Below are 109,380 nucleotides of genomic sequence, written 5' to 3' on the forward strand. Positions count from 1 at the left end.
CTCACGCTCCACAAAATCCAAATCAATCCAGTCTGTACTACCGCTGAGGCGGGCGATTTCTGGCATAGACCACCGAGAAATTCTCCCGCCTCACTTTTGATGCTTAACTAAACACGACCGTCAGTACAGACAAAGCACTTACCGGAGCCGTCGGAGAGCTAAGTCATGAAGCGGCGGCAGTTCCTTCGTGTTACTGCAGGTGGGGGAATAGGCCTTCTGGCGGGCTGTTCCTCTACTGGCAGTAAGGGGTATGCGACGATGCAGGAATTCAGTTTCGTAAACACAGAATCTACTCCGGTTCCAGTGGAATTACGGATAGAACGCACTGATACCGGTGAAGTAGTTCATGCGGAGACTCGTGAACTGACGGTAGACCCTGATTGGATTATCATCGATTGTGTTTGGCCAGATGCACCTTTAACGGTAATGGCCCGTCATGAAGATGGAGAGTGGAATAGCTTCAAGACAGAAGATAGAGACGGCTGTGTAGGTGTCATCGCTCAAGTACGGGACCAGAGAACATCATTTTACGCGCATGACGCTGAGTGTCCAATTGATGACCCGAGTTGCCATACTGATTAGTCCGCACACGTACTGAACGACTGTTTCACCCCAAATCAACTGGTGAGAACTCCGCCTTGATGTGGTGAGCAGATTCGGTAAGTACGGAAGATGTAGTCAGCAATCTGTCTCGTGTAGTTTCCGGCACTCGGAGAAGTACCGGGCTCGTCACAACAGCACCGAATTCAGCCCGATTGCTACTCTCACCCGATGAGAATTTCAGGGGCGAAGAAGAGGGCAACGAGAAGTCCCACCAGTACGAAGATCGCTGTGAGTCGCAACACACCAGCCGCCCGTCGTCGAGGTTTCGGCAGGGATTCGGCAATGCCGGAGAGAGCCATCCCGGTACTAATAAACAGTGCGGCATAGAACGGTGTTGCTCCTTCTACAATGATGTAGTACCCTTGCTGCCCGGCAATCAGAAGTGCGAAACAGAGGAGAACCAGTCCAACACCTCGGGAGGGTTCGCCAAACACGGTTTCATCAATGATAGAGGGCATACGTGTACAGTACCCCCTCGAAAAGACAAGTACCTGTGGCATTTACTACCCTCCACAGGGACTCTTCTATCTGCGCCTAGTGAACAGTGCCGATGACTCTACTCGGTTCGCACGCCTACGTCGCGGCTAATTCAGTGTCCCCTGTCTAAAAATATCCATATCCCGTGTACGCAGTTCTATCCCCTATCAGGTAGCCAAAGACCTATCGACCCGGCCTCTCTGCATCCGGTATGGCAGAGGACCAAGACGCCCTCGAAACCGTCATCGCCGGCGGTGTCACGGCGCTTACCCTCACCACCGCCTTCGGGCTGCTGTTCGCCGGCGTCCCCTGGTTCTGGGTCGCCTTCCCCGTCGGCTTCGGCGGGTTGCTTCCGATGGCGATGGGCGCGACGCGGCTCTACCAGCGCCGACAGGAGTCGGGCGGGCAGTCCGCCGACGAGGACGACGCGCTGGCGACGCTGCGGGACCGCTACGCTCGCGGCGAGCTCACCGACGCGGAGTTCGAGCGACAGGTAGAGCGGCTGCTGGAGACGGAGGACGCCGAGACCGTTCGTGACCCGTCGCGTTCCGACGCAAGTCGGGTCGGCGCCGAACCGGCCCGCGAGCGGGCTGACCGCGACCGCGAGACCGAGTAGTCAGAACGGGTGTTCGTGGGGGCTGGTACAGGGTTCGCTGCGCTGCAGGACGAGCGTGTACTGGTTGGCCGCAAGCTCCTGCTCGTCGGCGAACTGGTCGGTGTGGGGGACGACGCCGTAGCGCAGCAGGTCCGTGTAGTCGCCCGGCGTCGCCCGCTGGGGGACGAAGTTCGGCGGACGGTCGCCAAACTCCGCGACGATCTCGTAGTCGGTCTCCCCGGAGACCAGCGAGCGGACGTACTCCTGCTGTGGCTCGCCGTTGCGGTAGTAGGTCCCCTGTTTCAGATACAGGAGGTCCCGGTAGCCAAGCTGGATGTACTCCGGACAGGGGTCGATCTGCTCGCTGGTCTGGAACCGGTGGTTGATGGGCATCCCGTGGGGCACCGCGGTGTCCTGGAGGTTCACGCGGTACACCTCGACCGTGTCGCCTTCGTCGGCGTTTGCGACCAGCCACTCCTCGGCCTCGTCGCGGGGCATCGAGGCGAAGCCGACCGCCCCCATGCCGGCGTATATCGCCGTCGTCACCAGCAACAGCGCCATCACCGGCCGGGCGACAGCCGGATTCCACGCACGCAGGTCCCGGAGTCCGTTCGCCACCAGCAGCGCAAGCAGCGGGAAGGTCGGCAACAGATGGTGGACCCGGAAGTCGTGCCACTGGGAGAACATCCCGACGTAGACGACGAGCATGGCGAGCACGAGGGCGATACCGTACCGGCGCTCGCGGCGCTTGCGCAGCCCCGCGACGCTCCCGATGACCCCGGCGACCGACGCGAAAAGCAGCGGCAGCCCAAGCCCGCTGGCGTACCCCCGGAGGAACCACCACGTTATGGGGGCGTCCGGCCCTGTCGGCCAGCTCACCCGCGAGGCCGACCCGCCGAAGATGCGCTCTACTATCTGGTCGAACCCGCCCACCATGAAGGTCGGAAAGCCGACCAGTATCGTCACCAGCCCTATCGTCGCGCCGGTGACGAGCAGGCGCGGGGCGAGCAACGTCTTGAGGGTGTCGTCGGCCTTCAGCGCCCGGAGGACGTGGGCGATACCGACCCCGAGGACGACCGGCGCGGCGGTGAGCTTGAAGGCGATAGCGACCCCGCCACAGGCCGCGCCGACGTAGAATGGGAGCCCCTCGCCGCTGCGGACGTAGACGTACAGGAAGTTCAGCGCGAGCAGGACGAAAAACAGCGCCGGCATGTCCTCGCCGCCCTCGTGGGCGATAGTGAGAAAACCGAAGGTCAGCGTGAGTATAGTCGCCGCGAGCCGGCCGGTCGCCCGGTCGACGACGGCGGCCCCCAGCCGGTAGGTCAGGTAGACCGAGCCTAGCGCGAAGGCGACGTTGAACAGCCGCACGAAGGCGAGGCTCCAGGTCCACACCCACTCCGGCGTGCCCGCCCACAGGTCGTAGTAGCCAAACGCCGGCTCGGGGTAGCCGACGGACGTGAAGATCTCCGCGCGGCCGGTCACCACTGCGACGACGACGACCGGCAGCATGGCCAGCGCGAACAGGTACAGCGTCGCGCCAAAGGGGACACGGCTCCACTTGACGCCCGCCTGCAGCGACTCGACGCTCGGGTCGGCCAGCACCCGCCCGTAGGGGACCATCGCGTCTATCAGCCGGTCCTTCTCGTCCCGCGTCGCGAAGTTCGGGACGCGGTGGAAAAACCAGAAGCTCGCAAGCAAGGTCGCAGCGACCATGATATAGGGGAGGTACGGGTCGGCGCGGAAGTCCTCGCGGACCTGCGACCGGACCCGGTCGAACAGCGCTCGCCCGGGACCAAACATACCTCGACAAACCCCCAGGGGCGACAAAAGTCGTCTGGTCTCGCTCGCACTGCGAGCGCGGTCACGCCAGACCGCCCTGGCTCGCGTCTGCTACGGCGCTTGTGACTCGTCGACCCAGTCGGGCTGGGACACCGTGACGTTGCCATAGCCGAACGACATCTCGGTGCCGTAGGTGCCCGCCGGCGTCTCGATCCGTATGGTCAGCGAGTGAATACGGCCGTCCGAACCGACGACCGCCCGACCGTCGACCGACTGCACGTCGCGCTGTTCGAACCCGGCCTCGGTGGTGTTGCTGTTTACCGCCGTCGCGTTGAGCGAATCGCCCTCGTAGACGTCCGCTTGCTCGCCGTCGACGGTCGTCGTCCCGGTCTCCGCCCACTCCACGAAACCGGTGTACAGGAGGCCGCCGACGACGGCGCCCCACGCTTTGACTTCCGTCGCAACTCCGATGGTGCTGTTGGCGTCACCGTACTGCACGTCCCCGGTGGTCCCGTTCCGAACGGCGACGTAGTCGTTCGTGGTGTACGCCGCCGTTTCTGACCCGCGAGTGAGTTCGACGAGTTTCCGGCCAGCGGCGGTGTCGTTTCTGATTCGCACGTCCGTCCGACCGGTGCCGTTGAACACTGCCACGTCGGTCTCGGTGGCGCTGTCGATGAAGTTGTTCCCGCCCGCCGCCGACAGCGACCCGGTACCGCCCGACTCCGAGCCGTTCCCGCCCGCCGTCGGAGTCGCCCCTATCTCGGTCCCGGGCTCGGTGGCGTCTGCGGTTCCGGGTTTGGTCGGTGACGCGTTGCCGCCGCCACCGCTGCAGCCGGCAAGCAGCACCGTCGCCGCTATCACGATCACTATCGCTTTTCTCATTGGCCCGTAATGAGCGTGAAATAGCAAATACCTTCGGCCAACACCTCTTTAACGCCCCGCTCGATAGTTGTGACGACCGGTCGCGGCCCGATGCGGTAGTGTCACAGGGTGTAGCGTCCGGACGTTTCTACCGATGCAGTCGCCTCGCTGTCGCTCGTCGTATTTCGGAGTGGAAAACGTCCGGACGGAGATTTGAACTCGCCGAGAAATGCTCGCTTCGCTGCGCGTTCCTCGTCTGCTCAAATCCCCGTGGTCCTGTCCTGCAGCGCGGACCGCTCGCTGCGCTTGCGGTGTTGCGCTGTAGAGAAACGTCCGGACGGAGATTTGAACTCCGGTCCCTGGCTCCGCAAGCCAAGAGGATAGTCCACTACCCTACCCGGACTCGTATTGAGGGAGGGAGGTCGGTTTGAAAAGGGTGACGGTTCGACCCCCACCACGCGGGAAGTGCCCACACCTCACTCAAAGCCCCCTTTGACCCACCGAAAGGCCCTTTCTTTCAGGTGATGCAGTCGGGGATATGAATCGGCGGACGCTCCTCGGGACTGTCGCTTCGGTCGGTGTCGCCGCGCTCACGGGGTGTCTCTCGGAGGGGGGCGAGGACAGCACGCCGAGTGCCACTGAGACCGGGACTCCAACACCCACACCGCCGCCGGACCCGACGCTGACCGACGTCACGTTCACGGTTTCCGGGCGCCGGAGCGGCACAGAGACCGACTCGGCGACGGTGTCTGCCGACGGCGGGAGCGTCGTTGTCGAGGGAACAATCTGGGGGTCCGACGGGTGCCAGACCGCCGAACTCCCCCGGGTCAACTACGACGGCGCGGCCGACGGGCTGACCGTTCCGGTCGAGACGGCCGGGCGGGCGGACGCCGGCGACAGCTGTACCCAGGCGATCGTCGAGATAGCGTACACGGCGACGATTACCTTCGAGAACGGGCCGCCCGGGACCGTCGTTGTCACGCACGACCGCGGCGACGGACCGGCGACGATCACGACGACCTCGTTGTAGGGCGGACGTTTATATCCGGTGACGGGACCAGTCCGACGTATGGTGATATCGCGGACGGAACCGACAGACGGCAGCGGGTCGCTGGAGCAACGACAACGCTTAAGCGCGCCCCTGACTTGGCTCCCATAGATAGATGGGCGAGATAGGGGATATCTACGCGGACCTCGAAACCGACGTCTCCGAGGAGGAGTTCCGCGAGGCCGTCGAGGAGAAGGTCGAACAGATGGGCGGCCTCGCCGACGAGGAGACCGCGGCGATGTTGCTGGCCCACGAACTGAACGAGGGGGAAGTCGAGACCGTCGCGGACATCGAACCCGGGATGGACGAGGTGAAGTTCATCGCGAAGGTGATGGCCATCGGCGACCTGAAGACCTTCGAGCGGGAGGGCGAGGACGAGGACGGCCGGGTCATCAACGTCGAGGCCGCCGACGAGACCGCGAGCGTCCGGCTGGCATTCTGGGACGGTCAGGCCGTCGACATCGACGACGGGATGCTCTCCGTGGGCGACGTGCTCCGGGTGAAGGGCCGCCCGAAAGACGGCTACAACGGCCTCGAAGTGTCGGTCGATAAAGCCGAACAGGACGACGACGCCACCGTCGACGTGGAACCCGGCGACGGCTCGACCGTCGAGGCGCTGACGATGGGCCAATCGGACGTGACCCTTCGGGGACTGGTGCTCGACACCGACAGCGTCCGCACGTTCGACCGCGACGACGGCAGCGAGGGGAAGGTCTCGAACCTGACGCTTGGCGACGAGACCGGTCGCGTGCGCGTGACGATGTGGGACGACCGGGCCGACCGCGCGACCGAAATCGAACCCGGCACTGCCGTCGAAATTGTCGACGGCTACGTCCGCGAACGCGACGGCGCGCTGGAACTGCACGTCGGCGACGACGGCGCCGTCGACGAGATAGACGAGGCCGTCGACTTCGAGCCCGATACCGACCCCATCGAGGGCGTCGAGCTGGAGGAGACCGTCGACATCGCCGGCGTCGTCCGCTCGGCCGACCCGGTCCGCACGTTCGACCGCGACGACGGCAGCGAGGGCCAGGTCCGGAACATCCGAATCCAGGACGCCACCGGCGACATCCGGGTGGCGCTGTGGGGCGACAAGGCGGACAAGGACATCCAGCCCGGCGACGAGGTGCTTGCCGCCGACGTGGAGATACAGGACGGCTGGCAGGACGACCTCGAAGCCTCCGCCAGCTGGTCGTCGACTATCGTCGTACTGGACGACGGGACCGGGGTCGCACCGACGCCCGAGGAGGCCGACGACGACCAACACGCCGGGCTGTCGTCGTTCGGTGACGGCGACGACGGCACCAGCACTGCCGCCGACGGCGACGGGGCACCAGCGAGCGAGAGCGCCGACAGCGGTGGCGGCACACAGGCCGCCGAACAGGTCGAATTCACGGGCACCGTGGTCCAGACCGGCGACCCGGTCGTACTCGACGACGGGGAGCAGACGATGAGCGTCGAGACGGGCGAGCGCGTCCAGCTCGGTCAGGAAGTCACCGTCCGCGGGGTCGTCGAGGACGGCCGACTGGACGCCGACGACGTGTTCTGAGGGGAAACGACGCTACGGAAACTCTTAAGACCGCAACACTCCCGGTTGTGGGTATGAGCGTCGAGCTTCCGTTCGCGCCCGTGGACGCGGTCATCCGACGGAACGCGGACGGGTTGCGGGTGAGTGCCGGCGCAGCAGAGGAACTAGCACGGAGAATCCAGGAACGGGGCGCCACGCTCGCCACGGCGGCCGCCGAGGAGGCGACCCGAGACGGTCGCAAGACGCTGATGCCGTCCGACTTCGGCGTCGAGGCCGTTCCCGACAAGGACGGCCTTGAGCTGCCGGTCGCCCCGGTCGACCGCATCGCCCGCCTCGACATCGACGACGACTACCGCGTCGCGATGGACGCCCGCGTGGCGCTTGCCGACATCCTTGAATCGTTCGCAGACGACGTCGCTGCCGCCGCGGCCGATCTCGCCCGCCACGCCGACCGGCGGACAGTGAAGGCAGCAGACGTCGAGACGTACTTCGAACTCGCTAAGTACTACTGAATGAACTTCGGCTACCGCGAGGTCTGTCTCGACCACGACACCGGCGAGCGCCACCCCGAGAGTCCCGACCGCCTCCGGGCAGTACGACGCGCACTCAAGGAGTGCCACGGCGTCCAGTACGTCGCGGCCGACGACGCCGATGTCGACCTAGTCCGGGATGTCCACGACACGGAGTACATCGAAGAGTTCCGCGAGTACTGCGAGGACGGCGGCGGTCACTGGGACGCCGACACGGTCGCCGTCGAGGCCACGTGGGACGCCGCGCTGGCCTCGGCCGGGCTGGCCGTCTGGGCGGCCGAGAGTGCCGGCCCGGACGTCCCGGCCCGCCAGACGCCGTTCGCGCTCGGCCGACCGCCGGGTCACCACGCCGTCGGCGACGACGCGATGGGCTTTTGTTTCATCAACAACGCGGGCGTGGCTGCACAGGCCGCGCTGGACGACGGGGCGGACAGCGTCGCCATCCTCGACTGGGACGTCCACCACGGCAACGGTACGCAGGACATCTTCTACGACCGCGGCGACGTGTTCTACGCCTCTATCCACGAGGACGGTCTCTACCCCGGCACCGGTGAAATCGACGAGACGGGCGCCGGCGACGGGGAGGGGGCAAACTGTAACGTCGTCTACCAGCCCGGCGCCGACACCGCCGATTATCTGGCGGCCATAGACGAGGTCATCGCGCCCGCAATCGCCGACTACGACCCCGACCTGTTGCTCGTGAGCGCCGGCTTCGACGCCCACGAACACGACCCCATCTCGCGGATGCGGGTGAGTACCGAGGGGTACGGGGCGATGACCGAGCGGATGGTCTCGCTCGCCGACGACTGTGGCGCCGGCCTCGGGTTCGTCTTGGAGGGGGGCTACGGCCTGGACACGCTCTCGGATTCAGTCAAGATGGTCCATGAGGTGTTCGACGGCTACCAGCCGGTCGAACCCGACGACGACGTGAGCGAGGAGGCCCGCGACGTGCTCGACTCGCTCGAAGATCAGGGCTTTGGCTCGAAGTAGTCGGCCAGGTCGGCCCCGAACGCGTCCGCCAGCGTCGCGATGTCCCGACCGACCAGTACCTCGTACCCCGATTCGAGCGCCGACGCGACGTGTGGGCCAAGGCGGACATCGAGCAGGGCGTCGCTGTCGAGAAACGCCTCGGCCGTCCGGAACTCCCGGGGCCGCTCGACGACGTAGCGGTCCCCCTCGATGAACGGGCCCGCCACGTCGGGGTCGTCGGCGTAGGTGTCGTAGAACCCGGTGGCGTGTTCGCGCACGTGGACCGGCGGCCCCTCGTGGCGCTCGACGGCCGGCCGCTGGGCGACGCTCAGCTCGACCAGCAGGACGGCGTCGCCGTTCGTTTGCTCCGCGCTGTCCCCGTCGGTCGCCTGTGGGGTGTCGACTCCGCTCGCCGCATCTGTCGCCAGCGCCGTCGACCGGAACACGTCGAACCCGCGACGGTCGAGCTCCTCGGTCAGCCCCACCAGCGACTTGCGGAGCTGGGGCCATAGCTGGTCGTCGACGACGTCGGGTCTGTCGAACCGCACCGCCACGGGGGTCGTCGACCGCCGCTCGACGGTGGCGGCGACGCGTTCGGCGTCGTAGGCCGTCGGTTCGCTCGCCTCGAACAGCGACGCCCGCGGGTCGGCCAGCAGCTCGCGGGCGTAGTGTTGCAGCCGTGCGACGTTCTCGGGCGCACACACCGCCGCGACGTTGCGGTCGGGGTCGGTCGGGTCTACCACGACGAGCGGGTCGTCGAACTCGGTGGTCCCGTGGTCCTCCGGGTCGAACCTGACTGGCGGGTGCCAGTCGGTCGCTGCCTCGACGAACGCCCGAAAACCGCCGTACTCGACCGCGAGTAGCTCCGTCAGGTAGCCCGAAAAGCCCCGTGTCCGGAGGTCGCTCCCGTAGACGCCGATACCCTTCAGGAACTGCTTGGTGACCTGGACCTCCCCCGCGAGGTCGTCGTCCAGCCGACTCGCCAGATAGCGGGTGTGAAACGGCGTCCGGTCGACGGCCGACTGGATATCCGTCGCCGACTCGACGGCGTAACACGGCACGAGGTCGACGGCGTAGCCGTCCACTTCACCGACGACGTAGGGGTGTTCGGCGTACTCTTCGTGGCCGTCGGGGAGGACGGCGTGACCCACCGCCAGCCCGTACTCCTCCAGCTCCGAACGCGCCAGTTCGGGCGGGAACGCGACGAACACGTCCACGTCGCGGTCTCCCGCGGTCCACGTTCCACGGGCCGTCGAGCCGACCTGCAACACCTCGGCCTCGACCGGCAGGTCCGCCACTGCTTCCCGGGCCCGCTCCATCACCGTGGCCGCCGCCTGCTGTAGCCGCTCGCGCTCCCCGTCGTCCGGCGTGACCCGCTCTCGGACCCGCGAGACGACGGCGTCGAACTCGTCACTCATTGCCCGTGGCTTATCCGAGAGTGCGTGAAAGCGTGTCGATGGGCGACCGAAACGAAAGCCCTAATTACCAACTCGGGCTACAATCGAGTGCGAGCCGCCGTAGCTCAGTTGGTAGAGCACCTGGTTGTTACCCAGGTTGTCCCAGGTTCGAGCCCTGGCGGTGGCGTACTTCTTTCGACGACGTATGGTGAGGAGTGGTGGCACCGAACACCGTCGTCGAAGAATTCACGCAGAGCTAGGGTCGAGCCGACGAGTCGCAGCGGCCGACCAGCGGGAGGCCGACCGTCTCGGCTCGTTCGAGCCCTGGCGGTGGCGTCTTTCTGTGGCGAATATGACGGTGAGCACGGCGAACCGTCCGTGAGAAGCAAATACGCGATTCAGAAGGGGTCAAACGCGCAAGTCCCAGCGACCGACCGTCTCGGTTCGTTCGAGCCCCGCCGGTGGCGTGAACTTCTGTGAAATTTATACCCATCAGACGCGGTCTGATGACGGCGTCACTTCTTACAGAAGCCACAGACTGCGAGGTGGTTCTCGTGAAGGTGTTTCTCTGTTTGTTATCCGACGAACGTAGCGAGTCGGCAGACCGCTGAAGATAGGTTCAGGAGGGTTCGAATGCCAAATTCACGCCCGCGGGCGGGGTAAGCTGCGGAACTCTTTTGTTAATTACGACAAGAGAAAAGAGTAATGAATGGAGTAGAACAATTCCACCAATTAAACCAGACACAGAAGCGAGGACAAGCAGTTGAAGCCGTACTCAAAACACAGTTCCAGTTACGAGGTATCCCGACACTGGTTCCCGAGTACGATAATCAACCATACGACTTCGTAATAGAACTCGGCAGTGAACTCTACAAAATCCAGGCGAAGACCGCGTATGAAGGGCAGAACGATGGTACTATTCGATTCGAAACACGAACGACCCGGGTGAAATCAGCAGGCTATGAACGCGAGGGATACGCTGATGCAATAGACTTCTTCGCCGTATTCGATCCGATTACGGAGAGTTGCTACTTGGTAGATGTCGAGGCGGCAAACAGCAACACGATGACACTGCGATACGAGAGTGCGAAGAAAGATTCGGATCGAATCAATTGGACTGCAGATTTTACCCTTGATTCCGTACTCGAACAGATACATCCGGCCAAGAGCGACCCGACAAGCTAAAGAGTTAGACCCAAGAATTGGCCAATGAGGGCCCTTAGCTTAGTCTGGTTAAAGCGATCGGCTCATATCGTCTACGGTTCCCACCGTTGGCGTGGGACACCGATTGAGCGCTGGTTCAAATCCGGCAGGGCCCACTTGCTGACACGTTCGACTCTGTGAGCAGCGGCTGTTCACAGAACCATCCGTCTCACGGCTGTGCTGACAGGCGTTTTCTCGACCCGTTCGAGCGTGTCACACACTCGGTCCCACTGAGCGCTGGTCTCCGTGACCCCCTCAACGTTCATTACGGGCCTTCCCGATGGTGGGTGCATGTCGAGTACTGCCGGCTCACTGTCCGAGCCGCACGTCCTCGCCCACGCGAAACAGCGGCTGTTCCCCGAGGGCGACGGGGACCGGAGCTACGCTGTCGTCGATACACAGTTTGCGGGCGGGGAGTGGTTGGCCGGGCAGGCCATCGACGAGTCAGTGCTGGAGGCGCTCGCGCCGTTCAACCACGTCCACGTTGGGAGTGGCTACCCGGACCTCGTGGGGGTCCGGACGCTGGAGTCCGACCTCCTGTCGGTCGAACGGGTGGGCGAGGCGCCGCCGCTCGTCGCCGTCGAGGCGAAGGGCGCCACCGAGCGGGGTCGCGTCGATACCGAGCGGGGCATCGTCCAGGCGTACGACCGGCTCAACGAGGCGAACGTGGCCTACGTCGCGGTGCCGGCCGACGCCATCTCGGAGACGGACCGAACGCTCGCCCGGGAACTCAACGTCGGCGTGCTCGGTGTCGACGCGTCGGGCCGTGTCGAGCCGGTCGAGGTTCCCCGTATCGTCGGCAACCGGGCGACCGGCGGAGCGACCGCGATCCGGTTCCAGGCGAGCGCACAGGGGGTGGCCGAGAAGTCCTTTGGCCTGAACCACCCCAAGAACTACCTTGGGTATCCACTGGCGCTGTATGCCGATGGACCGACCGAGCGACTGCTGGCGGACAACGAGGTGGTCCGTGCGTTCGATGACGCCCGCCCGGGGGCAGCGTTTCTCGGGCTCGTCGCGGAGCGTCCCGACGGCGTTGAGCTGACGCCGCTGGGCCGTGAGGTCGTCCGGTTCGCGAAGAGCCGCTACGGGAGCGCCGAGGGCGGGCTCGCCGAGTTCGAGGGGTGGTACCGCTCCTCGGCGTGTTTCTACGACATAGCGCCCGACTGGGCTGAGCTCGCCCGGTGGGTGCTCTTTGCGTACCCGGCGACGAAACTGCTGGTCGAGGAGTTACAGACTCTGCATGACGATGGCTTCGAGCGGCCGACGCTGGTCGAACTGGTCGAGTACCTCCACGAAGTGCACCCGGCCTTCACTGTCGAGCTGTTCCTCCGCGGTGACGACGACGTCCGGTCGCGGGCGCTGACGGCCGACGGCGACCTGCGTCGGGCGCCGCTGTGTGAGGGCCGGAGCTATCACGCCCCGACGGTCTTCCAGCTGAAGGCGATGCTGTATCACACCGGCATCCTGACCGAACGCGGGGCGGAACCGAGCGATCTCGACCCCGCTGAGGACATCTGGGCGCTCCGACAGCGGATATAGCCACTTTCTCCGGGACCTGACCCGATTCGATATAGCGGATAAAGATTTAACGGCTCCGTCCGCTCGAAACCCGGAGTCGACCGTAAAACGGAGCTATCGGCTCTCCAGACGGCGAAATCCTTCAGTGTGTGGCGCGATTACTATCAGTATGGCTACAGAGGGCGCTGTCACGGTCGACGGGTCCCGGATCCACTACCGCGCTGCCGGCGACGGCACGCCCGTCGTCTTGCTCCACGGCGGCATCATCGACGCTGCCCGGGTCTCCTGGCCGCCCGTCATCGAGCGGCTCGCGCCCGATTACCGGGTCGTCGCCCCGGACCTGCTGGGCTACGGCGAGAGCGACCTGCCGCCCGGCCCGTACTCGATACCGCGCCACGCGGCGGTGGTCGCGGGCGTGCTCGACGCACTCGAACTCGGGCCGGTGACGCTTGTCGGGCTCTCCGTGGGCGGCGGCGTCGCGATGCAGGTCGCGCTGGACCGGCCCGACCTCGTCGAGTGTCTGGTCCCCATCGATCCGTTCGGCCTCGGTCGCGACCTGCCAAACGGCCGCCTCTCGTATGCTCTCGCCCGCGTGCAGGTGTGCAACAAGCTGGCAGTCGCTGCCTTCCGGCGGAGCCGCCGGCTCACGCGGGCGAGCCTCGGCGGGATCGTCCACGACCTCGACAGCCTCCCCGCGGCGGCCGTCGACGCCGTCTACCGGGAGGTCCAGCGGCCGACGGCCGGCGCGGCCTTCCGTCGCTTTCGGGATAGCGAGGTCACCCGCGGGGGCTACCGGACCACCTTCACCGACCGGTTCGGCGAGTTTTCGATGCCGACACAGTTCCTCCACGGGGCCCACGACGAGCTGTTCCCGGTCGCGTGGGCCCAGCGGGCCGCCGACGCGATTCCGGACGCCGGCCTGACTGTCCTTGCGGACTGTGCCCACTGGGCGCCCCGAGAGGACCCCGACAGCGTAGCGGACCACCTCAGGTCGGCGATTCCCGACGAGTAGCGGCGCCTCAGACGGGCGTTGTCGATTTCGGAGGATAGCGAGGGCTGGATGAGGTAAACCTGATAACGCTATATTGAATGGCTGTCCGTGCTCTCGCCTGCGGTGCGAGACGGGGCTTTGCTTCGGTCGCGTGGGTGCCCGGTGGTCCAGACAGCGTTTTTCCCGCTGACTGACGAACGTCGGGCACATGCAACCAGTCCCGTCCCACTGTACGGTCGAGACGGCGCTTCCCGCGGCGGTAGCGGACTACTTCACCCCCGAACGCGAGGCGCTGGCCTCGTATCTCGACCTGGTGCCCGGCAGCATCGACCCGGGAGAGGCCGATCCGACGCTCGGCCCGGTGCAGGCTCTCCCCTGGGTGTACGTCGCCGATATGACCGGTTGGCGCGGACTCGCGCTCGCCCGGTTGCTCGCGGCCGACCGGGACTGTCCGTGTTACCGGCTCTCGCCGCTAGCCCGGGACAGCGTCGAGACGTTATGGGCAATCCTCGACCGGAGCGGCGAGGGACCGGTCGTGCTCCACGTCGAGCTGCGGGGCGATACCGGCCCGGTGCCGGGGACGCTCCGGGAGGCGCTGTGGCGGGGGTACGACCGGCCCGCGGGGGACGCTGCCGAGGCCGCCTCCGGCGACCCGGCGAACCTGCACGTCGTCTTCACCGATACGCGGCCGTCGAAGCGGCTCGCGTCGCCGCTCCCGGACGCGACCGCGCCGGTCAGCGGGGCCACGCTCTCGTATGCGCCCAGGGAGAGCATGACACCTGAGCATCCTCACGGCACGACGACGCTTTCGGCCCCGCCCCGCCTCTCCGAGCGGACCGAGCGCCTCGACACGCTGCTCTCGGCCGCCCTGGACGGCGTCGGGACCGACGGGGAGCGAGCGGCCTTCGTCGACAGCGCAGTCGAGGCGCTAGTCATCACGCACTCGACCATCGGCAAGCAGGACCTCCTGTTCGACGTCTCGCCTCGAACCGCGGTACAACACGGGCACCGGCTGGACTCGCTGGGGGTAGAGGGGGCGCTCTCGGCGCTGCGGGAGGACCTGCTCGCACAGGTCCCACAGAGCCCTACGACCGGCGAACTGCGTCGGACGCTGGCGTCGCTGCTCGACGCGGACTAGACGCCCTGTGCCCGTTTTTCGAGGCGTTTCACGCGGTCGTCCATCGGCGGGTGTGTCGACAGCAGCCGCGACAGCGGACTCTCCTCGGTGCCGTGGACGTACAGCGGCGTCAGCGGTCCCAGGTCCGGCGTCGAGGCCCGCTCTATCTTCCGCAGCGCCCGGGCGAGCGCGAGCGGCTTCCCGGTGACTGTCGCGGCCCGGTCGTCGGCTGCCCACTCCCGGCGCCTGGAGTACGACAGCACCAGGAGCGTCACGGCAAGGCCCACCAGGGCGACGGCGCCCAGCGCGCCCCGGTGGGTCCGCCCGAGCAGTGACGCTGACCACGACCCGGGGTCGCCACGGAGCATGGCCACTGCCCGGGCGATGCCACCGGTCAGTACCACCACCGGAAACAGGACGCTACCGACCAGCCCGACGAGACTCTGGGTGAGACTGTAGCCGAGCGTCTGGACCAGCGCGTCACGGCGCTCGAAGTGTGCGAGTTCGTGGGCCAGCAGCGCCTCTAGCTCGTCGAGCGACAGCAGGGCAAAGAGGCGCCGGTCGACGACGATGGCGCCGCTCGCGCCCCCGACGGCGAAGGCGTTGGGCATCGGGAGCCGCGCGACCAGCAGCGACGGCTCGCCGGCCCGCATCTGGCCGGTCAACCGGTCGTATCGCCGGTACAGCGCCGGGGCGCGAGAACGGGGCAGCTCCACTGCATCGAGCGACCGTTTGAGGCGGGCCGTTCCGGTCCAGTAGCTGAGGACGCCAAAGAGCAACGCGGTGCCGAGGACGGTCGCGACGATGACTGTCGGCGGCGGCCGCTGGGCCCACAGCACGCGGAGGAGCCGGTAGCCCGCGACGCCGGCGAGGAGGTAGGTGACGAGCGTGGCAAGTCCCAGCGCTCCCAGCGCGAGTCGGCGCCCGATAGCCATGTGACCGGCTACGCGTGGGGCGAGAAAATCGCTTGGGTCGACCACGTCACTGCGTGTACTGGCGACTGTCGGGTGTGGGTGCGACCAGGAATCCGTCAGTACTAGCTGTTCTCGCCGCCGGTTCGCTTTGCCAGTTCGGTGACGTTGACTTCCCAGTCGTCGGTCGCCTCGCCGGTCCGGAATTCCCAGGCGCCGCCGATGTCGACGTCGCTCTCTATGGCTGTCTCGATGACCGCAGCGAGCGCGGCCTCGAACTCGTCGGGACTGGTAATAGTGACTGCCGATTTGTAGTCGTCTTTCATGGGGATGGCACTCGGCCACGACTCGAAGGGTGGTCTGACCTCTTCTCGCAAGACTGCTAGGGGACGTGCTCCGCGAAGGGCGTTGTCCGTCTCGGCCCACGGTTCCCATGTATAAATGGCTACCGACAAGCATGGTGGACCATGCTATATCTGCAGGCTGGTGTACCATGCCACCCATATTTACCCACAAGCGGCAAATCCCTACCAAATGAGCGTTATCGCGCATCTACGTGTCCCCGCCGATTCATTTGAACTGGGGCGAATTCTGGACGTGTCTAGGGGGCGCAGTATCGCCCTGGAGAATCTGGTCCCGCTCGGGGAACAGGCTGTGCCCTTCTTCACTATCTTCGGCGACGAGGGGGTTCGGGAGTTCAGGGCGGCGGTGCAGAACCACTCCTCCGTACAGGACATCCAACAGGTGAGCTCGCACAACGACCGAACGCTGTTTGCCCTCGACTGGGACGTCTCCGAAGACCGCCTGTTCGAAGGCCTCGCAGCGTCGAACGCACATCTGCTCGGCGCCACCGGCGGCCCGGACACCTGGGAGTTCGAGCTGCGGTTCCGGTCCCACGGGGCACTGAGCGAGTTCAAGGAGCACTGCTCGGAGGCGGGTATCGAGCTCGAAGTCGGCCGTATCTACAACCCGACCCGGCCCGAGAGCGGCCCGTTCTACGGGCTGACACAGCGACAGCGGGACACGCTGGTCAGCGCGGTGAAGGGCGGCTACTACTCGCTACCCAGAGAGATATCCACGCAGGACCTGGCCGACGAGTTCGGTATCTCCGACCAGGCGGTGACCGAGCGCCTCCGGCGCGCTATCGTGGCGCTCGTGGACAACTCGCTGGTCGCGGCCATAGAGGAACAAGAGGAGTATGACTCCCCGAGGATGTGACCCCCTATAGCCACCCGTCCGGCAGCTCGTCCCGGTGGTCGTAGATGAGCTCGACGACCGGCGCGATGTCGTCCCAGTCGGGCCCTGTGGCTATCTGGCCGGTCTCCCGGTCCCACTCGATGAACCCCATGCTTTCGAGTTTCGGGAGGTGGTTGTGGAAGAGTTCGGCTTCGAGTACGTCGGGCTCCTGTGGCGGGTCGATGATATCCAGCGGGTCGCGGTCGTCGTCGTCCTGTGGGTTCTCCCGCAGGAGCGCAACCAGAAGCTCCCGCCGATAGCGGTCCGACAGTGCCTCTAGCGCCTGACTCAACCCTTCCTCCTGCTCTGATTGTGACACGGTCAACACCAAGAGGGCTAGCCTGTAACGCCCCTAAACGCTCCCGATGGTACACCATGCCGGGCTTGCCCAGCTGGTGACAATCTCGCGTGTGCGTGCCAAATTCGTGGGTATCGAAGCCGAGCGACCGACAGGGCCGCGCCGCTCGAAACGAACGGCGGCCCTCTGTCGCCACTCCATTTGATATAGCATATAGAGATTTATCGCAACCGCGGCCGTTCCCCAGCTATGTCGTCGGAACACGGGACAGAAAGCCACGGCAGGCGTTACAGGCGGGTCTGAATCGTCTCGGCGGTAGCGTCCCCAACCCCCTCGACCTCGGTCAGCGCCTCGCGGTCGGCCGCGCGGATGCGCTCGACGCTGCCAAAGCGGCGCAAGAGCGCCTTCCGCGTCGCCGGCCCGACACCGGGGAGGTCGTCAAGCGGCGTCGACACCTCGTCGCGAAGGGTCTGGTGGTACTGCACCGCAAAACGGTGGGCCTCGTCACGGACCCGCTGGAGGAGATGCAGGTGGGGGGCGTCGCCGTCCCAGTCGTACACCCGCTCCGTCGTTATCACCAGTTCCTCGTCTTTCGCCAGCGCGACGCATGGCACGTCCCAGCCGGTCTCGGCCAGCGCGTCCCTGGCGGCTCCGAGTTGCCCGTCGCCGCCGTCGATGAGCAACAGGTCGGGGTCCGGGCGGTCGTCCCGGCCCTCTATGGCGCGTTCGGCCCGCCAGCGGACGAGTTCGCGCATGTTGGCGTAGTCGTCGTTGCGCTCGGTGAGCTTCTTGCGCCGGTAGCCGCTCGTGTCGGGGTCACCCCCGACGGCGAGGACGTTCGAGCCGACGGCGCTTTTCCCCTGGGCGTGGCTCACGTCGAACCCCTCGATGCGCTCGGGGCGGTCGATGCCCAGCGCGTCAGCAAGCGCCCCGACGCTGTCGTCCTGGCCCCCGCGCTGTCGGGCGTTCTTCAGCGCCAGCTCGACCAGGGTGGCCTCCCGGCCGGCGCCGGGGACACCCAGCGTGACGCCCTCCGCGTCGAGCCACCGCTCGATTTCGGCGTCGGCTGGGTCCTCGGCACAGAGGATTCTGCTGGGGAGGTCGCGCTCGGCGTAGTACTGTGGGATGAAGGCCCGGTAGACGCCGGCCGGCCCCTCGCCGTCGGGGGCGTCCAGCGTGAACCGGTCCCGTTCGACGAGTTTGCCGCCCTCGGCGTGGAGCCGGGCGACGACCGCCCGGTCCCCTTCGACGACGGCGCCCAGCACGTCGGTGGTGGCCCCGCTTTTGGCGTCGCTGACGGCGGTGTCGCTCTCCCCGTGGAGGGCCTCGACGGCGCCCAGTTTGTCCCGCAGGTTCGCCGCCCGCTCGAACTCCTGGTCCTGGGCGGCCTGCTCCATCGCTTGGCGGAGCGGGTCCGCGAGCACGCCGACCTCGCCCTCGAAGAACCGCTCTGCGCTCTCGGCGTCGGCGGCGTAGCCGGCCTCGCTTATCTCGCCGGTACAGGGGGCGGTACAGATACCCATCTCGTAGTCCAGACAGGGCCGCTCGCGGTCGCTGTACTTGTAGTCCGAACAGCCACGTAGCCCGTATATCTCCCGCAGGGCCTTCACGACTGTCTCCACCCGCCCCTTGTCGGTGAAGGGACCGTACACCGTCGCCCCCTCGTCGGGGTCCCGTGTCACCTGAATACGCGGGACGGCGTGGTCGGTCAGCTGGACCAGCGGGTAGGACTTGTCGTCTTTCAGCCGGACGTTGTAGGGTGGCCGGTGGCGTTTGATGAGGTTGGCCTCCAGCAACAGCGCCTGGGTCTCCGTGTCGGTGACCGCAAAGTCCAGGGTCGCCGCTCGCCCGACCATCTTCTCGATGCGGCGGCTCCTGGGGTCGCCGTACGAGCGCACCCGCTCGCGCAGCGAGACGGCCTTGCCGACGTAGAGGACTCTCCCGTCGTCGTCCTCGAACTGGTAGATGCCCGGCTCGTCGGGCAGCTCGCTCGCCCGGCGGCGCACGCCGTCTGTGTCCATCACCGTCGGGTAGACACTCGGCGGAGTTGAACGTCACGCCACGGCGTCGTCCGTCGGCGCGTCCGCGCGCTCGGGGGCCGAGCCCAGGGCGGTCCGCAACCGGCCGAGTGCCGCCTCGTCGTCCGGCGCCGCCAGTTCGATGTCGTCCCCGCCCGCGACGGCGACGACCAGCAGCCGCTCCCGGCTCCAGAGGTACACCGCGAGGACGACGGCGCCAAAGGCCAGCGCCAGCCCGCCGAACACGCGCATCAGGTCGTCCAGCCGGGCGAGCAGGTCGAGCATCGTCCCGAGCAGCCCGAGCATCCTGCCGATGCCGGCGGCGCTCCCGGCCCCGCCGCTCTCCAGTGAGACCCCTTCGACCATCCCGTCGAGACTGACGGTGAACCCGGCGACGAGGAGTGCGACGCCGACGACGATAGCCTTCACCGCCCGTTCGAGGAACCGGAACTCGCCGCCGGTCCGGACCTCGACGCCGTCGACGTTGGGCCGGTCGACCTGGCTGAAGTTCGCCCCCTCCCGGTCGGGGGTAAAGGCCAGCAGGCGATGGCTCGTCACGACCACGCCGCCGGCGCCGACGGGGACCCGCTCCTGTACCGACTCCCCGTCGTACAGGAGCCCGTCGGCCTGCTCGATCCAGTCCATACAGTAGGTTCTCCGGGCTTCGGTTATGAATGTGGCCCCGACCCCAACGGCTAACACAGCGCCCTACCGAACGTATGATATGGTCTCTGACCCCCGCTGTCCGGACTGTGCCGGGAAGGTCAGCTCGACGGCGACGTGGTGTATGCACTGTGGCGCGGACTTCCCGAGCGCCGTCGACGCCGACAGCGGGCGACCCGTCCAGGACCGCGCCGACGGGGAGGCAGCCTACGAGGAGTCGGTCGAGGGCGGGAGCAGCGACGCCCAGACGGTCGGGTTCCTCGTCGCCGTCTTCGGGCTGGTGACGCTCCCCTTTGTCACCCCGCCCGACGTGACGCTGCTCTATGTCACCGCCGCCGTCGTCGCGGGCCTGTACGCCGCCAGACAGTCGTCGCTGGGGCAGGCGGCCTCCCGGGGCGGCTTCGCGCTGGCCGTGGCGCCCCTGGCTATCTGGACCCTCTCGCTGGCGCTGTCGGGCCCCGGTGACCTCTCCGTTACCGCGCTCCTGGGACCGCTGGCGTACGGTCTCGTGGTTTCGGCGCTTGGCCGGACCGCCCAGACTGTCGGCTGACGCCGCCAACCGGGCGGCCAGCGCCGTATCAAAACTACCATGCCACCCGGGCCGAAAGTGCCGCTACAAGGTGGCTCCCGTGACCAAGAAACAGGAATACACAGACGACTACACGGACAAGACGCTGTACATCCCCGGCCCGACCGAGGTCCGCGAGGACGTAATCGAGGAGATGGCCCAGCCGATGTTCGGCCATCGGATGGACCGGATGACCGACCTCTATACGACCATCGTCGAGGACACCAAGGACTTTCTCGGCACCGACAACGAGGTCGTCATCCTCACCGCGTCGGGCACCGAGTTCTGGGAGGCCTCGACGCTCAACCTCGTCGACGAGAACATCCTCGTCCCGACCTGTGGCAGCTTCAGCGAGCGCCACGCCAACGTGGCCGAGCGGCTCGGCAAGGACGTCGACCGGCTGGAGTACGAGTGGGGCGAGGCGGTCAAACCCGAGGACATCCGCGAGGAGCTCGAAACCAGCGACAAACACTATGATGTCGTCGCCTGCGTGATGAACGAGAGTTCCACCGGCGTCCGCAACCCCGTCGAGGAGATCGGCGACATCGTTGACGAGTACCCCGACACCTACTTCGTCGTCGACGCGGTGTCGTGTCTCGGCGGCGACTACGTCGACATCGACGAACACGGTATCGACGTGATCTTCGCCTCGACGCAGAAGGCCTTCGCCATGCCCCCCGGCCTGGCCGTCTGTGTCGTCAGCGACGAGGCCTACGAGCGCGAACTCGAACGGGACCAGGCCTCGTGGTACGGCGGCTTCCAGCGCACGCTCGACTACTACGACCGGAAGGGCCAGACCCACTCCACGCCCGCGATTCCCATCATGCTGGCCTACCGCAAGCAGATGAAGTATATGCTCGAAGAGGGCCACGAGGCCCGCGACCAGCGCCACAGGGAGATGACGGAGTACGTCCACGAGTGGGCCCGGGAGCACTTCGACCTGTTCGCCGAGGAGGGGTACGAGTCCCAGACGGTGACCTGCATCGAGAACACCCAGGACATCGACGTGGCCGCGACCGTCGAGCAGGTCAGCGAGGAGTACGACATGGCCTTCTCCAGTGGCTACGGCGACCTGAGCGAGGACTCCTTCCGCATCGGCCACATGGGCGAACACACCGTCGAGTCGATCAAGGAACTCACGGACGCCATCGAGGACGTCGCGGACCTGTAGCGCGCCCGGCTGTCGAGTCCGTACCTTGATGTGACCGGTTTCGCTACGTCTCTCTATGCCCTCCGCCACGACAGCCGCTGCCGTCGTCGCCGCCTTCGCCCTCGGCGCGGCCGCCGTCGCCTCCGGCGCGGTGTATGCGCTCCCGCTGGTCAGCGACGACACCGGTCCCACCGACATCGAAATCATCGACCTCGAACGGCTCGATGCGGGCTGTCGGGAGGACGTGGCGACCTACGCCAGCAGCCGGAGCGGCCCGAACGGGACACACGCCCGGACGTCGTTTATCGAGACCGGCGCCCGCGACGCGGACCTCTCGGCGTGGGCCGAACGCACCTCGCCGCGTGGCGCGGACTACAGCACGTTCCGGGTCTCCGTCGAGAGCGCCCGGACGGGCCCGGCAAACGAGTCCTGCGAGGTGGGCGTCCAGTACCGCCTCGAATACCGGACCAGCGGCGGAACCGACGACGGCCTCGTTCCGGACGAGAGCGGCCACAGCATCACCCACGTCGAGAACGGGCGATACGCCGGCTGTAGCTCGCTCGGCGAGGGGCGCTGGGCGGACGCCGGCTGTCCGCGCCGCGCCGGCGAGGTGCCGGACCGGACGTGGGCGAACGCGACCGGCTAACCGACGGTTTCTATACCAACTCGCCACAAGCGGCGCGCATGACCACGGCCGCACAGACGCCCCAGGACAACCCCTACATCTCGGAGCCGGAGACGGACTTTTCGCCCGTCGAGGACCTCACGGACGACGAGGCACACGAGCAGGCCGACCGGCTCCGCGAGGCGATTCGCTACCACGACTACCGCTACTACGTCGAGGCCGACCCCGATATCGGCGACCGGGCCTACGACGCGCTGTTCTCGCGTCTGCGGGCCCTCGAAGACGCCTTCGACCTCGACACCGACGGGAGCCCCACCCAGCGCGTCGGCGGCGAGCCCCTGGAGGAACTCTGCGAGATCGAACACGTCGCACCGATGGGCTCTATCGACCAGGGCGGCGAGGTCGAGGCGGTACGGGAGTTCGACGAGCGGGTCCGGCGGGGGCTCACAGACACGGGCTATGACGGCCCGGTCGAGTACTTCTGTGAGCCCAAGTTCGACGGCCTCTCGGTCGAGGTCGTCTACGAGGACGGCGAGTTCGTCCGGGCGGCCACCCGCGGGGACGGCGATGTCGGGGAAGACGTAACCGAGAACGTCCGCACCATCGCCAGCGTCCCCCAGCGCCTGCGGGGGGAGTACCCCGACTTCCTCGCGGTGCGGGGCGAGGTGTACATGCCCCGCGAGGCCTTTACCGCCTACAACCGCGAGCGCGTCGAGAACGGGGCGGACCCCTTCGCCAACCCGCGCAACGCCGCCGCGGGAACCCTGCGCCAGCTGGACCCCTCGATTACCGCACAGCGTCCCCTCGCCGTCTTCTTTTTCGGCGTCCTCGATTCGAGCGTCGAGTTCGAGAGCCACACGGACATCCACGAGCGACTGCCCGCGTGGGGGCTGCGGGTCTGTGATCGGACGCGCGTCGTCGATGACATCGAGGCGGCCATCGACTACCGGGACGAACAACTCGACGCCCGCGACGACCTCGACTACGAGATAGACGGCGTCGTCCTCAAGGTCAACGACGGCGACGCCTGTGACCTGCTCGGGACGACCAGCCGCGCGCCCCGCTGGGCCTTTGCCTACAAGTTCCCCGCCCGGAAGGAAGAGACCACCGTCCGGGACATCGTCGTCCAGGTGGGCCGGACCGGCCGGCTCACCCCGGTTTCGCTCATGGACCCGGTCGAGGTCGGCGGCGTCACCGTGACGCGGGCCTCGCTGCACAACCCGTCGCTCATCGAGGAACTGGGCGTCGGCATCGGCGACCGTGTCCGTATCAAGCGGGCCGGCGACGTGATTCCGGACGTGGTCGAGGTCGTCGAGGGGAACGGTGACGGCCACTTCGACTTTCCCGACACCTGTCCGGCCTGCGGGAGCCAGGTCGAACGCGACGGCCCCATGGCGTTCTGTACCGGCGGGCTCACCTGTCCGGCCCAGCGGGAACGCTCCGTCGAACACTACGCCAGCCGTGATGGGCTGGACATCGAGGGGCTCGGCGAGAAGGCCGTCGAGCAGCTGCTCGACGCCGGCCTGGTCGAGGACGCCGCCGACCTCTACGAGCTGTCGGTCGAGGAGCTGGCCGAGCTAGAGGGGTGGGGCGAAACGAGCGCGGGGAACCTCGTGGCCGAACTCGACGCCGCCCGCGAGCCCGACCTCGCCGACTTCCTCACGGCGCTTGGCATCCCACAGGTCGGCAGCGTCACCGCCCGGAACCTCGCCCGGGAGTTCGGGAGCTTCGAGGCGATTCGCCAGGCCGCCGAGGCCGGCGACGAGCCCGCCGAGGGGCAGGTGACACTGGGCGAGGCCGTCGGCGAGGACGCGAGCGCCGCGGCGTTCGAGGCCGTCCCCGACGTCGGTCCCGTCGTCGCCCGCAGCATCGTCGACTTCTTCCGGGACGAGGGCAACCGCGGCGTGCTGGAGCGGCTCCTCGACCACGTTGACCCGCAGGACGCCGCGGGGACCGAGGGCGACGCCCTGGACGGGCTCACCTTCGTGTTCACCGGTTCGCTCGACGGTTACACCCGCAGCGAGGCCCAGGAGCTGGTCGAACGAGCCGGCGGCTCGGCCACGAGCAGCGTCTCGGGCAACACGGATTACCTGGTCGTCGGGGAGAACGCGGGCCAGCGAAAGCGCGACGACGCCGAGGAAAACGACGTCGAGACGCTCTCGGAGGGCGAGTTCGTCGACCTGCTCGACTCGAAGGGCGCGCTCTAGGAAACGGCTGGCCTCGGGTACTACGGGGTTTCACCGCAACCGCTCCCGAGAGCCAGAAAGCCCCCGTCCGCTCGACTCCCAGGACTCGCTGTGCTCCTCGCTCGTTCCACTCGCTCCGGTGCTTGCTTCGTCCGGGTTCGTCGAGCGGACGGCCCCTTTCAGTCCCACCCATTGCCGGTTGGTCAAACAGCGCGGGGTGGGACTGAAAGGGGCGACCGGCTGAACGAAGGCAGGCGACGTAAGCACCGGAACGAGCACAGCGAGTGAGGAGCGCAACGAGCCTCCCGAGTTCAGCCGGTCGGGGCTTTCTGGCTGTTGGCAGTGCAGTTACGATACCCTGCGGACGGAGTTGTCTGGTCCGCTGAAACGGCGCTAGGAAAAACTGAGACGAACGTTACAGGTCGACCAGGTCGAAGGTGTAGTAGCTCAGGCCGGCGGCCAGCGCGACCCACCCGAGCATGAACACCACGACCGCGGGGTCGGAGAAGTAAAACGGTATCTCGCTACCCCCGCCGGCACAGAACGACTGCATCTGCGTCTGATTGGCGGTGATGTTGCCCACGTTCTGGAACGTCTGTGTCTGTTCGGCCGTCGTGACGGTCACGGCGTTCGTCTGGTTGTTGCTCGTGAGCGTTATGTTCTGGAAGGTGCCGCCGGCGACGCTCTCACAGAGGACGCGCTTGTCCTCGGTCGGGAGCCCGGGAGAGAAGACTGAGCCCTGCGTGTTGAACAGGCTGTAGCGGGAGTACTGCTGGGGGCCCAGCTGACTCAGGTCCAGGTTCCACTGCTCGGCGAACCGCTGGAGGCCAGGCTGGACGTTGTCCGAGAAGCCCGCCAGCATGCTGCTTACCAGCGTCTTGTAGGCCTGGGTCGGGGACGCCATCTTGAGAAACAGCACGGTGTTCCACCGGAGAGACCGGGAGACGCCGACGTCGTTGTAGAGGAACTTGCCGATGCCGTTGGCGATGGAGTTCCAGCCAAAGGTGACGTAGACGTAGAAGATCGCGTTCACGATGACCGACCGGAGCGTCGTCGAGACGGCCCCGGAGATGCTGACCGCGATGGAGACCATCACCACCACGAACAGCAAGGAAAACAGCACGAACAGCGTGTACATCTCGATGTTGAGGCTGAGACTCGAAGCCGCCATGAAGACGGCCGTTATCGCTGCGGCGATGAGGAACGGGACGGCGACGACCGCACACCGGCCGACGACCTTCCCGATGATGACCGACCGACGCGAGAACGGCAACGAGAGGAGCAGCTTCAGCGACCCGCTGGTCTTCTCTTTCGTAATCGCCGCGACGCCGACGAATATCGTCACGATAGGCAGGACGACCGTCACGAGGTTGAGGTACACACTCTCGATGACGAACCGGGTGTCCAGCCCGCCGTCCGGCGGCGAGGGCCCGATACCCTCACCGTAGAGCCGAATGGCTATCGGCGCGATGAAGATGACAGTAAATATCGCCGCCAGCGCCCAGAGCCCCTTCGACCGGAGCGCGTCCTTGAAGTCCTTCTTGGCGACGGGGTACCAGGTGAACTGGTCGTGCAGGGCGCCGTCTAGCCGCCCGAGCGGCGACTCGGCGGGACCGGTGTCGCTGCTCATGCTTCGACCTCCGCCTCAGTGTAGGCCGTGAACAGCTCTTCGAGGGACTGGTCCTCGGTCTCGAAGTTCTCCACGTCGACGCCAGCGTCGTTCAGCGCGTTGAGGATATCCATCTTCTGGGTGCCCTTGCAGCCGATCGCGACCTGTGACCCGTCGGTCTCGGTTATCTGTGCGCCGTCGATGCCCCCGACGGTGTCCTCGACGGTGCTCACGTCACCGGCGGGGTCCGCGAGCGTGACCCACAGCGTCATCCCGCCCTGGACGGCGTCGCGGAGCCCCTCGACGCTGTCCTTGGCGATGAGCTGTCCCTTCTGGAGGATGCCGACGGTGTCACAGACGGCTTCGACCTGGCTGAGGATGTGCGAGGAGAAAAAGACCGTCGCGCCGCGCTCGCTCTCCTCCCGGATGAGCTCGCGCATCTCGCGGGCCCCGTTCGGGTCGAGCCCGGTCGTGGGCTCGTCGAGGATGAGCAGATCGGGGTCGTCGACCAGCGCCATCGCCAGGACCAGCCGCTGTTTCATCCCCTTTGAGTAGCCGCCGGCCCGGCGGTCGATGGCGTCAGCGAGGCCGACGCGGTCCAGCAGTTCCGCCGGGTCATCGTCGGCGTCTTTGGACTCGATGACGAACTCCAGGTGTTCCCGGGCGCTCAGCCGTTCGTAGACGTCGTACCCTTCCGGAAGGACGCCGAGGCGCTCCCGGATCGCCGTCGGGTTCTCCTGGGCGTCGTAACCGAGCACTTCGGCCCGTCCCGATGTCGGACGGACAAAATCGAGCAGGATGTTGATGGTGGTCGACTTCCCGGCCCCGTTCGGGCCCAGAAAGCCAAACACCTCACCCTCCTCGACGGTGAGGTCGACGCCGTCCAGCGCGACGACGTCCTGGTACTCCTTGCGGAGGCCGTCCAATTCAATGGCGGTCATATGGGTCGGTTGGACCACACTCCGGTATAGTCTTTCATATTAGTCGTCACTGTCACACTTCATCATCGGGGTCGTGGGTCTGGGCCATCCGGCGGGCTTCGGTCGCGTAGCGTTCGCGGTCGCCCTCTGTCACCGGTGCCAACCGGTCGGGCTCGACGTCGGTGGCCGCCGTCACTCGCTTTCGCCGCAGGAGGTTCGGCGAGAGCTGTTTCGTGAGGTGGGACTCGCCGTCGGGCGTCGCGTAGACGAGCGTCACCATCCGTTCGTCGCCGAAACTCGACCGCTCGACCAGCCAGCACCGCACCGTCTCCTCGGACTCTGTCATGACCACCGCTTGTGGGGCCGTCCGCTTGTATCCACCGAGCGTGCCATGTCATCACACTGGGAGAGTTTTGCCGTAACTCGTGGTTATAGAAGATTGGGGATATATGCATAGCACACATGAGTGACCGCTACGGATTCGGCACCCGCTGTGTCCACGCCGGCCAGGAGGAGCCGGACCCGGCCACAGGGGCCCGAGCCCCGCCGATATATCAGACCTCATCGTACGTCTTCGGGGACGCGGAGACGGCCGCCGACCGCTACGCCCTGGAGGACGACGGCAACGTCTACTCGCGCTTTGACAACCCGACGGTGCGGATGCTGGAAAAGCGCCTGGCCTCCCTGGAGGGCGCCGTCGACGCCGTCGCCACCGGCTCGGGGATGGCCGCGCTGGACGCCGCGACGACCGTCCTCGCGAGCGCGGGGGACAACGTGGTGTCGGCCTCGTCTATCTACGGCGGCACCCACTCCTACCTCGCCAACACCGCCAGCCAGCGGGGTATCGAGACCCGCTTCGTCGACACGCTCGATCCCGAGGCCTACGCCGCGGCCATCGACGACGACACCGCCTACGTCCACTGTGAGACCATCGGGAACCCCTCGCTCGTGGTCCCGCCCCTGCAGGACATCGCTGACGTGGCCCACGAGCACGACACGCCCCTCTTCGTCGACAACACCTTCGGGACGCCGGCGCTCTGTCGCCCGCTCGACCACGGCGCCGACATCGTCTGGGAGTCGACGACGAAGTGGATTCACGGGTCGGGCACGACGGTGGGCGGGGTGCTCGCTGACGGCGGCTCGTTCCCGTGGGGCGACCACCCGGAGAAATACCCGGAGATCGGCGGCGAGAACCCCGCCTGGGGCTTTGAATTCTCCGAGCGCTTTGGCGACCGCGCCTTCGCGATGGCGGCCCGCCAGCGCGGCCTTCGCGCGCTCGGCGACGGCCAGAAACCCTTCGACGCCTGGGCCACGCTGCAGGGCACCGAGACCCTCTCGCTGCGGATGGAGCGACACTGCTCGAACGCCCTGACCGTCGCGCAACACCTCGACGACCACCCCGAGGTGTCGTGGGTCACCTACCCCGGGCTCGACAGCCACGAGACCCACGACCTGGCACAGGAGTACCTGGAGGGCGGCTTCGGCGGCGTCGTCGCCTTCGGGCTGGCGGGCGGCTACGAGGCGAGCAAGGGCTTTTGCGAGGAGACCGACCTCGCGCAGTTCCTCGCGAACATCGGCGACGCGAAGACCCTGGTCATCCACCCCGCGAGCACCACCCACGCACAGCTCTCCGAGGCGGAACAGCGCGCAAGCGGCGTCAGCCCGGACCTCGTCCGCATGAGCGTCGGCATCGAGGACCCCGCGGACATCCTCGCCGACATCGACGACGCCATCGCGCAGGTGAGCTGAGATGGACTCACAAACCGTCTCTGTCGGCGAGTTCGAGTTCCAGTGTGGCGAGACCATCGCGGACCTCGAACTGGCCTACGAGACCTACGGCGATTTCACCGGCGACAACGCCGTGCTGGTCTGTCACGCCCTGACCGGCAGCGCCCACGTCGCCTCGCGGGGTCGCTTCGAGGAGGGCGATCAGGCATACGCCTGGTGGGACGACATCGTCGGGCCGGGCAAGGCCATCGACACCACGGAGTACTTCGTCGTCTGCGTGAACGTTCCCGGCTCCTGTTATGGTTCCAGCGGCCCCGCCACCGAGAACCCCGAGACCGGCGAGCCCTACGGTCCCGAGTTCCCGCCGGTCACCGTCGCCGACTGGACCGAGGCCCAGCGCCGGGTGCTGGACGAACTGGGGGTTCCGGCCCTCTATGCGGTCGTCGGCGGCAGCGTCGGCGGCATGAACGTCCTGGAGTGGGCCAAACGCCACCCCGACCACGTCGAGAAGATAGTGCCTATCGCCGCCGCGGGCCGCCTGGACCCGCAGTGTCTCGCGCTCGACGGCATCGCCCGCCGGGCCATCACGACCGACGAGAACTGGCAGGGCGGCCACTACTACGGCGGTCCAGAGCCCGATCAGGGACTGGCGCTGGCCCGTCAGCTCGGCCACGTGATGTACTTCTCGAAGTCGAGCATGGAACGGCGCTTTGGCCGCCGGGCCGCCACGCGGGAGGCCGAGCGGGCCTTCCCCACGGACCCCGCCGGGCGCTTTTTCCCGTACCGGGACGTGGAGTCCTACCTCGACTACAACGCCTCGAAGTTCGTCGAGCGGTTCGACGCCAACAGCTACCTCTATCTCACGCGGGCGATGGACAACTACGACCTCGCAAGCGGCTTCGAATCGGACGCCGACGCGCTCGCGGCCTTCGACGGCGACGCCCTCATCATGTCCTTTACCGGCGACTGGCACTTCACCACCGAGCAAAGCGAGGCCCTGGCCGACGCGCTCCGGGCCACCGACACGCCCGTGGCCCACCACGTCGTCGACTCCGACTACGGCCACGACGCGTTCCTCGTAGAGCCCGACAACGTCGGACCGCCACTGGCTGATTTCCTCGATGTGGGCCTCTCGGGCAGCGCTATCTCCGACACGGAGGAGTCCGAAGACGCCGCCTCCGATTTCGCCCCGGTCCACACCAGCCTCTTTTCGCGCTAGCCTTTATCACACGTCGACTCGTCTATACATACGTATGGCTGATATGTTTGCCACCGCCGACGAGGAGGACCTCGCGTTCGGGATGACGGTGTACGACGAGGAGGGCGAGGAACTCGGGACCATCCGCGGGTTCGACAAGCACGGCTTCTACGTCTCCGTCGAGGACGGCATCCAGTCGCTGACCGACGACCACCGGACCACTGGTGCCGCGGGCGAGGCCGAACTGATGTGGCGCTGCTGGGAGTGTGGCGCCATGGGCGAGATAGACGAGGACATCCCCGAGGCCTGTCCCGACTGCGGCGCGCCGAAAGAGGAGATATACTACTGGACAGAGGATTGATTCGGACGCGAGCCGGCCGCGAGCAGCGAACGCCGCCGAGTAGCGGCTACTCCACCCGTTCGAGCCGGTCGGCCAGGACCGGAGCCAGTTCCTGTGCTAGCTCGTCGGCCCGCTCGTCGGGCAGCGCGAACCGTAGCGTCTCCCCGCGCCATTCGAGGATGGCCACGCCCTCGGTGTCCCGGACGACGGCGCGGTCGAGGTCGGAAAACAGCGTCGCGATGTCGTCGAACGTCGCCCCGGAGAGGGGCGCAGTCCCGGTGGTCCGCTCGTCGCTGACTGTCACGTCGGCGTGGCCCGACAACCCCTCCAGCGCCTCCCGCCGCGGGCCGACCACGTCCGTCCGCCGGCCGACAGTCAGGCGGACGGCGACGGTCTCCGGGCGCCGCTCGCTCGCGTCGAGCACCGCGGCAAACGCGTCGATTCCGGCCGCCTCGTCGGCCGCCGGGGGACGCAGCCGGTAGGACGGTTCACGCTCGGGCCACGTCGGTGTCTCCTCGGTCATACCCGCCGTTTGCCGCGGGCGCTGTTGTGGCTGGTGGTTCGCGACCGACTGCTTTTGTACCGGCGCCGCCAGGCCCCGAATATGCACATCGCCGTCGTCGGCGCCGGGAGCCTGGGGAGCCTGCTGGGCGGGCTGCTCGCCCCCGAGCACGACGTGACACTCGTCGGTCGGGACCCGCACATGCGGCAGGTCGCGGACGAGGGGCTCTCGGTGACCGGCGTCGAGGCGTTTCGGATCCATCCGGCGGCTCGAACCGACGTGCCCGACGCCGCCGACCTCGCCGTCGTCGCGGTCAAGAGCGGCGACACCGCCGCCGTCGCCGACCAGCTCGTCGACTGCGACCTCGACGCGTGTCTCTCCGTGCAGAACGGGATGGGCAACGAGGCGACGCTCGCGGACGCGCTCGACTGCCCGGTGCTTGCGGGCACCTGCACCTACGGCGCCCGGCTCGACGAGCCCGGCACGGTCGCGTTCACCGGTCGGGGAGAGGTGGTACTGGGCGCCCGCGGGGGCGGGGCCTCCGAGACGGCCGACCGGGTCGGTGCGGCGCTCGCCGACGCCGGCGTCGAGACCGCCGTCGCGGCGGATATGCCGACCCGTCTGTGGGCGAAACTGGCGGTCAACGCCGCTATCAACGCCGTAACCGCGCTGGCCCGCGTCGAGAACGGTGCGCTCGCCGACGGGCCGGGCGCGGCCGTCGCGGCCGACGCCGCCCGCGAGACGGCCCGCGTCGCCCGCGAGCAGGGGGTCGACCTGACCGACGAGCGGGCCGTCGAGCTGACCCGGCAGGTCGTGCGTGACACCGCCGCGAACCGCTCGTCGATGCTACAGGACATCGAATCCGGACGGCCGACCGAAATCGACGCCATCAACGGCTACGTCGTGCGGGCGGCCGACGACCCGGTCCCGGTCAACGAGACGCTGGCGCGGCTGGTTCGGACGTGGGAGCGGGCCGACTAGTTGCGCTGTAACACGTACAGCGCCGCCGCCCCGCCCAGCAACAGGGCAAACAGGTAGCTAGCGACGCGATAGAGGATGGCGACGACCGCGGCGTCGGTCCCCCCGATAGCGGTCAGGGCGACCACCAGCACGACGAGGGCCGTCTCGACGGCCCCGGAGCCGCCGGGGGAGGGGACCAGCCCGGCCAGCGTCGAGGCCGGAACGATGAAGAAGACGAGCAGCAGTGGCAGCTCGGCACCGATGGCCTGGGCCGAGAAGTACAGCGGGAGCGCGAAGAATATCCAGCCGATATAGGAGACGCTGAGGGCCTTCGCCAGCGCCCGGCGGTCCCGCGCGATGCGTTCGAAGGCGGCCTCCGTCTCGTGGATGCGCTCGCGAAGCCCGTCGAGGGTGAGTACCGGGACCCGACGGAGGAGCGGCGCCGAGAGCCGGAGTATCGCCCCTCGAAGCCGGTCCCGATAGCGCCAGCCGACGGCCGTGACCAGCGGGACGCCCACCGAGAGGACGACGAGCCCGCCCGCAAGCGGCTCGACGGACGCGGGGAGCGAACTCCCGTACAGCAGCGCCGCGAAGCCGACCCCGGAGAAGGTGACGAACGGAAAGAGGTTGAGCAGGTCCGCGGTGACGACGCTGGCGAGGCTGTCCTGGTAGCTTGCGTCCGTATCGCGGGAGAGGACGTAGGCGATGAAGGGCTCGCCGCCGGCCTGGCCAAGCGGGGTGACGTAGTTGGCGAAAGTCGCCGCGTAGTAGGTGACGACGAGCTTCGAAAAGGGCTCCTCGATGCCCGCGACGCCCAGCACTATCTGCCAGGCTTTCCCCCAGGCGGTCAGACAGACGGCCGTCGAGAGACAGGCCAGCGCCAGCCAGCCGGGGTCGGCCCGGCGGAGCCCCGCGAGCACGTCCTCGGTGCCGACGAAGTCGACCAGCAGGGCCAGCACCGCCCCGGCGACCAGAAACCCAAGCAGTATCTGGGCGACGGTCTTGCGGTCGAGCAAGTCCAGACCGGCGCTATCCGAGCTCACGCTACTCGAGGTACCCGAGGTCCTGCAGCCGGTCTTTGGTCTCGTCGTCCATCCCGGAGAGCACGTCGCCGTCGGCCCCGTCGGCCTCGTCGGGCCAGGTGGCCTCGACGCTGTCGACGAAATCGAACAGCGCCCGCTTGAGGTGGTCGGGCTCCTCGTCGGTCCCCGCCAGATTTTCGGTCTCGCCGGGGTCCCGACCCACGTGGTAGGCCTCGTCGGGGATGCGCGTGCAGTGGATGTACTTCTCCTCGGTAGTCCGTGCGGCGCCCATCCGGGAGTAAAAACGGGACTGCTCATCCAGTTCGATGCCCGCACTGCCCGCTTTCCCCTCCAGTTGCCGGAGTTCGACGACGGGCTGGTGGTACTCGACGAAGCCGACCTCGCCCCGGGGCACGCCGCCGACCTCCGCGGCAAACTCGCGGTAGTTGGCCGACAGCAGCGAGCGGGCCGACTGCAGGGGCTCGCCCCGGCCCTCGGCGCCCGCCGCGTCCAGAACCGTGTGATAGAGGTCCACGAGTTCGACGGTCGTCTCGTCGTCCCGTTCCGGCTCTATATCGGGGTGTTTGACCATCAGCGGGACGTTCACCAGCGGGTCGTAGATGCCGAACTCGTGGCCGTACAGGTTGTGTTCGCCGAACAGCTCGCCGTGGTCCGCACAGACGACGACGGTGGTGTCCTCCCACTGATCGGTCTCCTTGAGATGGGAGAAGAGCCGGTCGAGCTGGTCGTCGATGTGAGCGAGTTCGGCGTCGTAGAGGCCCTGAATGTCGGCCCACTCCTCGTCGTCGATGTCGCGGGCGCCGCAGTTGAACTCCTTGGAGTTCTGGCACACCTCGCTCGGGTCGACGCCGGGGGCGAACCGCTCGGCGTACTCCTCGGGCGGGTGATAGGGGAGGTGTGCGTCCATCAGGTTGATGAACGCGAAGAAGTCGTCGCTGTTGTCGACGAAGTCGATGGTCTTGTCGATGACCTGCGGGGTTTTCGTGTCGCCGCCGCCCCCCTCGGCGAGGTGTTCGTGTATCTTGTTGCCCACCTGCACCATCCGGTCGGCGACCCCGCGCAGGGTGTCGTTGTCGTTCATCGTCTTCCAGAGCGAGGCCAGCGGTCCCGACAGGAGCTCGCTGGGCATAATTTGGAAGAAGTTGTCGTGGTCGTCAAAGCCCGCGGTGAGGTTCGTGTAGCTCGTTATCCAGGCATTCGAGGAGTAGCAGGCGGTGTCGTATCCCGCCGCCGACAGCGACTCCGCGAGCGTCGTGGCCCCCTCCAGATAGGGGTCTTCCTGGGTGGCCTCGTGTTCGCTCGGGTAGAGGCCGGTGAACATCGAGGCGTGGACCGGCAGCGTCCACGGGGCCGGCGCGACGGCGCCGTCGAAGACGGCCGCCTCCTCGGCGAACTCGGCGAGGTGCGGTGTCGTCTCCCGCTTGTCGTCGTAGACGGTCAGGCGGTCCTTCCGGACCGTGTCCAGGACGACAAAGAGGACGTTTCCCCCGTCCGTATCGGTCATATACTGTCAAAATCCGCCGGCGGGTTAATAACGGTGTGTTTCGCTCCGGACGCTCGCCCGCGAGACGAATTCCCGAGAACTAACGGCTAGAACGGCGCTTCCGGGCCTTCGTCGTTGCCGCCCACGTCGCCGCCGCGGGAGTCGCCGCCGGGGAACGAGGGACTCATGCCGCCGTCGGCGCCGCCGGCCATCCCCTCGCCGCCCTCCATACCGGTGCGGGCGACGACCTCGCTGATCTCGGGGATCTCCTTGGTCATGCGGGTCTTGATGGCCTGAATGGTCATCGGGGAGATGCCACAGCCGGAACAGGCGCCGCCGAGACGGATGGTGACGCTGCCCTCCTCTCGGTCGATGTTCTCGATGGCCGCGCTGCCGCCGTGCATCTGAATCTGTGGGAAGTTCCGGCGCAGGAAGTTCGTGATACGCTCGCGCAGGTCGTCCCCGTCCTCGGTCTCCGTGCTCATAGTAGCAAAACGTGGGGGCCGGGGAGGCTTAGACCTTTGGACTGGGGCGGAAACCGGCTCAGTCGAGGGCTACTCGGCCGCGTCGGACTGTACGTCGTCGATGACCGCGTTCAGTGCATCAAGCTGCTCCTGCATCCGCGCTTCGGAGTTTGGGACGTAGCCGACCCCGTCGGCGACGAGTGCCTCGTCTTCGCTCTGTTCGACGAAGAAGCGGGCGAACTCGGCGACGTGGGCCTCCCCGAGTCGGTCAGTGTTGACGTAGGTGTAAAGCGGCCGCGAAAGCGGATACTCGCCGCCTGCGGCGGTATCGAGCGACGGCTCGATACAGCCCGAGTCGGTCTCGACGCCGAGCGCTTTCACGATATCGCTGTTGTTCCGGTAGTACGCGAGCCCGAGATAGCCGATGGCGAATCGGTTGCCCGCGACACCCTGGACGATGAGTTTGTCCTGCTCGGTCGGCTCGTAGCCGCTCGTGTGGGTCGCGTCCGCACCGAGGACCGCCTCGTCGAAGTAGTCGAAGGTACCCGAGGTGCTGGCCGGGCCGTATCGCTCGATCTCCTCGTCGGGCCACTCGGCCCGCACGTCCGCCCAGGTGGTCGCACCGTCCGCGCGCCATATCTCCCGGAGTTCGGCCGTCGTCACGCAGTCGACCCAGTCGCTGTCGGTGTTGACGACCACCGTGACCGCGTCGACTCCGAGCCTGATCTCGTGGTACTCGACGCCGTTGTCGGCACACAGCTGTCCCTCCTCGGCGGTTATGGGCCGTGATGCGTTGTTGAAATCCGCTTGCCCCGTACAGAACTGGTTGTTGAACCCGCCGCCGGTGCCGGTCCGTGAGAGGGAAACGTCGACGTCGGGCTCTCGCTCTCTGAACCGCTCGGCCACTGCCTGCGCGAGGGGGTAGACCGTTCCACTCCCAGTGACCGCTACTGTCCTGTCCGGCGGTCCGGACTCACCTGTCTCCGTTTCCTCGGCGGTGTCCGTTTCTGTCGGCTCGCCCGCGGCGGTGTCCGTGGTCTCGGTCGGGTCGTCCGTCCCGCCGGCCTCGGTGGAGGGGTCGCTCCCACCGTCGAGACAACCGCCCACCGCGACGGCCACCCCGGTCGCGAGAGAACCCAGATACGCCCGTCGTTTCGACATGTGAACGCGCTCACACCGCCGAAAGAAAGGTGTGGCGGTCGTCAGCGCGGCCCCGGACGAAAACCCCTTACAGCCCGGCGAGAAACGATGGCAGCAATGAGCGACAGCGACTCGGGCGGGCCCAAGCAGGTCTCCGACCCCGACTACCACAGCCAGAACCACACGGCGGCCCAGACCTGCGGCTGGACGGCCAACGCCCTCCGGGGAGAGGGGAAATGTTACAAGTACGCCTTCTACGGCATCGAGTCCCACCGCTGTATCCAGATGACGCCCGTCGTCAAGTGCAACGAGCGCTGTGTCTTCTGCTGGCGCGACCACGCCGGCCACGCCTACGAACTGGGCGACGTGGCGTGGGACGACCCCGCCGCCGTCGCCGACGCGAGCGTCGAACTCCAGCGCAAGCTCCTCTCGGGCTTTGGCGGCAACGACGAGGTGCCCCGCGAGGTGTTCGAGCAGGCGATGGAACCGCGCCATGTCGCCATCTCGCTGGACGGCGAGCCCACCCTCTATCCGTATCTGCCGGAGCTCATCGAGGAGTTCCACGACCGGGACATCACTACCTTCCTCGTCTCGAACGGCACCCACCCCGAGATGCTGGCCCGCTGTGACCCCACTCAGCTGTACGTTTCCGTCGACGCCCCCGACCGCAAGACGTTCGACTCGACGGTGAAGGCCGTCGAGGACGACGCCTGGCACAACCTCATCGACACGCTGGACGTACTGGCCGGGAAAGACGACACCCGCACCGTCATCCGGAGCACGCTCGTGCGCGAGGAGAACATGCACCATCCGGCGTGGTACGCCGCGATGTGTGACCGGGCCGACGCCGACTTCGTGGAGCTGAAGGCGTACATGCACGTGGGCCACTCGCGGGGCCGACTCGACAGGGAGTCGATGCCCAGCCACGAGGAGGTGCTGGCGTTTGCCGAGGAGATGGGGACCTTCCTCCCCGACCACGACACCGTCAAGGAGGTCGAACCGTCCCGCGTCGCGATGCTCGCCCGCGACGCGGACACGTGGGTCCCGAAACTGAACAAGGACAGCGAGTTCTGGGAGTCGGACCCGCTGGCCGACTACTGACCGGACCGCCGTCCCCCGACCGCACCGTCCGGAACCGGGAGGTATACCTATCGCCACACCCGAGCGGGCCTGTGTCCCGCCGGCTGTACACCGTCGGTCTGTTCGTCCTGCTGGCGACGCTGTGGGGCCTGTCCTTCCTGGCTATCGAGGTGGGCCTGCGCTCGCTGGAGCCCGTGCTGTTTGCGGCCTTTCGCTACGGTATCGCCGCCGTGCTCCTGCTGGGGATGGCGCTGGCTCGCCGGGAGGACTGGCGGCCCGCGGGCCGGCCGGACGTCGACGCCATCGTCGGCGGCGGCGCCTTCCTCGTGGCCGGCAACGCGCTCCTGTTTGTCGGCCAGCAGACCGTCCCCAGCGGCGTCGCGGCCATCATGCAGAGTCTCGTCCCCGTGTTGACCTCGCTGTGGGCGCTTGCCCTGCTGCCCGAGGAACGGGTCTCGGCCGTCGGTGCGGTCGGCATCCTGCTTGGCCTCGTCGGCGTCGGCCTCATCGTCCGGCCGGACCCGGCGAACCTGCTCGGCGGCGACGCGGTCGGCCGCCTGCTCATCCTCGGGCAGGCCGCGAGCGTCGCGCTGGGGGGCGTCATCATCCAGCGGGCCGGCCCCTCCCTCGACCCGGCCGCGCTCTCGGGGTGGTCGATGGCCGTCGGCGGCGCGCTCCTCTTTGCCGTCAGCGCCGCTCTCGGTGAACCCTTCGCCCTCCCCGCCACCGTCCCCGGGTGGGCCGCCGTCGCCTACCTCGGCGTCTTCGCGACGGCCGTGGCCTTCTTCATCTACTACACGCTGCTTGAGGTTCGCGGGGCACTGGAGACCTCGCTCGTCGCCTATCTCGTCCCCGTCGTGGCGACCGTCGTCGGTATCGCCGTCTTAGGCGAGTCGGTGACCCTGCCGACCGTGGCCGGCTTCCTGCTCGTGTTTACGGGCTTTGTCCTCCTGAAACGCAGAGCTATCGCCGAACTCCTGACCGACGCGCGGCGCTGACGGCCCTGTCCCAATTGTGTGACGAGTTCCATCTTCGATATGCTTATCCGGATATAGTCCGTAACGCCGGCCATGGCTGAATCAACGGGACAGGCCGTCGGGCGGGATGAACTCGCGACGCTGAAGCTGCTCGCGCTCGACGGCGCCCTCGACGGGCCGACGAAGGTCTCCTGTGCGGACCTGGCGGGGCGGCTCGACGCCTCGAATCAGACGGCCTCCCGGCGGCTCCAGCGCCTGGAAGACGCCGACCTGGTCGACCGAGACATGCTCGGCGACGGCCAGGAGGTCGACATCACGGACGCGGGCGAGCGCCGCCTCCAGTCCGAATACGCCGACTACCGGCGCATCTTCGAGTCCGACGCCAGCGTCCACCTGCAGGGACTGGTCACCTCCGGCATGGGCGAGGGCCGCCACTACATCACGCTGCCGGGCTACATGAAACAGTTCATCGAGCGTCTCGACTACGAGCCTTTCGCGGGGACGCTCAACCTCGAACTGACCGAGGACAGCGTCCGCAAGCGCGCCCGCCTGGGCGCGCTCGAACCCGTCACCATCGAGGGCTGGGAGGACGACGAACGCACGTACGGCCCGGCCTACTGCTACCCCGTCTCGGTCGAGAGCGGCGACGGCGAGTACGAGCCGGCCCACATCATCGCGCCGGAACGCACCCACCACGGCGAGGAGAAGGCGGAGATAATCGCGCCGGAGAAGCTCCGCGACATCCTCGAACTCGAAGACGGCGACGAGGTGACTGTCCATGTCTCGGAGTGAGACCGCGGACGCCGACGCCGACACCGTTCAGGCCGCTATCGACGCCTTTGCCCGTGGCGAGCCGGTCCTGATTCACGACGCCGCCGACCGGGAGGGCGAGACGGACATCGTCTACCCCGCGGGCTCGGTCACGCCCGAGGCCGTCGCCCGACTGCGCAACGACGCCGGCGGGCTTGTCTGTCTGGCGCTCTCGGACGCCGCGGCCGCCGCGCTGGAGCTCCCCTTCATGCAGGACGTGCTCGACCACCCGACGAGCGCCGACCACGAACTCGCCTACGACGAGCGCTCCTCCTTTTCGCTGACGGTGAACCACCGCGACACGTTTACGGGCATCACCGACGACGACCGCTCGCTGACCATCACGGAACTGGCCGCGCTCGCGACCGACCCCGACCCCGAGGCCTTCGCCGAGTCGTTCCGGTCGCCCGGGCACGTCCACCTGCTGCGGGCCGCGCCGGACCTGCTCGCGGACCGCGAGGGCCACACCGAGCTGGGTATCGCCCTGGCGGACGCCGCCGACCAGCCGCCCGCCGTCGTGGTCTGTGAGATGCTCGACGACGGGACCGGCGGCGCGCTCTCGCCCGCCGACGCGCGGGTCTACGCGCACGAGCAGGGGCTCCACTACGTCGAGGGCCGGGCCATCGTCGCCGCGCTGGCGTGACTTTTCCGCGAAAACTGCTGTCGACCAGTCAGTAACTGGCCGAGCCGTCGTCGGTCAGCGACTGCAACTCGCCGGTGGTCCGCTCGACGGACGCAGTCACGGTCGCGCCGTCGCGTTCGACCGCGATGTCACCGACGAGGTCGGCGAGCGTCCCGTCCCGAAGCTCCGACTCGGCGCGCTCGCGCAGCTGCCGGACCACACTCGTCACGTCGCTCGCGGCGGCAGTCGTAGCGGCGTCAAGCGTCGTCTCCAGGCCCCGGACGTCGCCGTCGCGGTAGACGGCGCCAGCGAGCGTGGCGGCGCGGTCCAGCGGAGTGAGGTCTATCGACCGGCCGCCGCTGTCGACACTCGCGGGCACGGCGTCGTTGTCGCTCGGGTCCGGCAGCCGACCGGCAAAGCGAACGGGGGCGTCGCGGGCGTCCGCGAACGCACCCCTGACCGGCTCGCCGACGGCCGCTGTCTCGCCGTTTTGTACGTCGACCACGTCGTAGACGGCCGCTTCGGTCCCGACGACGACGCGGTCCGACCCGAGCCCGCCGACCCACGGCCCGTCCGCGGACTCGGGCTCGTAGACGACGGTTCCGGACGCGTCGAGTTCGCTGAAGTCGATGTCGTCAAGGTTCTCGATACCCGATTTGACGTCTTCGGCGCTCAGCTCCGCGTCGAGGACGACGCCGGCGTAGCCGCTGAACCGCTCGTCACCGTCGCCCCCGATATCGCCGAAGGCGGTCGCGCGGTGGGCCTTCGCGGGGTCGGTGTCGAACTCCGACTCCACGTCGGCGAGTACGGCATCGACGGTCCGGGGACCCCCGTCGGCGTCGGCGGAGACGTACTGCGCGCGCTGTTGCAGGGCGGCGGTGGTCAGCGCTCGCAGCCCGCCGTCCTGACGGAGGACGTCGATGTCTGCGTACACGAGCCCGTCCGCGGTTGCGGGGACGGTGTCGGGCGGGGTGGTTGCTGGGGCCGGGGTGAGGTGGCCGGCCGCGGTACCGACGGCCGCCGCCGACGCGAGTCCGGCGACGACCTGGAGGGCATCTCGTCTCGCAATCTCTCTCACGGGGGCTACTACTCACGGCTAGACTTCAATTTACTGGAACGTACGCCGTGTCGAACCGGTCACTGTGGTGGTGTCGGTGGGCTAACTGGTATCGAAGATACACCGCCGAAACGCCTGTTCGTCCCCAATCCGCCGTCGGATGGCGTCTATCGCTCCCCTGTCGGATGATGTCTCTCTCCCGGTCGGACACCACTCCCTGACAGATGTGTCCCCGTCCTACCCGCCGGCGACTGGTACGGGCGCTCGGTCGCCGGTCGTCGGCGTACTGGAACTCCCGGGTGACCTCGCCGGGGCGATAGCGGACACCAAAGACGGGGTCGGGACCGTGCAGTTCGAGGCGGGCGACCGGGCTGTCACCCGCGACGAGCGGACTGTCAGGGTAACGGGGACGTACGGCTGGCCCGCGCTCGGCCAGTTTGGAGGGAGCCTCCACGGCGAGCGATAAGCCCGCCTTGTCGACGGCGCGGCGGGCCTGCCCCGGGCTTACCGCTCGCTACGGCGGTAATAACAAACCGTATTTACGACGGGGTGTGATGCGTATGGAACCGGATTCCAACGGATATCGATCATCGTATCGCAGACTCGCCACACTTGTCGTGGTCCTGAGTCTCGCACTGGTACCGCTGAGCGGGCTCGGCGCCGCACAGCAGGCCTCCGCGGCGGGGAACCAGTCCTACGTCGCCGTTCAGGGCGAGGAGTGTACCCCCATCACGGCGTTCTCGGACAACGAGTCCGCCATCGAGTACTACGACTACCGGCTCCCGGAGAACTTCTCGGACAACCCCTATGTCAACGCGACGGGGACCTCGTTCAGTTCCGAGGGGACGACTGACCTCCAGGCGCCGAACACGAGCAATGTCTTCCTGTACACTGACACCGCGAACGACAGCGCGTACCTCGTCTTCGTCCACGGCGCGGTGGACAACGAGAGCGCCGACGGCGGCGTGGCCACGTTCAACGTCACCGGCCTGCCGGAGGACGGGAACTGGACGGTCCGCGACGACGACTACGACGCCAACACCAGCACCGACAACTGGACGGTCACCAACACGACGTCGACCGTCGACTGGGACTGGGACGAGGAAGCCACCGACGGCGGTGTCTACTCCGGCATCGACAACGACACTAACGTTACCATCGAACCGGCGTTCAACGAGGATGCCGAGATGTACGGTTCGGCCGACGGCGTTGTCGAGTCCTGGCAGGTCCTCTCGAACGACAGCGACAACGTCACTCGGACCGACCTGGAGCTAAACGAGACCCTCCAGATTTCGGCCGGCACCTGTGACGATGTCGACGCTGACGACACTGACACTGACACGGACGACACCGACACTGACACGGACGACACGGACGACACCGACACTGACACGGACGAGCCCGCGACGGTGAACTTCGAGGACCAGGAGTCCGACGGCACGACCGTCACAGTCGATAACGTGACGGTGCCCGAGGACGGCTACGTCGCCATCCACAACGACAGCTTGCTCGACGGTGACGCTGTAGGTAGCGTCATCGGGGTCTCCGAGTACCTCGAAGCCGGGACGTACGACAACCTGACCGTCGAACTGTTCGATGTCCCGGGCGCCGAGTTCGACGAGTCCGAGCTGACCGAGAACGGGACGCTCATCGCGATGCCACACGAGGAGACGACCGGCGACGAGAGCTATGACTTCGTCAGCAGCAACGGCACCGACGACGGCCCCTACACCGACGGCGGTGAGGCGGTGACCGACGACGCCGACATCACGGTCGGCAACGATACCGACGAGAACGAGACGGACGAGACCGCGGCGGTCACGTTCGACGACCAAGAGACCGACGGGACCTCTGTCACGGTCCAGAACGTGACTGTGCCCGAGGACGGCCACGTCGCCATCCACAACGACACCCTGCTCGACGGTGACGCTGTGGGTAGCGTCATCGGGGTCTCCGAGTACCTCGAAGCCGGCGACTACGAGGACATCGAGGTCGAGCTGTTCGATGTCCCGGGCGCCGAGTTCGACGAGTCGGAACTGACCGAGAGCGCGACGCTCATCGCGATGCCACACGAGGAGACGACCGACGACGAGAGCTACGACTTCGTCAGCAGCAACGGCACTGACGACGGCCCTTACACCGACGGCGGTGAGGCGGTGACTGACGACGCCGATGTCACGGTCGTCAACGACACTGACGAGAACGAGACGGAGACACCGGCGGACGATACGCCGACCGACACCCCAGAAGACGACACGCCAACTGACACCCCGGCAGACGATACGCCAACTGACACCCCGGCAGACGATACGCCAACTGACACCCCGGCAGACGATACGTCAACTGACACGCCGGCGGATGACACCCCGACCGACACCCCGGCAGACGATACGCCGGTAGATGACGGCACGCCGACCGATACCCCGGCGGATGACACGCCAACTGACACCCCGGCAGATGACACGCCGGCGGATGACACGCCGACTGACACCCCGGCGGACGACACGCCGACCGATACCCCGGCAGACGACACGCCGACAGATGACGGCACGCCGACCGATACCCCGGCGGATGACACGCCAACTGACACCCCGGCAGATGACACGCCGGCGGATGACACGCCGACTGACACGCCGGCGGACGACACCCCGGAAGATGACGACGAGGCGACGCCCACCGACGACGGTGGGACCGCCAGCCCCGCCGGTACTGCCGGCGAGTAACGGCCGAACTCCCGCGGCCACTTTTTCCGTGTCGGCTGACCGACACGGTTGTGAACGGGCGACACGGACCGTCAACACTCTTAACCGAGGACTTCAATGGGGTAGGTATGACACACGACGAGCCGTTCGCCGGGACTGACAGTCACGTTGAGACGTGGGGGCAGACAGCATGAGCGCCCGCCCGGAGATGTTCGAGGGCGTCGAGGAGATATGGCTCGACGGGGAGTTCGTCGACTTCGAGGACGCACAGATTCACGTCCTCACCCACGCGCTCCACTACGGCACCGGCGTCTTCGAGGGGGTCCGCTGTTACGGGACCGAGCAGGGGCCGGCCATCTTCCGCTGGGAGGAGCATCTGGACCGCTTCTATGACTCCGCGAAGGTGTACGACATCGACATCCCGTTCTCGAAGGCCGAACTCACCGAGGCCACGGAGGAACTCATCCGGCGCGAAGACCTCGATTCCTGTTATATCCGCCCCATCGCCTTCTACGGCTACGGCCCGCTGGGGCTGAACCCGGACGAGTCGCCGGTGCAGGTCGCGCTCGCGGTCTGGCCCTGGGGCGCCTATCTCGGCGACGAGGCCCTGGAGGAGGGCGTCGACGTGGCCGTCTCTTCCTGGCGCAAGTACGCCTCCAGCCAGATACCGACCAACGCCAAGACCACGGGCACCTACGTCAACAGCGTGCTCGCCTCCCAGGAGGCAAAGGCCAACGGCTACGCGGAGGCCATCGTCCTCAACAAGGAGGGCAACGTCGCCGAAGGCCCGGGCGAGAACATCTTCCTCGTGCGTGACGGCGAGATATACACCACCGGGCTCGCCGAGTCCATCCTCGACGGTATCACGCGCCAGACGGCCATCGAACTGGCAGAGGACATGGGCTATGTGGTCCACGACGACGCGACCATCTCCCGCGGTGAACTGTACACTGCCGACGAGCTGTTTTTCACCGGGACCGCGGCGGAGGTCACGCCCATCCGGAGCGTCGACGACAACCAGATCGGCTCGGGGACGAAGGGGCCGGTCACCGACGACATCCAGACGGCCTTTTTCGACCTGGTGGAGTCGGGCGACCGCGAGGAGTGGTTCCGCTACCTCTAGGGCCGTCGTCGCTCCCGGTCGCATCACCCGCGCAGGAGCTTCAGCACCTCGTCGACGACGTCGGACTCGACTGCGAGGATGTACCGCTCGCCGGGCTCTAACACCGTATCGGCCCCGGCCAGTTCCGCCCGGTCCGCTGTCGAGATCAGGAGGCTCCCGGACGGGAGGGCGATCTCGTCGAGACGCCGCCCCGCAACGGGCGCCGACGGCGCGACGCTGACCTCGATGATATCCAGGTCGGCCGTCGGGTAGACGAGCGTTCGGATATCCTCGCGGGTCAGTATGTCCGCCGCGTGGTCGCCGCCGAGGAACTCGGGGAGCAGCGTCGCGTCGACGACTTCCTCGTACTCCTGGTCGGTTCCCGTCTCCGCCCTCGCGATTGTCCGTATCGACGGGGCGTACTGCTGGGCCTCCATGCAGATCGCGAGGTTCGTGCCCGGCTCGTCGGTGAGTGCGGCGATGGCGTCTGCCTCGCCCAGGTCGGCCTGTTCCAGCACGGACGGGCGCGTGGCATCGCCGTGGATGACGGGACCGAGGTACGCGTCTGACAACGCCTCGACGCGCTCCTCGTCGGACTCGATCAACAGCACGTCGTGACCCTGCTCGGTGAGGTTCTCGGCGGTCTGTTCCCCGACGCGGCCGCCGCCGGCGATGACGAATCGTTTTGTCCGGGCCATTGTTCGTCGTTGCAACTCCTCTCTGTTCAATCCCACGACAGTTACAACACCCCGAGAACGGGGTGTCTATGGCAGGGTGTCTCTCTCGGCTTCTGAGATATCGCGATGGTTCTTAGGATAGGAGCACGCACATTGGAAGTGAAATGGACCGAGCGGCGTACGGACAGTGTACGGTGAATCGCACGTCGACCAGCGGTAGGATGCAATGAGCAAGAGCCGGACCCGGTCACCCGAGGCCGAGCTCGGCTTGCTCGACGCGACGATGATCGGGATGGGGGCGATGATCGGGGCCGGCATCTTCGTGCTGACGGGCCTGGCCGCCGAGATAGCCGGGCCGGCTGCGATCCTCGTCTTCGCACTGAACGGCGCCGTAACGGCGTTTACGGGGCTTTCGTACGCGGAACTCGCTGCCTCGATTCCCAAGAGCGGCGGCGGGTACGCCTTCGTCCGGGAGATATTCGAGGACTTCGCCTCGTTCATCATGGGCTGGATGCTCTGGTTTGCCTACATGATTGCGGGGGCGCTGTACGCGCTTGGCTTTGCGCCGAACTTTCTCGAACTACTGCACGTTTACGGGGTGGTCCCGTCGCCGGACCAGGTGGGCGCTGTCGCGCTGCCAGTGGTCGATACGGCGCTCCCGATCGCCTTTCTGCTGGCGTTCGTGGCGGTGCTCGGTCTGGTGGCGCTCAACGCCGTCTCGACGGCCGCAAGCGGCAGCGTCGAGACGATTTTCACCGTCGTCAAAGTTTCTATCCTGGTGGTGTTCGTCGCGTTCGGGCTCGCGTCACCGATGTTCTCGGGGGCCGAGTTCCAGCCGCTGTTCCCCCGGGGCGGCGGGGCGGCCGCGGTCCTGCCGGCGATGGGACTGACCTTCATCGCCTTCGAGGGGTACGACCTCATCACCACCGTCACGGAGGAGGTACAGAACCCGCGTGAGAACATCCCGAAAGCGATATTCATCAGCCTCGCCGTGACCGTCGTCGTCTATCTGGCGGTCGTGACCGTCGCCGTCGGGACGCTCGGGGCCCAGGGGCTCGCCGAGGCCGGCGAGGCGGGCATCGCGACGGCGGCGACGTCGTTCATGCCGACCGGACTGCCGATTATCCAGAACGGCGGCGCGCTCATCGTCTTCGGGGCCGTGTTCTCGACCCTGACGGCGCTCAACGCGGTCGTCATCGCCTCCTCCCGGGTCGCGTTCTCGATGGGGCGTGAAGGGCAGTTGCTCCCCTCGGTCGGCCAGCTACACCATCGCTACGGGACGCCGTTCGTGGCGATCATCGCAAGCGGCGTCGTGATGCTCGGGTCGGTGGCGCTGCCGACCCAGAGCGCCGGCAACATGTCGAGCCTGTTTTTCCTGTTGTCGTTTATCATCGTCAACGTCGCCGTCATCAGGCTCCGCCGGGAGCGACCGAACATGAATCGCCCGTACGAGATGCCGTTCTACCCGGTCCCGCCGCTGGTCGGTATCGCGCTCAATCTGGTTCTGACGGGGGTGCTCGTGGAGTATCTGTTCCGGACGGACCCGCTGGCGCTTGGACTCAGCGCGGCGTGGATTCTGCTCGGGGCGCTCGCGTATTTCGCACTCAACCGGGTGAAGGGACCATCGGAGCGTGGGGCGGCGGACGCCGACACCGAAATAACACCGGAGGCTGAGGACTGACCCATGAGCAGTGACCTCGACATCATCATCGCAGGCGGTGGGCGCGTCGGTTTCCAGACAGCCGATATACTCGCCGACCGCGGCCACGACGTAACGATAATCGAACGCGACGAGCGGATCGTCTCGGACATCGCCGACCAGTGGGTGGCGACGGTCATCGAGGGTGACGCGACGAACCCGGACATCATCGAACAGGCGGGTGTCGAGCGTGCGGACGCAATCGCCGCGCTGACGGGTGAGAGTGGGCTGAACCTGGCTGTCTGTCTGGCCGCCACAGAGCTGACGCCCGACATCCGGACGGTCGCGCGTATCGACCGTGCAGTCGGTACGGCATACACCCGGTTTGTCGATGCGGTCGTCTTCCCCGAACGGGCCGGTGCCAGAGTGGCGGCCAACGAGATTCTGGGCAGCGACGTCCAGACGCTCGCGGACGTGACCGCCAACCTCGACATCATGCACATTCGCGTCGCCGAAGGCGCCCCGGCCGCCGGGAAAGCGCTCTCGGAGGTTCGCTTTCCCGCGGGAACCCTCGTCGTCTCCGACGACGACGGGGAGCGAATCGCACGCGCCGATACGACCCTGACACCGGGTAGCAGCTACGTCATCGCCGTCGAGCCAGATGTCGTCGACGAGGTACTGAATCTGATGCGGGGGTAAGACCAGCGTGGGCGCTCACGGACACGGTTCGGCGCCACGGTGGCCGACGCCGGGCCTCGGTATCCCGTCTGTCACGTTGGAGTCCGGTTCCCAGACGGGCCCGCGGGCGACGCGCCGCTAGTCGTCCTCGCCCGCGATCGGGATCGTCTGTGCGCGCTCCTCCGTATCACCAAAGCCGGCCGAGAGGATACGCGTCAGCGCATCCTCCACGCGTTCGTCGGTCTCCTCGTAGGTGTCGGACTCGACCTCGATGACAAAGCCCGTGGTGATGTTCGGCGCGGTCGGCAAGAAGAGCACGTCGCGGCCGTCCTCGGTCGTCTGTCCGGTCTTGAACGCCGTCATCCGCAGCCCGTCCCACACTTCGAGTTTCACCGGCGTCTGGAGTTCGTCCGTCCCGCCGACGGCCGTCTCGACCGCCATCTTCGAGGCGTTGTACACCACCCGGAGCCCCGGCACCTGATTCATCGCGTCGTCGAGGGTCTGTTCCACGAAGTCGCCGAAGGCCGTCCGCATCAGATAGCCCACGGAGAAGACGATGAGGACGAAAAGAACCATCGAGACAGAGACCCGGACGAACTCGACAGCGGTCGGCGTGGCAGCGCTGGCGGGGACCCCCACCGCGATGAGGAGCTGGTCGTCGATAGAGGGGAGAAAGACTGACGCGCCGGCGAGGATGCTGTAGAGATAGACGATAACGTACGTCGTGACGAGTATCGGCAACAGGATGATGAGGCCGCTCGCGAAGTCCCGCTTCCACGACGAACCCGAGGCCATATCTCCACCTGGCGGCGACGGATAATCAGCCCTTCCCTTCTACGCGCCCGACGGCTCACCGGACAGCCGGTTCGCGTAGCCGTCGCCGGTGCTCTGTCGGTGACGACACGCCCGCGACCGGCTTCACGCAGGTCATACTTGCCACACACCGGACGGTGTCGACGGCCGGAGTTTGCCGCCCGAAGCCACATCGGTTAAGACAGCGCCACGTGACGGCGCGAACATGGACACACTCGGGGTCGTCGTGACCGCAGTCTGGGCGATGTTGCCCGCGTACGTGCCCAACAACGTTGCCGTACTGGCCGGCGGGGGCAAACCGATAGACGGCGGACGGTCGCTGCCCGACGGACGCATCCTGGGCGACGGCAAGACACAGCGCGGGACCGTCCTGGGGACGGCGGCGGGTACCGCCGTCGCGCTGGGCCTGACAGCCATCGCGCCGGCGGTGAGCGCGCTGGTGGGGTACTCTCTCCCGACGTTTTCGGTTCGGGTCGGGCTCGGTCTGGCCTTCGGGGCGATGTTTGGCGACATCGCCGCCTCCTTCGTTAAACGCCGGACCGGTCGGGAACGCGGTGCGGCGTTTCCCGTGTTAGACCAGCTCGACTTCGCGCTTGGCGCGCTGGCCTGTGTCTGGATACTGGCGCCCGCCTGGACCGAAGCGACGTTCACGCGCCCGGTTCTCATCGCGGTGGTGGTCATCACGCCGCTCTTGCACGTCCTGACGAACGTTATCGCGTACGCGCTCGGACTCAAAGACGAGCCCTGGTAAGGGTTGTCGGCCACGGGGCCTCTTGCCAGTCCGACCCGGCGATTACCGGTACACAGCCACAATACTCCGTCTGAAGTGATGTGCTTTTCACAGCGGCCCGTCCAAGAGTGGGTATGAGTACCTCAGGGGACACACTGCGACTCGCGACACGCGGCTCCGACCTCGCTCTTCGTCAGGCCGCTACGGTTCGTGACTCGCTCGCGAGCCGGCGGCTCACGGTCGAACTGACCGAGGTCGAGACCACGGGGGACCAGCTCACAGACGAGCTCATCCACCGGCTTGGCAAGACCGGCGCCTTCGTCCACAGCTTAGACGAGAAGGTGCTTTCGGGCGAACTGGACGCCGCCGTCCACTCGATGAAGGACATGCCGACCGAGCGACCCGACGAGCTGGTCGTCGCCGGCGTCCCCGAACGCGGGCCCGCCGTGGACGTGCTGGTGACGCCCGATGGCGCCGGCCTCGACGACCTGCCGGAGGGGGCCGTCGTCGGCACGTCGAGCCTGCGCCGGAAGGCCCAGCTGCTCGCCGAGCGCCCGGACCTCGTCGTCGAACCGCTGCGGGGCAACGTCGACACCCGCATCGAGAAGCTGCTCGCCCCGTCGCTCCAGCAGGAACACCAGGAGCGCCACGAGGCCGAGGAAGAGCGGAAGGCGCAGGCGGGCGACCCCGACGAGGACTACGAGTTCCCCTACGAACAGGACGTGGAAGACTGGTTCAACGGGTTGGCGGAACTAGAGCGGCGGGCGATGGAGCGCGAGCCCGACACCGAGTACGACGCCATCGTGCTGGCGAAGGCGGGGCTTGACCGCGCCGGCTTGACCCACCACGTCAGCACGGTCGAACTCGACCCCGAGGCGTTCGTCCCGGCCCCCGGCCAGGGCGCCCTGGCGGTGACGGCCGTCGACGGCGACCTCGCGACGGACATCCACGACCGCCTCGACGACGACCGGACACGCGTCGAGACGACCGTCGAGCGGACCATCCTGGCCGAGCTGGGCGGTGGCTGTGTCGCGCCCATCGGCATCTACGCGCGTCTCTCCGGCGGCGTCGTCCACACCAGCGTCAGAGTCCTCTCCCAGGACGGCACGGAGAACATCCAGGTCGCCCGCGACCTCCCCGTGGAACGTCACATCGACGCGGCCCGGGAGCTCGCGGCCGAACTCGCAGAGCGGGGCGCCGACGACCTCATCCAGGCCGCAAAGCGGGACAGCGACGGGGCCGACGACGACGCTTCGACCGCCCGGGAGGGCGACGAATGAGCGACGATCCCCTCGAAGGCAAGAGTGAGTCGACGGTCGGGAAAGTGTATCTCGTCGGCTCCGGGCCGGGCGACCCGGACCTGCTGACGGTGAAGGCAAAGCGCCTGCTTGCGGAGGCCGACGTGGTGCTCCACGACAAGCTTCCGGGCCCCGAAATCCTGGGGATGATTCCGGAGGAGAAACGCGAGGACGTGGGCAAGCGCGCCGGCGGCGAGTGGACGCCCCAGGAGTACACGAACACCCGACTGGTCGAGACCGCCCAGCAGGGCAACGTCGTCGTCCGGCTCAAGGGCGGCGACCCGACCGTCTTCGGCCGCGGCGGCGAGGAGATGGTCCATCTGGCGGAGAACGGTATTCCGTTCGAAATCGTCCCCGGCATCACCAGTGCCATCGCCGGGCCGGAGGCGGCAAGCATCCCCGTCACCCACCGCGACTACGTCTCCTCGGTCTCCTTCGTCACGGGCCACGAGGACCCCACCAAAGACGAGTCGGCGGTCGACTGGGAGGCCCTGGCCGACACCGGCGGCACCATCGTCGTGCTGATGGGCGTCGGCAAACTCCCCGCCTACACCGACGAGCTGCTGAACTACGGGATGGACCCCGACACACCGGTGGCGCTCATCGAGCGGGCGACCTGGCCCGACCAGCGCGTCGCGACGGGCACGCTCGACACCATCGTCGACGTGCGCGACAGCGAGGGCATCGAACCGCCCGCCATCACGGTCATCGGCGATGTCGCGGGCGAGCGCGAGCGGGTCGTCGAGTTCCTGGAGGGGGCCTGATGCGCGAGGCGCCACGGCTTCGGGTCGCGGCGTTCCGGCCCGACGACGAGCGGCTGGCGAACGCGGTCGAACTGCTGGAATCGCTCGGCGCCGACCCCGTGCCCGACCCGATGCTCGCCGTCGAACCCACCGACGCGGCCCCGCGCGAGGATTGTGACTACGTCGTCCTGACGAGCAAGACGGGGGTCGAACTGGCCGCCGACGCGGGCTGGGAGCCCGGCGAGGCGACCGTCTGTGCCATCGGCGAGTCGACCGCTGCGGCGCTGCGTGAGGCGGGCTACGGCGTCGACGTGGTGCCCGAGGAGTTCTCCTCGACCGGGCTGGTCGCCACACTCGAAGCCGAGGTGGCCGGCGCCCGCGTCGAGGTCGCCCGCTCGGACCACGGCTCGCCGGTGTTGACCGACGGGCTCGACGACGCCGGCGCGTACGTTCACGAGACCGTCCTCTACCGGCTCGTCCGGCCGCCAGAGGCCGGCGAGTCAGCCCAACTGGCGGCCGACGGCGACCTCGACGCCGCGCTGTTTACCTCCTCGCTCACCGTCGAACACTTCCTCGACGCGGCCGAGGAGCGCGGTATTCGTGATAGTGCCCTCGACGGACTGAAAGAGGCGACCGTCGGAACGATAGGGAAACCCACGAAGGAAACGGCCGAGGGCGCCGGGATTCCGGTCGACGTCGTCCCCGACACCGCCGACTTCGAGGCGCTGGCCTGTGAGGTCGTCGAGGCGGCCGCCCCGACCCACCACGAGTAGCCCCGACCGGACAGACGCCGTATTCAGTCCGCCGGCTCGGTCGCGCGTTCTTCGCTTTCCATCCGTGCCCGCAGCGTGTCGAGTTCGTTCTCGACGGACCGCTCCGTGGAGAGCCGGTTTAGCTCCCGGTCGATGTCGTCGCCCTCAGCGAGGACGCTCTCCAGCTGGCCCGTCGCCTCCAGTTCCTCCAGGGCCTCGGCGCGGGCCTCCATGCGTTCGGTGCGCTCGGTGGCCCGCTCCATTGCCCGCCCAACGTCGTCTATCGTCTCGCCGACGCCGGTGAAGGCCTCGGAGACGCGGGCCGACGCCTCGGCGGCCTCGTAGCGCGCCTTGACGGTCTCCTTTCGCGTGCGGAACTGCTCTATCTGGCTCGCCAGCTCGGCACGCTTGCCGACCAGTCGGTCCTGGGTCTCCTGGAGGCTCGTTATCTGCTCGCTGAGTTCGGTTATCTGTGAGACGTGGGCCTGTTTCTTCTCTAGGGCGCGCCTGGCCAGGTCCTCGCGGTCCTGGCGCATCGCTTCCCGGGCCTGACCGTCGTACTTCTCGACGTTCTCCCGGAGCCGCCGGCGGTGTATCTCGAGGCGTTTCTTCTGGGTCGTCACGTCGGCCACGGCCCGCGTGACCGCCTGTAGCTCGTCGCGCAACTGCTCGTAGGAGTAGTCGAGCTCGCTCCCGGGGTCCGAGACCCGGTTTAGCAGCGCCGAGAGCTTCGAGCGGACGGCGAAGGCGAGTCGGCTGAGCAGGCTCATCGACCGGTCCCGAACATAGCGCGGCAGTGATTCATGCGTCGGTGTAGGAGTGACAACAAGATAATGACATCGGGGCGAACGTGACGACTCCGATTCCCGGAGCTTGCGTCCTCATATCGGCCTAAAAGTCAGCTACTACAGTATCGCGTACGACTTCATTACCAATCTCGGACTGTTGATATGATGGCCAGTCGTACTGTCGGTCATCGATGGAGCGACCCCGCTTGGCCGTCGATGTCGTATCGGTTGGGACCCCGGCGTTAGCCGACCGGACGCGTCGGTCGACAATCGGCGGCGACACGGAGCCACGGGCCTGATGGCCGACGACTGGCCCGTCGTCGGACTCCTCGCAGCGGTGGGCGTCCTCTTGCTGGTGACGGCCGGAGTGGCGCTGACCGGCGTCGTCGGGCTCTTTGGCTCCGATGGGACGGGCGTCGCGACGGAGTCGGCAACGGTGCCGACCCCGACGGAGACGCCGACCGCCGATGGGGGTACCCCTGCGAGCCAGCTGTTCACGCTCGACACCCGCGGCGTCGAGATGTGCGGTATGCTGTGTCGTAACGTGACCTCGACTGTGACCAACGAGCAGGACACGGCCGCGCGCGACGTGACCATCCGAACGCGGCTCTACGCCGGCAACGACACTGGCGGTGAGGTCCGCTGGCAGGGCGTCGAGCGGGTCGACCGGCTCGGCCCCGGTGAGACCTACAGCACGACACAGCGGGTCGAACTGCCCCTCGAAGCCACCCTCGCAGTCCGTGACGCCGACGGCTGGGTGACGATACACACGACGGTCGAGACCGCGGACCAATCTGTCACCGTCACCGACCGACGCGACGTGACCTGACGTGGCGACACCGATGCGACTGACCGCTTCTGAAGGTTTTTATCGGGAGGCGCACCTACCTCGCCACGATGAGTGTGCCCGTCCCCGCGCTTTCCGAGCGAGCGAGTGCGTGTGCCGACCGCCTCCGCGCGGCCGACCGCGTGCTGCTCGCCTCCCACATCGACGCCGACGGCCTGACCAGCGCCGCCATCGCCGCGTCGGCGCTCTCGCGGGCGGGGATTCCCGTCGAGACGGTGTTCAAGAAGCAACTGGACGCCGACGAGATAGCGTCCATTGCCGCGAGAGACGAGGCGACGGTGCTGTTTACGGACTTTGGCTCCGGCCAGCTCGACGCCATCTCCGAACACGTCGCCGCCGGCGACTTCGAGGCCGTCGTCGCCGACCACCACCAGCCCGTAGACCCCGAGGACTGCCACCCCGACGCCGTCTACGACACCGACGGCTACGCCGACTTCGACTACCACTGTAACCCGTTGCTCGTCGGTATCAACGGCGCTTCGGAGCTGTCGGGCGCGGGAGCGGCGTACGCGCTGGCCCGGGCGCTGGAACCCGAGGGCGGGGACAACCGCGACCTCGCGGCGCTGGCCGTGGTGGGCGCCGTGGGCGACATGCAGGCCGTCGGCGGCGAACTCGTCGGGGCAAACAGCGGTATCGTCGAGGAGGGCGTCGCGGCCGACGTACTGACCGAGGGGACGGACCTCTCGCTGTACGGCAAACAGACCCGTCCGCTCCCGAAGCTCCTGGAGTACGCGACGGAGGTCCCCATTCCGGGCATCTCGAACGACCAGGCCGGCGCGACTCGTTTCCTGGAGGAACTCGGGCTGGACCTCAAGCGACAGGGCGAGTGGCGGACGTGGGCGGACCTCACCGACGACGAGCGACAGACGGTCGCCAGCGCGCTGGTCCAGCGGGCCGTCAAACGCGGGGTACCGGCCGGGAAGATAGAGTCGCTGGTGGGGACGACATACACGCTGACCGCCGAGCCGACCGGGACCGAGCTCCGCGATGCGAGTGAGTTCTCGACGCTGCTGAACGCCACCGCCCGCTACGAGCGGGCCGATGTGGGGCTTGCGGTCTGTCTGGGCGACCGGCAGGCGCCCTTAGAACAGGCCCGGAAGCTGCTCGTGAACCACCGCCGCAACCTCTCACAGGGGCTCGACCTCGTCAAGGAGCGCGGCATCACCCACGCCGACCACGTCCAGTACTTCGACGCCGGCGACGCCATCCGCGAGACTATCGTCGGCATCGTCGCCGGGATGGCGCTGGGGACGGACGGTGTCGACGCCGACAAACCCATCATCGCCTTCGCCGACGCCGACGGCGAGACGAAGGTGTCGGCGCGGGCGACCGGCCCGCTCGTCGGTCGGGGGGTCGACCTCTCGGTGGTGATGGGGGACGCCGCCCGCTCGGTCGGCGGCGACGGCGGGGGCCACGACATCGCCGCCGGCGCGACGGTGCCGGCCGGCGAGGAGGAGGCGTTTATCGCCGCCGCGGACGACATCGTCGCCGACCAGCTCGGCTGAGCCGGGCAACAAGAGCTATACGTTCTCACATACGTTACTCGGGTGATGGACCGCCGCGTACTGTTCGACGCCCTGCTGGTCGTCGTCGGCGGACTCGTGGCCTACACCGAGACGTTCGGCTTCGCCGACCCGCGGGCGACGATGCGGGAGATACTGGGCAGTCTCGCGAATCTGGATATCCGCGTCTATCTCGTTCTCAGCGGTCTCTTCGGTATCGCCTTTGTCGGCTACCTCGTCGTCTACCTGCCACAGAAGGACGCCCGAACGATCCGCCCGTGATCGCTGTCGGCGTGACTCCGTACCACCTTTATTGTGGGCGACCCTCCCCCCGGTCATGACCGATTTCGACCCCGACCAGTTCGAGGACAAGTACGCCAACTACTTTCCACAGCTCCAGAAAGCGTATCAGCAGGCGTTCGAAGTGATGAACGACCGTTACGACTCCGAACTCGTCCACGCCATCGACCAGCAGGTGTTAAACGAGTCCGAGCCCTTCTACGGCGACGACCAGGGGTTCTACGTCCAGCTCCCCGAGAACCCGGCAGACCGACTCACCGCGATTATCGTGGACGACGAGAAGCTCTCGGCGGTCTTGGAGGAGTACGTCGACCAGATCGAGACCGAGCTGCACGACATCTTCGGCGTCGAGCGCTGAAAAAAGACTGCGTTGACCGGTCTTACGGCACCGTCGGCGTCGGCGTGGAACCGCCACTGCCACCGCCGAACCCGTCGTCGGAGCCGCCACCGAAGCCGCCGTCGGAGCCGCCACCGAAGCCGCTGGTTCCGGGCGCGTCTTCGGGTGATTTATCGCCGGACACGAGGAAGTCGAGCAGGTTTCCGACCAGCTCTTCGTTGTCGGCCCGGTAGAGCCACTCCTGGTCCATGATGCTCGAATCGCCGACCGCGACGAGGTTCCCGTTGCGCGTGAGGACGCTGTAGGTATCCGACCGACGGGTCGTCGACTGGGTCGTCCCCTCGGTGGCGGTCAGCACCGACTGGCCGCCGTTGACACCTACCGACTCGTGGAGCACGACCCGGTCGACGCCCTCGGTGAGCGTGGAGTCACCGGACGGCGTCGCGTAGACGTTCCGGTAGTTGTTGGAGTTGTCCTCCATGTTGTACAGGTAGCCGTTGTCGTAGGACAGCCCGTACTCGTTGGTCAGGGGCAACAGCGGGTTCGGGGACCCGGCCGCGGCGGAGCCCAGCAGCCCCCCGAGGCTGGCGGTCGATCCACCCTGTGGCTCGTTCAGCAGGACGACGCGGCCACCGGCGTCAGTAAACGCCTGCATCCCCGCGATATCCGACTCAGGGATGGTCCGGCTGGCACCGATGAGGATGTAGGCGTCGGCCTCGCTCAGCGTGCTGTTCAGGCCAAGGCCCGAGCCGCCGGAGCTGTACCGGACCTCGGCGCCGTTCTCGGTCAGCGTGTTGGCCATGGGCGTCACCGTCTCGGGCGTGACGCTCGCACTGTAGGTGGTGTCGATGACGACCACCTGTCCCTCGGCGTCTTCGGACATCGTCAGTTCGCCGCTCTCGTCGGGGACCTCTGCGACCGCGTCGTCGGTGTTGAACGCCGACGCGTTCGCGTCGTTGACCGCTGGAGCGGACTGGCCGCCAACCCCGGACGCGAGGGAGCCGACGACGACGGCGAGAACCAGGACGCCGACGAAGAGGCCGGCTCGTTTCGCGACGCTACTCATCGTGACCACCTCCGTTGGCGGTGTCGTTGTACGGGGTGCGTTCGTTCTCCAGCGTACCGTAGAGCATGAGGAATCTGACTCGCTCGACGCTGCTGTCTTCCACTGCCGACTGTTCGACCGTTACGGTGCTGTTTGCGTCGGACTCGCTCGACGCCAGCAGGCTCAGCGACTGCGCCGGATCGGCCGGGTCCCGGTAGCTCACCTGGTAGTTCGAGACGCCGGCGTCGTCGGCGGCCGCCGCGATGGCGTCCTCGGTGTTCCCGAGTTCGTCAGCGTAGCCGGCGTTGACCGCGCGCCCGCCGACGAAGACGGTCGCCTCCGCCACTGTCTCGCGGGAGACGGAGAGCTTCTCGCCCCGCTCTTCCATCACCGAGCCGACGAACGAGCGTCGCATCGACTCGATTGCGGCGTAGTACTCGTCCTGTGTCATCTGGCCGGCCTTATCGGGGCCGGTGGTGACGCCGCTTGGCAGCCCGCTCGACGGGACCGCTCCACGGACGCCGACGCTGCCGACGAGGCTGCCCGGCGTGACGAAGATACGGTCACTCGGGATAGCGGCGTAGTAGCCACCCGAGGCGGCGGCTCCCCCGACGCTCGCGTACACCGGCTTCTCGTCGGAGAGCCGCTTTATGGCCATGTACATCGATTCGCTGGCCGCGGCGCTGCCGCCGGGGGTGTTGATGTCAAGTACGACCGCCTCGACGGAGTCGTTGTTCCGGAGGGCGCGGACTTCCTGGACGGTCTGCTGGGCGGAGCCCGCGGTTATCGGTTCGTCGATACTTACTACAACGACGTGGTTCTCGTTGCTTTCCGCGACTGCCACCGCGTACGGCGCCACCGCGGCACCGATGAGGAGGGCGACGATCGCGAGGACTGTGTACGACTGGAGGGCAGTCGCCACATATCCGTCAATTGGATTATCCATGGGCACTACATTTCGCCGGTGGCCCTTCTGGATTATAAAACTACATGACTGGACTTGTCACGCATCCGGTCCGGACGGCGATATGGCAAGGTTCCTTACGTTCGGCCCGCAAGCGCCGATATGGACCAACGGACACCGCCCCAGACCGAGGAAGGCTGGTACGTGCTCCACGACTGTCGCCGCGTCGACTGGGACGCCTGGCGTGACGCCCCCGAGCGCGTTCGCGACAGGGCACTCTCGGACGGCATCGACTTTCTAGAAGGGTACGAGTCGCTCGCGGACGCAGACGAAGGCCAGACGGCCGTCTACACCGTGATGGGCCACAAGGCCGATATCATGATTCTGCATCTGCGGCCGACGATGGCCGACCTGGACGCCGCCGAACGGCACTTCGAGCAGACCGAATTCGCGGCCTTCACCGAGCGGGCCTACTCGTATGTCTCGGTCACGGAGGCGTCGGGCTACACGGAGAAGTCCCGGGAGTACTTCGACGGCGAGGTCGACGACGACTCCGGCCTGGCCCAGTATATCCAGGCGCGGCTCCACCCCGATGTGCCCGACGAGGAGTTCGTCTGTTTCTACCCGATGAGCAAGCGCCGGGACCCCGAGCAAAACTGGTACGACACGAGCTTCGAGGAGCGGGCCGCCCACATCAAACGCCATGGCGACATCGGCCGTGGCTACGGCGGGCAGGTGAACCAGATGATCTGTGGCTCCATCGGCTTCGACGACTGGGAGTGGGGTATCACACTGTGGAGCGACGACATGACCAACATCAAGGAGCTGCTGACGGAGATGCGCTTTGACCCCTCGACCTCCCAGTTCGCGGAGTTTGGCCCGTTCTACGTCGGCCGGCGCTTCGAGCCGGCGGACCTCCCCGCCGTCATGGCCGGCCACCGGGTCCCGACCGACGACCAGTCACTGCCGGCCGGCGACGACCCAGCCCACGCGACCGACGGCCACGCCGCCGGCGACACCGACGGCCACGGGAACGCCCACCCCGACAGCCCGGGCGAGGGCGACCACCCACACGGCGACGACGCCACAGATGCAGACCACCCGACGAGCGGCGACGGGGCGGACAGCGCCGGGGGTAGCACCGGCAGCCGACCCGGCGAAGACAGCTCGCCGGGTAGCACCGGCGGCCGCCCCGACGTCTCCGGGGACTTCGAGGAGGTCGACGACGCCGCGGGCCGGCTCGGCCGGCTCGGTCTCCACGAGGGCGAGACATACGACGCCGGCGACTACGCGCTCGTCTACCACTCCTCGGCCGACGCCGAGGACCTCGTCGACGAGGTCGAGGACCTCACCGAGAGCTTCGACCACTACGACCGCCACGTGACGACGACCGTGCGGGCCCAGAGCGGACAGAGCTACGTCGTCAGCATCTGGACCGCCAAGGAGGCCGCCGAGACCGCCGCCGGCTTCCTCGGCGACCTGGCGGGTATCGAGGAGCGCGTCGGCGGGCAACTCGGCGAACCGGCCGAAGACGAGGCGGGCGACGCCGCGGACAGCGGGGACGGGACCGCTGCCTCCTCTCAGTCCATCCGCGAGGAACTGGACGCCGAGGGCGTCTACGCCGGCCAGCCCCACGGCGAGGACGTCTACGCCCTCGTGGTGTACTCCGAAGCCGACCCCGAGACGCTGGTCGAGGAGGTCGCGGACCTCCGGGACGCCTTCGAGCGCTATGACACGCACGTGCGGACGACCGTCTACCGGGACACCGACTCCGACACCACCGCCGTCGCCTCGCTGTGGGAGACCGAGGACGCCGCCGGCACCGCGAGCGACTACCTCACTGACCTCCCCGGCGTCGTCCGCCGACAGGCCGAGCGCGACGGCTTCGGGACGATGGGGATGTTCTACACGGTCAAACCGGAGTACCGCGAGGACTTCGTCGAGAAGTTCGACACCGTCGGCGGCCTGCTCGAAGAGATGGACGGCCACCGCGAGACCGCGCTGCTTGCCAACCGCGACGACGAAAACGACATGTTCATCGCCAGCCAGTGGGACAGCAAGGAAGACGCCATGGCGTTCTTCCGCTCCGACGAGTTCTCCGAGACCGTCAGCTGGGGCCGGGACGTGTTAGCCGACCGGCCGCGTCACGTCTTCCTGGCCTGAGCTCACACGTCGGTTCCCGCCGCTCCCTGCCTCACGCTTTTTCCGCAGCGAACCGCAGCCGTCGGTAGTCGACCGTCCACGTCCCCGCGTCGGCGTCGAACAGCGCCGGCCGCAGGCGCTCCTCGACGGCGTCCAGTATCGTCGCTCGGTCCGCCTCGGACACCCCGTCGAACAGCTCGTCGCCGAACATCCCGACCCACTCGCGCAGGCCGGCCTCGCCGCCGTCGAGTTCGGTCGGCCGGTCGAACAGCCGGGCGCTGGTGACCTCCAGGCCGTGGGCCTCCAGCCGGGGCGCGTACTCGCCGATACTCGGGAAGTACCACGGGTGGTCGGCGTCGTGGCCGCGCTCGGCCAGTTCGGCGCGGACGGCACCCTCGACCTGTGTGACGTTGCCACGGCCGCCCAGTTCCGCGACGAAGCGGCCGCCGTCGGCGAGTGCATCGTCGACCATCGACAGGACGGCGTCGTGGTCCTTGCCGGGAATCCAGTGGAGCGCGGCGTTCGAGAAGACGGCATCGAACTCGCCGGGCTCGTACTCGCGGGCGTCGGCCACCTCGAAGGCCAGGTCGGGGTACCGTTCGCGGGCCTGTTCGACCATCGACGCCGCGGCGTCGATACCGACCACGTCGGCGCCGCTGTCGGCGATAGCCGCCGTCAGCGTGCCCGTCCCACAGCCCAGGTCGAGGATACGCTCGCCCGGCTGGGGGTCCAGCAACCGCACGACGTCCTTGCCGTACTCGGCGACGAAGCCGTGACCCTCGTCGTAGTCGTCGGGGTCCCACTCGTTGTCGGGCATACTCACTGCGAGGGCCGAGGCAGTGTAAAAGCTATCGCGGCTGCGTGACCCGGACTCAGTCGTCGTCTTCGGTGGTCGTCCGGTCGATGTCCAGGTCGTCGAAGTAGATGTCGGCGCCGTCGGCTGCTAAATTTTACTGCGTCGGGTTTCCTCGTGCGCCTCCGGCGCACTGCGGGAACCTCTCCTTGCAAAATTTAGTACAAAACCGCCGAGGCGCTCACTGACTCACGGCTTCGCCGTTCGTCTCTCGCGGTCACGAGTGACCGCGCACCGTTCGCGCTCGGTGACTACTCATCGTCTTCGGTGGTCGTCCGGTCGATATCCAGGTCGTCGAAGTAGATGTCGGCGCCGTCCTGGGCGACCTTCTCGGCCAGGACCGCACACTTGATTCGCATCGGGGAGATGTCGACCCCGAGCATGTCGACGATGTCGTCGCGGTCCATCTCGCGGAGTTCGTCGACGGCCATCCCGTGGAGCCGCTCCGAGAGCATCGACGCCGACGCCTGGGAGATGGCACACCCGTCCCCGCGGAAAGCGACCCGCTCTATGGTCTCCTCGTCCTCGTCGAGCAGTACGTCCATCCGGATCTCGTCGCCACACATCGGGTTCTCGCCGACGTGGGTGAAGGTCGGGTCCTCGATCTCCCCCGTGTTTCGGGGGTTCTTGTAGTGATCGAGGATCTGCTGCCGGTACATGTCTGAGCCTCCGATACCCATTGTTGAGCAATCATAGGGTACTGTGGCGGATAAGCGTTGTCTCTCCACCACTTCTCGACGGGGTCACACCGTACACCCAGACTGTGGTCGGCGCTCCGGACCCCACCTCGGCGATTGGAAGCGCGTGCTACAGGAACAGCGCGGGCACCGTGTTCCGGAAGATGTTGAGCGAGATGACAAAGAGGAGGGCGACGACGAACCAGTTGAACTTTGCCTCGTCTATCTCCAGATGCCGGAGGTACGTCCCAATCAGCAGCCCGACGACGGTGACAACAGCGATGACCGAACCGAGCCAGAGCCGGTAGGGCGCCAGCAGGTCGGTGAAAAACGCCATCTGGAGGATACGGACCGTGAAAATCGTCCCGAGAACCATCGACAGGCCGCCGATGTACCGCTCGACGTCGCGCTCGAAGGTGTGGAAATAGGTCGGGAGCAGCGGGCCGAGGTTGGCGACAGCGAGCAGGAACCCCTGCAGAAAGCCGGCGGTGCTGAGCGCGACCGGGTGGTGGGCCTCCTGGACGGTCACGAAGTTCTGGACCAGCTGGAACAGGACGTAGCCGAAGATGACCAGACCGATGAGGAAGGGGACGATCGGTCCGGCCCGGAACCTCGCCAGGAAGGTGACGCCGATGACGGTACCGAGGACGGCCACCACGAGCAGGACCCACTCCTCGCGGACGAACGCCAGCCCGGTGTCGGTCTCGCCGACCTGAAACATGTTCAGCATCCACGGCGGGATGGCAAGCACGGCGACGGCGAGTGTCGGGTCGATGACCGAGGCGAAGATGGGGGTCGTGATCAGCGCGTAGCCAAAGCCGATCATCCCCTTGACGACGCCGGCGACGACGGCGACGACGACGAACAGCGCGAGCAACCCGCCGGAGACATCGGACTGGATGCCCTTCGTGATGTTGTTCATCCCCGGGAAGAACACGATGGAGCCGGCCAGCACGGTAAGCGTCGCGACTGCCATCACCACCTCCCGATACTGGAGGCCCACGAGATTCGTCACGAACCGCCCGGCGTCAAGTTGTGGCTGGTCTGAACTCATAACATATCAAGCGCGTATCTGCGTAGGTACCACTGGGCCCTGCCACACTTGCTCCCATCACTTGCGGCTGTATTTGAAGCGACTGATAACTGCTATTTCGGAACGGCTGTCCCAGCTACCGGCCCTTGGCCCCGTCTTCGGTGTTATCGGCGACCTGGGGCTCTCACAGATATCGGGGATTGTTGCCGAATAGTCGGCCGGTCCCGCGTTCGAGTACGGCCTCCCCGGTCCACGTGTCGCCCGTTACGCGAACAGCTGTCTGGCGTCGTCGATGGCTTCGACGAGCTTGTCGACTTCCGCTTTCGTGTTGTAGACGTAGAACGAGGCCCGCGCGGAGGCGGAGATGCCCAGCTTGTCGTGGAGCGGCTGGGTGCAGTGGTCGCCCGCTCGAATCGCCACGGCCGAATCGTTCAGAATCGAGGAGAGGTCGTGGGCGTGGACCGACTGGAGATTAAAGGAGACGAGCCCGCCGCGTTCGACGCCGGCGGACGGGCCGAGGATGTCGATGTCGCCCTCGCCCTCTAGCTGTTCGATTGCGTACTGGGCGAGTTCGTTCTCGTGGCGGCGGATGGCGTCCATCCCGATATCGTCGAGATAATCGCAGGCCTCCGCCAGCGCGATGCCCTGACAGATGACGGGCGTGCCGGCCTCGAACTTCCAGGGGAGGTCGTTCCACTTCGACTCCTCGAAGGTGACCTTCTTTATCATCTCGCCGCCGTAGAGATACGGCTCCATCTCCTCTAGAACGTGTTTCTTGCCGTAGAGGACGCCGATACCGGTCGGGCCGGCCATCTTGTGGCCCGAGAAGGCGAGGAAGTCGGCGTCGATGGCCTCCACGTCCACGGGGCGGTTGGGCACCGACTGGGCGCCGTCGACGAAGATGTAGGCGTCGTGGGCGTGGGCGATGTCGGCAAGCTCCGAGACCGGATTGACCGTCCCCAGCGTGTTCGAGACGTGGACGACGCTGACCATCGCGGTGTCCTCGCCGATGAGCTCGCGGGCGTGGTCCATATCCAGTGTGCCGTCCTCCTGGACCTCGATATACCGACAGGTCGCGCCGGTTTTCTTACAGATCTGCTGCCAGGTCACCAGCGAGGCGTGGTGTTCCATCTCCGTGAGGACGACCTCGTCCTCCGGACCGAGTTCGTTCAGCCCCCAGGCGTAGGCGACGAGGTTCTCGCTCTCGGTGGTGTTTTTCGTGAAGACGATCTCCTCGCGCCCGCCCGAGGCGCCGATGAAGTCGGCGACGCGGTCGTGGGCCTCCTCGTAGGCGACGGAGGCCTTCTGGCTCAACTGGTGGAGCCCGCGGTGGACGTTGGCGTTTGTCGTCCGGTAGTAGTCGGCGATGGTCTCGACGACCCGCTCGGGGGTCTGTGTCGTCGCGGCGTTGTCGAGATAGACGAGCTGCTCGCCGCCGAACTCCCGCTGGAGGATGGGGTACTCCGCCCGGATGGCCTCCACGTCGAGGGGTTCGATATCGGTCTGTCCCATTAGCTATGGAAAAGGGTCGGACGGTGAACTTTCTTTTGGTTCACCAAAACTACGGTTCGCCTGGCACGAAGGCCCGGCCCGCCTCAGCCCCCGCCGGTATCGGGCCGGCCAGCCACGCCCGCCGGTCGTAGATAAACCACGGCCGATTCGATGCCCGGCTATCACTCGCTGAAATATTGACAAATATTTTATTTGAGCGTGCGTATAGTTCCCACATACATGGGGGACCCAGACGACCGCGGCTCCGGCGCGGTGAAACAGCCAGATGGGGGCGTGATTCGACGCGACAGGGACCAGCGCGCCCGTTCGCTTCGCCCGAACGGAACCCACGAACAGCCCGGTATCGAGCGCCACGAGGTGCCCGGGACAGTCCACGTCGGCGACTACCACGAGTACCACCACGCCGACCGGTGGAACGCGGCCGACACGCCGCTGCGTGGGGCAAGCGACATCGACTGGCTCGCCAGCGACGAGTGGCTCGCCTACGACGTCTCCATCCAGTCGGCCGGGAGCTACGAGCTGGCGCTCGGGGTCGCCGCGGCCGACAGCTTCGGCGGCGGGGACCTCGGTGTCGTCGTCGACGACGACCCGCTCCGGCGGGTCGAGTTCGACGCGACGGGCGGGTGGTACGACTGGGCGGAAGTCACGACCGAAATCGAGCTTCCCCGGGGCGTCCACACCGTCCGGCTGGTCGTCTTCGAGGGCGGCTGGAAGCTCAAACAGCTACAGTTCCGCTAGGCGGCCTATCAGAGCCAGAGCAGCTGGGCGTGTCGGGTCCCGTCTACGTCCAAGACGTTGTCCTCGTCGACGAAGCCGTGTTCGACGGCCACGTCGACGCTCTCGGTCCCGACGATGTTGGCGACGCTACAGCGCGCGAGGCTGTCGACGACCTCCGACTCGGAGACCGTCTCACCCCCGTAGAACCCCTCGTTGACCGTCAGCGAGACCGGACCGTCCTCGAAGGTCTCACCCAGGACCTCGGGGTCACAGACGGAGACGAGCAGCCCCTCGTCGGTCTCGCGCTCGTTGAGTATCATTCAAGCAGCTGCTGTTCGGCCTCGTCGCGCATCTCCTCGACCTCCTCGGCCAGCTCCTCGGCCTCGTCGTACTTGCCCAGCTCTTCGAGGGCGCGGGCCTTCTCCTCTAGCACGTCGGCGTTCCGGAAGCTCAGACGGATGGCGTTGTCGAAGGCGTCGACGGCGTCTTCGGCCAGGCCCCGCTCCAGCAGGAAGAAGCCGCGGTTGTACCACGCTTCGCCAAAGCGCGGGTCGATCTCGACGGCGCGCTCGGCGTGTTCCAGGGCTTGCTCGGTGCGGCCCGACTCCCACAGTGCGTAGGCGAGGTTCGTCTCGGCGGTTGCCGCGTGGTCGGACTCCTCGTTGAAGTTGAGCGCCTCCTTGTAGGCGCCGATGGCGGCGTCCCACTCCTCTAGCTGGGCGTGGGCCGCGCCCTTGTTCGTCCAGGCCTCCTGTTTGAGCCGCTCGTCTTCGGTGAACTGGGCGACCCGCTCGAAGGTCTCGGCGGCCTGCTCGTGGCGGTTGATGTGCATGTACTCCAGGCCGACGTCGAGTAGCTGCCCGGCGTCGACGGCGTCGGAGCTGACGTTGCGCCGGTCGAGCATGTCGGTCAGCACCCGTGAGTCGACCGGGTCGACCTTGTCCGGGTCGACTTCGAACTCCGGAGGCTCGAGGTCGAACCCCTCGTACGTGTCGTCGAACCCCTGGCCCTCCGAGAACTGATGGTCCTCGCGCTCGCGGTCTGTCATTACCACTGATTGACGGTCAGGCGGGTTAAGGGCTACGTCCCGGCCCAGTCAGTACCAAGTGCGCCCAGGTGGTACTGCGCACATGGGCAAGCGACTGTTCGTCAGCGTCGACCTCGACGGGCTGGCCGACGAGGTCCGGAGTCTTCAGGAACCGCTCGCGGACACCGCCGGCCTCCGGCTCACCGATCCCGAACAGGCCCACGTCACGCTGAAGTTCCTGGGCGACACCGACCCCGAGCGCGTCGGCGACCTCGTAGCCGAACTCGAAACCGCCGTCGCCGAGAGCGGCGTCGACCCCTTCGAGGCTCACTTCGGCGGGCTGGACGTGTTCCCGTCGCTCGACTACATCAGCGTCGTCTGGGCCGGGGTCCGCGGGGGCCACGGCGACCGGAAACTGACGGCGCTGCACGAGGCCATCGAAGCCCGGACGACGGCGATGGGGTTCGACGCCGAGGACCATGACTTCACTCCCCACGCCACCGTCGCCCGGATGGACCACGCTGGGGGGAAAGCACGGGTACAGAATATCGTCACGAACACGGACCCCGATGTGGGTCGGCTTCGGATCGAGGAGGTGCGCCTCACCGAGAGCGTCTTGGGCGAGAACGGTCCCGAGTACCGTACTGTCGACTCCGTGTCACTGTGACCGCCAAGAATCAGCTCTAGGTCGGCCAAAATCAATCAGAAAAGTGATAATTGTTATGCGTCCGAGCGCCGTAGGACGCACATGGTCGTCATCGAGAACGTCGCGTTCGTCTTCGTCGCCGGACTGCTGACGGCGCTTGCGACCGGGCTGGGGGCTGCCCCGTTCTTTCTGGTCGACGAGTTCTCGGACCGGTGGAACGTCCTGCTGTGGGGGCTCGCCTCGGGCATCATGGTCGCGGCGTCGCTGTTCGGGCTGGTCCGGGAGGGGTTGAACTACGGCTCGCCGATACTGCTGGTTCCGGGCCTGCTCACCGGTGTCGTCCTCGTGGTGGTCGCTCACGAGGTTCTGGAGGGCTTTGACCACGGCCCAGAGGAGTTCGAGCAGGCGGACTTCAGGAAGCTGGTACTCATCCTCGGTATCCTCACCGTCCACAGCTTCCCGGAGGGGGTCGCCGTCGGCGTCTCCTTCGCCGAACTCGGGCTAGCGGGGACCGACCCGGGTGAAACGCTCGCCGTCGCCGGCGTCGCGGTCCCGCTGCTCGCGGTGTTCATGACCGTCGCCATCTCGATTCACAACGTCCCAGAGGGCACGGCGATAGCTATCCCGCTGCGGTCACTGGGCGTCAGCGAGCCGAAGATGGTGTGGTGGGCCGTCTTCTCCTCGCTGCCCCAGCCCGTCGGCGCGGTCATCGCGTACTACTTCGTGACGCTGGCCCGGGAGTTTCTCCCCTTTGGCTTTGGCTTTGCGGCCGGGGCGATGATCTACCTCGTGGCCACCGAGTTCGTCCCCGAAGCGCTGGAGTACGGCCAGTCTCTCGCGGGCGGCGGCAAGCGGGAACTGCTGACCGGCGCGGTGGCCGGCGCGCTCGCGATGGTCCCGCTCGCGTTCATATGAGCGACCGCTTGCGGATGGCCTTCAGGTCCACGAAGGCTTTCAGCGGGTCGTCGAACTCCTCGACGCGGTTTTCCATCCGGTAGCTGGAGTGGTCGACGGCGAAGTAGTACGGGCCCGCGCTCTCGACCGACTGGCGGTTGCCGCCGCCGTCGGTCGTCGCCTCGTAGAGGTCCTTGCCCTCCGCCGGCACCGCCGCCTGGCTGAACTCGCTGTTGCCCGGCGGCGTCTCCTCGGGGTCGTCACCTTTGATGTACGCGTTGTACTGCTCGAAATCGTCCTCGTTACTGAAAAAGTAGACGTCGAACGCCTGCTCGGCCCGGACGATGTACTCGATGGCCCCTCCTGACTCCGAGAGATCCGGAATCTCCGTTTCCATCCAGGCGTTGCCCGGCTTGACCGTGACGTCCTGCTGGACGCTCACGATGACCTCGCCGCCACCGCCGAGACAGCCGGATCCGGCGACCGCTACCCCCGCTCCCAACGTCTGTAGTACGGACCGACGGTTCACACCTGAGTATCTTCGGATTTCTCTACTTAGTTCTATCCGCCCGTTTACAAACCATGATAACGAAAGGGTGTGTGGCGGTCCGTGCCGGACGGCGAGTGGAAAAGGAAGGAATTTAAGCCGTGGCACAGAAGGTCCGACACCATGAGCAAGAAGTCGAAGGCCAAAAAGAAGCGTCTGGCCAAACTCGACAACCAGAACAGCCGCGTCCCGTCTTGGGTCATGCTCAAGACCGACCGCGAAGTCCAGCGCAACCCCAAACGGCGCCACTGGCGCCGGGGCGACACTGACGAATAATGAGCGCCGGTGACTTCGAGGAGCGCGTCGTCACGATCCCGCTCCGCGACGCCCGTGCCGAGCCGAACCACAAGAAGGCCGACAAGGCGATGCGCCTCATCCGCGAGCACCTCGCCCAGCACTTCTCCGTCGAGGAGGACGCCGTTCGCATCGACCCCTCGATCAACGAGACGACGTGGGCCCGCGGCCGGTCGAGCCCGCCGAGCAAGCTTCGCGTCCGCGCCGCCCGCTTCGAGGAAGAGGGCGACGCCGTCGTCGAAGCCGAGACAGCGGAATAACCCTTGCTCCGCGCGGCATTCTCCGGGTCGTCGTACGTCGGTGTATTTGCCCGAGCGACCGACGACTGCGTGTTGGTCCGCCCCGACGTAGACGAGTCGCTGGCCGAGGACATCAGTGAGGAGTTGGACGTGCCGGCCATCCCCACGACGGTGGGGCGCTCCGCGACGGTCGGCGCGCTGGCGACCGGAAACGAGAACGGGCTGCTCGTCTCCTCTCGCGTTCGCGAGCGGGAGATAGACCGCATACAGGACGTCGTCGACGTTCCAGTCACCGAGTTGCCCGGTCGCATCAACGCCGCCGGCAACGTCGTCTGCTGTAACGACTCGGGCGCGTACGTCCACCCCGACCTCTCGCGGGAGGCCGTCCAGGCGGTCCGTGACGGGCTGGACGTGCCAGTCGAACGCGGCGTCATCGCCGGCGTCAACACCGTCGGTACCGCCGCCGTCGCCACCGAAAGCGGCGTCCTCTGTCACCCGAAAGCGACCGACGGCGAACTCGACGCCCTCGAAGAGCTGCTCGACGTGCCGGCCGACATCGGCACCGTCAATTACGGCGGTCCGCTTGTCGGTTCCGGCCTCGTGGCCAACGACGCCGGCTACGTCTGCGGGACGGACACGTCCGGCCCGGAACTGGGCCGCATCGACGCGACGCTTGGCTACATCGACTGAGACGGCGGGTCGACGTTTCGCCCCGTCGCCGGCGTTTCCGACCGCGAGCGGCGCGTGTCGCCGTCGGCTTCGAGTAATGTCAACATTTATCATGGCGGACGACTGACGTAGATATATGTCAGAGAAGGAACCAGCGATGACCGAACCGAAGCCGCTCGTCTGTCGACGGTGTGACTACGCGACGGAGGTCCTCAGAACGTCCTGTCCGATGTGTGGCGGCGACATGATTTACGCGCCCGAGAGCTAGCCATACCGACCGCGTGACAGCGACGCGAGCGCCATCGCGTTCAGCGCGACCACGCCCCGTCGAGGGCTCTCCCACCGGCGGCAGGAATAAGCGCTGCTGGGCCGAATTCCGCCGCCGTCCCGGACTCCGGGGGCCAGGGTGAAAAACACCGAAGGGGAAGATACTTCCCTGTCCTGCCCGCACCGGAGGGTATGAGCACGTACACTGTTCGCGGTAGTTTCCCGGCCCGAGACGGGCCCCAGCAGTTCGAGAAGGAGGTCGAAGCGCCAAACGAGGACGTCGCCACCGAGCGCGTCTACAGCAACTTCGGCTCCCAGCACAACCTCAAACGCACACAGATCTCCATCGACGAGGTGGCAGCATGATGGGCGGCGGTGGCGGTGGCGGCGGCGGGATGCAGCAGCTCCAGCAGGAGATCGAACAGCTCGAAGAGGAGATGCAGGCCATCGACGAGGAAGTCGAGCGCCTGCAGGAGAAAAAGTCAGACATCGACGACGCCATCGAGGCCATCGACGTGCTGGAGTCGGGCTCTACGGTGCAGGTTCCCGTCGGCGGGGACGCCTACGTCCGCGCGACGGTCGACGACATCGACGAGATCGTCGTCTCCCTGGGCGGCGGCTACGCCGCCGAGCGCGACCAGGACGGCGCCGTCGACACGCTCGAAACGAAAAAGGAGACGCTCGACGACCACATCGAGGGGCTGCAAGACGACAAGGCCGAAGTCGAGGGCGAGATGGACGAACTCGAACAGCAGGCCCAGCAGATGCAACAACAGCAGATGCAGCAGATGATGCAACAGCAGGAAGAGCAGGGCGACGAGTAAGGTCCCCATGTTCGACGGACTGAAGGACAAGCTCAGCGGCTTTACCAGCGACGTCGAGGAAGACGTCGACGAGGAGGCCGTCGAAGACGACATCGAGGACGACGCGGCCGAGTCGGCGCCGGCTGACGAGGGCGCCGCCGAAGCCGAGTCGGAACCTGAACCGGACTCCGGAGACGAATCACCGGCCGAGACCGACACACAGTCGGGCGGCGTCAAAGCGGACGCCGAGACGGCCGACGAAACTGCCGGGGCGGACGCCGAAGCGGCGGCGGACACCGCCGAAGCGGTCGATGAAGGCGACGCCACCGCCTCCGAGACGGTCGACGAGAGCAGCGAGAGCGCCGCCGACGAGACGACCGAAGCCGACACTGACGAGGCTCCGGCGGACGAGGACGACGTTCCGACGCTCGCACCCGACGAGGAAGACGACGAAGACGACGGCCGCAGCCTCACCGAAAAGGCCAAGATAATGGCCACGGGGAAGACGGTCATCGAGGAGGAGGACCTCCAGGACCACCTGGACGACCTCGAACTCGCCTTGCTGTCCTCGGACGTCGAGATGAGCGTTGCCAACGAGATACTGTCGGGCGTCGAGGCGAACCTCACCGGGGAGACGCGACGGCGCCTCTCCAGTACGGGCAACCTCGTCCGGGACGCGCTGCGCGAGGCGCTTTTCGACGTCATCAGCGTCGGGCAGTTCGAATTCGACGAGCGGATTCAGGACGCGGACAAGCCCGTCGTCATCATCTTCACCGGCGTCAACGGTGTCGGCAAGACCACGACCATCGCCAAGCTCGCCCAGTACTTCGAGGACCGCGGCCTCTCGACGGTGCTGGCCAACGGCGACACCTACCGCGCCGGCGCAAACGAGCAACTGGAGCAACACGCACAGAACCTGGGCAAGAAGATAATTACCCACGAGCAGGGGTCGGACCCGACGGCCGTCGTCTACGACGCCGTCGAGTACGCGAAGGCCAACGACGTGGACGTGGTGCTTGGCGACACCGCCGGCCGGCTCCACACCTCGGACGACCTGATGGCCCAGCTCGAAAAGATCGACCGCAACATCGACCCCGACATGACGCTGTTCGTCGACGAGGCCGTCGCGGGGCAGGACGCGGTCAACCGCGCCAGCGAGTTCGACGACGCCGCCGAGATAGACGGCGCGATACTCACGAAGGCCGACGCGGACCCCCAGGGCGGGGCGGCAATCTCGGTCGCTCACGTCACCGGCAAACCGATTCTCTTCCTCGGGACGGGACAGGACTACGACGACCTCGAACCGTTCGACCCCGAGGAGATAGTCGACAGCCTCTTTTCGGAGTGAGCGGTCCCGGCTCGTCGCTCCCGGCCCACCCGACTGTCGGACTGGTGTCCGACGACGGGTCCGTCGAGCCGGAGTAAACACCGGCTTCGCCCCCGTACACTGTCCCTTACCATAACCCCTGCCGCAGACGCGTCTATCGATGCAACGAAACGGGACGACGCGACGCGGCGTACTGACGGTTGCCGGCGGGGCGCTGGCGGCACTCGCCGGCTGTAGCAACACCGACGGACAGGGCGGGACGCCAACCGAGACGGCTACCGAGTCGGACGGGCTGGGGCCGATGACCGAGACGGACCAGCCCACGGAGACGGAGCACCGCACCGACACGCCGCCCGCGGGCGACGCGATGCTCCGGGTCGCACACCTCGCGCCGGACGCGCCGAACGTGGACGTCGCCGTCGACGATACTGCGGTCCTCACGGACGTCCCGTTCGAGGCGGTGAGTGACTACCGCTCGCTGACGGCGGGCGAACACCGGATAACGGTCACGCCGACCGGCGGGTCGAGCGCTGTCTTCGACGATACCGTCACACTGGAGCCCGGGCCGCAGACCGCTGTGGCCATCGGCGAGGTGTCGGGGGACGACCAGGACTTCACCATGACGCTGCTGACCGACGACGAGACGACGGCCGAGGCCGGCAGTACGCGTGTCCGCGCTGTCCACGCTATCCCCGACGCCCCCGCCGTCGACGTGACGGCCGGCGAGACCGTCATCGCGGACGGTGCGGCGTTTGGCCAAGCCGGCGACTACGTCTCGGTCCCCGCCGACACCGGCGCCATCGAACTCCGCCCGGACAGCATGACCGACGACGAGGACCCGGTCGCGACGTTCAGCGTCGACCCGACCGACATGGCCGCCCACACCGTCTTTGCGGCCGGCTATCTCGATCCCGGTGCCGACCAGCCCGGCGCCCGGCTCGTCGTCGCGACGGACGCCGAAGCCGACGGCATGGGGACGCCGTCCGGCACTGAGACCGGCGAGACGGCCACCCCGACCGGCGGGCTGTAGCCCGACCGCGTCGCCCGCTCGCCCGGACGCTACACCGCCAAACGTCTCGCTTGCTCCACGGCTCACTTTGTTGGCCGTTCCGCTTCGAGGCTTCGCTCACTCCCTCGCTGCTCGCGGCTTCACCGCTCGCTCTATCCGAGGGGCCTCACCGCGTTCGGTCCCTCGCTGCTCGCGGCTTCACCGCTCGCTCTATCCGAGGGGCCTCACCGCGTTCGGTCCCTCGCTGCTCGCGGCTTCACCGCCCTCTGGCCGAGGCGCTTCGCTTTGCTCAGCGCCTCGCGTCCTCCACCGCTTCGACGAACGCCGCCGCGCTCTCGCGGACGGCGTCCATGTCGTCGTCCTCGATGGCCTCGTAGTCGACCAGCGCCGAGCCGGCGCCGACCGCGACGGCGCCCGCCTCGAAGTACTCGGCCACGTTGTCCGTCGAGACCCCGCCGGTCGGCATGATTGGCACGTCGCCAAGTGGCCCCTGAATCGCGCCGATGTGGCCCGGCCCGACGGTCGAGGCCGGGAACAGCTTCAGCATGTCCGCGCCGGCGGCCATCGCGTCGGCGGCCTCCGTCGGCGTCATGATGCCCGGGATACAGAGGACGCTCTCGCGGTTGCACACCTCGACTATCTCCTCGTCGAGGTGGGGGCCGAGGACGAACTCCGCACCGGCCTCGATGGCGTTGCGAGCGGCCGCGGGGTCCATCACCGTCCCGACGCCGACGACGGCGTCGGTGTCTTCGAGCGCCCGGTCGACGGCCGCGACCTGCTCCGAACACCGTTTGGCGTCGGCGGTCAGCTCTAGGGCCCGGACCCCGCCGTCGTGGACGGCGCGGGCCACGTCGACGATCTGATCCTCCGGAACGCCCCGGAGGACGGCCGTGACGCCGCTGTCGACGAGTGCCGCTCTGACTTCCTCCTTGCGTGTCATGCGTCACTGTCGACGGGCCGGCGGGAAAAGCATAGCCCACCGCAGAGAAACGTTGTAGTCCCTGCCGGTGTCGGCGACACACAGCTCCGATAGCCCCTCACTGGTCCGGCTCGTACGGCAAGCCGGGGTCGGACTTGGGCGCGCCGACCCCGAGGACGCGGGCTGGCGAGTCGGCGCCGTCGGGGTTGTACGGCCGGTGGGGGCTCTCGGGCTCGGCGACGAACACCTCGCCGGTCTCGACGGCGAACTCCCTCTCCGGCGTCTCCACGTGGACCGTTCCCGAGGCGACGTAGAACAGCTCCTCGCGTTGCTTGTGGTAGTGGTACTCGCGGGGGAGCTGTTCGCCCGGCGCCATCTCGTAGGTGGCCGCGTGCAGCGCCAGCAGCTCCGCCGCGTCGGAGATGCCGCGTCGGTCACACGGGTAGTCGTCGGTCTCCGGCAGGTCGTCGGGGTCGATGTGGTGGTAGGTCATAGCGGGAGTCGGGCCGGGAGTCGGGAAAAGTGTGTGGTCACCCTCCCGGCCGAGTGGTCCCCTACCCGAGCAGCCAGACGAGCACGGACAGCGTGCCAAGCGAGGCCACCGTCGTCACGAGGACGTTCATCGAGGCAAAGGACTCGTCGCCGCCGAGCTCGCTGGTGTAGACGTACGTCGAGACGGCGGTGGGGACGCCCAGCATGACGACGGCGGCCGAAAGCGCCGTCGACCCGAGTCCGAGCGCCGAGAACACCGCCCACCCGAGCAGCGGCATCCAGACCACTTTGAGCAGGACCACGCCGGTGGTCGGGCGCAGCCGAGACAGCGACAGCTCCGTGTCGAGTTTTGCGCCGACACAGAGGAGCGCAAGCGGGAGCGCGAGCGTCGAGACGGCGTCGAGCCCGGTGACGGCGACGGCCGGCAGGCCAACGCCGGCGACCGAGGCGGCGATGCCGGCTGCGAGCGAGACGAGCACCGGGTTCGTCGCCAGCGCCCGCAGTTCACCCGACAGCGACGCGTCGCTGTCGTTGATGCGGATGAGGGTAAACACCGTCACCGGGACGTGAGTCAGCGCGCCCAGACCGAGGACGACGCTGGCGACCGCGGTGGCCTCGCCGCCCAGCGTCGCCGCCACCAGCGGGAGTCCGAGAAAGCCCATGTTCCCGTGGTAGGACTGCACGATAGCGACGCTGCGTCGGGCCTCGCTTTTCCGACGGCGGTGGACGAGCCAGCCGGCGGCAGCGGTAGCGGCGAGGACGGTCCAGAAACCGACGAGCAGCGCAGGCGAGACGAGTTCGCGCAGCGGGCGGTCGAACGTCGAGGCGAAGACCAGCGCCGGCAGGGCGACGTAGAAGGCGACGGCTGTCAGCGTCTCGGTGCGCGCCGCGGTGAGAATCGAGACGCTGCTTGCGGCCGCGCCGACGGCGAGAAAGACAAGCATGAATCCAAGCTGTTCGAGGACGGCCATACCGGACCCAGCGGACAGGTGGGTTAATCCCTTTCGCCACCGGGACGCCGTGTGACCCCTCTCAGTTCGCCGGTACGACGACGGTGGTGTTCCCCGTATCCGTCGAGACGGTCACGGTGTAGGCGCCCCGCGGCCCGACGGTCCAGAGGACACCGTCGTTCCCGGTCGTCCCGACGGGTCGCCCATCGACGGTGACGGTGCCGTCGACGCTCGCGCTCGTCTCGTTGTCCGTGGCGCTTACGAGCAGCGGGCCGGTCGGACTCGACTGCCGGACCGTCACCGCGAGGGTGTTGTTGACGTTGCGCCGGGTCGCCGTCGTCTGTACGTCTGAGAGGTCCCGGACCTGCTCCTCGTAGAAGGCCTCGGTCGTCCCGCCGTCGAGATACGCCGTCAGCTCGCCGTTGGGGTGGTTGGCGGTCAGCTCGTAGATGCCGGAGGTCCCGTAGAAGGTGAGGCTCGGCCGCTGTCGCTCGTAGAGCCACGGATACAGGTCCGCCGCCCGCTCGTCCGCGATGTCCAGCCGGTCCGTCTCGGGGTCGCCGTCGTTGATCGCCGTCTGGAGGAACTGGTCGGCCTGGTTCGCGTCGCGTGCGCTGTCGAGGCGCGTCTCCCGGACGTACTCGTCGCCGGTCACCGTCGCGAGCATGTAGCCGTCGTTGGCTACCTCGATGTAGTGGGTCCGGTCTGCCGTCGCAGCCGACTGGAGCTGACTACCGACCGGGCCGGTAAGCGTCCGCAGTTCGCCCTCGACTGAGCGCAGCCGGGCCGTCGCTGACTCGCTCAGCGAGTAGTCGGGCGTGGTGTCGGGGACGGTGGCGATACGGTCTGTCGTCTCCAGGAGCTCTCTCGCCTCCGCGTCGACCGCGAGTCGCGTCCTGAGAAACGCCGACGCCGATATCTCCCCGCGTGCATAGCGGGCCATGGCTCTGTCCTGTCGCTCGTCGAGCGCCTGCTGCTTGGCCTCGACGGTAGACAGCCAGTCGGCGACGAGCTGTGCCCGCGCGTCGCCGCTCTCGGTCCGGCGGAACTGCTCCTCGAACGAACGGGCCTCGTGTCGGTGCTGGAGCTGTGCCGACCAGGCCGCCGTGGCGGTGCCGACATCGATGCCGGTGCTGTCGTAGCTCGACCGGCGGACCCCGTCGGCCGGAAGGGTGAGCTGGTTGGTCGTGTTCGGGACCGTCGTGATACCCGCCAGCGGAGCGTCCGCCGTCCCGGCCCGCTCCTGTGTCGGGTACGTGCCCGCGACCGGGAGGACCGCCGCGGTGACAAACAGCAGCGCGACGAGGAGGGCTGAAAGCGGTCGCATTGCCAACCGTTAGACTGGGACCGTACAAAAACCTCCCCATTACGACACCTGTAATTGCGGGCCGAGAAGCGCCGAGACGTTTCACAGCGACATCTGACGTTTTATTCTTCGATAGAAAGGGTTTTGCCGACGGCCTGTCCACTCTTTGGGTGATATGGCCCCGCGGGCTTTCGCCGTCTTCCTCGCCCTCCTCCTCGTTGCGTTCCCGGCGGTCTCGGCAGCCACATCGACTGTCGCCGCCGGCGCCCGACCGGCCGCGCAGTCGGCCGAGAGCCAGGAACTCGAGCCGGAGAATACGACCTTTCACGTACAGCTGCGACCGAACGGCGACGCCCAGTGGACGATAATCGAGACGTTCAACCTGTCGGACGAAAACGACACACGCGCCTTCGAGACTACCCGCGATGCGTTCCTCGCGGGCGACAGCGACGGGAACCTGGTCACCGAGTTCCGCGCGGCCAACGACGCTGCAGCGGCGGCGACCGGCCGGGACATGGCTCTCAGGGACGTAAGCCGTGACTACGAGGTCGGCGACGACAGGGGGCGGCTCATGCTCTCGTTTAACTGGACGAACTTCGCGGCGGTAAACGGCAGTCGGCTGTCGCTTCGGGACGCCTTCTACACGCCCGACGGGACGTGGTTCGCCACCCTCGAAGCCGACCAGTCACTCGTCGTCTCACCGCCCCCGGAGTACGACCTGACGAACTCCCCGCCGAACTCCTACATCGACAACGGCGACCTCCGAATCGACGGTAGCCCCACCACGACGTTCGAACGTGGCGATCTGGACATCGTCTACGAGAGCGACGAGAGCGCCACGCCGGCGGGGCCGGGGTCCGGTGACTTCCCGCTGTGGACCGGTATGGGTCTCCTGCTCGTTGTCGGGCTGGTGGCTGTGGTGCTCTATCTGAACGGGCGAGACGAGTTCCCGGCCGCGGGTTCGGCTGACACCGACAGCGACGACGGCGGGGACGCGCCGGCCGCCGGGACGACCACCGGCGACGACGGGGCGACCGACGACATCGACGCGGAGCTTTTGAGCGACGAGGAGCGCGTCGAACGGCTGCTCGCCAAGAACGGTGGCCGGATGAAACAGGCCCGCATCGTCAAGGAGACCGGCTGGTCGAACGCCAAGGTGTCACAGCTGCTCTCCTCGATGGACGAGGACGACCGTATCGACAAGCTCCGAATCGGCCGGGAGAACCTCATCTCGTTCCCCGACGAAGACGTCACCGAAATCGAGGACTAGCGTCGGTCCCGGTTCCGGGACCGTTCGCCCGGGAACGGGTCACCCGTCGGCCGGACCGTGATGCCAGCGCAGTCGGCAGCCACTCGGGTACTTTCCGCCGACTACACCGGCGTACGGCGTCGCGTTCCGGACCGCTCACGCGCTTCTTTACTGTCAAGACCCCTTCTTCCGGTAAACTTATGATGAGTGATTAATGATGTACGTATCAGCAAGAGGGGTGTATGTGGACGGGTCGTTCTTGCGGCCGCGTGGGACCTCTCGGACGATAGATCACAATGACAGACCGGATTACTGACCGCATATCACGACGAAGCGCACTCAAGTCACTGGCCGTCTCGGGGACGGTTGGGCTCGCTGGGTGCGGGGGCCTCTCCTCTGACTCGGAGGCCGAGTACGGCGCGACGGACATCCCGCCCGAAGAGGCCGGTATCGAGGAGTGGGGACAGAAGCTAAACGACCACGCCCGGGAGGCCGGTATCGACTGGCAGCAGTTCGAGGGCGAGGGGATCGAACTCACGTTCGGGAACGCCTTGCACCCGTACGCGACCACGACCAAACAGGTCAAATCCTACTTCGAGGAGCTGACCGGCATCACGGTCAACTACGAGACCGTCTCCGAGGAGCAGTACTGGCGCACTGCCCGCCAGCGCCTCGGTGAGGGCGGCCGCTACGACGGCATCATGTGCGGGCTGTGGCCCGCCGGCGGCTACCACTACGGGAGCGACGGCACCCCCTGGGTCAGGGACCTCTGGCAGTTCATCGAAGACGACTCGCTCACCGACCGGGACTGGCTCGCCATGGACGATTTCCGCGAGCAGACCATCGAGCTGATGACGTTCCCGAACGAGGACGGCACCAGCGACTTCATCGGGTTCCCGAACGGTATCGAGGCCTACGGCTGTACGGCCATCCACAAGCCGACCTTCGAGACGCTCGGGCTCGCCGAACCGACGAACTTCGCCGAGCTCGAGGACTGTGCCAGGACTATCTCCGAGTCCGACGAAGTCGACCGCGAGGGTATCGTCTCCCGGACCAGTTCGGGCACGCTGTCGGCCGCCAACTGGGGGACCATGTTCAAGACCTACGGCGCGGACTGGATCGACCGCCAGACCAAGGAGGCGGCGCTCAACTCCGAGCAGGGCATCAACTCCCTGGAACGCTTTGGCGGGATGCTCCACAACTACGGCCCCGAGAACCCAAGCTCCTACGACTGGTACAAGAACAACAACGCCTACAGCGAGGGCGACGTCGGGATGATGTACTCGACGCCACAGACCTCCGGCATCGTGGACACAGGAGTTATGGAGGAGACGAAGTGGCTCCCGCCGCTCCAGGGCCCCGACGGCCGGGACCCAGTCGTCGACACGTGGGTCTGGGCGACCGCGATCACGGCGGATTCGGACCACCCCGAAGCAGCGTGGCTCTTTATCCAGTGGGCCAACTCCCGGCAGGCCAACCTCATGCTCTCGACCCGGCAGTGGCAGGGCGACCAGCCCCGTGCGGGCTATGCCCGCTTCGACTGGGTCGACCAGCAGGTCCAGAACGGCAACGCGCCGCCGGTGCCCGGCGAGGGGTACATGACGGCGTTCCGCGAGGGGATGGACAACGTCCCCGGCGGCCGGCCGAGCGAGCCCGACGTCTATCCGCCGGTCCCGGTCGACACCAACCAGAACATGAACATCATGTCCGAGGCGGCCTCCGCGATGAGCAACGTCGTGGCCAACGGTCCGAGTACGGCTGCAGCGGAACTGAACAACGTCGCACCGACGATCACTGAACACGCAAAGAATATCCCCGACCGATATGTTGCTGCGGACAGATTCGACAACAAATGAGCGCTGAAGAAACACCACCCGACGCGGACACGGACGACGTCAGCGGAATTCTCCCTGGCTTTCTGGCCAGGAGTTTCCTGGCGAAGTTCGTCGTCGCGCTGTTGCTGGTCACCGTCGTCATCCTCGGCGTGAGCGCGAACACGTACGCCCAGACCAGCACACAGCTCACGGAGGACACCCAGACGGAGTACGTCGGTGTCGCCAACTCCAGTGCGACACAGATCGTCGAGTGGCGCCAGTCGCGCCGGGACACGACCCGCCGTATCGCGCAGTTCCAGGAGATCCGCAGCGGGACCCAGAGCGAACGGCAGGCGTTCCTAGAGGCGGAAGCCGCCCGGCTCCCCGACGACGTCATCAAGATTCAGCTGGTGAACCGCACGTCGAACACCGTCACCGCAAGCTCCGACACCACGCGAATCGGGGAGCCCCAGCTCAGCCGCGAGGCCCCGTGGCGCAACGAGGAGCTCGATTACGGTGAGGACGGCGTCTACGTCGCCGAGGCGACGAACGCGCTCCAGACCTCACTGGTCTCGTTCGTCGCGGAGGTCGAGACAGACACCGGTGAGAATCGGGTTCTCGTGGTACAGACGGACCTCAACGCGCTCGCGGCCGACCTGCCACAGCCGTCCGCGGGCGTCTACTCGCAGGTCATCGACTCGCAGGGCCGGGTCGTCGCCGGCACGCGCGGCCAGTCCGCCCTGGGTGCCAACGCGGGCTCGCTCCAGCAGTACGACGAGAGCTCCGACGGCGTCGCCCAGTCGTTCGTCCAGCGCGGGCTGGAGGGACAGAAGGGCTTCTTAGAGCCCGGCGAGGTGAAATCGTCCCTCTCCGGTGAGTACGTCGTCGCGTACCACCCGGTCGCTGACGAGGAGTGGGTCGTCGCGACCCACGTGCCGGTCTCGACCGCCTACGCGCTCCAGAACACCATCCAGAACAACCTCCTCGTCCTCTCGGGGGTCGCGTTCCTCGGGATTGCGTTTATCGGGGTCGTCTTCGGCCGCGGGACCGTGAGCGCGCTGAACCGGCTGACCGAGAAGGCCGAACGGCTGGAGGCGGGGAACCTCGACGTGGACCTCGACCCCACCCGGCGCGACGAGTTCGGGCAGCTGACCGCCTCGTTTGCGAACATGCGCGACGCGCTCCGGGACCGTATCCAGGAGGCCGAGTCCGCCCGGAAGGAAGCGGAGGTCTCCCGGCAGGAGGCCCTCGCCATGACCGACTACCTCCAGGAGAAGGCGGAGGACTACAGCGAGGTCATGCGCCAGTGTGCCAACGGTGACCTCACCCAGCGCATGGAGACCGACAACGAGAACGAGGCGATGGACCGCATCGCCGAGGAGTTCAACGAGATGCTCGGCGAGCTGGAGAAGACCACCGGGCAGCTCAAGACCTTCTCGGAGGAGGTCGCCGAGTCCAGCGAGATCGTCCTGACCAACACGGAGAACGTGCGCCAGTCCGGGGAGCAGGTCACGGCCTCCGTCGAGCGCATCAACGCGGACGCGACCGACCAGGAGGCCCGCCTCGAAGAGCTGGCCGGCGACATGGAGGTCGTCCTCGACCGGCTCCACTCGCTGAAGGGCAACCCACACGTCGACATCACCGACGAGCTGGAACAGTTCGAGAACGTCGCGGCCGTGCTCGAAGACGCGACCGGACAGAGCCAGTCCATCCGGACGGAAGCCGAGAGCGCCGCCGAGACCTCCAAACAGCAGGCCGACGAGCTGGACGAGGTCTCCGAACGCGCCGACCGGCTCAAACGCTACGCGAAGCCGCTTGGCGGCATCCTCGACCGCTTCGAGACCGCCGCGGAACACGAGTTCGTCTTCTCCGGCGGCCCGAGCCAGCCGGTACAGGACGACGGCGACGACTGACCGTTTCGCCGCTTCGCCCTTCGTTATGGCGCCCGAACACTGGGTCGTCAGGTACTTTTCCCCGCGGTCCCAAACTGCCCTTCATGGAGTATCTCGAGGCGCGTCGTGACCGCGTCGAGGCGCGGCTACAGGCCGTTATCGACGCCGTCGAACCCGACGAACTCGCCGACCAGGTCGGTCACGTCGTGCTCTCGGGCGGGAAACGGGTCCGGCCGACGGTGGCGGTGCTGGTCTGTGAGGCGCTTGGCGGGGACCCGGCCGACGCCGTCGACTTCGCCGTCGGCATCGAGCTGGTCCACAACGCCTCGCTCGTCATCGACGACATCATCGACGAGTCCGACGTCCGGCGGGGCACGCCCGCGGCCTGGGCCGAATACGGCCACGGCCCGGCTATCATCTCCTCCGACGGGCTGCTCGGGGAGGCCTTTGCCCTCTTTTCGACCGACGAGCGGGCGATGCAGACCGTCTCCGAGGCGATGGTCGAACTCGGGGAAGGCGAGGCCATGGAGCTTGTCGCCCAGCCGACAAACGAGTCCGAGTACATGGAGCTTGCCCGCCGCAAGACCGGCGCGCTGTTCCGGGCGGCCGCCGAACTGGGCGCTATCGCCGCCGACGCCGACGCCTACACCGTCGAGGCGATGGGCGAGTACGCACAGCGGGTCGGGGTGGCCTTCCAGATGCGCGACGACGTGCTGGACGCCACCGCCGACGCGGAGACGCTGGGCAAGCCGACGGGCCACGACGCCGAGATGGAACGCCCTTCCTTCCTCGAAGTGACCGACCTCACGGCCGAGGAGGCAAACGCCAGGGCCCGCGCCGAGTCCGACGCCGCCCTGGAGGCCCTAGAGACCGCCGACGCCCCCGACTCCCAGTCCGTGGAGTACCTGCGGGAGCTGGCCGAGTTCGTGGTCGTGCGCGAACGGTGACTAGCAAATTCAGCTATTCAGGCTGTCTGTAGTCACATACTGTTCACAGCTGGCGGTTGTGAGAGAGCCAGAAAGCCCCCGACCGCTCGACGTCTGCGACTCGCTGCGCGCCTCGTTTCGCTCGGTGCTTACTTCGTCTCGCTCGACGAGCGGTCGGCCCCTTTCAGTCCCACCTATGCTGGCTGGTCAACCGGATTCGGGTGGACTGAAAGGGGCGGCATGCTACACGAAGGTGGACTCGTTGCGCTCCTCGCCTTCGGCTGCGGTGCTTACGTCGTCCACCTTCGTGTAGCATGCCGGGGCTTTCTGGCTGTTGATGTCCGCGAGACCGTTCCGACATAGAGTCACTAGTGGGACTTCCTCACTGTTCTCCATCGCTCTACCCTGAAGACCGCCGCCCCGAGAACAGCAGGTCTTTAGCCGGCTATCGACAAACTGGGGGCAATGACAGTCATCGGTGTCGTCGGGCTTCCCGGCAGCGGCAAGAGCGAGGCGGCCGAGGTCGCCGCCGAGATGGGCGTGCCGGTCGTAACGATGGGCGACGTCATCCGCGCGGAGTGTCGCGAGCGGGGGCTGGACCCGGCGACCGACCACGGGACCGTGGCGAAGGCGCTGCGCGAGGAGAACGGCCCCGACGCCATCGCCGAGCGGTCACTGCCGATAATCGCGGACGAACGCGCGGGCAACGACACCGTCTTGATCGACGGCATCCGCTCGGACGTGGAGGTAGACCGGTTCCGCGAGGCCTTTGGCGACTCGTTCGTGCTGGTCGAGATATCGGCGCCCTTCGACGTTCGGGCCGAGCGCCTGGACCTCAGGGGCCGGGACGCAGGCGCCGACGAGGGCGGCGAATCGCTCGAAGACCGCGACGAGCGGGAGCTGGGCTTTGGGATGGGTGAAGCGATGGAGATGGCCGACGTGACCGTCGAGAACACCGACTCGCTGTCGGCGTTCCGGGAACGGATCCGGGCACTGCTCGAAGAGGGTCTGGAGGCACAGTCGTGAGCAGCGTCTACAGCGTCGACGTCGAGATATCGGCGCCGGTCAACGACACGGAGGTCACGTCGCGGGTCGCCGACGCTATCCGGAACCTCTTCCCGGAGGCCGACCCCACGCATCGCGAGGGCGAGGTCGTCGCGACAGTCCACACGATGGAGGGGTTCTCGGAGGAGCTCCACCGCGCGGAGATTCTGGACACGGCCCGGTCGGTGTTCCTCGGCGACCTGGCGGGGGACCGCTTTGCCTTCGACCTGAAGAAGCAGGCGGCCTTCGAGGGGCGGGTGAACTTCGCCGTCGGCGAGCCCGCCGAACTGGGCGATATCCACGTCGTCGTTACGGTCCGCGAGCCCGACGCCGAGGCCTACATCGACTACGTCGCGCCGCCGACGGAGGACGGTCAGCCCGTCGATACCGAATGACCGAGGCGCTCTGTTTCGCGCTGGACGGGGTACTCGTCCATCGGACCCGCTCGGACGCCGCGATTTTGCGCGACGTGTTCGCCAGCCACGACATCGACCCGACCGACGAACTGCTGGCCACGGCACGGGATAGCTTCCGCGAGGCGTTCGGGGCCCTGCAACCGGCGCCCTACCGGCGGTCGATGGCGGCGGTCGTCTCGGCGGCCGACGCCGGGGCCGACCCCGACGAGATGGTCGCGACGCTGCGCGAGGCGACCTACGCCGCGACGGCCGTGCCAGAGGCCGCCCGCGAGAGCCTGGTCGGGCTGGCCGACGACAGCGCGCTCGCGGTCGTCACGAACGGCCCCCGGGAGTGGCAGGTCGGCAAGCTCGAGTACCACGACCTTCTCGACCGGTTCGACGCCGTCGTCGCCTCCTACGACGCGGGCGCGCACACGCCCGACACGGCCCCGTTCGACCGCCTCCGTGAGCGGGTCCCCGCCGAGGAGTACCTGATGGTCGGGGACGGCGACGACGTTGAGGGGGCGCGGGCCGCCGGGTTCGTCCCCGTCGAGTACAGCACGGAGGGAGCGGACCTCTGGGCGACCATCGACGCGTTGCTCTAGTCTTTTGCCAGATAGACGCCTGCTTTCGGGTGCTGGTCGGCGTCCTCGACGACGCGGTCGTCGTCGCGGGCGGCTTCGATTTCGGCTTTCGCGGCGTCACGGTCCAGCCCGCCGACGACCGCCATGACGTCGATGAGCTGGTCCTCGTTGGCGTGCGGGCGGCTGCCCGGGGCGTTGCCGAGTACTGAGGGCGCGGTCTCCTCGAAGCAGCGGAGGTACGCGGCGGGGTCACGCTCGCCGTGGAGCCGGTCGTGCCACGCCGCCGGGTACTGGCTGATGCGGCCGTCGCCGAGCTCGTAGAGTCGGTCGTCGTCGACCCAGCTCTCGGCGCCGGTGCGCCGGTCCGCGACGACCTCGCGGAACGCCGCCTCGTCGAAGCTGCTGTCCTCGCGCTCCTGTAACTCCCGGGTGTAGGCGTCGATGGCCGCCTCGGGGACGCCCGGCTCGTCGTCGTGGTGCCGTTCCAGAACGTCGATGAGTTCCCGGGTGCTCAGGCTCTCGCCCTCGTGAACTATCTCGTCGACGGCACGCTGGTCAGTGTCGACCATGCCGGCGGTATCGCCGTCGCGCTGATAAGGCGCGCGACCGTTTTCGGCGTAGCGGTGCCTTACCGCCCGCTGGCGAAGACGGCCAGTCGCTCGCCGGGTTCGGGCTCGCTCAGTACGCCCGCCGGAGCGCCACGGCGCCCCCGCTCGTCCGGACGGTGACAGTGTCGCCGTCGTTGTTCCAGACGGCCCCGCTCGCTCCCCAGTAGCGCGCCGTTCGGTTGTCTGTCCCGCTCCCGGTGTAGAGGGTAACGCGCTCGCCGGGGGCGAGCGAGTAGTTCCGGAAGGTGTGGTTCCGACCCGCAGCGTCGGTGACGGTCCAGCCGGTCAGGTTCAGCTCGCTGTCGCCGCGGTTCGCGAAGACGAGGTACTCGTCGTTCAGGTTCTCGTTGTCGTTGCCGGCGGCGTCTTCGTGGATTTCGACCAGGGCGAGCCCCGAGGGGCTGGTCGTGGCCGTCGGGGTCTCCCAGTCGGCTGCGTCGGGGTCGACACAGCGCCAGAGCCCGCGCCGGGCCTCGCGGGCGCCCGCCTCGGCGGCCCTGAAGCTGTCCCCCCGCGAGAAGTCGCTGTCGTAGACGCGCGCGCGGCCGGTCGCCACGAGCTGGTAGTTGAACAGGCGGTCGTCGACGACCACGTAGGCTAGCAGCCGGTCGTAGTACCCCCGCCGGTCCAGGTTGGGGTCCGTGGCGATGCCGACGGTGCGCCCGAACAACCGGTCTTTCGCGTAGTTCGAGGCGTTCGTCCCCGCCCCGCGGAGACAGTCCCCGCCGGCCGCGGTGTCGGGGACGCCCTCGAACTCCGCCGGGTCGTTCTCGCCGCGGACCTCCGGCGTGTCGACGCCGACCAGCCGGACGGTGTCGCGGGTGCCGTTGCGGTACTCGACGCGGACGGTGTCGCCGTCGACGACAGCGGTGACGCTGACCTGTGTCGTCTCCGTCGGAAGCGACCCGGCCGTCCCCGGCGCTGTCGGGCCGTCGCCGCTCGGGACGACCCCTCCACAGCCGGCGAGCACGACCAGCACGACCACGACCCCGGCTCGGCACGCTGTCATCGTCGGACCGACGGCGCCCACCTACACAACCCTTCGGGCGGGGAGTTATGCCACTGGGAGGAGAGATGCCAGTCGATGCTTGCCCTGCCCGTCAGTGAGGTCATGCGGACGCCCGTCCGAACCATCAGCCCCGAGAGCCCGGTCGTCGAGGCGGCGACACGGCTCCGCGACGAGGGCATCGGCTCGCTCGTCGTCGAGCGAAACGGGGAGTGTGTCGGCATCGTCACCGAAAGCGACATCGTCGCCGTCACCGCGGCGGAGGGCGACACCCGCAAGCTGACGGTCGCGGACGTGATGGCGACGGCGCTCGTGACTATCGGACCCGACGCGGACCTGTCGGACGCCGTCGAGCGCCTGCACGCCCACGGGGTCAAGCAACTCCCCGTCGTCGCGGACGGCGAACCCGTGGGTATCGTGACGACGACGGACGTCTCCCGGTACGTCCCGCACGTCACTCGCCCGGAGCCGTCAACCGATGCCCGCCCGGAGCGCCGGCGCTTTACCCGCCCCGACACGCAGTACGAGGACGACGACTGGGCGTTCGACAGCTACGGCGTCGCAGACGGCATCGACGTGGGCGACCACGTCCGTTTCTCGAAGACGCTCTCGGCGGCCGACGTCGAGCGCTTCGCCGAGATAAGCGGCGACACGAACCGGCTGCACCTGGACGAGCAGTTCGCCGAGCGGAGCCGCTTTGGCCGCCGCATCGTCCACGGGACGCTGGTCTCGGGCATCATCAGCGCCGCGCTCGCCCGGCTCCCGGGGCTGATAATCTATCTCTCACAGGAGCTCTCCTATCGGGGCCGGTAGACATCGGCGACCGCGTCACCGCCCACTGCGAGGTGGTCGAACAGCTCCGCGAGGACCGTTTCCGGCTGTCGACCGCGGTCGACGACGGCGAGGGCAACTGCGTCGTCGAGGGCGACGCAGTGGTCATCTCCGACTCGATTCCCGAAGACGACTGATGTCGTCGGGTCGCTACGGCACCAGCAAGAGGACCAGCGCCAGCGCGATCCACCCCACCTTCAGCCCGGTGTTGACGGCGATAACCTTCGAGCCAAACTCCCGACCCCAGATGCCGTACTGGAAGGGGATAGAGCGTTTGAACGTCGAGACGGCGAAGGAGACGATGCCGCCGACGAGCATCGTCGCCACCGCCGTCCGCGGGGTGAAGGTACCGTTCTCGATGAGCGGCGCGATGACGACCGCGCCGGAGGTCGTATCCAGCGCGAAAGCCGCCACTACTGGGACGGCCGCGCCCGGCAGGCCCAACAGGCCCGTCAACCCGTCGGCGGCCGCCGTCAGCGCCTGTCCGGAGCCGCCGGCGAGTGCGAGTATCTCCTCGGAGTAGGCGACGAGCAGGGCGACGACGACGTAGATGCCGGCCAGCCGTGGCAGTATCTCGCCGAGCTTCTCGCGGGTCTCGCCCAGCGCGTCGCGGACCCGCCCGAGGGCCGTCTCGGGCTCGGCTGGCTCGCTCTCCTCGCCGCCGTCCGTCGTCGTCGCCTCGCCCATCGCCCCGCGGTCGACGTTCGAGCCATCGAGCAAGAGCGCACCGGCGGCGATGCCGGTAAGCGTGATGGCGAGCGCGACCAGGCCCCGCGTCGTGACGTACAACACCCCGACGCGGGCCCCGAGAATCGGGATGAGAACGGGGACGTAGAAGGTGACGATGTGCTGGGCGAAGCCAAAGAAGGTGTTTATCGTGACCGCCACCAGGGTCGCGCGGTCGTCCAGCACGCCCGACTCGCGGAAGTCCGCGAGCATCCCGTAGCCCGCCGTCGGCGAGGCCGTCGTCGTCAGGATGGCGGTGCCGACCTCGTCGGGGAGGTTCGCCGGCCCGGTGAGATACTGCGAGACGACGGCTATCTTCTCGACCAGACCAAAGGAGACCGCGAGGTTCGCGAGAAAGACGCCTACCGAGAGGAAGACGGCGATGCGCAGGACCCGGACGAGAACCTCGCCGAGCAGTTCGACGACCGGATGACCCAGCAGTTCGACCAGCACGCGTATAGCCGCTACTTCGACCGACACCGAAATAGGGCCGTCGGTCTCTCCCGGTAGCGCCCGCGCCGACGCGGGGACCTTGCAGATGCAAGCGCCAGAGTTGGGACGCCGGGTCCGGTATCGAAACCGATGGGAGACAACCAGATGACATCTTCGGACGACGTTTCGGTCCAGCGAAACGAGGAGATATTCAACGACGAGGGGACGCTCATCGGCGTCGTCGGCGACGCGACGGCGGAGGGGTTCACGGTCGAGACGGTCGCCTCGGCGACCGTCGAGCACGGCGACGCCGTGCGGGGCGACGACCAGGACCCCGGCCAGGAGTTCGGCGAGGGGTACATCATGTGGCGCTGCACCGAGTGCGGTGAGATGGGCGAACTGGAGGCGGGGCTCCCGGAGACGTGTCCCAACTGCGGAGCGCCAAAGGAGGCTCTCGCGAAACAGCGGGAAGACTGAGCGCCCGCCTACACCAGCACGCTGACGGCGCCGAAAAGCACCAGCACGCCCAGCACGTCACAGACGTTGGTGACGACGGGGATGACGACGTCGTCGGGGTCGAGTTCGAACCGGTAGGCCGCGTAGGTGGTTATCGTCGTGACGGCGACGGCCAGTGCCGCCAGCGCGACACCGCTTGTGAGTGCGACCGCGACCACGGTCAACAGAGCGAGTCTGGTCCCGCCGACCACTCCCTGTAACAGCCACGCGCCGGCGCCCACGAGCGGGAACACCGTCACCGCGAGGGCCATGGTGGCCACGGCGTTGCCAACCAGCCGGTCGTCGTCGGTGTCGAAAGAGAGTAGCCCGAGGTGCAGGGCCGTCGAGAACCGCGCCGCGAGGATACTTCCGAGGTTGCCGGCCATCCCGATAGTCACCGGCACCAACACGAGCAGCGTCGGGTAGCGAAGCAGCGTCGACTCGAAGGTGTCGAGGACGATGCCGCTGCCCAGTTCGATGGCGGTCAGGACCACGAGAACTGGGAGCATCCGTCGGACGATGCCGCCAACCGTCCAGTTCGACGCCACCACGTCACCCACCCCCCAGCGCCAGGACGAGACGGGTCGCCACCAGCAGCGTCGCGACGCCGACCACGTCGCCCGTCGTCGTCACCACCGGCCCCGCCAGCGTGTCGGGGTTCAGCCCCCGTCGATACCCCACGAAGACGACGGAGACGACTGCGACGGTCAGCAGTATTCCGGAGATGAGCCCCGCGAGCAGGGCGATAGCTACGAGCGTCGCCAGCGGGGCCGATGGCCGCCCCAGCACTCCCAGCAGCGCGACCGCAAGCACCGCGGCGATACCGCTGACCATCACCCCATTGGCCAGTGCCGCGGCCACGGCCGCGTTCACCCGCTCGTCGTCCATCGAGAAGGTCGGGTCGACGAGCCCCTGATGCAGCGCCGACCCCAGCCGCGCCCCCAGCGAGCCGTAGACGTTCCCCCGCGTCGCCAGAAGCGCCGGGACCAACACGAGCAGACCCGCCACCTGCTCCAGTTCGGCGTCCATCCCGCTCAGTACGACACCCGCAAAGAGGCCGCCGACCGCACTGAGTGCCAACACGGGGAGTGACTCCCGGTAGGCCGCCTCGGCCACCTCGCGGACGGTCATTACGACACGCAAGCGTATCCAGTCGCAAAAAGCACCCGTCTTTGGCGCCGTTCCTGTTGGTGGCGTTTCGTCATTGTTCGCTACTGACACTGACAGCCAGAAAGCTCCGACCCAGTCACCGGGAGACCGCAGGTCGCCCGAGTAGTCGGCGCACAGCGCCGACAACGCCCCTTTCAATCCCATCCGTAGCCGGCTGGCCAATCATTGCTGGGTGGGACTGAAAGGGGCGGCCAGTTACACGAACCCCGACGACACAAGCACTGAACGAACGTAGTGAGTGAAACGCGCAGCGAGTCGCGGGAGTGTAACTGGCCGGGGCGTTCTGGCTGTTGATGTCGGCTATGGTGGCCTCGGTAACTTCGTTACAAACGCCCGTTGCCAGGGACCGAAGTGTTGACACCCGCTCACGACAACACGTAGCCAATGGACGAGCCACGGGTGCTGCTGACGAACGACGACGGCATCGACGCGCCGGGGTTGGCGAGCTGTTACGAGGAACTGACGGCGGTCGCGGACGTGACGGTGGTCGCGCCGATGGAGAACCAGAGCGGCGTCGGGCGGACCCGCAGCCACCGCACCGCCCGCGAGAGCCACCCGTGGGGGTACGCCTTAGACGGGACGCCCGCCGACTGCGTGGCCTACGGGCTCCGGGGGCTCGACACCGACTTCGACCTCGTGGTCTCGGGCTGCAACCACGGGCCAAACGCCGGCAACTACGTCGTCGGCCGCTCGGGGACCGTCGGGGCCTGTATCGAGGCGGGCTTTCTTGGCACCCCGGGCATCGCCGTCTCGGCGTACCACTGCGAGGACTTTTTCGTCTCGCCCCCGGCGGAGTACGACTTCGACCGCCCCGCTCGCGTCATGAGCGAGGTAGTCGTCCGAGCGCTGTCGGGCGATATCTTCGAGACGGCGGACTTCCTGAACCTGAACGTCCCGGTCGACGTGGCCGACCCCGAGATGCGACTGACCGAGCCACACCACGACTACGACCTGCTGGTCGAACACGACACCGACGGCGAGATCGACGAGCAGGCAAACCAGGGGACAGTGGGCGATATCGCCCTGCGCGACGTGGTCTGGCCCGACACCGCCGGGTGGGAGAACCCCTTCGACGGCGACGCCGACCTGGCCGAGCGCTACCCCGCCGGGAGCGACCGGCGGGCCATCATCGACGGCGCGGTCAGTCTCTCGCCGCTGACGGCGCCCGCGGTCGGCGTCGAGTCAGGCACACTCGAACGGATGGTCGGGGCGTTCAACGAGAGCGAGGCGGCCCGCCAGCGAGCCGAGCGCGAGGCGGCGGGCGAGCAGTAGCGGTCGGCGCTATCGCGTCGCCGAGTGGTGGGTGGGACTCGGTGTCCGCACGGCCGACGACCGTCACTCGGTCCGCCTGAGCGTCTCCCCCTCGAACGCCCCGTCCACGCCGGTACGGAACCAGTCGCCGCTGGTCGCACTGGCCATGACGTCGCTCGTCTCCCAGTACCGTTCGACGACGTGGGGCCCGCGGAACACGATTTCCCCCTCGTCGGTCACGGCGACTTCGGTCCCCGGTAACGGCTCACCGAGTGCCGACGGCGACGACGAGCCATAGGAGGTCACACAGCCGACGCCCGTCAGCCCCGGCCTGCCGAACACCTGGCTCACCGGGATGCCACAGCCCCAGAGGAACTCGACCAGGTCGGTATCGAGGGGGTCGGTACCCGACAGGGCGTAGTCGAGGTCCGCGAGTCCGAACGACTCCCGCAGCGGCGAGAACACGACTCTGGCGGCTGCGGAGTCGGTCAGTGACCCGCTCTTGCCCTCGCTGAACGCCTTCCCGCGGTCCCTGGCGGCGCCGTCGGCCAGACGCCCCTTCAGGCCGCCCAGGTCGTCTATCTCTGCCTGTAGCTCGTCGCTCAGGTGTTCGTACACGCGTGGGACGCCGACCAGCACGTCCGGATCGACCGCTTGGAGCCCCGCGACGATGTCGTCGGTCGGGATGTAGGCGGCCGCGGCGCCGTTGTCCCACAGGTAATATGTCGCGACGCGCTGGAAGACGTGGGCCTGTGGCACCAGGCTGGTGCCGGTCGACCCGCGGGTGAGCGGGAACTGCTCGCCGAGCATCGCCACGGCCGCAAGCAGGTTCCGGTGTGTCACGGCGTGGCCGAGCGTCTCCATGTCCCCGCCCAGCGGGGAGACGACGGTGGCCACGTCGGTGGCGACGTCGTCGAACCCCGGCAGCGACTCCCGCTCCGCGGTTGGGAGCGCGTCGATGTCGAACACCGTCCCCGCGGCCTCCCTGACGGCCGCGCTCGCGCTGTCGTCGACGACCAGCTTATCGACGCCGGCCGTCGTCTCGATTGCCACCGCCCGCTCGCTGCTCTGGTCGGGGTAGATCGGGACGGAGACGATGCCGGCGAGGTGGCAGGCGACGTCGACGACCGACCAGACGTACGAGGACTGCGCACAGATGCCAAGCGACGTGCCGGGCTCGACGCCCGCTTCGAGCAGCCCGCCGGCGACCGCCCACGCCTGGTCGTACAGCTCTCGGAACGTCCGCGAGGCGTACCCGTCGCCGTTCGGGACCAGCGCGACCGGCCGGTCGCCGTGGCGGTCGACCAGCCGCGCGAGCCAGTCGGCCAGCGAGCCGTGGGGAATCGAGATGTCGCCCCCGACGTGGACGTCGCTCCCGAGGGCCACCGCCGTGTCGTCGGCCTCGTAGGTCCGCGTCTCCTGGCGCGTCTTGTTCAGCTTGCCGGGCTGGTACTCGTAGTCCTCGGGGACCGACGCGGCGTAGTACTCGCTGTAGTTCTGGTCGACGTCGTCGCCGCCGATATGGGCGTCCAGCCACTCCCTGGTGAACTCTAAGACGTCGAGCGTTATCTCCTCGCCGTTCTCGTGGCGCTCGCGGAACTCCCCCACCGTCTCGACGAACTCCTCGTGGAAATCGCGGTGGTCGTAGAAACAGTCGGCACAGTCCATGGCGTAGCCACAGTCCTGCATGAACTCCTCCTCGTCGCCGAAGTGATACTCCGTGTAGCGTTCGAGTTCCTGGAGGATGTCGCCGACCGTCTCCTCGGAGTGGCCCTCATCGATAGCTACGTACAGGTCGTTCAGGAGACCGAACAGATGTTTGTGCTGTTCGTCGAACCGGTCGATATCGGTGCTGTACCGCTCGTCCACCCACTCGATGAAGGCTCCGCTCGACTCGGCCATACCACGTGATAAGCACTACGTACGAAAAGCGAAATCGGCAATTCCCAGCCAGTGAAAACCCCTCAGAACGGGCCCATACCGCCCATGCCACCCATGTCGCCGTCGCCCTGTTGCATCTGTTTCATCATCCGCTCCATGTCGCCGTCGCCCATCCCCTGGAACTGCTTTAGCATCTGAGACATCTGCTTGTGCTGTTCCAGTAGCTCGCGAACGCGCTCCTCGGGCTTGCCCGAGCCGTGACAGATGCGCTCGGTGCGGGACTGGCCGATGATGCGCGGGTTTTCGAGCTCCTCTTCGGTCATCGAGTCCATGATGACGTCGAAATCCCGCATCCGCTCTTGGGTCACGTCCATGGCGTCGTCGGGCAGCTGGTCCATCAGCCCGCCGCCCATCCCCGGAATCATGTCCATCACCTGGTCCAGCGGGCCCATGTTGTTCATCGTCTCCATCTGCTTGCGCATGTCCTTGAGGGTGAAACTCCCTTCCAGCATCTGCTCGGGGTCCCACTCTTCTTCCTCGTCGCCGGTCTCCTGCATCGCCCGCTCGACGCGCTCGGTGAGCTGTTTCAGGTCGCCCATCCCGAGCAGTCGGGAGATGAAACCCGACGGCTCGAAGCGCTCGATGTCCTTGACCGTCTCCCCCGAGCCGAGGAAGGCAATCGTCGAGTCTGTCTCGTCGACGGCGGCGAGGGCGCCCCCACCTTTGGCCGTCCCGTCGAGTTTGGTGATGACGACGCCGTCGATGCCGATGGCGTCCTGGAAGTCGGCGGCCTGGCTCTTTGCGCTCTGGCCCATCGCGGCGTCCAGTACCAGCAGGTTCCGCTCTGGCTGGACCTCCTGCTCGATGCGCTCTATCTGCTCGATGAGCTCCTCGTTTAACCCGTCCCGACCCGCCGTGTCCACGATGCGGACGTCGGCCTCCTCGGTCGCGTCCAGCCCGTCGCGGGCGATTTTGACCGGGTCGTCCTCGTCGGGGTCGCCGTAGAAGTCGACCTCGGCGCGGTCGGCCATCTCCTTTGCCTGGTCGTAGGCGCCGGGCCGGTCCGTGTCGGTCTGGATGATGGCCGGCCGAAGGCCCTTCGTCGAGAACCACCACGCCATCTTGGCAGCCGTCGTTGTTTTCCCCGACCCGTAGAGGCCGGCGAGCATGATGGTCTGCTCTTCGAGGGGCAGGTCCGTCGACTCGCCCACCAGCTCTACGAGTTCCTCGTAGACGATTCGCAGCACCCAATCGCGGGGCGTCGTCCCCGCCGGTGGTTCCTCCTCCAGGGCGCGGGTCTCGATGTTGTCCGACAGCTCCTGGACCAGCGCCACGTCGACGTCCGCCTGCAACAGCGACCGCTGAATCTCCTTGACGATGTCCTCGATGTCCTCCTCGGAGATGCGGGACTTCCCCCTGAGGTTGTCTAAGGTCCCCCGAAGGGAGCTTCCGAGATTGTCGAGTACCATTGTTATGACCCGATAGACGACCACGCGGGTAAAACACTGCGGTCCGACCTTTTTCCCGGTCGCCCTTCCTCGCGCGCTCTCCGAGCGCGCTGTGGGAGGGCTCCCGGCAAAAACGTCGATGAAAAAGGCCGGAATCGCCATTGGCGATTCCGGGGAACCGGCTCGCTTCGCTCGCCGGATGCTCACACTGGACAGCCTGCCCTTCCCCGTCAGCGCGGCACGGAGGCCGCGCTCGGCCACCGCGACGGTACCGCTTGCACCGCTCTACTGCGGCCTACTGCACTTCGTTGTACATCTCGTCTATCATCTCGTCGAGGTCGGGGTTGCCGCCGCCGGGCTGGTCGGGCGTGTAGCTGAACTCGCCCTTGCCGTCGGGGGCCTCGCCCTGGGTCCAGGGCTGTTCGGGGTCCGCGCGCTCCTCGCGGGCGGTGGACATGAACGCGTAGTTGAACTCCTGGTTCTCCTTTGACTGGTCGAAGCTGTTCGGGACGGGTCGGTGCTCGCCGAGCGATTCGAGGGCGGCGTGCCACTGGTTCTGGTGCATCGTGTCCCGGGCGATGAGGTATTCGAGCATGTCCTTCATTCCGGGGTCGTCGGTGAACTCGTAGAGCCGCGTCGCCAGCAGCCGACCGGTGGACTCGGCCATGACGTTGGCGTACATGTCGGCCGCGAGGTTGCCCGAGGCGACCACGTAGCCCCCGTTGAAGGGGACGCCGTTGCTGTCGACCGGCATCGCGTGGAGCCCAGCGGAGAGGGCCTGCCGGGGCTGGCCCGAGCGCATCATCTCGTCGATGACGGCGTCCTCGCGAGCGGCCTCGCGGGCCTCCTCGGAGGCCCCTTCGAGGTTCTTCGAGACCGCCGTCGCGAGCATCTCGATGTGCCCCAGCTCCTCGGTGGCCGCCTCCATCAGGAACTGCCGCATCTCCGCTTTCTCGGCCGGGATGGCAAAGGCCTGGAACATGTACTGCAGGGCGACGCGCATCTCCCCCTCGGCCCCGCCGATGGCCTGCTGGAGCATCTTCGCGAACTGCGGGTCGGGCTCTTCGACCTCGACCTCGAACTGGAGTTCGTCGTCGTGGTAGAACACATGTCAAATACTTGTCCGAAATCGAAAAGCGAGTTGCTTGCATTTACCGGAGACAGCGGGCCGGGCCGCTCGCAACCCGGTACCCGGGTTACTCAGGGACCACTCGTTGAAAAACGCGGGCGAAAAAGCGGCCGCTGGCGGTCGTCTATTATTCCGGAACTTTCGCAATCGTCGTTATCGCTCGCGGACTGCCGGGCATCGACTGCTGGATGTGGTGTTCGAACTCCTCGAAGCCGGCTTCCCGGAACATCCGGTCGGCCTCCTCCTCGTCGTAGAACAGCATGATGGCGTCGGCCACCTTCTGGAAGAGAGAGGAGTTGGGGTAGTCGGGGCCGACGATGAGCACCTTGCCGCCGGGTTTCGTGATGCGGCGGGCCTCTTCGAGGGCGTCGACGGGGTTGGGCCAGTACTCGATAGAGCCCGACGACCAGACGGCGTCGAAGCTGTCGTCCTTGAACGGCAGCCGCTCGGCGTCGCCCATGTGATAGCGCACCCGGCCGAACTTGCCGAACTTCCCAAACGCCTTCGAGAGCTGGTGGGGGCTCTGGTCGAGCCCGTAGATGGTGTCGACGTGTTCGAGCAGCCCCTCGGTGGCAAAGCCGGTGCCACAGCCCACGTCGAGGACGCGGTCGTCCGGATCGAGATCCAGCATCCCGATGGCCTCGTCGCGCATCTCCTCGTTCCAGACGAACGGGTTGATCTGGTCGTACACCTTCGAGAGGTACTTGTAGAACGTCCGCGCCCGGGCTTTGTTCTCGAGGACTCCCATTGCCTACGCTTGGGCCTTACTGGTCATAATTCCCCGGTTTTCCCGCTGAGACACGGTCGGGGCACATGGCTTTCGATACCGCGAAAACTTCGCAACTACCAAATAGCCGCTTGGGTTACGTTCGGACGATTAGAGAATGCCACGGCCAGAAGTTCTAGACCGGATAAAGGAGGCCGAGCAGGAGGCCGACGATATCGTCGCCGAGGCCGAGGAGGACCGCGAGGAGACAATCGCGGCGGCCCGAGAGGAGGCCGACGAGATTCGCGAACAGGCACGCGAGGACGCCGAGGCGTCGGCTCAGGAGCGGCTCGAAGACGCCCGCGAGGACATCGAGTCCGAGCGCGAGGCGCTCATCGAGGAGGGCGAGTCGGCCCGCGAGGAGCTCGAACAGCAGGCCGAAGGGCGCGAAAGTGAGGTGGTCGACTACGTGACAGACCTCTTCGAGGAGGCGGTACATGCTCAGACCTGAGAAGATGTGCCGCGTCTCGGTGACCGGGTCGAAGCGGGTCATGGGCTCCGTCGTCGAGGCCGTCCACGACCTCGATATGCTCCACGTCACCGAGTACGACGGCTCGTGGGACGGGTTCGAACCCGGCGACCCGGTCGAGGGTGCCGACGAGGCTTCGGACCAGCTCGTTACGGTCCGAGCGCTCGAATCCATCCTCGACGTCGACGAGGACGACGCCGGCCCGACGCGGCTGGTCACTGACGAGGCACTCGAAGAGGACCTAGAGGAGGTCCGCTCGGAGGTCAACGCGCTGGACGACCGGCGCGACGATATCCGGGACGACCTCCGCGAGGTCGAAGACGAGATCGCCACGATGGAGCCGTTCGTCCGGCTCGGCATCGACCTGGACCTGCTCCGTGGCTACGACACGCTCGCCGTTTCGGTCGGCGAGGGCGACGCCGACGAGATAGCGGCCGCCCTCGAGGACAGCGACATCGACGCCTACGGGACCTTCGACGAGGACGGCATCGTCGCCGTCTTCGCGCGGGCCGACGACGGGGAACTCCAGGACGCGCTGGTCGGCGCGACGTTCTCCGCGCTGGCAGTCCCCGAGGGCGACGGCGACCCGGCCGAGTACTTAGAGGAGCTGAACCACCGCAAACAGCAGCTCGAATCCAAGCTCACGACTGTCGAGGAGGAGCTCGAAGAGCTCCGTCTGGACTACGCCGGCTTCCTGCTGGCCGCCGAGGAGAAACTCTCCATCGAGGTCCAGAAGGCCGAGGCACCCCTGACCTTCGCGACGACGGACAACGCCTTCATCGCGGAGGGGTGGATTCCCGACGACGAGTACGAGCTGTTCGAACAGCAGGTCGGGGCCGAGGTCGGCGAGGCCATCGACATCGAGAAGCTCGAAATCGCCGAGTACGACAGCGACGGACACGTCCACTCCCACGAGGAAGTCGAGGGCGAGGGCGGCCACGGGGACGAGACCGAGGACGACGCCGCGCTCGCCGACGAGGAAGACGCGGGCCGGGAAGCCGTCGCGGACGGCGGACACAAGACGTCGGCCGGCGGCCTCGTCACGATGGGCGATTCCAGCCCGCCGGTCATCCAGGACAACCCCGGCGCGGCCAAACCCTTCGAGGCGCTCGTCGAGGTCGTCAGCCGTCCGAAGTACGGCGAGTTCGACCCGACGGTGTTTTTCTTCCTGACGTTCCCGGCCTTCTTCGGCTTCATGATCGGTGACCTCGGGTACGGTCTCCTGTATCTCCTGGCCGGCTACGGGCTCTACGCGACGATGGACAGCGACGTGCTGAAGAGCCTCGGCGGCGTCGCCATGTGGGCCGGCGGCTTCACGGCGCTGTTCGGCGTGCTGTACGGCGAGGTCTTTGGCCTGCACCAGCTCGGGGAAATCGTCTGGGGCGGCCACCCGCCGATGCACAAGGGGCTCCAGCCCGCCTACGCAGACTACGGGCTGGCGTGGCTCACAATCGGGCTCCTGGCCGGTGTGGCCCACCTCGCAGTCGGATGGATACTCGATTTCGTCGAGAACCTCGGCCACGGGCTCTGGGACGCGGTCACCGAGAGCGGGTCGTGGCTGCTGATGCTCTTTGGCCTGTGGGCCTGGGTGTTCTCCGGCGCCAACGGCACGGCACCCGACTTCCTCTACACGGCCGAGAGCGGCGTCTTCGCCGGGAACCCGTACGCGCTTGGCTTTACCGGCGTCCCGGCCCTTGACCTGTTTACCATTCCGGTCATCGGTGCGCCGTTCTCGGCGTGGCTCGTGCCGTTTTTCGTCGGCGTCGTCCTGCTGTATCTGGCCGACCCCGTCGAGGTCGTCGAGTTCCTCAACGTCCTCGTGAACGTGCTCTCGTACACCCGACTGGCGGCGGTGTTGCTCGCGAAGGCCGGGATGGCCTTCGTGGTCAACCTGCTGTTTTTCGGTGCCTACGAGCACCACGGGGAGTGGCACTTCCTCATCGGCCACGGCCCGGAGTACGCTATCGCCGAGTACGGTGCCGAATCTATCGTCTTCCCCGGACTGATGCACTCGGGCATCGCCGGCCTCGTGGGCGGGCTGCTCGTACTCGTCATCGGGCACCTGCTGGTGTTGGTCCTTGGCGTTACGAGCGCCGGACTGCAGGCCGTGCGTCTCGAGTACGTCGAGTTCTTCGGGAAGTTCTTCGAGGGCGGCGGGAAACAGTACAGTCCGTTCGGCTACGAGCGGACGTACACGACCGACGACTGACGCCCTTCGGGCGCTTTCTTTCGACCGCGCGAGCTCGATTCACCGAGAGGGACCACCGGTTGCGAGGTATTAACACCCACCGATAGAAGCGGGCAGAACCGCCGGATAGCCTGCTGACGAACCGTTTTGGGAACCTTTATGAACTCCGTGGCGTCAGTTACGCCTGTTCGGACACGAGCAACTTCACAGAGGACTTCAACAATGATCGATACTATCGCACCCCTTGTCGGCACTGTACTACAAGAATCTTCGCCTGCAATCACGGGTCCCGGTGCTGCCGCACTCGCCGTCGGACTGGCCGCACTCGGCTCGGGCTACGCAGAGCGAGGTATCGGCTCGGCCGCGGTCGGCGCTATCGCGGAAGACGACAGCCTGTTCGGCCAGGGGCTCATCCTGACAGTCCTGCCGGAAACGCTCGTCATTCTCGCGCTGGTCGTCGTCTTCGTCGTCTAAACCACATCCCCCTTTTCAAACAATGAGCCTTGAAACAGTCGTAGAGGACATCCGAGACGAGGCCCGCGCACGTGCAGAGGAAATACGGGCGGACGCCGACGAGCGCGCCGAGGAGATACGTGCCGAGGCCGAGGCCGACGCCGAGGAGATACGCGAGGAGCGCGAGGCCGAGGTCGAGCGCGAAATCGCCCAGGAGCGCGAACAGCGCCTCTCCTCTGCGAAGCTCGAGGCCAAGCAGGCCCGGCTGGGCGCCCGACGCGACGTGCTCGAAGACGTCCGCGCCGACGTCGAAGCGGCCATCGCCGACCTCGAAGGCGACCGACGCGAGGAGCTGACCCGCGAGCTGCTCGAGGGCGCGGTCGCCGAGTTCGACGACGGCGCCGAGCTCCGGGTCCACGGTCGCGCCGAGGACCGGTCGCTCATCGAGGATATCCTCACTGAGTACGACGACGCAACGTTCGCCGGTGAGCGGGAGTGTCTCGGCGGTGTGGTAGTCGAGAGCGAAGCCTCCCGGGTCCGTGTGAACAACACGTTCGACTCCGTCCTGGAGTCGGTCTGGGAGGACAACCTGAAAGCAATCAGCGACCGCCTCTTCGACGACCAATGAGTCTCTACGGCTCAGGTAGTCGGACCAGCAACTACGAGTACGTCATCGCCCGGGTGCGCTCCCGGCGCGGCTCGCTGTTCGACGACGACGACTACCGGAAGCTGGTCCGCATGGGGACGAGCGAGATCGCTCGCTTCATGGAGGAGACCGAATACGAGACCGAGATGAACGCGCTCGGGGCCCGATACAGCGGCTCGGACCTCGTCGAGTACGCGCTGAACCGCAACCTCGCGAAACACTTCGACGACCTGCTGCGCTGGTCCGAGGGGGCGCTGTATGACTACGTCGCCCGCTACCTGCGGAAGTTCGACGCGTGGAACGTCAAGACGGTCATCCGCGGGCTGTACGCGGAGGCCGACTCGGCCGACGTCGATGACGACCTCATCCGCGCCGGCGAGTTCAGCGAGAAGCGCGTCGACCAGCTACTCGCCGCGAGCTCCATCGAGGAGGTCGTCGAGTCGCTGGATGACACCATCTTCGGTGACTCGCTGGCGGAGGCCTACGAGGTCTACGAGGCCCAGAACGTCCTCGTGCCCCTGGAAAACGCCATCGACCGCGCCTTCTACGAGACGCTGCTCGATGGCCTGCCCAGCAATCCGGAGCGTGACAGCCCGACGGGGCTGTACGTCCAGTTCCTGCGGACGGAAGTGGACTTCCGGAACCTCCGGAACGCCCTGCGGCTGGCCCACAGCGGGGCCGACACGGACCCCGCGGAGTACTACATCGACGGCGGGAAGCTGTTCGACGAGCAGTCGCTCGCACAGCTCGCCACGAACGTCGACGGACTGGTCACCGCGGTGCGTGAGAGCACGTACGGCGATGACCTCGACTCGGCGCTCTCGGAGCTGGAAGACGCCGGGAGTCTGGTCGAGTTCGAGCGGGCGCTGGACGCGGCGCTGCTTGAGTACGCGGACAAACTGTCGAACCGCTACCCGCTGTCGGTCTGTCCGGTGTTGTCCTACATCCTCGCCAAGGAGCGCGAGGTCGACAACATCCGGGCCATCGCCCGCGGTCGCGAGGCGGGGCTTGGCCCCGACGAGATCGAACAGGAGCTGGTGATACTATGAGCCAGGAGATAGCAGTCATCGGGAGTCCGGAGTTCACGACGGGCTTTCGGCTGGCGGGGGTCCGCAAGTTCGCGGACGTCCCCGCCGAGGCAAAAGACGAGCAGCTGGACGACGCCGTCTCGGAGATGCTCGAAGACGACGACGTCGGCATCGTCGTGATGCACGACGACGACATGGACCACCTCTCGCGTGGCGTCCGCAAGGACGCCGAGACGAGCGTCGAACCCGTGCTGGTGACGCTGGGCGGCGAGGGCGCCGGCAGCGGCGGGCTGCGTGAACAGATCAAACGAGCCATCGGTATCGACCTGATGGACGAGGAGTAAACTATGAGTCAAGCAACAGAATCCGACGTCCGTGAGGACGGCACAATCGAAAGCGTCTCGGGACCGGTCGTAACGGCTCGGGACCTCGACGCCCGGATGAACGACGTCGTCTACGTCGGTTCGGAAGGGCTGATGGGCGAGGTCATCGAGATCGAAGGCAACATCACCACCATCCAGGTGTACGAGGAGACCTCCGGGGTCTCCCCGGGCGAACCGGTCGAGGGGACCGGCGCCCCCCTGTCGGTGGACCTCGGGCCGGGGATGCTCGACGCCATCTACGACGGCGTCCAGCGCCCGCTCGACGTCCTCGAGGAGAAGATGGGCTCGGCGTATCTCGACCGCGGTGTCGACGCGCCGGGCATCGACTTAGAGAAGACCTGGGAGTTCCAGCCGGAAGTCGCGGAAGGCGACGAGGTCGAGGCCGGCGACATCGTCGGCACCGTCCCCGAGACGCCCAGTATCGACCACAAGGTGATGGTCCCGCCGGACTCGGAGGGCGGCGAGGTCACCGCCATCGAGTCGGGCGAGTTCACTGTCGAGGAGACGGTCGTCGAACTCGACTCGGGCGAGGAGATCCAGATGCGACAGGAGTGGCCGGTGCGAGAGCAGCGGCCCTCCGTCGACAAGGAGACGCCGACCGAACCGCTGATTTCGGGCCAGCGCGTGCTCGACGGCCTCTTCCCCATCGCGAAGGGCGGGACCGCGGCGATTCCCGGTCCCTTCGGCTCGGGGAAGACCGTCACCCAGCATCAGCTCGCCAAGTGGGCCGACGCGGACATCGTCGTCTACGTCGGCTGTGGCGAGCGTGGCAACGAGATGACGGAAGTCATCGAGGACTTCCCGGAACTGGAAGACCCCATCACGGGCAACGCCCTGATGGACCGGACCTGCCTCATCGCGAACACGTCGAACATGCCCGTCGCGGCGCGTGAGTCCTGTGTCTACACGGGAATCACCATCGCGGAGTACTTCCGCGACATGGGCTACGACGTGGCGCTGATGGCCGACTCCACCTCCCGGTGGGCCGAGGCCATGCGCGAAATCAGTTCGCGACTGGAGGAGATGCCCGGCGAGGAGGGGTACCCCGCGTACCTCTCCGCTCGCCTTTCGGCCTTCTACGAGCGGGCCGGCTACTTCACGAACATCAACGGCACCGAGGGCTCCGTCTCCGTCATCGGCGCCGTCTCGCCGCCCGGCGGGGACTTCTCCGAGCCGGTGACCCAGAACACGCTGCGTATCGTCAAGACGTTCTGGGCCCTGGACGCCGACCTCGCCGAACGCCGGCACTTCCCCTCTATCAACTGGAACGAGTCCTACTCGCTGTACCGCGAACAGCTGGACCCGTGGTTCGTCGACAACGTCCGCGAGGACTGGCCCGAGACGCGACAGTGGGCCATCGACACGCTGGACGAGGAAGCCGAACTGCAGGAGATCGTCCAGCTCGTCGGGAAGGACGCCCTGCCCGAGGACCAGCAGCTGACCCTGGAAATCGCCCGCTACCTGCGTGAGGCGTGGCTCCAGCAGAACGCGTTCCACCCGACCGACACCTACTGCGAGCCCGAGAAGACGTACCGCATCATGGACGCCATCAAGACGTACAACGACGAGGCCTTCGATGCGCTCGATGCCGGCGTGCCCGTCGAGGAGCTCACCGACATCGAAGCCGCGCCCCGTCTCAACCGCATCGGCGTCCAGGAGGACTACAACGAGTACATCGACGAGCTCGAGGACGACATCGCCTCGGAGCTCCGGGAGCTATACTAATGAAAGAGTACCAGACAATCACCGAGATAAGCGGCCCGCTGGTCTTTGTCGAGACCGACGAGCCGGTCGGCTACGACGAGATCGTCGAGATCGAGACCAGCGACGGCCAGATGCGCCGCGGCCAGGTGCTCGAATCGGCGAGCGACTACGTCGCCATTCAGGTGTTCGAGGGGACGGAAGGTATCGACCGCGACGCCTCCGTTCGCTTCCTCGGCGAGACGATGAAAATGCCCGTCACCGAGGACCTGCTGGGGCGGGTCATGGACGGGACCGGCCAGCCCATCGACGGCGGGCCCGAAATCGTCCCCGACGAGCGCCAGGACATCGTCGGCGCGGCCATCAACCCCTACTCCCGGGAGTACCCCGAGGAGTTCATCCAGACCGGCGTGAGCGCCATCGACGGCATGAACACGCTCGTGCGCGGCCAGAAACTGCCCATCTTCTCGGCGTCCGGGCTCCCGCACAACGATCTCGCGCTCCAGATCGCGCGACAGGCGTCCGTGCCAGAAGAAGAGGAAGGCGACGACGACGAGGGCTCTGAGTTCGCCGTCATCTTCGGCGCGATGGGTATCACGGCCGAGGAGGCAAACGAGTTCATGGACGACTTCGAGCGCACCGGCGCCTTGGAACGCTCGGTCGTCTTCATGAACCTCGCCGACGACCCGGCCGTCGAGCGGACCATCACGCCCCGCCTCGCGCTCACCACCGCCGAGTATCTGGCCTTCGAGAAGGACTACCACGTGCTGGTCATCCTGACGGACATGACCAACTACTGCGAGGCGCTGCGAGAGATCGGCGCCGCGCGTGAGGAGGTCCCGGGCCGGCGTGGCTACCCCGGCTACATGTACACGGACCTGGCCCAGCTCTACGAGCGGGCCGGCCGCATCGAGGGCCGCGAGGGGTCTGTCACGCAGATTCCCATCCTCACGATGCCGGGCGACGACGACACCCACCCGATTCCGGACCTCACGGGGTATATCACGGAGGGCCAGATCTACATCGACCGGGACCTCAACAGCCAGGGCGTCCAGCCGCCGATCAACGTCCTGCCGTCGCTGTCGCGGCTGATGGACGACGGTATCGGTGAAGGGCTGACCCGTGCCGACCACGCCGACGTGAAAGACCAGATCTTCGCCGCGTACGCGGAGGGTGAGGACCTGCGCGACCTCGTCAACATCGTCGGCCGCGAGGCGCTGTCGGACCTGGACAACAAGTATCTGGACTTCGCTGACCGCTTCGAGGAGGAGTTCGTCGACCAGGGGACCGACACGGACCGCGACATCGACGAGACGCTCGAACTCGGCTGGGACCTGCTCTCGATGCTCCCGAAAGACGCGCTTAACCGCGTCGACGAGGAGCTCATCGAGGAGCACTACCGCGAGGACGAGACAGCCGAAGAAGTCGCCGCGGACTAACTGCGGGCCACGACTCTCCCGGGCCTTGCAACTGCCGCCTCATTTTAGCTGTCTACCCCGACGGCGCAACGCTTGCCCCTTCACACCCAACTGATTGGGTGTGCTAAACTTCACTTGTCGAACCCAAAATGCACATGCACTATGCCACAACCAGGGAGCGAACAGATATGGCTATGGATCGGCACAGCAGGCATGTTCCTCGGCATGCTGTACTTCATCGGCCGAGGCTGGGGTGAGACTGACGACCGTCGGCAGAAGTTCTACATCGCGACGATACTGATAACAGCGATCGCGTTCGTGAACTACCTGATGATGGCGCTCGGGTTCGGGCTGACCATCATCGACCTGCCGAACGACCCGGAGGCGCCCATCTACTGGGCCCGGTACACGGACTGGCTGTTTACCACGCCGTTGTTGCTGTACGACCTCGCTTTGCTCGCGGGGGCGGACCGCAACACCATCTCGACGCTCGTCAGCCTCGACGTGTTGATGATCGGTACCGGCGTGCTGGCGACGCTGTCGGCCGGGAGCGGCGTCCTCTCGGCGGGCGCGGAGCGGCTCGTCTGGTGGGGCATCAGCACCGCCTTCCTGCTCGTGTTGCTGTACTTCCTGTTCAGCACGCTGTCGAGCAGGGTGACCGATCTCCCCAGTGACACCCAGGGCACGTTCCGTACGCTTCGGAACCTCGTTGCGGTCGTCTGGCTGGTCTACCCCGTCTGGTGGCTCATCGGCACCGAGGGGCTCGGACTGGTCGGCATCTTCAGCGAGACGGCCGGCTTCATGGTCATCGACCTGGTCGCGAAGGTCGGCTTCGGGTTCATCCTCCTGCGGAGCCACAGCGTCCTCGACGGTGCGGCCGCACCGACGGGCGCGACGCCCGCCGACGACTGAGGTGAGCGAAGCGACCGCCCTCGAACCGTAAGCGAAATCACCGGCGATCACGGGAGCCAAGCGGGGAACGCCGGGTCCCGTGAGACACGGCGGCCGGTTCCGCTTTTTTCGACCGCGAAACGGATAGCGCCGGCCCCGAGCCGACTGAAAACGGTTAACTGGCTACGCCCGAAACGGCCCTGTAATGGCGAAGGACGTCAAACCGACCCGGAAGAACTTGATGCAGATAGAGGACCGCATCGAGCTCTCCGAGCGCGGGCACGATACGCTGGAGAAGAAGCGTGACGGCCTCATCATGGAGTTCATGGACATCCTCGACCAGGCACAGGACGTTCGCGAGGACCTGGACGACTCCTACGACCGCGCCCAGGACGCTATCAACAAGGCCCGGGCGATGGAGGGCGACGTGGCGGTCCGGGGTGCCGCGGCCGCGCTCAAGGAACACCCCGAGCTGACGACCCAGTCGAAAAACATCATGGGCGTCGTCGTCCCCCAGATCGACTCGACGGGGGTCAAGAAGTCCCTGGACGAACGCGGCTACGGCGTGATGGGCACCTCCGCCCGCATCGACGAGGCCGCCGACGCCTACGAGGAACTCATCGAGAACATCATCCTCGCGGCCGAGGTCGAGACGGCGATGAAGAAGATGCTGGAGGAAATCGAGACCACAAAGCGACGCGTCAACGCCCTCGAGTTCAAGCTCCTGCCCGACCTCCACGACAACAAGGAGTACATCGAGCAGAAACTCGAAGAGCAAGAGCGCGAAGAGATCTTCCGCATGAAGAAGATCAAAGCCAAGAAAGAAGAGGAGGAAGACGCCCTCGCGGCCGAGGAGGCCGAAGACGAGGAAGCGGAGCCGCTCACGGCCGACGACTGACGGACCTGTCTCTTTCTCTCTATGCCCTGTCAGTCCTGCGGTGGCGAGACAGTCGCCGTTCCGGTGCCCGCGGAGCTACGCGAGCAACTGCCCGGTGGCGCGCCGGCCGTGGCGGTGTGTCGTGCCTGTCTGGCGATGGAACCGAGCGCGGACGCACCCGACGGCGTCCCGGACCTGGCCGCGCTCGACGACGCCGTCCCGTCGGACCCCGAGGCCGCCCTTCCGCTGGTGTTGCTCGTGGGGTTGCTCGACTCGCTGGCGCTGCATCGAACGGAGATAACCGCGCTGCTCGAACGGGTAGAGCGGGCCGGCACGGACCCGTTGCTCGCCGTGGACCGGCTGGCAGACAGCTACGGGGATGACGCTCACGTCGACCTCGCCGCCCGCCGCCGGCAGCTCGAACAGCTCCTCTGAGCCGTTCCTAACGAGTTAGGTACCCATATTTTATACGTGCCAGTGCTTGCACGAAACGCGGCAGACGAAAGTGTGCCCGCTCGTGGACTGACACTCTGTCCACTCACCCCACCCACTCCCCATTCTGACGCTTACACGCCCGTCGAGTAGCGGAGCAACCCGGCGACGCCCCCGAAGGCGGTCTGGAGCTGCTCGCCCTTCTCGAAGTCCGTGGAGATAAACACCGTCTCCGTGCCCCGCTGGTCGGCCAGCTCCATCAGGTGGTCGATGGCGTCCTCGCGTTCGCCCTCGTCGGCGTCGACGGTGGCGCTACAGCGCGTACACTCATGATCGGGGGTCGGCTTCGAGCTGTCGATGAGGTCGTACTCGTCGTGGCCGTTCTCGCAGGTGTAGGCGACGACGTCTTTCCGGAGGTCCTCCGAGATGAGCAGCTCCTCGACGGCGCCCATATTTAAGTTCTGACGGGTCTGGTCGAAGCCGTAGGTGGCCTTGTCCCCGTCGTGGAGCTGTTTGAAGAACTCCTCCATGACCTGCTTGTCCTGGAGCATCTCGTGTTCCTCCAGGACGTCCTCGGCGGCGTCGACCAGGTCGTACAGTCCGGACTCGTCGGTGTAGGCGATGTCGAACTTCCCCAGCACCATGTCCTGTAGCTCGTGGTGGAGGTAGTCGCCGTCCAGGAACTCGTCTTTGGTCGGCGATGGGCCGCCCACGAGCACGCCGTCCATCTCGTGGCGGTCCGGGACCATGAGGTCGTTGGCCATCCCGGCGACCTCCTGGTAGAAGTTGTCGATGGCCTCCAGGCGCAGGCGGGCAAAACGCTGGGCGGACTGGCCACCCTTCCGCTGCTTTCCGGGGACCATCGAGGAGGCGGACTTGACGGGCTCGACGCGCTTGCCTTTCAGCCAGCCGACGTTTGCCTCCCGCCGGTCCAGCACGACGAGGCCGAACAGGCCCTTATCGGCCAGCATGTTCTCCAGGGGCTCGGTGAGGAAGGCCGAGTCACAGTGGTAGCGAAAGGACTCGATAGGGTCGGGCGGCGACTCTAGGACCTTCGTGACCATGTCGGTCCGGCCGCCGCCGGTGTCGATAGCGCCCGAGAACAGCACCATCCCGTTCTCCGGGGGTTTCACGTCGTAGTAGCGCAGGCGGTCTTTGAGAGAGGTCAGCGCGTCCTGGACCGCCGTCCGGGTGGCCTTCGATTTGATGTTCGAGGCCTCGGAGTGCTCCTGGGTGACGTGGGCGACGACGTCGCTCAAGAGCTTGTCCTCGGGGACGTAGATAGAGACGAGCTGCGTGCCCGAGCCCTCGTACCCCTTGAGTTCCTCGATGACCTTCTTGAACTCGTACTTCTGTTTGTCAGACTGCTCCTGTTCCTGGGGCTCGCTCATTACCGTAATTTCGGTAGTGTCGCGTAAGAACCTGTTGACAGAGCCGGGCGCGCCCGGAGCCGCGCCCTCCCACGCGCCACCGGACAGGAGGTGTCGCCGGTAGCCGGACCGGCGCCACCCCCTGTGGCCCCGGACAGGTGCCAGCCAGATTCCCGTACTGCTCGCCTGTCATGACGACTCACGGACAGCCGGGTTTATATGACTGCCACTATAGAACACAGACAACAGATTATGGCGGGGTATGTTTGTACCATCGCAGGCGGGAAAGGCGGGGTCGGTAAGACCACCACTGCTGTCAACGTCGGCGCGGGACTGCAGGAACTGGGGTACGACGTCGCCGTCGTCGACGCCGACCTCGGGATGGCGAATCTGGGGTCGATGCTGGCGGTCGAACCCGAGCGAAGCGTCCACGAGATTCTGGCCGGTAACGCGGCCGTCAGCGAAGCCCTGACCGACGCCCCCGGCGGTCTGACCGTCATCGCCGGCGAGCAGTCCCTGGACGCCTTCGCCGACGCCGACCCGGCGAAGCTAAGCAAGGTCATCAAGACGCTCCGGGCCGCCTACGACGTCGTCATCATCGACACCGGTGCCGGCCTGAGCCACGAAGTCGCCGTCCCGCTGGGGCTTGCCGACGGCATCGTCCTCGTCACAACCCCCGACGACGTCGCGGTCGGCGATACGGTCAAGACCGCCCAGCTGGCAGAACGCATCGACGGCACCGTCCTCGGCGGTATCATCACCCGCGTCACCCGCAACACGGACGTCGCCGACATCAACGAGCGCTTCGAGTTCCCGCTGCTCGCGGTCATCCCAGACGACCCGCAGGCGACCCACGAGGAACCGCTGGTCCGCTACGAACCCGACAGCCCCGCCGCCGACGCCTATCTCCGCCTGACCGACGCACTCGAAGGCGTTTTCTTCCAGGACGACACCGCCGAGGTCGACCTCGATACCGTCGTCGACGACGCCTGGTTCCTCGACGAGCCGGACACGGCGACGGCCACCGACGACCCCGACGAGGAGGAGAGCTCCGGCGGCGTCTTCGGGCTGTTCAACTAGGTGATCGTTTCTTCGGGAGGCTATGCGGACGTTTCGAGTACAACCGCTGAAATCACTGCGGGCCAGAAAGCCCCCGGACTCTCGGCTACTGCGACTCGCTGCGCGCTTCGTTCACTGTAGTGCTTACATCGTCTCGAACGCCGAGAGCCCGGCCCCTTTCAGTCCCACCCTGCCGGCCGGTCAACCGGCTATGGGCAGACTGACACTTTCGGCTGTGAACGACGTTGACCACCACTCAAAAACTGTCGACTACTGCTGTGGGGTCACATCGACGTCGGTGCTTCGATACCGATGGCGTCCAGCGCGTTCGCGACGGTGTGTCGAGTCCCGGCGACGAGAGCGAGCCGCGCCGCACGCGTCTCTTCGTCGGCGTCGAGGACGGGACACTCCCGATAGAAGGCGTTGAACGTCTCCGCGACGGTGCGGGTGTAGGTGGCGACCGTGTGGGGCTGGAGGTCGTCGGCCGCTTCCTCGATGACGGCGGGGAACCGCGCGAGCACGCGCAGGAGGTCCAGTTCCTCCGGCTCGCCCAGCTGGTCGAAGTCGGGGTCGTCGGGTATCTCGCCGGCGTCCTCGGTGATGCCACAGCAGCGGGCGTGGACGTACTGGACGTAGGGGGCGGACTGGGCCTCGAAGTCCAACGCGCGCTCCCACTCGAAGGTGATGCCCTTCGTGGGCTGTTTCGAGACGATGTCATAGCGCACCGCGCCGACGCCGACCTGGTGGGCGATGCGTTCGATGTCGGCCTCGTCTAAGTCCCCCCGCGTCCGGTCGTCCAGCCGGGACTCGACCTCGTCGCGAGCGCGGGTGATGGCCTCGTCGAGCAGGTCGTCGAGGTCGATACCGGTCCCTTCCCGGGTACTCATGCCGCCCTCGGGGAGGTTCACCCAGGAGTAAAACACCTGCTGGAGCTGGTCGGTGTCCTCGCCCAGCAGTTCGAGCGCCGCAGCGAGCTGGTCGGCCTGCAGGTGGTGGTCCTCGCCCAGCACGGTGACGGCGCGGTCGTAGTTGTCGAACTTCCACTCGTGGTGGGCGAGGTCCCGCGTCGTGTACAGGGAGGTCCCATCGGAGCGCAGGAAGACGAGGTTCTTCTCGAAGTCGGGCAGGTCGAGCTGCCAGGCGTCCTCGTCGTAGACAGCACAGTCGAGCTCCTTCAGCCGGTCGACCAGCGCGTCTGTGTCGCCGTTTCGCATGAACCGGGTCTCCTTGACGAACTCGTCGAACTCGGCGGGGAGCCGGGAGAGCGTGGCCTGCATCCCGCCAAGGACCGTATCGACCACCTCGGCGACGCGGTCGTAGGTGTCCTCGTCGCCCTCTTCCAGCCCCTGGAGGATGGATTGTATCTCCGCTTCGGCCGCCTCGACCTCGCTTTCCGGACCGTCTTCGAGGAACGAGTTCCCCTTGCGGTAGTAG

The 109,380-nt window shown here is 66.9% G+C and carries 114 protein-coding genes, 3 tRNA genes and 1 pseudogene (1 of these 118 only partly in view); 71 read left to right on the forward strand and 47 right to left on the reverse strand.

Annotation, left to right across the window (positions count from 1 at the left end):
- Positions 1 to 764 precede the first annotated feature (764 nt).
- The gene (locus tag VJ162_RS13910; RefSeq protein WP_324665126.1) at positions 765 to 1,061 is read right to left on the reverse strand and encodes a hypothetical protein; all 297 of its coding nucleotides are present in this window, start codon (positions 1,059 to 1,061) and stop codon (positions 765 to 767) included.
- Positions 1,062 to 1,291: 230 nt separating this feature from the next.
- On the opposite strand from VJ162_RS13910, the gene VJ162_RS13915 reads away from it, so the two are divergent.
- The gene (locus VJ162_RS13915; RefSeq protein ID WP_324665128.1) at positions 1,292 to 1,696 is read left to right on the forward strand and encodes an SHOCT domain-containing protein; all 405 of its coding nucleotides are present in this window, start codon (positions 1,292 to 1,294) and stop codon (positions 1,694 to 1,696) included.
- On the opposite strand, the gene VJ162_RS13920 is transcribed toward VJ162_RS13915, so the two are convergent.
- From VJ162_RS13920 to VJ162_RS13930, 3 genes are all read right to left on the reverse strand, one after another.
- Positions 1,697 to 3,475, reverse strand: a complete 1,779-nt coding sequence (locus tag VJ162_RS13920) for an ArnT family glycosyltransferase (protein ID WP_324665129.1) — start codon at positions 3,473 to 3,475, stop codon at positions 1,697 to 1,699.
- 90 nt (positions 3,476 to 3,565) lie between these two features.
- Positions 3,566 to 4,336 (reverse strand): DUF7537 family lipoprotein, encoded by a 771-nt coding sequence (locus tag VJ162_RS13925; protein WP_324665130.1) that lies wholly within the window; start codon positions 4,334 to 4,336, stop codon positions 3,566 to 3,568.
- Between the two features lie 309 nt (positions 4,337 to 4,645).
- Positions 4,646 to 4,718: transfer RNA gene (locus VJ162_RS13930), tRNA-Arg, on the reverse strand.
- A gap of 135 nt (positions 4,719 to 4,853) precedes the next feature.
- Between VJ162_RS13930 and VJ162_RS13935 the strand changes: the two genes are divergently transcribed.
- From VJ162_RS13935 to VJ162_RS13950, 4 genes are all read left to right on the forward strand, one after another.
- Positions 4,854 to 5,345, forward strand: a complete 492-nt coding sequence (locus VJ162_RS13935; RefSeq protein WP_324665131.1) for a hypothetical protein — start codon at positions 4,854 to 4,856, stop codon at positions 5,343 to 5,345.
- 133 nt (positions 5,346 to 5,478) lie between these two features.
- The gene (locus VJ162_RS13940) at positions 5,479 to 6,912 is read left to right on the forward strand and encodes a single-stranded DNA binding protein (protein ID WP_324665133.1); all 1,434 of its coding nucleotides are present in this window, start codon (positions 5,479 to 5,481) and stop codon (positions 6,910 to 6,912) included.
- Positions 6,913 to 6,965: 53 nt separating this feature from the next.
- Entirely contained in the window at positions 6,966 to 7,403 is a 438-nt protein-coding gene (locus tag VJ162_RS13945; protein ID WP_324665135.1) for a histone, read from the forward strand.
- Positions 7,404 to 8,411, forward strand: coding sequence for a histone deacetylase family protein (locus VJ162_RS13950; protein ID WP_324665137.1), 1,008 nt, complete (start codon positions 7,404 to 7,406; stop codon positions 8,409 to 8,411). It abuts the gene before it with no gap.
- Here the strand turns inward: VJ162_RS13950 and cca are convergent.
- On the reverse strand, positions 8,390 to 9,808 hold the full coding sequence (cca, locus tag VJ162_RS13955; RefSeq protein WP_324665138.1) for a CCA tRNA nucleotidyltransferase: 1,419 nt from the start codon (positions 9,806 to 9,808) through the stop codon (positions 8,390 to 8,392). The two genes, VJ162_RS13950 and cca, sit on opposite strands and share 22 nt — an antisense overlap.
- A gap of 93 nt (positions 9,809 to 9,901) precedes the next feature.
- Between cca and VJ162_RS13960 the strand changes: the two genes are divergently transcribed.
- The 6 genes from VJ162_RS13960 to VJ162_RS13985 all read left to right on the forward strand — a co-directional run bounded on the left by VJ162_RS13960 (position 9,902) and on the right by VJ162_RS13985 (position 14,637).
- A tRNA-Asn gene (locus tag VJ162_RS13960) sits at positions 9,902 to 9,974 on the forward strand.
- 518 nt (positions 9,975 to 10,492) lie between these two features.
- Positions 10,493 to 10,972 carry a group I intron-associated PD-(D/E)XK endonuclease gene (locus VJ162_RS13965; protein WP_324665139.1) on the forward strand — a complete coding sequence of 160 codons (480 nt, stop codon included), beginning with the start codon at positions 10,493 to 10,495 and terminating at the stop codon, positions 10,970 to 10,972.
- A 28-nt stretch (positions 10,973 to 11,000) separates the two neighbouring features.
- Positions 11,001 to 11,106: transfer RNA gene (locus tag VJ162_RS13970), tRNA-Ile, on the forward strand.
- A gap of 175 nt (positions 11,107 to 11,281) precedes the next feature.
- A complete protein-coding gene (locus VJ162_RS13975; RefSeq protein WP_324665141.1) occupies positions 11,282 to 12,529 on the forward strand; it encodes a hypothetical protein in 1,248 nt (415 codons plus the stop codon).
- A gap of 148 nt (positions 12,530 to 12,677) precedes the next feature.
- Entirely contained in the window at positions 12,678 to 13,520 is an 843-nt protein-coding gene (locus tag VJ162_RS13980; RefSeq protein ID WP_324665144.1) for an alpha/beta fold hydrolase, read from the forward strand.
- 187 nt (positions 13,521 to 13,707) lie between these two features.
- Entirely contained in the window at positions 13,708 to 14,637 is a 930-nt protein-coding gene (locus VJ162_RS13985; RefSeq protein ID WP_324665145.1) for a hypothetical protein, read from the forward strand.
- On the opposite strand, the gene VJ162_RS13990 is transcribed toward VJ162_RS13985, so the two are convergent.
- Together VJ162_RS13990 and VJ162_RS13995 are read right to left on the reverse strand one after the other, a co-directional pair.
- Positions 14,634 to 15,551, reverse strand: a complete 918-nt coding sequence (locus VJ162_RS13990) for a M48 family metallopeptidase (protein ID WP_324665146.1) — start codon at positions 15,549 to 15,551, stop codon at positions 14,634 to 14,636. The genes VJ162_RS13985 and VJ162_RS13990 overlap by 4 nt on opposite strands.
- A 101-nt stretch (positions 15,552 to 15,652) precedes the next feature.
- Positions 15,653 to 15,853 (reverse strand): hypothetical protein, encoded by a 201-nt coding sequence (locus tag VJ162_RS13995; RefSeq protein ID WP_324665147.1) that lies wholly within the window; start codon positions 15,851 to 15,853, stop codon positions 15,653 to 15,655.
- 208 nt (positions 15,854 to 16,061) lie between these two features.
- On the opposite strand from VJ162_RS13995, the gene VJ162_RS14000 reads away from it, so the two are divergent.
- Positions 16,062 to 16,745 carry a helix-turn-helix domain-containing protein gene (locus tag VJ162_RS14000; RefSeq protein WP_324665149.1) on the forward strand — a complete coding sequence of 228 codons (684 nt, stop codon included), beginning with the start codon at positions 16,062 to 16,064 and terminating at the stop codon, positions 16,743 to 16,745.
- A gap of 4 nt (positions 16,746 to 16,749) precedes the next feature.
- Here VJ162_RS14000 and VJ162_RS14005 read toward each other — a convergent pair whose 3' ends face one another.
- The 3 genes from VJ162_RS14005 to VJ162_RS14015 all read right to left on the reverse strand — a co-directional run bounded on the left by VJ162_RS14005 (position 16,750) and on the right by VJ162_RS14015 (position 19,724).
- Entirely contained in the window at positions 16,750 to 17,082 is a 333-nt protein-coding gene (locus tag VJ162_RS14005; protein WP_324665150.1) for an ArsR family transcriptional regulator, read from the reverse strand.
- A 266-nt stretch (positions 17,083 to 17,348) separates the two neighbouring features.
- Positions 17,349 to 19,082, reverse strand: a complete 1,734-nt coding sequence (locus tag VJ162_RS14010) for an excinuclease ABC subunit C (protein ID WP_324665152.1) — start codon at positions 19,080 to 19,082, stop codon at positions 17,349 to 17,351.
- Positions 19,083 to 19,115: 33 nt separating this feature from the next.
- Complete coding sequence (locus tag VJ162_RS14015; protein WP_324665153.1) at positions 19,116 to 19,724, reverse strand: hypothetical protein; 609 nt, start codon at positions 19,722 to 19,724, stop codon at positions 19,116 to 19,118.
- 79 nt (positions 19,725 to 19,803) lie between these two features.
- Here VJ162_RS14015 and VJ162_RS14020 point away from each other — a divergent pair, with 79 nt between their 5' ends.
- The 4 genes from VJ162_RS14020 to ligA all read left to right on the forward strand — a co-directional run bounded on the left by VJ162_RS14020 (position 19,804) and on the right by ligA (position 24,292).
- Positions 19,804 to 20,292: a hypothetical protein gene (locus VJ162_RS14020; RefSeq protein WP_324665154.1), complete on the forward strand. Its 489-nt coding sequence runs from the start codon at positions 19,804 to 19,806 to the stop codon at positions 20,290 to 20,292.
- 79 nt (positions 20,293 to 20,371) lie between these two features.
- On the forward strand, positions 20,372 to 21,481 hold the full coding sequence (locus VJ162_RS14025) for a pyridoxal-phosphate-dependent aminotransferase family protein (RefSeq protein ID WP_324665155.1): 1,110 nt from the start codon (positions 20,372 to 20,374) through the stop codon (positions 21,479 to 21,481).
- Positions 21,482 to 21,536: 55 nt separating this feature from the next.
- Complete coding sequence (locus VJ162_RS14030; protein WP_324665156.1) at positions 21,537 to 22,106, forward strand: hypothetical protein; 570 nt, start codon at positions 21,537 to 21,539, stop codon at positions 22,104 to 22,106.
- Positions 22,107 to 22,144: 38 nt separating this feature from the next.
- On the forward strand, positions 22,145 to 24,292 hold the full coding sequence (ligA, locus tag VJ162_RS14035; protein WP_324665157.1) for an NAD-dependent DNA ligase LigA: 2,148 nt from the start codon (positions 22,145 to 22,147) through the stop codon (positions 24,290 to 24,292).
- Between the two features lie 394 nt (positions 24,293 to 24,686).
- Here the strand turns inward: ligA and VJ162_RS14040 are convergent, their stop codons facing one another.
- Genes VJ162_RS14040 through VJ162_RS14050 form a run of 3 tightly spaced genes read right to left on the reverse strand, consistent with a single transcriptional unit; the run spans position 24,687 to position 27,146 of the window.
- Positions 24,687 to 25,901, reverse strand: a complete 1,215-nt coding sequence (locus VJ162_RS14040) for an ABC transporter permease subunit (RefSeq protein WP_324665158.1) — start codon at positions 25,899 to 25,901, stop codon at positions 24,687 to 24,689.
- The gene (locus VJ162_RS14045; protein ID WP_324665159.1) at positions 25,898 to 26,821 is read right to left on the reverse strand and encodes an ABC transporter ATP-binding protein; all 924 of its coding nucleotides are present in this window, start codon (positions 26,819 to 26,821) and stop codon (positions 25,898 to 25,900) included. The genes VJ162_RS14040 and VJ162_RS14045 overlap by 4 nt, the downstream gene beginning before the upstream one ends.
- 52 nt (positions 26,822 to 26,873) lie before the next feature.
- Complete coding sequence (locus tag VJ162_RS14050) at positions 26,874 to 27,146, reverse strand: hypothetical protein (RefSeq protein WP_324665161.1); 273 nt, start codon at positions 27,144 to 27,146, stop codon at positions 26,874 to 26,876.
- Between the two features lie 116 nt (positions 27,147 to 27,262).
- On the opposite strand from VJ162_RS14050, the gene VJ162_RS14055 reads away from it, so the two are divergent.
- From VJ162_RS14055 to VJ162_RS14065, 3 genes are read left to right on the forward strand one after another with little or no spacing between them, the layout of a single operon-like run.
- Positions 27,263 to 28,549: an O-acetylhomoserine aminocarboxypropyltransferase/cysteine synthase family protein gene (locus VJ162_RS14055; RefSeq protein WP_324665162.1), complete on the forward strand. Its 1,287-nt coding sequence runs from the start codon at positions 27,263 to 27,265 to the stop codon at positions 28,547 to 28,549.
- A gap of 1 nt (position 28,550) precedes the next feature.
- A complete protein-coding gene (metX, locus tag VJ162_RS14060) occupies positions 28,551 to 29,747 on the forward strand; it encodes a homoserine O-acetyltransferase MetX (RefSeq protein ID WP_324665163.1) in 1,197 nt (398 codons plus the stop codon).
- 34 nt (positions 29,748 to 29,781) lie between these two features.
- Positions 29,782 to 30,087 (forward strand): DUF7130 family rubredoxin-like protein, encoded by a 306-nt coding sequence (locus tag VJ162_RS14065; RefSeq protein ID WP_324665164.1) that lies wholly within the window; start codon positions 29,782 to 29,784, stop codon positions 30,085 to 30,087.
- A gap of 46 nt (positions 30,088 to 30,133) precedes the next feature.
- Here the strand turns inward: VJ162_RS14065 and VJ162_RS14070 are convergent, their stop codons facing one another.
- Complete coding sequence (locus VJ162_RS14070; RefSeq protein WP_324665165.1) at positions 30,134 to 30,589, reverse strand: hypothetical protein; 456 nt, start codon at positions 30,587 to 30,589, stop codon at positions 30,134 to 30,136.
- Between the two features lie 81 nt (positions 30,590 to 30,670).
- Between VJ162_RS14070 and VJ162_RS14075 the strand changes: the two genes are divergently transcribed.
- Complete coding sequence (locus VJ162_RS14075) at positions 30,671 to 31,549, forward strand: ketopantoate reductase family protein (protein WP_324665166.1); 879 nt, start codon at positions 30,671 to 30,673, stop codon at positions 31,547 to 31,549.
- On the opposite strand, the gene VJ162_RS14080 is transcribed toward VJ162_RS14075, so the two are convergent.
- From VJ162_RS14080 to VJ162_RS14095, 4 genes are all read right to left on the reverse strand, one after another.
- On the reverse strand, positions 31,546 to 32,571 hold the full coding sequence (locus VJ162_RS14080; RefSeq protein WP_324665167.1) for a lysylphosphatidylglycerol synthase transmembrane domain-containing protein: 1,026 nt from the start codon (positions 32,569 to 32,571) through the stop codon (positions 31,546 to 31,548). The genes VJ162_RS14075 and VJ162_RS14080 overlap by 4 nt on opposite strands.
- 1 nt (position 32,572) lies before the next feature.
- Positions 32,573 to 34,075: a sulfatase-like hydrolase/transferase gene (locus VJ162_RS14085; RefSeq protein WP_324665168.1), complete on the reverse strand. Its 1,503-nt coding sequence runs from the start codon at positions 34,073 to 34,075 to the stop codon at positions 32,573 to 32,575.
- 86 nt (positions 34,076 to 34,161) lie between these two features.
- Positions 34,162 to 34,539, reverse strand: a complete 378-nt coding sequence (locus VJ162_RS14090; protein WP_324665169.1) for a NifU family protein — start codon at positions 34,537 to 34,539, stop codon at positions 34,162 to 34,164.
- A gap of 69 nt (positions 34,540 to 34,608) precedes the next feature.
- A complete protein-coding gene (locus VJ162_RS14095; protein ID WP_324665170.1) occupies positions 34,609 to 35,679 on the reverse strand; it encodes a PstS family phosphate ABC transporter substrate-binding protein in 1,071 nt (356 codons plus the stop codon).
- Positions 35,680 to 35,775: 96 nt separating this feature from the next.
- Here VJ162_RS14095 and twy1 point away from each other — a divergent pair, with 96 nt between their 5' ends.
- The 4 genes from twy1 (at position 35,776) to ribB (ending at position 39,168) form a co-directional block, all read left to right on the forward strand.
- A complete protein-coding gene (gene twy1, locus VJ162_RS14100; RefSeq protein ID WP_324665171.1) occupies positions 35,776 to 36,759 on the forward strand; it encodes a 4-demethylwyosine synthase TYW1 in 984 nt (327 codons plus the stop codon).
- Positions 36,760 to 36,830: 71 nt separating this feature from the next.
- A complete protein-coding gene (locus VJ162_RS14105) occupies positions 36,831 to 37,736 on the forward strand; it encodes a DMT family transporter (protein WP_324665172.1) in 906 nt (301 codons plus the stop codon).
- 72 nt (positions 37,737 to 37,808) lie between these two features.
- Positions 37,809 to 38,507, forward strand: coding sequence for a DUF120 domain-containing protein (locus VJ162_RS14110; RefSeq protein ID WP_324665173.1), 699 nt, complete (start codon positions 37,809 to 37,811; stop codon positions 38,505 to 38,507).
- The gene (gene ribB, locus VJ162_RS14115) at positions 38,494 to 39,168 is read left to right on the forward strand and encodes a 3,4-dihydroxy-2-butanone-4-phosphate synthase (RefSeq protein WP_324665174.1); all 675 of its coding nucleotides are present in this window, start codon (positions 38,494 to 38,496) and stop codon (positions 39,166 to 39,168) included. Before VJ162_RS14110 ends, ribB begins: the two co-directional genes overlap by 14 nt.
- Positions 39,169 to 39,196: 28 nt before the next feature.
- Here the strand turns inward: ribB and VJ162_RS14120 are convergent, their stop codons facing one another.
- Complete coding sequence (locus VJ162_RS14120) at positions 39,197 to 40,225, reverse strand: hypothetical protein (RefSeq protein WP_324665175.1); 1,029 nt, start codon at positions 40,223 to 40,225, stop codon at positions 39,197 to 39,199.
- A gap of 205 nt (positions 40,226 to 40,430) precedes the next feature.
- On the opposite strand from VJ162_RS14120, the gene VJ162_RS14125 reads away from it, so the two are divergent.
- The 3 genes from VJ162_RS14125 (at position 40,431) to VJ162_RS14135 (ending at position 44,029) form a co-directional block, all read left to right on the forward strand.
- Positions 40,431 to 40,670: a hypothetical protein gene (locus tag VJ162_RS14125; protein WP_324665176.1), complete on the forward strand. Its 240-nt coding sequence runs from the start codon at positions 40,431 to 40,433 to the stop codon at positions 40,668 to 40,670.
- A 94-nt stretch (positions 40,671 to 40,764) separates the two neighbouring features.
- Positions 40,765 to 42,927: a DUF7282 domain-containing protein gene (locus VJ162_RS14130; protein WP_324665177.1), complete on the forward strand. Its 2,163-nt coding sequence runs from the start codon at positions 40,765 to 40,767 to the stop codon at positions 42,925 to 42,927.
- Positions 42,928 to 43,096: 169 nt separating this feature from the next.
- Positions 43,097 to 44,029 (forward strand): branched-chain amino acid transaminase, encoded by a 933-nt coding sequence (locus VJ162_RS14135; protein ID WP_324665178.1) that lies wholly within the window; start codon positions 43,097 to 43,099, stop codon positions 44,027 to 44,029.
- Positions 44,030 to 44,052: 23 nt separating this feature from the next.
- Here VJ162_RS14135 and VJ162_RS14140 read toward each other — a convergent pair whose 3' ends face one another.
- A complete protein-coding gene (locus tag VJ162_RS14140; RefSeq protein ID WP_324665179.1) occupies positions 44,053 to 44,706 on the reverse strand; it encodes a potassium channel family protein in 654 nt (217 codons plus the stop codon).
- A gap of 205 nt (positions 44,707 to 44,911) precedes the next feature.
- Here VJ162_RS14140 and VJ162_RS14145 point away from each other — a divergent pair, with 205 nt between their 5' ends.
- Both VJ162_RS14145 and VJ162_RS14150 read left to right on the forward strand, forming a co-directional pair.
- Positions 44,912 to 46,366, forward strand: a complete 1,455-nt coding sequence (locus VJ162_RS14145) for an APC family permease (RefSeq protein WP_324665181.1) — start codon at positions 44,912 to 44,914, stop codon at positions 46,364 to 46,366.
- Between the two features lie 3 nt (positions 46,367 to 46,369).
- Positions 46,370 to 47,023, forward strand: a complete 654-nt coding sequence (locus tag VJ162_RS14150) for a potassium channel family protein (RefSeq protein WP_324665182.1) — start codon at positions 46,370 to 46,372, stop codon at positions 47,021 to 47,023.
- A gap of 117 nt (positions 47,024 to 47,140) precedes the next feature.
- Here the strand turns inward: VJ162_RS14150 and VJ162_RS14155 are convergent, their stop codons facing one another.
- Positions 47,141 to 47,797 (reverse strand): DUF502 domain-containing protein, encoded by a 657-nt coding sequence (locus tag VJ162_RS14155; RefSeq protein WP_324665183.1) that lies wholly within the window; start codon positions 47,795 to 47,797, stop codon positions 47,141 to 47,143.
- Between the two features lie 223 nt (positions 47,798 to 48,020).
- Here VJ162_RS14155 and VJ162_RS14160 point away from each other — a divergent pair, with 223 nt between their 5' ends.
- The 4 genes from VJ162_RS14160 to VJ162_RS14175 all read left to right on the forward strand — a co-directional run bounded on the left by VJ162_RS14160 (position 48,021) and on the right by VJ162_RS14175 (position 51,359).
- Positions 48,021 to 48,566 carry a CDP-2,3-bis-(O-geranylgeranyl)-sn-glycerol synthase gene (locus VJ162_RS14160; RefSeq protein WP_324665184.1) on the forward strand — a complete coding sequence of 182 codons (546 nt, stop codon included), beginning with the start codon at positions 48,021 to 48,023 and terminating at the stop codon, positions 48,564 to 48,566.
- 113 nt (positions 48,567 to 48,679) lie between these two features.
- Positions 48,680 to 49,825, forward strand: a complete 1,146-nt coding sequence (gene hemC / locus VJ162_RS14165) for a hydroxymethylbilane synthase (RefSeq protein ID WP_324665185.1) — start codon at positions 48,680 to 48,682, stop codon at positions 49,823 to 49,825.
- Positions 49,822 to 50,607, forward strand: a complete 786-nt coding sequence (gene cobA / locus VJ162_RS14170; RefSeq protein WP_324665186.1) for a uroporphyrinogen-III C-methyltransferase — start codon at positions 49,822 to 49,824, stop codon at positions 50,605 to 50,607. Before hemC ends, cobA begins: the two co-directional genes overlap by 4 nt.
- Positions 50,607 to 51,359 carry a uroporphyrinogen-III synthase gene (locus VJ162_RS14175; protein ID WP_324665187.1) on the forward strand — a complete coding sequence of 251 codons (753 nt, stop codon included), beginning with the start codon at positions 50,607 to 50,609 and terminating at the stop codon, positions 51,357 to 51,359. Before cobA ends, VJ162_RS14175 begins: the two co-directional genes overlap by 1 nt.
- Positions 51,360 to 51,382: 23 nt before the next feature.
- Here the strand turns inward: VJ162_RS14175 and VJ162_RS14180 are convergent, their stop codons facing one another.
- Positions 51,383 to 52,108 (reverse strand): PspA/IM30 family protein, encoded by a 726-nt coding sequence (locus VJ162_RS14180; RefSeq protein WP_324665189.1) that lies wholly within the window; start codon positions 52,106 to 52,108, stop codon positions 51,383 to 51,385.
- 316 nt (positions 52,109 to 52,424) lie between these two features.
- On the opposite strand from VJ162_RS14180, the gene VJ162_RS14185 reads away from it, so the two are divergent.
- The 4 genes from VJ162_RS14185 (at position 52,425) to VJ162_RS14200 (ending at position 55,133) form a co-directional block, all read left to right on the forward strand.
- Entirely contained in the window at positions 52,425 to 52,955 is a 531-nt protein-coding gene (locus tag VJ162_RS14185) for a hypothetical protein (RefSeq protein WP_324665190.1), read from the forward strand.
- A gap of 68 nt (positions 52,956 to 53,023) precedes the next feature.
- Positions 53,024 to 54,478, forward strand: a complete 1,455-nt coding sequence (locus VJ162_RS14190) for a DHH family phosphoesterase (protein WP_324665191.1) — start codon at positions 53,024 to 53,026, stop codon at positions 54,476 to 54,478.
- 45 nt (positions 54,479 to 54,523) lie between these two features.
- Positions 54,524 to 54,757 carry a hypothetical protein gene (locus VJ162_RS14195; protein ID WP_324665192.1) on the forward strand — a complete coding sequence of 78 codons (234 nt, stop codon included), beginning with the start codon at positions 54,524 to 54,526 and terminating at the stop codon, positions 54,755 to 54,757.
- A 55-nt stretch (positions 54,758 to 54,812) separates the two neighbouring features.
- Entirely contained in the window at positions 54,813 to 55,133 is a 321-nt protein-coding gene (locus VJ162_RS14200; protein WP_324665193.1) for a DUF5783 family protein, read from the forward strand.
- Positions 55,134 to 55,155: 22 nt separating this feature from the next.
- Here VJ162_RS14200 and VJ162_RS14205 read toward each other — a convergent pair whose 3' ends face one another.
- Both VJ162_RS14205 and VJ162_RS14210 read right to left on the reverse strand, forming a co-directional pair.
- On the reverse strand, positions 55,156 to 56,178 hold the full coding sequence (locus VJ162_RS14205) for a DUF4350 domain-containing protein (protein WP_324665194.1): 1,023 nt from the start codon (positions 56,176 to 56,178) through the stop codon (positions 55,156 to 55,158).
- Positions 56,171 to 57,103: a S49 family peptidase gene (locus VJ162_RS14210; protein ID WP_324665195.1), complete on the reverse strand. Its 933-nt coding sequence runs from the start codon at positions 57,101 to 57,103 to the stop codon at positions 56,171 to 56,173. Before VJ162_RS14210 ends, VJ162_RS14205 begins: the two co-directional genes overlap by 8 nt.
- 120 nt (positions 57,104 to 57,223) lie before the next feature.
- On the opposite strand from VJ162_RS14210, the gene VJ162_RS14215 reads away from it, so the two are divergent.
- Positions 57,224 to 59,224 (forward strand): heme-binding protein, encoded by a 2,001-nt coding sequence (locus VJ162_RS14215; protein WP_324665196.1) that lies wholly within the window; start codon positions 57,224 to 57,226, stop codon positions 59,222 to 59,224.
- 31 nt (positions 59,225 to 59,255) lie between these two features.
- Here VJ162_RS14215 and VJ162_RS14220 read toward each other — a convergent pair whose 3' ends face one another.
- The 4 genes from VJ162_RS14220 to VJ162_RS14235 all read right to left on the reverse strand — a co-directional run bounded on the left by VJ162_RS14220 (position 59,256) and on the right by VJ162_RS14235 (position 63,278).
- Complete coding sequence (locus VJ162_RS14220; protein ID WP_324665197.1) at positions 59,256 to 60,020, reverse strand: methyltransferase domain-containing protein; 765 nt, start codon at positions 60,018 to 60,020, stop codon at positions 59,256 to 59,258.
- Positions 60,021 to 60,307: 287 nt separating this feature from the next.
- Positions 60,308 to 60,736, reverse strand: coding sequence for a Fe-S cluster assembly sulfur transfer protein SufU (gene sufU, locus VJ162_RS14225; protein ID WP_324665198.1), 429 nt, complete (start codon positions 60,734 to 60,736; stop codon positions 60,308 to 60,310).
- 127 nt (positions 60,737 to 60,863) lie between these two features.
- A complete protein-coding gene (locus VJ162_RS14230) occupies positions 60,864 to 61,787 on the reverse strand; it encodes a sulfite exporter TauE/SafE family protein (RefSeq protein ID WP_324665199.1) in 924 nt (307 codons plus the stop codon).
- Positions 61,788 to 62,030: 243 nt separating this feature from the next.
- On the reverse strand, positions 62,031 to 63,278 hold the full coding sequence (locus VJ162_RS14235; RefSeq protein WP_324665200.1) for an aminotransferase class V-fold PLP-dependent enzyme: 1,248 nt from the start codon (positions 63,276 to 63,278) through the stop codon (positions 62,031 to 62,033).
- A 219-nt stretch (positions 63,279 to 63,497) separates the two neighbouring features.
- On the opposite strand from VJ162_RS14235, the gene VJ162_RS14240 reads away from it, so the two are divergent.
- Entirely contained in the window at positions 63,498 to 64,016 is a 519-nt protein-coding gene (locus tag VJ162_RS14240; RefSeq protein WP_324665201.1) for a carbohydrate-binding protein, read from the forward strand.
- An 8-nt stretch (positions 64,017 to 64,024) separates the two neighbouring features.
- On the opposite strand, the gene VJ162_RS14245 is transcribed toward VJ162_RS14240, so the two are convergent.
- A complete protein-coding gene (locus VJ162_RS14245) occupies positions 64,025 to 64,315 on the reverse strand; it encodes a DUF424 domain-containing protein (RefSeq protein WP_324665202.1) in 291 nt (96 codons plus the stop codon).
- A complete protein-coding gene (locus VJ162_RS14250) occupies positions 64,312 to 65,043 on the reverse strand; it encodes a tetratricopeptide repeat protein (protein WP_324665203.1) in 732 nt (243 codons plus the stop codon). The genes VJ162_RS14245 and VJ162_RS14250 overlap by 4 nt, the downstream gene beginning before the upstream one ends.
- An 82-nt stretch (positions 65,044 to 65,125) precedes the next feature.
- On the opposite strand from VJ162_RS14250, the gene thpR reads away from it, so the two are divergent.
- Both thpR and VJ162_RS14260 read left to right on the forward strand, forming a co-directional pair.
- Positions 65,126 to 65,689 (forward strand): RNA 2',3'-cyclic phosphodiesterase, encoded by a 564-nt coding sequence (gene thpR / locus VJ162_RS14255; protein WP_324665204.1) that lies wholly within the window; start codon positions 65,126 to 65,128, stop codon positions 65,687 to 65,689.
- 81 nt (positions 65,690 to 65,770) lie between these two features.
- Positions 65,771 to 66,583, forward strand: coding sequence for a ZIP family metal transporter (locus VJ162_RS14260; protein ID WP_324665205.1), 813 nt, complete (start codon positions 65,771 to 65,773; stop codon positions 66,581 to 66,583).
- On the opposite strand, the gene VJ162_RS14265 is transcribed toward VJ162_RS14260, so the two are convergent.
- The gene (locus tag VJ162_RS14265) at positions 66,576 to 67,091 is read right to left on the reverse strand and encodes a hypothetical protein (protein ID WP_324665206.1); all 516 of its coding nucleotides are present in this window, start codon (positions 67,089 to 67,091) and stop codon (positions 66,576 to 66,578) included. The two genes, VJ162_RS14260 and VJ162_RS14265, sit on opposite strands and share 8 nt — an antisense overlap.
- 141 nt (positions 67,092 to 67,232) lie before the next feature.
- Between VJ162_RS14265 and VJ162_RS14270 the strand changes: the two genes are divergently transcribed.
- From VJ162_RS14270 to VJ162_RS14305, 8 genes are all read left to right on the forward strand, one after another.
- Entirely contained in the window at positions 67,233 to 67,385 is a 153-nt protein-coding gene (locus VJ162_RS14270; protein ID WP_220588816.1) for a 50S ribosomal protein L39e, read from the forward strand.
- Positions 67,385 to 67,663 (forward strand): 50S ribosomal protein L31e, encoded by a 279-nt coding sequence (locus VJ162_RS14275; protein WP_324665208.1) that lies wholly within the window; start codon positions 67,385 to 67,387, stop codon positions 67,661 to 67,663. Before VJ162_RS14270 ends, VJ162_RS14275 begins: the two co-directional genes overlap by 1 nt.
- 3 nt (positions 67,664 to 67,666) lie before the next feature.
- Positions 67,667 to 68,332, forward strand: coding sequence for a translation initiation factor IF-6 (locus VJ162_RS14280; RefSeq protein WP_324665209.1), 666 nt, complete (start codon positions 67,667 to 67,669; stop codon positions 68,330 to 68,332).
- A gap of 115 nt (positions 68,333 to 68,447) precedes the next feature.
- Positions 68,448 to 68,579, forward strand: a complete 132-nt coding sequence (locus VJ162_RS14285; RefSeq protein WP_324665210.1) for a hypothetical protein — start codon at positions 68,448 to 68,450, stop codon at positions 68,577 to 68,579.
- Between the two features lie 191 nt (positions 68,580 to 68,770).
- Positions 68,771 to 68,944 carry a 50S ribosomal protein L18Ae gene (gene rpl18a / locus VJ162_RS14290; protein WP_262179957.1) on the forward strand — a complete coding sequence of 58 codons (174 nt, stop codon included), beginning with the start codon at positions 68,771 to 68,773 and terminating at the stop codon, positions 68,942 to 68,944.
- Positions 68,941 to 69,402, forward strand: coding sequence for a prefoldin subunit alpha (pfdA, locus tag VJ162_RS14295; protein WP_324665211.1), 462 nt, complete (start codon positions 68,941 to 68,943; stop codon positions 69,400 to 69,402). The genes rpl18a and pfdA overlap by 4 nt, the downstream gene beginning before the upstream one ends.
- A gap of 7 nt (positions 69,403 to 69,409) precedes the next feature.
- Complete coding sequence (gene ftsY / locus VJ162_RS14300) at positions 69,410 to 70,729, forward strand: signal recognition particle-docking protein FtsY (RefSeq protein ID WP_324665212.1); 1,320 nt, start codon at positions 69,410 to 69,412, stop codon at positions 70,727 to 70,729.
- Positions 70,730 to 70,868: 139 nt separating this feature from the next.
- Entirely contained in the window at positions 70,869 to 71,738 is an 870-nt protein-coding gene (locus tag VJ162_RS14305; protein WP_324665213.1) for a DUF4397 domain-containing protein, read from the forward strand.
- Between the two features lie 268 nt (positions 71,739 to 72,006).
- On the opposite strand, the gene VJ162_RS14310 is transcribed toward VJ162_RS14305, so the two are convergent.
- The 4 genes from VJ162_RS14310 to VJ162_RS14325 form a co-directional block, all read right to left on the reverse strand.
- Positions 72,007 to 72,657, reverse strand: coding sequence for a bifunctional 4-hydroxy-2-oxoglutarate aldolase/2-dehydro-3-deoxy-phosphogluconate aldolase (locus tag VJ162_RS14310; protein WP_324665214.1), 651 nt, complete (start codon positions 72,655 to 72,657; stop codon positions 72,007 to 72,009).
- Positions 72,658 to 72,754: 97 nt separating this feature from the next.
- Positions 72,755 to 73,129, reverse strand: coding sequence for a cupin domain-containing protein (locus tag VJ162_RS14315; RefSeq protein ID WP_324665215.1), 375 nt, complete (start codon positions 73,127 to 73,129; stop codon positions 72,755 to 72,757).
- A gap of 61 nt (positions 73,130 to 73,190) precedes the next feature.
- Entirely contained in the window at positions 73,191 to 74,099 is a 909-nt protein-coding gene (locus VJ162_RS14320) for an AEC family transporter (RefSeq protein ID WP_324665216.1), read from the reverse strand.
- Between the two features lie 61 nt (positions 74,100 to 74,160).
- Positions 74,161 to 75,405, reverse strand: a complete 1,245-nt coding sequence (locus tag VJ162_RS14325) for a DUF7096 domain-containing protein (RefSeq protein WP_324665217.1) — start codon at positions 75,403 to 75,405, stop codon at positions 74,161 to 74,163.
- 154 nt (positions 75,406 to 75,559) lie between these two features.
- Between VJ162_RS14325 and VJ162_RS14330 the strand changes: the two genes are divergently transcribed.
- The 4 genes from VJ162_RS14330 (at position 75,560) to VJ162_RS14345 (ending at position 81,286) form a co-directional block, all read left to right on the forward strand.
- A complete protein-coding gene (locus VJ162_RS14330; RefSeq protein WP_324665218.1) occupies positions 75,560 to 76,654 on the forward strand; it encodes a helix-turn-helix transcriptional regulator in 1,095 nt (364 codons plus the stop codon).
- A 275-nt stretch (positions 76,655 to 76,929) separates the two neighbouring features.
- A complete protein-coding gene (locus tag VJ162_RS14335) occupies positions 76,930 to 78,489 on the forward strand; it encodes an ABC transporter substrate-binding protein (RefSeq protein WP_324665219.1) in 1,560 nt (519 codons plus the stop codon).
- On the forward strand, positions 78,486 to 80,360 hold the full coding sequence (locus VJ162_RS14340; protein WP_324665220.1) for a HAMP domain-containing protein: 1,875 nt from the start codon (positions 78,486 to 78,488) through the stop codon (positions 80,358 to 80,360). The genes VJ162_RS14335 and VJ162_RS14340 overlap by 4 nt, the downstream gene beginning before the upstream one ends.
- 83 nt (positions 80,361 to 80,443) lie before the next feature.
- On the forward strand, positions 80,444 to 81,286 hold the full coding sequence (locus tag VJ162_RS14345; protein WP_324665221.1) for a polyprenyl synthetase family protein: 843 nt from the start codon (positions 80,444 to 80,446) through the stop codon (positions 81,284 to 81,286).
- A 222-nt stretch (positions 81,287 to 81,508) separates the two neighbouring features.
- On the opposite strand, the gene VJ162_RS14350 is transcribed toward VJ162_RS14345, so the two are convergent.
- A complete protein-coding gene (locus VJ162_RS14350) occupies positions 81,509 to 81,634 on the reverse strand; it encodes a hypothetical protein (RefSeq protein WP_324665222.1) in 126 nt (41 codons plus the stop codon).
- 96 nt (positions 81,635 to 81,730) lie between these two features.
- Between VJ162_RS14350 and VJ162_RS14355 the strand changes: the two genes are divergently transcribed.
- The 3 genes from VJ162_RS14355 to VJ162_RS14365 are packed head-to-tail and all read left to right on the forward strand — an operon-like array spanning position 81,731 to position 83,309.
- The gene (locus tag VJ162_RS14355; RefSeq protein WP_324665223.1) at positions 81,731 to 82,291 is read left to right on the forward strand and encodes an AAA family ATPase; all 561 of its coding nucleotides are present in this window, start codon (positions 81,731 to 81,733) and stop codon (positions 82,289 to 82,291) included.
- Positions 82,288 to 82,704, forward strand: a complete 417-nt coding sequence (locus VJ162_RS14360) for an RNA-binding domain-containing protein (protein ID WP_324665224.1) — start codon at positions 82,288 to 82,290, stop codon at positions 82,702 to 82,704. The genes VJ162_RS14355 and VJ162_RS14360 overlap by 4 nt, the downstream gene beginning before the upstream one ends.
- Positions 82,701 to 83,309 carry an HAD family hydrolase gene (locus tag VJ162_RS14365; RefSeq protein WP_324665225.1) on the forward strand — a complete coding sequence of 203 codons (609 nt, stop codon included), beginning with the start codon at positions 82,701 to 82,703 and terminating at the stop codon, positions 83,307 to 83,309. The genes VJ162_RS14360 and VJ162_RS14365 overlap by 4 nt, the downstream gene beginning before the upstream one ends.
- On the opposite strand, the gene VJ162_RS14370 is transcribed toward VJ162_RS14365, so the two are convergent.
- Together VJ162_RS14370 and VJ162_RS14375 are read right to left on the reverse strand one after the other, a co-directional pair.
- Positions 83,306 to 83,857, reverse strand: a complete 552-nt coding sequence (locus VJ162_RS14370) for a hypothetical protein (protein WP_324665226.1) — start codon at positions 83,855 to 83,857, stop codon at positions 83,306 to 83,308. The two genes, VJ162_RS14365 and VJ162_RS14370, sit on opposite strands and share 4 nt — an antisense overlap.
- 109 nt (positions 83,858 to 83,966) lie before the next feature.
- Positions 83,967 to 84,905 carry a lamin tail domain-containing protein gene (locus VJ162_RS14375; RefSeq protein WP_324665227.1) on the reverse strand — a complete coding sequence of 313 codons (939 nt, stop codon included), beginning with the start codon at positions 84,903 to 84,905 and terminating at the stop codon, positions 83,967 to 83,969.
- Positions 84,906 to 85,007: 102 nt separating this feature from the next.
- Here VJ162_RS14375 and VJ162_RS14380 point away from each other — a divergent pair.
- A pseudogene (locus VJ162_RS14380) lies at positions 85,008 to 85,870 on the forward strand (CBS domain-containing protein).
- A 13-nt stretch (positions 85,871 to 85,883) separates the two neighbouring features.
- Here VJ162_RS14380 and VJ162_RS14385 read toward each other — a convergent pair.
- Positions 85,884 to 86,900, reverse strand: coding sequence for a nucleoside recognition protein (locus VJ162_RS14385; RefSeq protein ID WP_455429321.1), 1,017 nt, complete (start codon positions 86,898 to 86,900; stop codon positions 85,884 to 85,886).
- A 156-nt stretch (positions 86,901 to 87,056) separates the two neighbouring features.
- On the opposite strand from VJ162_RS14385, the gene VJ162_RS14390 reads away from it, so the two are divergent.
- Positions 87,057 to 87,368: a DUF7130 family rubredoxin-like protein gene (locus VJ162_RS14390; protein ID WP_324665228.1), complete on the forward strand. Its 312-nt coding sequence runs from the start codon at positions 87,057 to 87,059 to the stop codon at positions 87,366 to 87,368.
- Positions 87,369 to 87,376: 8 nt separating this feature from the next.
- Here the strand turns inward: VJ162_RS14390 and VJ162_RS14395 are convergent, their stop codons facing one another.
- Positions 87,377 to 87,895, reverse strand: coding sequence for a magnesium transporter (locus tag VJ162_RS14395; RefSeq protein WP_324665403.1), 519 nt, complete (start codon positions 87,893 to 87,895; stop codon positions 87,377 to 87,379).
- 43 nt (positions 87,896 to 87,938) lie between these two features.
- The gene (locus VJ162_RS14400; protein WP_324665229.1) at positions 87,939 to 88,517 is read right to left on the reverse strand and encodes a magnesium transporter; all 579 of its coding nucleotides are present in this window, start codon (positions 88,515 to 88,517) and stop codon (positions 87,939 to 87,941) included.
- Positions 88,518 to 88,940: 423 nt separating this feature from the next.
- Between VJ162_RS14400 and surE the strand changes: the two genes are divergently transcribed.
- Complete coding sequence (surE, locus tag VJ162_RS14405; RefSeq protein WP_324665230.1) at positions 88,941 to 89,828, forward strand: 5'/3'-nucleotidase SurE; 888 nt, start codon at positions 88,941 to 88,943, stop codon at positions 89,826 to 89,828.
- Positions 89,829 to 89,891: 63 nt separating this feature from the next.
- On the opposite strand, the gene VJ162_RS14410 is transcribed toward surE, so the two are convergent.
- The 4 genes from VJ162_RS14410 to VJ162_RS14425 form a co-directional block, all read right to left on the reverse strand.
- Positions 89,892 to 91,709, reverse strand: coding sequence for a bacteriohemerythrin (locus VJ162_RS14410; protein WP_324665231.1), 1,818 nt, complete (start codon positions 91,707 to 91,709; stop codon positions 89,892 to 89,894).
- Positions 91,710 to 91,771: 62 nt separating this feature from the next.
- Positions 91,772 to 93,157 carry a signal recognition particle protein Srp54 gene (locus tag VJ162_RS14415; protein ID WP_324665232.1) on the reverse strand — a complete coding sequence of 462 codons (1,386 nt, stop codon included), beginning with the start codon at positions 93,155 to 93,157 and terminating at the stop codon, positions 91,772 to 91,774.
- A gap of 274 nt (positions 93,158 to 93,431) precedes the next feature.
- The gene (locus VJ162_RS14420; protein ID WP_324665233.1) at positions 93,432 to 94,244 is read right to left on the reverse strand and encodes a manganese catalase family protein; all 813 of its coding nucleotides are present in this window, start codon (positions 94,242 to 94,244) and stop codon (positions 93,432 to 93,434) included.
- Positions 94,245 to 94,392: 148 nt separating this feature from the next.
- On the reverse strand, positions 94,393 to 95,013 hold the full coding sequence (locus tag VJ162_RS14425) for a methyltransferase domain-containing protein (RefSeq protein ID WP_324665234.1): 621 nt from the start codon (positions 95,011 to 95,013) through the stop codon (positions 94,393 to 94,395).
- Between the two features lie 136 nt (positions 95,014 to 95,149).
- Between VJ162_RS14425 and ahaH the strand changes: the two genes are divergently transcribed.
- From ahaH to VJ162_RS14480, 11 genes are all read left to right on the forward strand, one after another.
- The gene (gene ahaH, locus VJ162_RS14430) at positions 95,150 to 95,482 is read left to right on the forward strand and encodes an ATP synthase archaeal subunit H (RefSeq protein ID WP_324665235.1); all 333 of its coding nucleotides are present in this window, start codon (positions 95,150 to 95,152) and stop codon (positions 95,480 to 95,482) included.
- Positions 95,469 to 97,709 (forward strand): V-type ATP synthase subunit I, encoded by a 2,241-nt coding sequence (locus VJ162_RS14435; RefSeq protein WP_324665236.1) that lies wholly within the window; start codon positions 95,469 to 95,471, stop codon positions 97,707 to 97,709. Before ahaH ends, VJ162_RS14435 begins: the two co-directional genes overlap by 14 nt.
- A 201-nt stretch (positions 97,710 to 97,910) precedes the next feature.
- Entirely contained in the window at positions 97,911 to 98,162 is a 252-nt protein-coding gene (locus VJ162_RS14440; RefSeq protein ID WP_262180016.1) for a F0F1 ATP synthase subunit C, read from the forward strand.
- Between the two features lie 22 nt (positions 98,163 to 98,184).
- Complete coding sequence (locus VJ162_RS14445) at positions 98,185 to 98,769, forward strand: V-type ATP synthase subunit E (protein WP_324665237.1); 585 nt, start codon at positions 98,185 to 98,187, stop codon at positions 98,767 to 98,769.
- A complete protein-coding gene (locus VJ162_RS14450) occupies positions 98,766 to 99,836 on the forward strand; it encodes a V-type ATP synthase subunit C (protein ID WP_324665238.1) in 1,071 nt (356 codons plus the stop codon). The genes VJ162_RS14445 and VJ162_RS14450 overlap by 4 nt, the downstream gene beginning before the upstream one ends.
- A complete protein-coding gene (locus VJ162_RS14455; RefSeq protein ID WP_324665239.1) occupies positions 99,833 to 100,159 on the forward strand; it encodes a V-type ATP synthase subunit F in 327 nt (108 codons plus the stop codon). The genes VJ162_RS14450 and VJ162_RS14455 overlap by 4 nt, the downstream gene beginning before the upstream one ends.
- Before the next feature lie 3 nt (positions 100,160 to 100,162).
- Positions 100,163 to 101,923, forward strand: a complete 1,761-nt coding sequence (locus tag VJ162_RS14460; protein WP_324665240.1) for an ATP synthase subunit A — start codon at positions 100,163 to 100,165, stop codon at positions 101,921 to 101,923.
- Positions 101,923 to 103,338 (forward strand): ATP synthase subunit B, encoded by a 1,416-nt coding sequence (locus tag VJ162_RS14465; protein WP_324665241.1) that lies wholly within the window; start codon positions 101,923 to 101,925, stop codon positions 103,336 to 103,338. The genes VJ162_RS14460 and VJ162_RS14465 overlap by 1 nt, the downstream gene beginning before the upstream one ends.
- A 141-nt stretch (positions 103,339 to 103,479) precedes the next feature.
- Positions 103,480 to 104,229: a bacteriorhodopsin gene (locus tag VJ162_RS14470; protein ID WP_324665243.1), complete on the forward strand. Its 750-nt coding sequence runs from the start codon at positions 103,480 to 103,482 to the stop codon at positions 104,227 to 104,229.
- Positions 104,230 to 104,413: 184 nt separating this feature from the next.
- Positions 104,414 to 105,106: a V-type ATP synthase subunit D gene (locus VJ162_RS14475; RefSeq protein ID WP_324665245.1), complete on the forward strand. Its 693-nt coding sequence runs from the start codon at positions 104,414 to 104,416 to the stop codon at positions 105,104 to 105,106.
- 21 nt (positions 105,107 to 105,127) lie between these two features.
- Positions 105,128 to 105,520 carry a DUF6276 family protein gene (locus VJ162_RS14480; RefSeq protein ID WP_324665246.1) on the forward strand — a complete coding sequence of 131 codons (393 nt, stop codon included), beginning with the start codon at positions 105,128 to 105,130 and terminating at the stop codon, positions 105,518 to 105,520.
- 131 nt (positions 105,521 to 105,651) lie between these two features.
- Here VJ162_RS14480 and prf1 read toward each other — a convergent pair whose 3' ends face one another.
- Positions 105,652 to 106,908 (reverse strand): peptide chain release factor aRF-1, encoded by a 1,257-nt coding sequence (gene prf1, locus VJ162_RS14485; protein WP_324665249.1) that lies wholly within the window; start codon positions 106,906 to 106,908, stop codon positions 105,652 to 105,654.
- Between the two features lie 231 nt (positions 106,909 to 107,139).
- Between prf1 and VJ162_RS14490 the strand changes: the two genes are divergently transcribed.
- Positions 107,140 to 107,967, forward strand: a complete 828-nt coding sequence (locus tag VJ162_RS14490) for a MinD/ParA family ATP-binding protein (RefSeq protein WP_324665404.1) — start codon at positions 107,140 to 107,142, stop codon at positions 107,965 to 107,967.
- Between the two features lie 263 nt (positions 107,968 to 108,230).
- Here the strand turns inward: VJ162_RS14490 and argS are convergent, their stop codons facing one another.
- Positions 108,231 to 109,380, reverse strand: the 3' portion of a protein-coding gene (gene argS, locus VJ162_RS14495) for an arginine--tRNA ligase (protein ID WP_324665251.1). The gene runs 587 nt beyond the window's last position; only the last 1,150 of its 1,737 coding nucleotides appear in the window; the start codon falls outside the window, past its right edge — the gene reads right to left on this strand; the stop codon is at positions 108,231 to 108,233.

This window comes from Haloarcula sediminis (assembly GCF_035656455.1).
GTDB lineage: Archaea > Halobacteriota > Halobacteria > Halobacteriales > Haloarculaceae > Haloarcula > Haloarcula sediminis.

What these genes read in the sequence shown, in the direction of transcription:
- VJ162_RS13910 (WP_324665126.1), bottom strand. Translation starts at nt 1,061, where the DNA reads ATGCCCTCTATCATTGATGAAACCGTGTTTGGCGAACCCTCCCGAGGT.
- VJ162_RS13915 (WP_324665128.1), top strand. Translation starts at nt 1,292, where the DNA reads ATGGCAGAGGACCAAGACGCCCTCGAAACCGTCATCGCCGGCGGTGTC.
- VJ162_RS13920 (WP_324665129.1), bottom strand. Translation starts at nt 3,475, where the DNA reads ATGTTTGGTCCCGGGCGAGCGCTGTTCGACCGGGTCCGGTCGCAGGTC.
- VJ162_RS13925 (WP_324665130.1), bottom strand. Translation starts at nt 4,336, where the DNA reads ATGAGAAAAGCGATAGTGATCGTGATAGCGGCGACGGTGCTGCTTGCC.
- VJ162_RS13935 (WP_324665131.1), top strand. Translation starts at nt 4,854, where the DNA reads ATGAATCGGCGGACGCTCCTCGGGACTGTCGCTTCGGTCGGTGTCGCC.
- VJ162_RS13940 (WP_324665133.1), top strand. Translation starts at nt 5,479, where the DNA reads ATGGGCGAGATAGGGGATATCTACGCGGACCTCGAAACCGACGTCTCC.
- VJ162_RS13945 (WP_324665135.1), top strand. Translation starts at nt 6,966, where the DNA reads ATGAGCGTCGAGCTTCCGTTCGCGCCCGTGGACGCGGTCATCCGACGG.
- VJ162_RS13950 (WP_324665137.1), top strand. Translation starts at nt 7,404, where the DNA reads ATGAACTTCGGCTACCGCGAGGTCTGTCTCGACCACGACACCGGCGAG.
- cca (WP_324665138.1), bottom strand. Translation starts at nt 9,808, where the DNA reads ATGAGTGACGAGTTCGACGCCGTCGTCTCGCGGGTCCGAGAGCGGGTC.
- VJ162_RS13965 (WP_324665139.1), top strand. Translation starts at nt 10,493, where the DNA reads ATGAATGGAGTAGAACAATTCCACCAATTAAACCAGACACAGAAGCGA.
- VJ162_RS13975 (WP_324665141.1), top strand. Translation starts at nt 11,282, where the DNA reads ATGTCGAGTACTGCCGGCTCACTGTCCGAGCCGCACGTCCTCGCCCAC.
- VJ162_RS13980 (WP_324665144.1), top strand. Translation starts at nt 12,678, where the DNA reads ATGGCTACAGAGGGCGCTGTCACGGTCGACGGGTCCCGGATCCACTAC.
- VJ162_RS13985 (WP_324665145.1), top strand. Translation starts at nt 13,708, where the DNA reads ATGCAACCAGTCCCGTCCCACTGTACGGTCGAGACGGCGCTTCCCGCG.
- VJ162_RS13990 (WP_324665146.1), bottom strand. Translation starts at nt 15,551, where the DNA reads ATGGCTATCGGGCGCCGACTCGCGCTGGGAGCGCTGGGACTTGCCACG.
- VJ162_RS13995 (WP_324665147.1), bottom strand. Translation starts at nt 15,853, where the DNA reads ATGAAAGACGACTACAAATCGGCAGTCACTATTACCAGTCCCGACGAG.
- VJ162_RS14000 (WP_324665149.1), top strand. Translation starts at nt 16,062, where the DNA reads ATGAGCGTTATCGCGCATCTACGTGTCCCCGCCGATTCATTTGAACTG.
- VJ162_RS14010 (WP_324665152.1), bottom strand. Translation starts at nt 19,082, where the DNA reads ATGGACACAGACGGCGTGCGCCGCCGGGCGAGCGAGCTGCCCGACGAG.
- VJ162_RS14015 (WP_324665153.1), bottom strand. Translation starts at nt 19,724, where the DNA reads ATGGACTGGATCGAGCAGGCCGACGGGCTCCTGTACGACGGGGAGTCG.
- VJ162_RS14020 (WP_324665154.1), top strand. Translation starts at nt 19,804, where the DNA reads ATGGTCTCTGACCCCCGCTGTCCGGACTGTGCCGGGAAGGTCAGCTCG.
- VJ162_RS14030 (WP_324665156.1), top strand. Translation starts at nt 21,537, where the DNA reads ATGCCCTCCGCCACGACAGCCGCTGCCGTCGTCGCCGCCTTCGCCCTC.
- ligA (WP_324665157.1), top strand. Translation starts at nt 22,145, where the DNA reads ATGACCACGGCCGCACAGACGCCCCAGGACAACCCCTACATCTCGGAG.
- VJ162_RS14040 (WP_324665158.1), bottom strand. Translation starts at nt 25,901, where the DNA reads ATGAGCAGCGACACCGGTCCCGCCGAGTCGCCGCTCGGGCGGCTAGAC.
- VJ162_RS14045 (WP_324665159.1), bottom strand. Translation starts at nt 26,821, where the DNA reads ATGACCGCCATTGAATTGGACGGCCTCCGCAAGGAGTACCAGGACGTC.
- VJ162_RS14050 (WP_324665161.1), bottom strand. Translation starts at nt 27,146, where the DNA reads ATGACAGAGTCCGAGGAGACGGTGCGGTGCTGGCTGGTCGAGCGGTCG.
- VJ162_RS14055 (WP_324665162.1), top strand. Translation starts at nt 27,263, where the DNA reads ATGAGTGACCGCTACGGATTCGGCACCCGCTGTGTCCACGCCGGCCAG.
- metX (WP_324665163.1), top strand. Translation starts at nt 28,551, where the DNA reads ATGGACTCACAAACCGTCTCTGTCGGCGAGTTCGAGTTCCAGTGTGGC.
- VJ162_RS14065 (WP_324665164.1), top strand. Translation starts at nt 29,782, where the DNA reads ATGGCTGATATGTTTGCCACCGCCGACGAGGAGGACCTCGCGTTCGGG.
- VJ162_RS14070 (WP_324665165.1), bottom strand. Translation starts at nt 30,589, where the DNA reads ATGACCGAGGAGACACCGACGTGGCCCGAGCGTGAACCGTCCTACCGG.
- VJ162_RS14075 (WP_324665166.1), top strand. Translation starts at nt 30,671, where the DNA reads ATGCACATCGCCGTCGTCGGCGCCGGGAGCCTGGGGAGCCTGCTGGGC.
- VJ162_RS14085 (WP_324665168.1), bottom strand. Translation starts at nt 34,075, where the DNA reads ATGACCGATACGGACGGGGGAAACGTCCTCTTTGTCGTCCTGGACACG.
- VJ162_RS14090 (WP_324665169.1), bottom strand. Translation starts at nt 34,539, where the DNA reads ATGAGCACGGAGACCGAGGACGGGGACGACCTGCGCGAGCGTATCACG.
- VJ162_RS14095 (WP_324665170.1), bottom strand. Translation starts at nt 35,679, where the DNA reads ATGTCGAAACGACGGGCGTATCTGGGTTCTCTCGCGACCGGGGTGGCC.
- twy1 (WP_324665171.1), top strand. Translation starts at nt 35,776, where the DNA reads ATGAGCGACAGCGACTCGGGCGGGCCCAAGCAGGTCTCCGACCCCGAC.
- VJ162_RS14110 (WP_324665173.1), top strand. Translation starts at nt 37,809, where the DNA reads ATGGCTGAATCAACGGGACAGGCCGTCGGGCGGGATGAACTCGCGACG.
- ribB (WP_324665174.1), top strand. Translation starts at nt 38,494, where the DNA reads ATGTCTCGGAGTGAGACCGCGGACGCCGACGCCGACACCGTTCAGGCC.
- VJ162_RS14130 (WP_324665177.1), top strand. Translation starts at nt 40,765, where the DNA reads ATGGAACCGGATTCCAACGGATATCGATCATCGTATCGCAGACTCGCC.
- VJ162_RS14135 (WP_324665178.1), top strand. Translation starts at nt 43,097, where the DNA reads ATGAGCGCCCGCCCGGAGATGTTCGAGGGCGTCGAGGAGATATGGCTC.
- VJ162_RS14140 (WP_324665179.1), bottom strand. Translation starts at nt 44,706, where the DNA reads ATGGCCCGGACAAAACGATTCGTCATCGCCGGCGGCGGCCGCGTCGGG.
- VJ162_RS14145 (WP_324665181.1), top strand. Translation starts at nt 44,912, where the DNA reads ATGAGCAAGAGCCGGACCCGGTCACCCGAGGCCGAGCTCGGCTTGCTC.
- VJ162_RS14150 (WP_324665182.1), top strand. Translation starts at nt 46,370, where the DNA reads ATGAGCAGTGACCTCGACATCATCATCGCAGGCGGTGGGCGCGTCGGT.
- VJ162_RS14155 (WP_324665183.1), bottom strand. Translation starts at nt 47,797, where the DNA reads ATGGCCTCGGGTTCGTCGTGGAAGCGGGACTTCGCGAGCGGCCTCATC.
- VJ162_RS14160 (WP_324665184.1), top strand. Translation starts at nt 48,021, where the DNA reads ATGGACACACTCGGGGTCGTCGTGACCGCAGTCTGGGCGATGTTGCCC.
- hemC (WP_324665185.1), top strand. Translation starts at nt 48,680, where the DNA reads ATGAGTACCTCAGGGGACACACTGCGACTCGCGACACGCGGCTCCGAC.
- cobA (WP_324665186.1), top strand. Translation starts at nt 49,822, where the DNA reads ATGAGCGACGATCCCCTCGAAGGCAAGAGTGAGTCGACGGTCGGGAAA.
- VJ162_RS14175 (WP_324665187.1), top strand. Translation starts at nt 50,607, where the DNA reads ATGCGCGAGGCGCCACGGCTTCGGGTCGCGGCGTTCCGGCCCGACGAC.
- VJ162_RS14180 (WP_324665189.1), bottom strand. Translation starts at nt 52,108, where the DNA reads ATGAGCCTGCTCAGCCGACTCGCCTTCGCCGTCCGCTCGAAGCTCTCG.
- VJ162_RS14185 (WP_324665190.1), top strand. Translation starts at nt 52,425, where the DNA reads ATGGCCGACGACTGGCCCGTCGTCGGACTCCTCGCAGCGGTGGGCGTC.
- VJ162_RS14190 (WP_324665191.1), top strand. Translation starts at nt 53,024, where the DNA reads ATGAGTGTGCCCGTCCCCGCGCTTTCCGAGCGAGCGAGTGCGTGTGCC.
- VJ162_RS14195 (WP_324665192.1), top strand. Translation starts at nt 54,524, where the DNA reads ATGGACCGCCGCGTACTGTTCGACGCCCTGCTGGTCGTCGTCGGCGGA.
- VJ162_RS14200 (WP_324665193.1), top strand. Translation starts at nt 54,813, where the DNA reads ATGACCGATTTCGACCCCGACCAGTTCGAGGACAAGTACGCCAACTAC.
- VJ162_RS14205 (WP_324665194.1), bottom strand. Translation starts at nt 56,178, where the DNA reads ATGAGTAGCGTCGCGAAACGAGCCGGCCTCTTCGTCGGCGTCCTGGTT.
- VJ162_RS14210 (WP_324665195.1), bottom strand. Translation starts at nt 57,103, where the DNA reads ATGGATAATCCAATTGACGGATATGTGGCGACTGCCCTCCAGTCGTAC.
- VJ162_RS14215 (WP_324665196.1), top strand. Translation starts at nt 57,224, where the DNA reads ATGGACCAACGGACACCGCCCCAGACCGAGGAAGGCTGGTACGTGCTC.
- VJ162_RS14220 (WP_324665197.1), bottom strand. Translation starts at nt 60,020, where the DNA reads ATGCCCGACAACGAGTGGGACCCCGACGACTACGACGAGGGTCACGGC.
- sufU (WP_324665198.1), bottom strand. Translation starts at nt 60,736, where the DNA reads ATGGGTATCGGAGGCTCAGACATGTACCGGCAGCAGATCCTCGATCAC.
- VJ162_RS14230 (WP_324665199.1), bottom strand. Translation starts at nt 61,787, where the DNA reads ATGAGTTCAGACCAGCCACAACTTGACGCCGGGCGGTTCGTGACGAAT.
- VJ162_RS14235 (WP_324665200.1), bottom strand. Translation starts at nt 63,278, where the DNA reads ATGGGACAGACCGATATCGAACCCCTCGACGTGGAGGCCATCCGGGCG.
- VJ162_RS14240 (WP_324665201.1), top strand. Translation starts at nt 63,498, where the DNA reads ATGGGGGACCCAGACGACCGCGGCTCCGGCGCGGTGAAACAGCCAGAT.
- VJ162_RS14245 (WP_324665202.1), bottom strand. Translation starts at nt 64,315, where the DNA reads ATGATACTCAACGAGCGCGAGACCGACGAGGGGCTGCTCGTCTCCGTC.
- VJ162_RS14250 (WP_324665203.1), bottom strand. Translation starts at nt 65,043, where the DNA reads ATGACAGACCGCGAGCGCGAGGACCATCAGTTCTCGGAGGGCCAGGGG.
- thpR (WP_324665204.1), top strand. Translation starts at nt 65,126, where the DNA reads ATGGGCAAGCGACTGTTCGTCAGCGTCGACCTCGACGGGCTGGCCGAC.
- VJ162_RS14260 (WP_324665205.1), top strand. Translation starts at nt 65,771, where the DNA reads ATGGTCGTCATCGAGAACGTCGCGTTCGTCTTCGTCGCCGGACTGCTG.
- VJ162_RS14270 (WP_220588816.1), top strand. Translation starts at nt 67,233, where the DNA reads ATGAGCAAGAAGTCGAAGGCCAAAAAGAAGCGTCTGGCCAAACTCGAC.
- VJ162_RS14275 (WP_324665208.1), top strand. Translation starts at nt 67,385, where the DNA reads ATGAGCGCCGGTGACTTCGAGGAGCGCGTCGTCACGATCCCGCTCCGC.
- VJ162_RS14285 (WP_324665210.1), top strand. Translation starts at nt 68,448, where the DNA reads ATGTCAGAGAAGGAACCAGCGATGACCGAACCGAAGCCGCTCGTCTGT.
- rpl18a (WP_262179957.1), top strand. Translation starts at nt 68,771, where the DNA reads ATGAGCACGTACACTGTTCGCGGTAGTTTCCCGGCCCGAGACGGGCCC.
- pfdA (WP_324665211.1), top strand. Translation starts at nt 68,941, where the DNA reads ATGATGGGCGGCGGTGGCGGTGGCGGCGGCGGGATGCAGCAGCTCCAG.
- ftsY (WP_324665212.1), top strand. Translation starts at nt 69,410, where the DNA reads ATGTTCGACGGACTGAAGGACAAGCTCAGCGGCTTTACCAGCGACGTC.
- VJ162_RS14305 (WP_324665213.1), top strand. Translation starts at nt 70,869, where the DNA reads ATGCAACGAAACGGGACGACGCGACGCGGCGTACTGACGGTTGCCGGC.
- VJ162_RS14310 (WP_324665214.1), bottom strand. Translation starts at nt 72,657, where the DNA reads ATGACACGCAAGGAGGAAGTCAGAGCGGCACTCGTCGACAGCGGCGTC.
- VJ162_RS14315 (WP_324665215.1), bottom strand. Translation starts at nt 73,129, where the DNA reads ATGACCTACCACCACATCGACCCCGACGACCTGCCGGAGACCGACGAC.
- VJ162_RS14320 (WP_324665216.1), bottom strand. Translation starts at nt 74,099, where the DNA reads ATGGCCGTCCTCGAACAGCTTGGATTCATGCTTGTCTTTCTCGCCGTC.
- VJ162_RS14325 (WP_324665217.1), bottom strand. Translation starts at nt 75,405, where the DNA reads ATGCGACCGCTTTCAGCCCTCCTCGTCGCGCTGCTGTTTGTCACCGCG.
- VJ162_RS14330 (WP_324665218.1), top strand. Translation starts at nt 75,560, where the DNA reads ATGGCCCCGCGGGCTTTCGCCGTCTTCCTCGCCCTCCTCCTCGTTGCG.
- VJ162_RS14335 (WP_324665219.1), top strand. Translation starts at nt 76,930, where the DNA reads ATGACAGACCGGATTACTGACCGCATATCACGACGAAGCGCACTCAAG.
- VJ162_RS14340 (WP_324665220.1), top strand. Translation starts at nt 78,486, where the DNA reads ATGAGCGCTGAAGAAACACCACCCGACGCGGACACGGACGACGTCAGC.
- VJ162_RS14345 (WP_324665221.1), top strand. Translation starts at nt 80,444, where the DNA reads ATGGAGTATCTCGAGGCGCGTCGTGACCGCGTCGAGGCGCGGCTACAG.
- VJ162_RS14355 (WP_324665223.1), top strand. Translation starts at nt 81,731, where the DNA reads ATGACAGTCATCGGTGTCGTCGGGCTTCCCGGCAGCGGCAAGAGCGAG.
- VJ162_RS14365 (WP_324665225.1), top strand. Translation starts at nt 82,701, where the DNA reads ATGACCGAGGCGCTCTGTTTCGCGCTGGACGGGGTACTCGTCCATCGG.
- VJ162_RS14370 (WP_324665226.1), bottom strand. Translation starts at nt 83,857, where the DNA reads ATGGTCGACACTGACCAGCGTGCCGTCGACGAGATAGTTCACGAGGGC.
- VJ162_RS14375 (WP_324665227.1), bottom strand. Translation starts at nt 84,905, where the DNA reads ATGACAGCGTGCCGAGCCGGGGTCGTGGTCGTGCTGGTCGTGCTCGCC.
- VJ162_RS14390 (WP_324665228.1), top strand. Translation starts at nt 87,057, where the DNA reads ATGACATCTTCGGACGACGTTTCGGTCCAGCGAAACGAGGAGATATTC.
- VJ162_RS14395 (WP_324665403.1), bottom strand. Translation starts at nt 87,895, where the DNA reads ATGCTCCCAGTTCTCGTGGTCCTGACCGCCATCGAACTGGGCAGCGGC.
- VJ162_RS14400 (WP_324665229.1), bottom strand. Translation starts at nt 88,517, where the DNA reads ATGACCGTCCGCGAGGTGGCCGAGGCGGCCTACCGGGAGTCACTCCCC.
- surE (WP_324665230.1), top strand. Translation starts at nt 88,941, where the DNA reads ATGGACGAGCCACGGGTGCTGCTGACGAACGACGACGGCATCGACGCG.
- VJ162_RS14410 (WP_324665231.1), bottom strand. Translation starts at nt 91,709, where the DNA reads ATGGCCGAGTCGAGCGGAGCCTTCATCGAGTGGGTGGACGAGCGGTAC.
- VJ162_RS14415 (WP_324665232.1), bottom strand. Translation starts at nt 93,157, where the DNA reads ATGGTACTCGACAATCTCGGAAGCTCCCTTCGGGGGACCTTAGACAAC.
- VJ162_RS14425 (WP_324665234.1), bottom strand. Translation starts at nt 95,013, where the DNA reads ATGGGAGTCCTCGAGAACAAAGCCCGGGCGCGGACGTTCTACAAGTAC.
- ahaH (WP_324665235.1), top strand. Translation starts at nt 95,150, where the DNA reads ATGCCACGGCCAGAAGTTCTAGACCGGATAAAGGAGGCCGAGCAGGAG.
- VJ162_RS14435 (WP_324665236.1), top strand. Translation starts at nt 95,469, where the DNA reads ATGCTCAGACCTGAGAAGATGTGCCGCGTCTCGGTGACCGGGTCGAAG.
- VJ162_RS14440 (WP_262180016.1), top strand. Translation starts at nt 97,911, where the DNA reads ATGATCGATACTATCGCACCCCTTGTCGGCACTGTACTACAAGAATCT.
- VJ162_RS14445 (WP_324665237.1), top strand. Translation starts at nt 98,185, where the DNA reads ATGAGCCTTGAAACAGTCGTAGAGGACATCCGAGACGAGGCCCGCGCA.
- VJ162_RS14450 (WP_324665238.1), top strand. Translation starts at nt 98,766, where the DNA reads ATGAGTCTCTACGGCTCAGGTAGTCGGACCAGCAACTACGAGTACGTC.
- VJ162_RS14455 (WP_324665239.1), top strand. Translation starts at nt 99,833, where the DNA reads ATGAGCCAGGAGATAGCAGTCATCGGGAGTCCGGAGTTCACGACGGGC.
- VJ162_RS14460 (WP_324665240.1), top strand. Translation starts at nt 100,163, where the DNA reads ATGAGTCAAGCAACAGAATCCGACGTCCGTGAGGACGGCACAATCGAA.
- VJ162_RS14465 (WP_324665241.1), top strand. Translation starts at nt 101,923, where the DNA reads ATGAAAGAGTACCAGACAATCACCGAGATAAGCGGCCCGCTGGTCTTT.
- VJ162_RS14470 (WP_324665243.1), top strand. Translation starts at nt 103,480, where the DNA reads ATGCCACAACCAGGGAGCGAACAGATATGGCTATGGATCGGCACAGCA.
- VJ162_RS14475 (WP_324665245.1), top strand. Translation starts at nt 104,414, where the DNA reads ATGGCGAAGGACGTCAAACCGACCCGGAAGAACTTGATGCAGATAGAG.
- VJ162_RS14480 (WP_324665246.1), top strand. Translation starts at nt 105,128, where the DNA reads ATGCCCTGTCAGTCCTGCGGTGGCGAGACAGTCGCCGTTCCGGTGCCC.
- prf1 (WP_324665249.1), bottom strand. Translation starts at nt 106,908, where the DNA reads ATGAGCGAGCCCCAGGAACAGGAGCAGTCTGACAAACAGAAGTACGAG.
- VJ162_RS14490 (WP_324665404.1), top strand. Translation starts at nt 107,140, where the DNA reads ATGGCGGGGTATGTTTGTACCATCGCAGGCGGGAAAGGCGGGGTCGGT.